The organism is Anaerococcus vaginalis ATCC 51170 (assembly GCF_000163295.1).
GTDB classification, from domain to species: Bacteria; Bacillota; Clostridia; order Tissierellales; family Peptoniphilaceae; genus Anaerococcus; species Anaerococcus vaginalis.
Map to the genome: position 1 here is coordinate 261,000 of NZ_GG700527.1, position 115,343 is coordinate 376,342.

The 115,343-nt window shown below is 28.3% G+C and carries 105 protein-coding genes, 1 tRNA gene and 1 pseudogene (2 of these 107 cut by a window edge); 94 read left to right on the forward strand and 13 right to left on the reverse strand.

The annotated features are described in order from the left end of the window. The 8 genes from HMPREF0078_RS01345 to recQ all read left to right on the forward strand — a co-directional run. A protein-coding gene (locus HMPREF0078_RS01345) for a THUMP domain-containing class I SAM-dependent RNA methyltransferase (protein ID WP_004838251.1) crosses the window boundary here: on the forward strand, positions 1-8 show its final stretch. It extends 1,123 nt beyond the left edge of the window; 8 of the gene's 1,131 nt are visible here — the last part of the coding sequence; its start codon lies off the left edge, out of view; the stop codon is at positions 6-8. A gap of 41 nt (positions 9-49) precedes the next feature. Continuing rightward, positions 50-1,468, forward strand: a complete 1,419-nt coding sequence (locus tag HMPREF0078_RS01350; protein WP_004838252.1) for a L,D-transpeptidase family protein — start codon at positions 50-52, stop codon at positions 1,466-1,468. A gap of 72 nt (positions 1,469-1,540) precedes the next feature. Then, positions 1,541-2,374 carry an energy-coupling factor transporter ATPase gene (locus HMPREF0078_RS01355; protein WP_004838254.1) on the forward strand — a complete coding sequence of 278 codons (834 nt, stop codon included), beginning with the start codon at positions 1,541-1,543 and terminating at the stop codon, positions 2,372-2,374. Then, positions 2,371-3,228 (forward strand): energy-coupling factor transporter ATPase, encoded by an 858-nt coding sequence (locus HMPREF0078_RS01360; protein ID WP_004838256.1) that lies wholly within the window; start codon positions 2,371-2,373, stop codon positions 3,226-3,228. Before HMPREF0078_RS01355 ends, HMPREF0078_RS01360 begins: the two co-directional genes overlap by 4 nt. Continuing rightward, positions 3,221-4,015, forward strand: a complete 795-nt coding sequence (locus HMPREF0078_RS01365; protein WP_004838257.1) for an energy-coupling factor transporter transmembrane component T family protein — start codon at positions 3,221-3,223, stop codon at positions 4,013-4,015. Before HMPREF0078_RS01360 ends, HMPREF0078_RS01365 begins: the two co-directional genes overlap by 8 nt. Beyond that, complete coding sequence (gene truA, locus HMPREF0078_RS01370) at positions 4,012-4,770, forward strand: tRNA pseudouridine(38-40) synthase TruA (RefSeq protein WP_004838259.1); 759 nt, start codon at positions 4,012-4,014, stop codon at positions 4,768-4,770. Before HMPREF0078_RS01365 ends, truA begins: the two co-directional genes overlap by 4 nt. 21 nt (positions 4,771-4,791) lie before the next feature. Continuing rightward, positions 4,792-5,781, forward strand: a complete 990-nt coding sequence (locus HMPREF0078_RS01375; RefSeq protein ID WP_004838261.1) for a DUF4097 family beta strand repeat-containing protein — start codon at positions 4,792-4,794, stop codon at positions 5,779-5,781. A 40-nt stretch (positions 5,782-5,821) separates the two neighbouring features. Then, positions 5,822-7,609, forward strand: coding sequence for a DNA helicase RecQ (recQ, locus tag HMPREF0078_RS01380; protein ID WP_004838264.1), 1,788 nt, complete (start codon positions 5,822-5,824; stop codon positions 7,607-7,609). A gap of 65 nt (positions 7,610-7,674) precedes the next feature. On the opposite strand, the gene asnA is transcribed toward recQ, so the two are convergent. Beyond that, on the reverse strand, positions 7,675-8,688 hold the full coding sequence (gene asnA, locus HMPREF0078_RS01385) for an aspartate--ammonia ligase (protein ID WP_004838265.1): 1,014 nt from the start codon (positions 8,686-8,688) through the stop codon (positions 7,675-7,677). Positions 8,689-8,854: 166 nt separating this feature from the next. Here asnA and HMPREF0078_RS01390 point away from each other — a divergent pair, with 166 nt between their 5' ends. From HMPREF0078_RS01390 to HMPREF0078_RS01435, 10 genes are all read left to right on the forward strand, one after another. Next, positions 8,855-9,808 (forward strand): substrate-binding domain-containing protein, encoded by a 954-nt coding sequence (locus HMPREF0078_RS01390; protein WP_039920363.1) that lies wholly within the window; start codon positions 8,855-8,857, stop codon positions 9,806-9,808. 146 nt (positions 9,809-9,954) lie between these two features. After that, positions 9,955-10,815 carry a substrate-binding domain-containing protein gene (locus tag HMPREF0078_RS01395; RefSeq protein WP_004838268.1) on the forward strand — a complete coding sequence of 287 codons (861 nt, stop codon included), beginning with the start codon at positions 9,955-9,957 and terminating at the stop codon, positions 10,813-10,815. Continuing rightward, the gene (gene pstC / locus HMPREF0078_RS01400) at positions 10,816-11,676 is read left to right on the forward strand and encodes a phosphate ABC transporter permease subunit PstC (protein WP_004838269.1); all 861 of its coding nucleotides are present in this window, start codon (positions 10,816-10,818) and stop codon (positions 11,674-11,676) included. 9 nt (positions 11,677-11,685) lie between these two features. Then, positions 11,686-12,486, forward strand: coding sequence for a phosphate ABC transporter permease PstA (pstA, locus tag HMPREF0078_RS01405; RefSeq protein ID WP_004838271.1), 801 nt, complete (start codon positions 11,686-11,688; stop codon positions 12,484-12,486). 10 nt (positions 12,487-12,496) lie between these two features. After that, entirely contained in the window at positions 12,497-13,348 is an 852-nt protein-coding gene (gene pstB, locus HMPREF0078_RS01410) for a phosphate ABC transporter ATP-binding protein PstB (RefSeq protein WP_004838273.1), read from the forward strand. Position 13,349: 1 nt separating this feature from the next. Next, positions 13,350-13,967, forward strand: a complete 618-nt coding sequence (locus HMPREF0078_RS01415; protein WP_004838275.1) for a phosphate signaling complex PhoU family protein — start codon at positions 13,350-13,352, stop codon at positions 13,965-13,967. Beyond that, positions 13,964-14,623 carry a response regulator transcription factor gene (locus tag HMPREF0078_RS01420; protein WP_004838277.1) on the forward strand — a complete coding sequence of 220 codons (660 nt, stop codon included), beginning with the start codon at positions 13,964-13,966 and terminating at the stop codon, positions 14,621-14,623. The genes HMPREF0078_RS01415 and HMPREF0078_RS01420 overlap by 4 nt, the downstream gene beginning before the upstream one ends. After that, on the forward strand, positions 14,620-16,239 hold the full coding sequence (locus HMPREF0078_RS01425) for a sensor histidine kinase (RefSeq protein ID WP_004838278.1): 1,620 nt from the start codon (positions 14,620-14,622) through the stop codon (positions 16,237-16,239). Before HMPREF0078_RS01420 ends, HMPREF0078_RS01425 begins: the two co-directional genes overlap by 4 nt. Positions 16,240-16,304: 65 nt before the next feature. Continuing rightward, positions 16,305-16,595, forward strand: coding sequence for a (2Fe-2S) ferredoxin domain-containing protein (locus tag HMPREF0078_RS01430; protein WP_004838280.1), 291 nt, complete (start codon positions 16,305-16,307; stop codon positions 16,593-16,595). A 23-nt stretch (positions 16,596-16,618) separates the two neighbouring features. Further along, a complete protein-coding gene (locus HMPREF0078_RS01435; protein ID WP_039920364.1) occupies positions 16,619-18,127 on the forward strand; it encodes a 4Fe-4S dicluster domain-containing protein in 1,509 nt (502 codons plus the stop codon). 74 nt (positions 18,128-18,201) lie between these two features. Here the strand turns inward: HMPREF0078_RS01435 and HMPREF0078_RS01440 are convergent, their stop codons facing one another. Beyond that, positions 18,202-19,416 carry an FprA family A-type flavoprotein gene (locus HMPREF0078_RS01440; RefSeq protein WP_004838283.1) on the reverse strand — a complete coding sequence of 405 codons (1,215 nt, stop codon included), beginning with the start codon at positions 19,414-19,416 and terminating at the stop codon, positions 18,202-18,204. Positions 19,417-19,782: 366 nt separating this feature from the next. Between HMPREF0078_RS01440 and HMPREF0078_RS08920 the strand changes: the two genes are divergently transcribed. The 6 genes from HMPREF0078_RS08920 to HMPREF0078_RS01465 all read left to right on the forward strand — a co-directional run bounded on the left by HMPREF0078_RS08920 (position 19,783) and on the right by HMPREF0078_RS01465 (position 26,870). After that, positions 19,783-21,714, forward strand: coding sequence for an acyl-CoA dehydrogenase family protein (locus HMPREF0078_RS08920; RefSeq protein WP_004838285.1), 1,932 nt, complete (start codon positions 19,783-19,785; stop codon positions 21,712-21,714). A 12-nt stretch (positions 21,715-21,726) separates the two neighbouring features. Then, complete coding sequence (locus tag HMPREF0078_RS01450) at positions 21,727-22,965, forward strand: FprA family A-type flavoprotein (RefSeq protein ID WP_004838286.1); 1,239 nt, start codon at positions 21,727-21,729, stop codon at positions 22,963-22,965. A 93-nt stretch (positions 22,966-23,058) separates the two neighbouring features. Further along, positions 23,059-24,873 carry an NAD(+) synthase gene (gene nadE, locus HMPREF0078_RS01455; RefSeq protein ID WP_004838288.1) on the forward strand — a complete coding sequence of 605 codons (1,815 nt, stop codon included), beginning with the start codon at positions 23,059-23,061 and terminating at the stop codon, positions 24,871-24,873. Further along, positions 24,866-25,657 carry a metallophosphoesterase gene (locus tag HMPREF0078_RS08850; protein ID WP_050756658.1) on the forward strand — a complete coding sequence of 264 codons (792 nt, stop codon included), beginning with the start codon at positions 24,866-24,868 and terminating at the stop codon, positions 25,655-25,657. The genes nadE and HMPREF0078_RS08850 overlap by 8 nt, the downstream gene beginning before the upstream one ends. Next, positions 25,648-25,721: transfer RNA gene (locus HMPREF0078_RS01460), tRNA-Arg, on the forward strand. Before HMPREF0078_RS08850 ends, HMPREF0078_RS01460 begins: the two co-directional genes overlap by 10 nt. A 168-nt stretch (positions 25,722-25,889) precedes the next feature. Beyond that, entirely contained in the window at positions 25,890-26,870 is a 981-nt protein-coding gene (locus HMPREF0078_RS01465) for a prolipoprotein diacylglyceryl transferase (RefSeq protein WP_039920365.1), read from the forward strand. A 212-nt stretch (positions 26,871-27,082) separates the two neighbouring features. Here the strand turns inward: HMPREF0078_RS01465 and HMPREF0078_RS01470 are convergent, their stop codons facing one another. Next, positions 27,083-27,592 (reverse strand): nucleoside 2-deoxyribosyltransferase, encoded by a 510-nt coding sequence (locus HMPREF0078_RS01470; RefSeq protein WP_039920367.1) that lies wholly within the window; start codon positions 27,590-27,592, stop codon positions 27,083-27,085. Between the two features lie 51 nt (positions 27,593-27,643). Next, complete coding sequence (locus HMPREF0078_RS01475) at positions 27,644-28,225, reverse strand: DUF4230 domain-containing protein (RefSeq protein WP_019118080.1); 582 nt, start codon at positions 28,223-28,225, stop codon at positions 27,644-27,646. A 308-nt stretch (positions 28,226-28,533) separates the two neighbouring features. On the opposite strand from HMPREF0078_RS01475, the gene HMPREF0078_RS01480 reads away from it, so the two are divergent. From HMPREF0078_RS01480 to HMPREF0078_RS01515, 8 genes are all read left to right on the forward strand, one after another. Then, positions 28,534-29,214 (forward strand): phosphoribosylaminoimidazolesuccinocarboxamide synthase, encoded by a 681-nt coding sequence (locus HMPREF0078_RS01480; protein WP_004838296.1) that lies wholly within the window; start codon positions 28,534-28,536, stop codon positions 29,212-29,214. A 12-nt stretch (positions 29,215-29,226) separates the two neighbouring features. Next, complete coding sequence (purE, locus tag HMPREF0078_RS01485) at positions 29,227-29,709, forward strand: 5-(carboxyamino)imidazole ribonucleotide mutase (protein ID WP_004838298.1); 483 nt, start codon at positions 29,227-29,229, stop codon at positions 29,707-29,709. Next, entirely contained in the window at positions 29,706-30,989 is a 1,284-nt protein-coding gene (locus HMPREF0078_RS01490) for an amidophosphoribosyltransferase (RefSeq protein WP_004838300.1), read from the forward strand. Before purE ends, HMPREF0078_RS01490 begins: the two co-directional genes overlap by 4 nt. Position 30,990: 1 nt before the next feature. After that, a complete protein-coding gene (gene purM, locus HMPREF0078_RS01495; RefSeq protein WP_004838302.1) occupies positions 30,991-32,016 on the forward strand; it encodes a phosphoribosylformylglycinamidine cyclo-ligase in 1,026 nt (341 codons plus the stop codon). Continuing rightward, complete coding sequence (gene purN / locus HMPREF0078_RS01500; RefSeq protein ID WP_004838303.1) at positions 31,988-32,614, forward strand: phosphoribosylglycinamide formyltransferase; 627 nt, start codon at positions 31,988-31,990, stop codon at positions 32,612-32,614. Before purM ends, purN begins: the two co-directional genes overlap by 29 nt. Continuing rightward, positions 32,614-33,858, forward strand: a complete 1,245-nt coding sequence (gene purD, locus HMPREF0078_RS01505; protein ID WP_004838305.1) for a phosphoribosylamine--glycine ligase — start codon at positions 32,614-32,616, stop codon at positions 33,856-33,858. Before purN ends, purD begins: the two co-directional genes overlap by 1 nt. Before the next feature lie 146 nt (positions 33,859-34,004). Then, positions 34,005-34,856, forward strand: coding sequence for an SDR family oxidoreductase (locus HMPREF0078_RS01510; protein WP_004838306.1), 852 nt, complete (start codon positions 34,005-34,007; stop codon positions 34,854-34,856). Then, positions 34,846-36,117, forward strand: coding sequence for a dicarboxylate/amino acid:cation symporter (locus HMPREF0078_RS01515; protein ID WP_004838308.1), 1,272 nt, complete (start codon positions 34,846-34,848; stop codon positions 36,115-36,117). Before HMPREF0078_RS01510 ends, HMPREF0078_RS01515 begins: the two co-directional genes overlap by 11 nt. Before the next feature lie 44 nt (positions 36,118-36,161). On the opposite strand, the gene HMPREF0078_RS01520 is transcribed toward HMPREF0078_RS01515, so the two are convergent. Then, entirely contained in the window at positions 36,162-36,581 is a 420-nt protein-coding gene (locus HMPREF0078_RS01520) for a Fur family transcriptional regulator (RefSeq protein WP_004838309.1), read from the reverse strand. Positions 36,582-36,674: 93 nt separating this feature from the next. Between HMPREF0078_RS01520 and HMPREF0078_RS01525 the strand changes: the two genes are divergently transcribed. The 8 genes from HMPREF0078_RS01525 to addA all read left to right on the forward strand — a co-directional run bounded on the left by HMPREF0078_RS01525 (position 36,675) and on the right by addA (position 50,936). Next, the gene (locus HMPREF0078_RS01525) at positions 36,675-37,793 is read left to right on the forward strand and encodes a metal ABC transporter substrate-binding protein (protein WP_004838310.1); all 1,119 of its coding nucleotides are present in this window, start codon (positions 36,675-36,677) and stop codon (positions 37,791-37,793) included. Then, positions 37,794-38,459, forward strand: coding sequence for a metal ABC transporter ATP-binding protein (locus HMPREF0078_RS01530; protein WP_004838312.1), 666 nt, complete (start codon positions 37,794-37,796; stop codon positions 38,457-38,459). Then, a complete protein-coding gene (locus tag HMPREF0078_RS01535) occupies positions 38,452-39,246 on the forward strand; it encodes a metal ABC transporter permease (protein WP_004838314.1) in 795 nt (264 codons plus the stop codon). Before HMPREF0078_RS01530 ends, HMPREF0078_RS01535 begins: the two co-directional genes overlap by 8 nt. A 73-nt stretch (positions 39,247-39,319) precedes the next feature. Next, complete coding sequence (locus HMPREF0078_RS01540) at positions 39,320-40,042, forward strand: YaaA family protein (RefSeq protein WP_004838317.1); 723 nt, start codon at positions 39,320-39,322, stop codon at positions 40,040-40,042. Continuing rightward, positions 40,039-41,133 (forward strand): exonuclease SbcCD subunit D, encoded by a 1,095-nt coding sequence (locus HMPREF0078_RS01545; RefSeq protein WP_004838318.1) that lies wholly within the window; start codon positions 40,039-40,041, stop codon positions 41,131-41,133. Before HMPREF0078_RS01540 ends, HMPREF0078_RS01545 begins: the two co-directional genes overlap by 4 nt. After that, on the forward strand, positions 41,130-44,192 hold the full coding sequence (locus HMPREF0078_RS01550; protein WP_004838320.1) for an AAA family ATPase: 3,063 nt from the start codon (positions 41,130-41,132) through the stop codon (positions 44,190-44,192). Before HMPREF0078_RS01545 ends, HMPREF0078_RS01550 begins: the two co-directional genes overlap by 4 nt. Beyond that, positions 44,189-47,548, forward strand: a complete 3,360-nt coding sequence (locus tag HMPREF0078_RS01555) for a PD-(D/E)XK nuclease family protein (RefSeq protein WP_004838322.1) — start codon at positions 44,189-44,191, stop codon at positions 47,546-47,548. Before HMPREF0078_RS01550 ends, HMPREF0078_RS01555 begins: the two co-directional genes overlap by 4 nt. After that, entirely contained in the window at positions 47,541-50,936 is a 3,396-nt protein-coding gene (gene addA, locus HMPREF0078_RS01560) for a helicase-exonuclease AddAB subunit AddA (protein ID WP_039920371.1), read from the forward strand. Before HMPREF0078_RS01555 ends, addA begins: the two co-directional genes overlap by 8 nt. On the opposite strand, the gene ymfI is transcribed toward addA, so the two are convergent. Beyond that, the gene (gene ymfI / locus HMPREF0078_RS01565; protein ID WP_004838324.1) at positions 50,917-51,645 is read right to left on the reverse strand and encodes an elongation factor P 5-aminopentanone reductase; all 729 of its coding nucleotides are present in this window, start codon (positions 51,643-51,645) and stop codon (positions 50,917-50,919) included. The genes addA and ymfI overlap by 20 nt on opposite strands. Positions 51,646-51,696: 51 nt before the next feature. Here ymfI and HMPREF0078_RS01570 point away from each other — a divergent pair, with 51 nt between their 5' ends. Then, positions 51,697-52,536: an aldo/keto reductase gene (locus HMPREF0078_RS01570; protein WP_004838327.1), complete on the forward strand. Its 840-nt coding sequence runs from the start codon at positions 51,697-51,699 to the stop codon at positions 52,534-52,536. A 61-nt stretch (positions 52,537-52,597) separates the two neighbouring features. Here HMPREF0078_RS01570 and pdxS read toward each other — a convergent pair whose 3' ends face one another. Next, positions 52,598-53,464, reverse strand: a complete 867-nt coding sequence (gene pdxS / locus HMPREF0078_RS01575; RefSeq protein ID WP_279625039.1) for a pyridoxal 5'-phosphate synthase lyase subunit PdxS — start codon at positions 53,462-53,464, stop codon at positions 52,598-52,600. A 74-nt stretch (positions 53,465-53,538) separates the two neighbouring features. On the opposite strand from pdxS, the gene pdxR reads away from it, so the two are divergent. From pdxR to HMPREF0078_RS01595, 4 genes are all read left to right on the forward strand, one after another. Further along, complete coding sequence (pdxR, locus tag HMPREF0078_RS01580; protein ID WP_004838331.1) at positions 53,539-54,924, forward strand: MocR-like pyridoxine biosynthesis transcription factor PdxR; 1,386 nt, start codon at positions 53,539-53,541, stop codon at positions 54,922-54,924. Positions 54,925-55,081: 157 nt separating this feature from the next. Then, positions 55,082-55,675, forward strand: coding sequence for a TetR/AcrR family transcriptional regulator (locus HMPREF0078_RS01585; protein ID WP_004838333.1), 594 nt, complete (start codon positions 55,082-55,084; stop codon positions 55,673-55,675). Further along, positions 55,672-57,726 carry an efflux RND transporter permease subunit gene (locus HMPREF0078_RS01590; RefSeq protein ID WP_004838334.1) on the forward strand — a complete coding sequence of 685 codons (2,055 nt, stop codon included), beginning with the start codon at positions 55,672-55,674 and terminating at the stop codon, positions 57,724-57,726. The genes HMPREF0078_RS01585 and HMPREF0078_RS01590 overlap by 4 nt, the downstream gene beginning before the upstream one ends. Positions 57,727-57,735: 9 nt before the next feature. Next, positions 57,736-60,042, forward strand: coding sequence for a YhgE/Pip domain-containing protein (locus tag HMPREF0078_RS01595; RefSeq protein ID WP_004838336.1), 2,307 nt, complete (start codon positions 57,736-57,738; stop codon positions 60,040-60,042). Between the two features lie 152 nt (positions 60,043-60,194). Here the strand turns inward: HMPREF0078_RS01595 and gltA are convergent, their stop codons facing one another. Then, the gene (gene gltA / locus HMPREF0078_RS01600; protein WP_004838337.1) at positions 60,195-61,586 is read right to left on the reverse strand and encodes an NADPH-dependent glutamate synthase; all 1,392 of its coding nucleotides are present in this window, start codon (positions 61,584-61,586) and stop codon (positions 60,195-60,197) included. Further along, the gene (locus HMPREF0078_RS01605; protein WP_004838340.1) at positions 61,573-62,415 is read right to left on the reverse strand and encodes a sulfide/dihydroorotate dehydrogenase-like FAD/NAD-binding protein; all 843 of its coding nucleotides are present in this window, start codon (positions 62,413-62,415) and stop codon (positions 61,573-61,575) included. The genes gltA and HMPREF0078_RS01605 overlap by 14 nt, the downstream gene beginning before the upstream one ends. 117 nt (positions 62,416-62,532) lie before the next feature. Between HMPREF0078_RS01605 and HMPREF0078_RS01610 the strand changes: the two genes are divergently transcribed. The 9 genes from HMPREF0078_RS01610 (at position 62,533) to mnmA (ending at position 69,932) form a co-directional block, all read left to right on the forward strand. Continuing rightward, positions 62,533-64,302, forward strand: coding sequence for an ABC transporter ATP-binding protein (locus tag HMPREF0078_RS01610; RefSeq protein ID WP_004838341.1), 1,770 nt, complete (start codon positions 62,533-62,535; stop codon positions 64,300-64,302). Positions 64,303-64,353: 51 nt separating this feature from the next. Then, complete coding sequence (locus HMPREF0078_RS01615) at positions 64,354-65,118, forward strand: J domain-containing protein (RefSeq protein WP_039920375.1); 765 nt, start codon at positions 64,354-64,356, stop codon at positions 65,116-65,118. A gap of 65 nt (positions 65,119-65,183) precedes the next feature. Beyond that, a complete protein-coding gene (locus HMPREF0078_RS01620) occupies positions 65,184-65,951 on the forward strand; it encodes a threonine/serine exporter family protein (RefSeq protein ID WP_004838344.1) in 768 nt (255 codons plus the stop codon). A gap of 9 nt (positions 65,952-65,960) precedes the next feature. Beyond that, entirely contained in the window at positions 65,961-66,434 is a 474-nt protein-coding gene (locus tag HMPREF0078_RS01625) for a threonine/serine exporter family protein (RefSeq protein ID WP_004838346.1), read from the forward strand. Beyond that, positions 66,431-66,916 (forward strand): peptide-methionine (S)-S-oxide reductase MsrA, encoded by a 486-nt coding sequence (gene msrA, locus HMPREF0078_RS01630; protein ID WP_039920376.1) that lies wholly within the window; start codon positions 66,431-66,433, stop codon positions 66,914-66,916. The genes HMPREF0078_RS01625 and msrA overlap by 4 nt, the downstream gene beginning before the upstream one ends. A gap of 132 nt (positions 66,917-67,048) precedes the next feature. Next, on the forward strand, positions 67,049-67,480 hold the full coding sequence (locus HMPREF0078_RS01635; protein WP_004838351.1) for a hypothetical protein: 432 nt from the start codon (positions 67,049-67,051) through the stop codon (positions 67,478-67,480). 8 nt (positions 67,481-67,488) lie between these two features. Continuing rightward, the gene (locus tag HMPREF0078_RS01640; protein ID WP_004838352.1) at positions 67,489-67,710 is read left to right on the forward strand and encodes a YdbC family protein; all 222 of its coding nucleotides are present in this window, start codon (positions 67,489-67,491) and stop codon (positions 67,708-67,710) included. 43 nt (positions 67,711-67,753) lie between these two features. After that, positions 67,754-68,839: a cysteine desulfurase family protein gene (locus HMPREF0078_RS01645; protein ID WP_004838354.1), complete on the forward strand. Its 1,086-nt coding sequence runs from the start codon at positions 67,754-67,756 to the stop codon at positions 68,837-68,839. Beyond that, positions 68,823-69,932 (forward strand): tRNA 2-thiouridine(34) synthase MnmA, encoded by a 1,110-nt coding sequence (gene mnmA / locus HMPREF0078_RS01650; RefSeq protein ID WP_004838356.1) that lies wholly within the window; start codon positions 68,823-68,825, stop codon positions 69,930-69,932. Before HMPREF0078_RS01645 ends, mnmA begins: the two co-directional genes overlap by 17 nt. 60 nt (positions 69,933-69,992) lie before the next feature. Here mnmA and HMPREF0078_RS01655 read toward each other — a convergent pair whose 3' ends face one another. Genes HMPREF0078_RS01655 through HMPREF0078_RS01665 form a run of 3 tightly spaced genes read right to left on the reverse strand, consistent with a single transcriptional unit; the run spans position 69,993 to position 73,607 of the window. Then, positions 69,993-71,177 (reverse strand): GspE/PulE family protein, encoded by a 1,185-nt coding sequence (locus HMPREF0078_RS01655; RefSeq protein WP_004838357.1) that lies wholly within the window; start codon positions 71,175-71,177, stop codon positions 69,993-69,995. Further along, positions 71,177-72,706: a YifB family Mg chelatase-like AAA ATPase gene (locus HMPREF0078_RS01660; RefSeq protein ID WP_004838358.1), complete on the reverse strand. Its 1,530-nt coding sequence runs from the start codon at positions 72,704-72,706 to the stop codon at positions 71,177-71,179. The genes HMPREF0078_RS01655 and HMPREF0078_RS01660 overlap by 1 nt, the downstream gene beginning before the upstream one ends. Position 72,707: 1 nt before the next feature. Then, positions 72,708-73,607, reverse strand: a complete 900-nt coding sequence (locus HMPREF0078_RS01665) for an RluA family pseudouridine synthase (protein ID WP_004838359.1) — start codon at positions 73,605-73,607, stop codon at positions 72,708-72,710. Positions 73,608-73,745: 138 nt separating this feature from the next. On the opposite strand from HMPREF0078_RS01665, the gene HMPREF0078_RS01670 reads away from it, so the two are divergent. The 20 genes from HMPREF0078_RS01670 to recA all read left to right on the forward strand — a co-directional run bounded on the left by HMPREF0078_RS01670 (position 73,746) and on the right by recA (position 97,371). Then, the gene (locus HMPREF0078_RS01670; RefSeq protein WP_004838360.1) at positions 73,746-74,450 is read left to right on the forward strand and encodes an isoprenyl transferase; all 705 of its coding nucleotides are present in this window, start codon (positions 73,746-73,748) and stop codon (positions 74,448-74,450) included. After that, a complete protein-coding gene (locus HMPREF0078_RS01675; RefSeq protein ID WP_004838361.1) occupies positions 74,437-75,213 on the forward strand; it encodes a phosphatidate cytidylyltransferase in 777 nt (258 codons plus the stop codon). Before HMPREF0078_RS01670 ends, HMPREF0078_RS01675 begins: the two co-directional genes overlap by 14 nt. Positions 75,214-75,225: 12 nt before the next feature. Next, entirely contained in the window at positions 75,226-76,239 is a 1,014-nt protein-coding gene (locus HMPREF0078_RS01680) for a M50 family metallopeptidase (RefSeq protein ID WP_004838362.1), read from the forward strand. An 11-nt stretch (positions 76,240-76,250) separates the two neighbouring features. Next, entirely contained in the window at positions 76,251-77,309 is a 1,059-nt protein-coding gene (gene ispG, locus HMPREF0078_RS01685; protein WP_004838363.1) for a flavodoxin-dependent (E)-4-hydroxy-3-methylbut-2-enyl-diphosphate synthase, read from the forward strand. Then, positions 77,290-81,486: a PolC-type DNA polymerase III gene (locus tag HMPREF0078_RS01690; RefSeq protein WP_004838364.1), complete on the forward strand. Its 4,197-nt coding sequence runs from the start codon at positions 77,290-77,292 to the stop codon at positions 81,484-81,486. Before ispG ends, HMPREF0078_RS01690 begins: the two co-directional genes overlap by 20 nt. 215 nt (positions 81,487-81,701) lie before the next feature. Then, positions 81,702-82,604 carry a DMT family transporter gene (locus tag HMPREF0078_RS01695; protein WP_004838366.1) on the forward strand — a complete coding sequence of 301 codons (903 nt, stop codon included), beginning with the start codon at positions 81,702-81,704 and terminating at the stop codon, positions 82,602-82,604. Positions 82,605-82,777: 173 nt separating this feature from the next. Continuing rightward, complete coding sequence (locus HMPREF0078_RS01700; RefSeq protein WP_039920377.1) at positions 82,778-83,218, forward strand: ribosome maturation factor RimP; 441 nt, start codon at positions 82,778-82,780, stop codon at positions 83,216-83,218. Positions 83,219-83,226: 8 nt separating this feature from the next. After that, a complete protein-coding gene (gene nusA, locus HMPREF0078_RS01705; RefSeq protein WP_004838370.1) occupies positions 83,227-84,474 on the forward strand; it encodes a transcription termination factor NusA in 1,248 nt (415 codons plus the stop codon). A gap of 24 nt (positions 84,475-84,498) precedes the next feature. Beyond that, positions 84,499-84,756: an RNase P modulator RnpM gene (rnpM, locus tag HMPREF0078_RS01710; RefSeq protein ID WP_004838372.1), complete on the forward strand. Its 258-nt coding sequence runs from the start codon at positions 84,499-84,501 to the stop codon at positions 84,754-84,756. 13 nt (positions 84,757-84,769) lie between these two features. Beyond that, on the forward strand, positions 84,770-86,890 hold the full coding sequence (infB, locus tag HMPREF0078_RS01715; RefSeq protein ID WP_004838373.1) for a translation initiation factor IF-2: 2,121 nt from the start codon (positions 84,770-84,772) through the stop codon (positions 86,888-86,890). A 1-nt stretch (position 86,891) separates the two neighbouring features. After that, complete coding sequence (gene rbfA, locus HMPREF0078_RS01720; protein ID WP_004838374.1) at positions 86,892-87,275, forward strand: 30S ribosome-binding factor RbfA; 384 nt, start codon at positions 86,892-86,894, stop codon at positions 87,273-87,275. After that, entirely contained in the window at positions 87,253-88,233 is a 981-nt protein-coding gene (locus tag HMPREF0078_RS01725) for a DHH family phosphoesterase (protein ID WP_039920378.1), read from the forward strand. The genes rbfA and HMPREF0078_RS01725 overlap by 23 nt, the downstream gene beginning before the upstream one ends. Continuing rightward, the gene (truB, locus tag HMPREF0078_RS01730; protein WP_004838376.1) at positions 88,226-89,110 is read left to right on the forward strand and encodes a tRNA pseudouridine(55) synthase TruB; all 885 of its coding nucleotides are present in this window, start codon (positions 88,226-88,228) and stop codon (positions 89,108-89,110) included. The genes HMPREF0078_RS01725 and truB overlap by 8 nt, the downstream gene beginning before the upstream one ends. Further along, entirely contained in the window at positions 89,100-90,041 is a 942-nt protein-coding gene (locus HMPREF0078_RS01735; protein ID WP_004838377.1) for a bifunctional riboflavin kinase/FAD synthetase, read from the forward strand. The genes truB and HMPREF0078_RS01735 overlap by 11 nt, the downstream gene beginning before the upstream one ends. A 103-nt stretch (positions 90,042-90,144) precedes the next feature. Then, a complete protein-coding gene (locus tag HMPREF0078_RS01740) occupies positions 90,145-90,660 on the forward strand; it encodes a YbaK/EbsC family protein (protein WP_004838378.1) in 516 nt (171 codons plus the stop codon). A gap of 161 nt (positions 90,661-90,821) precedes the next feature. Then, positions 90,822-91,088 carry a 30S ribosomal protein S15 gene (gene rpsO / locus HMPREF0078_RS01745; protein WP_004838379.1) on the forward strand — a complete coding sequence of 89 codons (267 nt, stop codon included), beginning with the start codon at positions 90,822-90,824 and terminating at the stop codon, positions 91,086-91,088. 48 nt (positions 91,089-91,136) lie between these two features. Next, a complete protein-coding gene (locus HMPREF0078_RS01750; protein ID WP_004838380.1) occupies positions 91,137-93,245 on the forward strand; it encodes a polyribonucleotide nucleotidyltransferase in 2,109 nt (702 codons plus the stop codon). 188 nt (positions 93,246-93,433) lie between these two features. Next, positions 93,434-95,695, forward strand: coding sequence for a DNA translocase FtsK (locus HMPREF0078_RS01755; RefSeq protein ID WP_004838381.1), 2,262 nt, complete (start codon positions 93,434-93,436; stop codon positions 95,693-95,695). Position 95,696: 1 nt separating this feature from the next. Next, positions 95,697-96,227 carry a CDP-diacylglycerol--glycerol-3-phosphate 3-phosphatidyltransferase gene (pgsA, locus tag HMPREF0078_RS01760; protein ID WP_004838382.1) on the forward strand — a complete coding sequence of 177 codons (531 nt, stop codon included), beginning with the start codon at positions 95,697-95,699 and terminating at the stop codon, positions 96,225-96,227. 73 nt (positions 96,228-96,300) lie between these two features. After that, on the forward strand, positions 96,301-97,371 hold the full coding sequence (gene recA, locus HMPREF0078_RS01765) for a recombinase RecA (RefSeq protein ID WP_004838383.1): 1,071 nt from the start codon (positions 96,301-96,303) through the stop codon (positions 97,369-97,371). Positions 97,372-97,437: 66 nt separating this feature from the next. Here recA and HMPREF0078_RS01770 read toward each other — a convergent pair whose 3' ends face one another. Beyond that, the gene (locus tag HMPREF0078_RS01770; RefSeq protein WP_004838384.1) at positions 97,438-98,481 is read right to left on the reverse strand and encodes a DNA polymerase IV; all 1,044 of its coding nucleotides are present in this window, start codon (positions 98,479-98,481) and stop codon (positions 97,438-97,440) included. A 101-nt stretch (positions 98,482-98,582) separates the two neighbouring features. Between HMPREF0078_RS01770 and HMPREF0078_RS01775 the strand changes: the two genes are divergently transcribed. From HMPREF0078_RS01775 to HMPREF0078_RS01870, 20 genes and pseudogenes are all read left to right on the forward strand, one after another. Beyond that, positions 98,583-98,828: an RNA-binding S4 domain-containing protein gene (locus HMPREF0078_RS01775; protein ID WP_004838385.1), complete on the forward strand. Its 246-nt coding sequence runs from the start codon at positions 98,583-98,585 to the stop codon at positions 98,826-98,828. Beyond that, on the forward strand, positions 98,821-99,138 hold the full coding sequence (locus HMPREF0078_RS01780) for an FtsB family cell division protein (protein WP_004838386.1): 318 nt from the start codon (positions 98,821-98,823) through the stop codon (positions 99,136-99,138). The genes HMPREF0078_RS01775 and HMPREF0078_RS01780 overlap by 8 nt, the downstream gene beginning before the upstream one ends. Next, positions 99,110-100,498, forward strand: a complete 1,389-nt coding sequence (tilS, locus tag HMPREF0078_RS01785) for a tRNA lysidine(34) synthetase TilS (protein ID WP_004838387.1) — start codon at positions 99,110-99,112, stop codon at positions 100,496-100,498. The genes HMPREF0078_RS01780 and tilS overlap by 29 nt, the downstream gene beginning before the upstream one ends. Further along, positions 100,495-101,046 (forward strand): hypoxanthine phosphoribosyltransferase, encoded by a 552-nt coding sequence (hpt, locus tag HMPREF0078_RS01790; RefSeq protein WP_004838388.1) that lies wholly within the window; start codon positions 100,495-100,497, stop codon positions 101,044-101,046. The genes tilS and hpt overlap by 4 nt, the downstream gene beginning before the upstream one ends. Before the next feature lie 100 nt (positions 101,047-101,146). After that, entirely contained in the window at positions 101,147-101,638 is a 492-nt protein-coding gene (locus tag HMPREF0078_RS01795; protein ID WP_004838389.1) for a DUF5673 domain-containing protein, read from the forward strand. A 72-nt stretch (positions 101,639-101,710) separates the two neighbouring features. Then, the gene (locus HMPREF0078_RS01800) at positions 101,711-102,502 is read left to right on the forward strand and encodes a type III pantothenate kinase (protein ID WP_004838390.1); all 792 of its coding nucleotides are present in this window, start codon (positions 101,711-101,713) and stop codon (positions 102,500-102,502) included. Then, entirely contained in the window at positions 102,480-103,445 is a 966-nt protein-coding gene (gene dusB / locus HMPREF0078_RS01805) for a tRNA dihydrouridine synthase DusB (RefSeq protein WP_004838391.1), read from the forward strand. Before HMPREF0078_RS01800 ends, dusB begins: the two co-directional genes overlap by 23 nt. Before the next feature lie 4 nt (positions 103,446-103,449). Then, complete coding sequence (greA, locus tag HMPREF0078_RS01810; protein WP_004838392.1) at positions 103,450-103,923, forward strand: transcription elongation factor GreA; 474 nt, start codon at positions 103,450-103,452, stop codon at positions 103,921-103,923. A gap of 8 nt (positions 103,924-103,931) precedes the next feature. Beyond that, positions 103,932-105,845 carry a lysine--tRNA ligase gene (gene lysS, locus HMPREF0078_RS01815; protein ID WP_004838393.1) on the forward strand — a complete coding sequence of 638 codons (1,914 nt, stop codon included), beginning with the start codon at positions 103,932-103,934 and terminating at the stop codon, positions 105,843-105,845. A gap of 63 nt (positions 105,846-105,908) precedes the next feature. Continuing rightward, positions 105,909-106,190 carry a CD1845 family protein gene (locus HMPREF0078_RS01820; protein ID WP_004838394.1) on the forward strand — a complete coding sequence of 94 codons (282 nt, stop codon included), beginning with the start codon at positions 105,909-105,911 and terminating at the stop codon, positions 106,188-106,190. Between the two features lie 83 nt (positions 106,191-106,273). Beyond that, positions 106,274-107,047 (forward strand): replication initiator protein A, encoded by a 774-nt coding sequence (locus tag HMPREF0078_RS01825; protein WP_039920382.1) that lies wholly within the window; start codon positions 106,274-106,276, stop codon positions 107,045-107,047. Then, complete coding sequence (locus HMPREF0078_RS01830; protein ID WP_004838396.1) at positions 107,044-107,871, forward strand: ATP-binding protein; 828 nt, start codon at positions 107,044-107,046, stop codon at positions 107,869-107,871. The genes HMPREF0078_RS01825 and HMPREF0078_RS01830 overlap by 4 nt, the downstream gene beginning before the upstream one ends. Next, positions 107,864-108,349 carry a PcfB family protein gene (locus HMPREF0078_RS01835; RefSeq protein WP_000606600.1) on the forward strand — a complete coding sequence of 162 codons (486 nt, stop codon included), beginning with the start codon at positions 107,864-107,866 and terminating at the stop codon, positions 108,347-108,349. The genes HMPREF0078_RS01830 and HMPREF0078_RS01835 overlap by 8 nt, the downstream gene beginning before the upstream one ends. Next, complete coding sequence (locus HMPREF0078_RS01840; RefSeq protein WP_004838397.1) at positions 108,346-109,080, forward strand: phage antirepressor Ant; 735 nt, start codon at positions 108,346-108,348, stop codon at positions 109,078-109,080. The genes HMPREF0078_RS01835 and HMPREF0078_RS01840 overlap by 4 nt, the downstream gene beginning before the upstream one ends. After that, positions 109,073-110,068 (forward strand): annotated as a pseudogene (locus tag HMPREF0078_RS01845) (type IV secretory system conjugative DNA transfer family protein); the annotation flags it as partial. The gene HMPREF0078_RS01840 and the pseudogene HMPREF0078_RS01845, both read left to right, overlap by 8 nt. A gap of 96 nt (positions 110,069-110,164) precedes the next feature. Further along, positions 110,165-112,003 (forward strand): recombinase family protein, encoded by a 1,839-nt coding sequence (locus HMPREF0078_RS01850; protein WP_001243447.1) that lies wholly within the window; start codon positions 110,165-110,167, stop codon positions 112,001-112,003. Between the two features lie 75 nt (positions 112,004-112,078). Beyond that, positions 112,079-112,651 carry a TetR/AcrR family transcriptional regulator gene (locus HMPREF0078_RS01855; RefSeq protein ID WP_000079884.1) on the forward strand — a complete coding sequence of 191 codons (573 nt, stop codon included), beginning with the start codon at positions 112,079-112,081 and terminating at the stop codon, positions 112,649-112,651. A gap of 50 nt (positions 112,652-112,701) precedes the next feature. After that, the gene (locus HMPREF0078_RS01860) at positions 112,702-113,220 is read left to right on the forward strand and encodes a ClbS/DfsB family four-helix bundle protein (RefSeq protein WP_000708365.1); all 519 of its coding nucleotides are present in this window, start codon (positions 112,702-112,704) and stop codon (positions 113,218-113,220) included. 140 nt (positions 113,221-113,360) lie between these two features. Further along, a complete protein-coding gene (locus tag HMPREF0078_RS01865) occupies positions 113,361-115,100 on the forward strand; it encodes an ABC transporter ATP-binding protein (protein WP_002842637.1) in 1,740 nt (579 codons plus the stop codon). Beyond that, positions 115,093-115,343: the start of an ABC transporter ATP-binding protein gene (locus HMPREF0078_RS01870; protein WP_004838399.1), read on the forward strand. The gene runs 1,459 nt beyond the window's last position; the window shows 251 of its 1,710 coding nt (coding positions 1-251); its start codon is at positions 115,093-115,095; its stop codon lies beyond the right edge, outside the window. The genes HMPREF0078_RS01865 and HMPREF0078_RS01870 overlap by 8 nt, the downstream gene beginning before the upstream one ends.

A 115,343-nucleotide genomic window follows, 5' to 3' on the forward strand; every position in this document is an offset into this window, starting at 1 on the left:
ATAGATAAAATTACTTTTAAGTGGTACTATAATTACAGTTATTTAGGAGGTGTTTATTATCGATAATCAACAAACAAGTAATAATACAAAAAAAGTCTTTTTAACAATAGGTGGTATTGTTGTAGGAATATATATAATCGGTACTATTTTATTTACATTTGTAAGCTTACCAAATACACATGTAAATGGTAGAGATGTTTCATTTGCTCCAAAAGAATCAGTCATTGGAGATAGCGTTGGAGATTTTGATATAAAAATCAAAGGAATTGATGATAAAGAGCTAGTTTTTAATTCAAAAGATATTGACTACAAGGCAAATATCCCAAAAGGAGCAAGTCTTGACCAAAATCCATTAAAATGGCCTATAAGTTTCTTCTCAAAAGAAAGTTTTGAATTTGATTATAAAGTAAACTATGATGAAAATAAACTTGAAGATATTTTAAAAAATTCTCAGTTTATGAATAAAATAGTAGAACCAGAAGATGCAAAATTAGAATTTGATGGAAAAGAATTTAAAATAAAAGAAGAAATAAAGGGAAATAAAGTAAAATACAATAAATTAAAGCAAGCCCTTGTATCAGCAATAAAAACAAGAAATGCTGATATAGAACTTGATGAATCTTTTTATGAACAACCAAAAGTTTATGCAAAAGATGAAAATTTACAAAAAGCATTAAACCAAGCAAACGAAGCATTAAAATTGAGCTTTAAATTTAATATTAATGGATTTGATTATAAAATTGAAGGCGAAAAATTAGCTGATATGGTTGATTTTGAAGATGGAAAATTAACTTTAAATCACGAAAAAGTTACAGAATATGTAAGTAAAATGGCAGAAGAAACAAATACTTACGGCAAAAATAGAAAGTTTAAAGCTACTGATCTTGGAGAAATAACTGTAAATCCTGGAGTTTATGGATATAAACTAAATGAAGAAGAAACAATTAAATCATTTTTAGATGCTTTTGAAAAAGGTAAATCAGCAGAAATAGAGCCTGTTTATTTAAAAGCAGGTCTTAACAGATATGAGGATGGGTCTGATATTAAAGACACATATATAGAAGTAGATTTATCTAGACAACATGTTTGGTATTATAAAAATGGAGAAGTATTATTGTCAACTGACATAGTTACAGGAAGATTATCTGAGGGAGCTTTAACTAATAAAGGTGTAGGGTCTATACTTTCTAAAGAAAAAAATTCTACATTAAAGGGAAAAAATTTTGATGGAAGTGATTACAAAACACCAGTAAAATATTGGATGCCAATAGGCTGGGATGGCGAAGGATTCCATGATGCTAATTGGAGATATTCTTTTGGTGGAAATATTTATTTATATAATGGTTCTCATGGTTGCCTAAATATGCAACCAAGTCAAGCTGAAAAATTATTTAATTTAGTTGAGCATAATACTCCTGTAGTTATATATGAATCATCAACAGATTATTCACCACCAATGTCATATTAATTTTAAAAAAGTGCTATCTATTTTTTAGATAGTCGCTTTTTATGTTTAAAAAAGTATTGAAAGGAAGAAAAATTGATTAAAATTGAAAATTTAAATTTTTCTTATAAAAATAATTCAGACGAAAATGAAAATATAGAATACACTGCGGCTTTAAATGATTTAGATTTGTCAATTAATAAGGGAGAATTTGTAGCTATTTTAGGTCATAATGGATCAGGAAAATCAACTTTGGCAAAGCTTTTGAATGGACAAATATTTCCTACAAGTGGAGATATTTTAATTTGTGGAATGAATACAAAGGATGATAAAAAAATTTGGGAAATTAGGGAAAAATGTTCTATGGTTTTTCAAAATCCTGATAATCAAATGGTGGCAACTACTGTAGAAAATGAAGTTGCATTTGGTCCTGAAAATTTGCAAATTAAAAATCCCGAATTAAGACAAAGAGTAGATGAGGCAATAAAACTTGTAGGTATGCAAGATTATATAAAAAAATCACCTTCAGAGCTTTCAGGCGGTCAAAAACAAAGAGTTTCTATAGCTGGAGTTATAGCTATGCTATCAGATTGTATTATATTTGATGAACCAACAGCTATGCTTGATCCAAAAGGTAGAGCCGATGTTATGAATATAATACACGATTTAAATAAAAAATATAAAAAAACAGTCGTCCATATTACTCATTATATGGAAGAGGCAGCTCTTGCTGATAGGATTATTGTTTTAAACAAAGGGAGAAAAGAGCTTGAAGGAAGTGCTAGGGAAGTTTTTTCAAATGTTAAAGAAATGAAAGATTTAGGACTTACAGTTCCACAAGTTACAGAAATTGCCTATGAGCTTGAAAAAGAAGGCTATGAGTTTGAAAAATTGCCTTTAAATATAGAAGAATTTTTGGAGCTAGTATGAAAATTGAATTGAAAAATGTCGATTATATTTATAATGAAGATAGAGAAGAAAAAAGCTATGCTCTAAAAAATATAAATTTAGAGATTAATAAACATGAAATAATTGGTTTAATCGGACAAACTGGTTCTGGGAAATCCACTCTAGTACAACTTTTAAATGGACTTTTGATTCCTACAAATGGAGATGTTTTTGTAGATGGAGTTAATACAAAAGAAAAAAAGACAAGAAGAGATATAAGATTTAAGGTTGGTCTTGTTTTTCAATATCCAGAAAATCAGTTGTTTGAAGAAACTGTTGCAAAGGATATTGCCTTTGGTCCAAAAAATATGGGGCTTTCTGATGAAGAAATTCAAAAAAGAGTAAAAAATTCTATGCAAGCAGTTGGTCTTGATTATGAAACTATAGCAGAAAAATCTCCCTTTGAATTATCTGGAGGTCAACAAAGAAGAGTTGCTCTTTGCGGAATTATTTCTATGAATCCGAAAGTTTTAGTTTTAGATGAGCTTACAGCAGGACTTGATCCAAGGGGAAGAGATAATATTTTTGGAGAAATTTTAAAATTATATAACAATGACCCAGAACTTACAATTGTTTTGGTTTCGCATTCAATGGAAGATGTGGCAAAATATGTTGATAGGGTTATTGTTATGAACAAGGGAGAAATATTTTCTGATAAATCAACTTATGACACCTTTACAAAAACAGATTTATTGTCGATAGGATTAGATATTCCTCAAGTTACAAAATTTATGAAAGCCTTAAAGGAAAGAGGCGAAAATGTAAGAGATGATATTTATACGGTTGAAGATGCTGTAGTTGAGTTAAAAAAATATTTGGAGGCTAAAAATGAGTAATATAGCGATAGGTCAATATTTGCCATACGATACATTTATTCATAGACTTGATCCAAGAGTAAAATTAATTGCATCTTTGCTTTTTATAATTACAATATTTTTTGTAGAAAGTTTTGTAGGATATATTCCTTTTGTGATTTTATTAATTGCAATGGTAAGTATTGGAAAAATTCCTGTAAAGTCCTTAATAAAAAGTATTAAGCCTTTGATATGGATTTTATTAATAACTGGACTTATAAATTTATTTACAACAAGTGGAAGGACACTTTTTACAATTTTTTCCTTAACAGCAACTTATGAAGGATTGTATAAAACTATTTTTATGTTTGTAAGAATTATAATGATAGTTGTTTCTACTTCAGTTTTGACTTTTACAACTTCTCCAATGGAATTAACAGATGGTTTGGAAAAATTGTTAGGGCCTTTAAAAAAATTTGGTTTTCCGGCAGGAGAGCTTGCTATGATGGTTTCAATTTCTCTAAGATTTATTCCAACTTTATTTGAAGAGGCTCAAAGAATAAAAATGGCACAAATGGCAAGAGGAGCAGATTTTGAATCTGGAAATATTATTAATAGGGCAAAAAATATGATTCCCTTATTAGTTCCTCTTTTTATAAATTCGTTTAAAAGAAGTGATGATCTTGCAACTGCAATGGAGGCAAGACTTTATAGGATTGGTAGAGAAAGAACAAGGCTAAATGAAATAAAAATGACAAAAACTGATAGTTTAGTTTTGATTTTATTTATTTTATTTTGTAGCGTGGTTATTATTAAATTTTTTATATGACAATTCAAAACATTTTATTAAAGATCCAATATGATGGGTCTTTATTTGAAGGATTTCAAATTCAAAAAAATAAAAGAACAGTACAAAAAGAGTTGGAAGATGCTATTAGGAAAGTTACTGGAGAAGAAAATAGGATTATTGCTAGCGGAAGAACAGATAGTGGTGTTCATGCTAATGAAATGTATATAAATTTTTTGACTGCAAAAATTATTAGGGCTGATAAATTTCATTTTCATCTTAAAAAATATTTACCTGATGATATTTTAGCTCTTGAATCAAAAAAAGTAGACAAAAATTTTCATGCAAGATTTTCAGTAAAAACAAAAACTTATAAGTATGTTATTTCGCTTGATAAAATTCTTCATCCAATTTATAGAAATTATATGGAGCAGATAACTTACAAACTTGATTTTGATAAACTTAAACAAGGAATGGAAATTTTAAAGGGCGAACATGATTTTAAAGCCTTTATGCTTAGTGAAAAAAATGATATAATTAATACAATAAGAAAAATTGATGATTGCTACTTTGTTTTGAATGAAAATAGATTGTATTTATATTTTAAGGCTGAAAGTTTTCTTCACAATCAAGTTAGAATTATGGCTGGCTCTTTGATTGAATTAAGTCGTGGGAAAATTAGCCTTGATGATTTTAAATATTACTTTAATAAAAATAATACAAGAAGAGCAAATCCAACTTTAAAAGCTGGAGGGCTTTATCTTGATAGTATAGACTATAGCAATTTAAAAAGTTAGTTATTATTATGGGAGAGTTAAATGAGTAAAAATAAAAAAAATAATAGCTTTAAACTTGATAAAAAGCAAATGGCTATAGGCTTTTTTGCCCTTATTGTTTTGGCTTTAATTTTCTTTTTGTCAAGAAATATAGATTTTGCTAGTAAAGAAGGCAAGTCTTCAAAAGAAATTAATGAAAATTCTTATAATTCATCAAAGATTATGAGAGTTGACCTTGATGAGCTAAAATCAATTGATTTTGATTTGAATACTTGCGATGTAAGAATTCAACAATCTTCTACAAATCCTTATGTAGAATATACGAACCTCTATAAGGATGATTATTCTTATGAAGTCAAAACTAAATATAAAGATGGTAATTTAAAATTATCTTCTGATATAAAAGGAAAAGAACTTTATATGAAAAACAAAATTCAAATTGTTAGAATTTTTTTGCCAAAAAATAAAAATCTAGAAAGTATCAAGGGTAGAGTTGGTGCTGGAGATATAAAAATAAGTGGGCTTTCATGTAAAGATTTGGATCTTGATTTAAAAAGTGGAAATATTTCTTTTGAAAATTCAAAAATTTCTGGTGCAGTTAAAAATAAAACTGGCTCTATTATGCTAAAAAAATCTGAAATCAAAAATACTAATTTGACAACAACAAGTGGAAATATTTTGGTTTCCGATTGCAAGCTTATGGCAAATGAGTCCATGGAAACAGAAAATGGAGATATAAAAATAAAAATTAAAGATCCGATAAATTCTTTTAACATTAATGCAAAGTTAAATGTAGGAAATTTTGTTTTAGGAGATGTTTCTTATAGAAATATTTTGGATGGATACCAAACTGGAAAAAATAAAAAGAAAATCCTAAATCTTAAAACAAACATAGGAGATATTTTGTTTAATCAAAATGAAAAAGAACAAATAAATGAAGAAGATTTTATAGATGGGCCAGATGAACAATCTTCAAATGAATCTTCAAATTCAAATGACGACAATATAAATAATAAAGAAGAAAATAATTAAGTTTTAGGCTTAATTATTTTTTTTAGGTAAAAGGTAGGATATGAATATTTTAAAAAGTTTAAAAAAATATTTTGGTTTTGATTCTTTTAGAAAAGGGCAAGATGAATTAGTTGAAAATATATTAAAAGGAAATGATGTCTTGGGAGTTTTGCCGACAGGCGGTGGCAAATCAATCTGCTATCAACTTCCAGCTCTAATGCTTGATGGAATTTGCCTTGTGATTTCTCCTTTAATTTCTTTAATGAAAGATCAAGTTGATTCTTTAAAAGAAAATGGAATTAAGGCAGAATTTATAAATTCAAGCCAAGATATTAAAACTTATACACAAACTTTAAGAAAAATAAAAAGAAATGAAATAAAAATTTTATATATTTCCCCAGAAAGATTAGAAAATGAATTTTTCATCGATTTTATTGAAGATTTAAATATTTCTTTTATAGCAGTTGATGAGGCACATTGTATTTCTCAGTGGGGACATGATTTTAGACCATCATATAAATTAATTCCCCAAATTTATGATTTGTTTGATAAAAAAATACAAATAGCAGCCTTCACTGCAACAGCTACAAAATCAGTTAGAGAAGATATAATAAATAATTTAAAATTATCTAATCCTTTTGTAAAAGTTACAGGATTTGATAGGGAAAATCTTTTGTTTGAAGTAAGAAAGCCAAAAGATAAATTGGCATTTCTTTCGAATTATTTATCAGATAAAAAAGATTTATCGGGAATTATTTATGCCTCAACTAGAAAAAGAGTGGAAACTTGCTATAAATATTTGAAAAAATTATCCTATAATGTAACTTTGTACCATGCAGGACTAAGCGATAAGGAAAAAAAGAAAAATCAAGAAGATTTTATTTATGATAGAAAAAATATAATTGTTGCAACAAATGCTTTTGGAATGGGAATTGATAAATCTGATGTAAGATATGTAATTCACATGAATATGCCAAAGGATATGGAATCTTATTACCAAGAAGCGGGCAGGGCAGGAAGAGATGGCGAAAAATCTGATGCAATTTTACTTTATTCAACTCAAGATATAGTTATAAATAAATATTTAATTTCCCAATCTCCAAACAGAGCATATCAATTGGTAAAATTACAAAAACTTCAAACAATAATAAATTATGTAAATACAAATAAGTGTTTGAGGGCATTTATTTTGGAATATTTTGGTCAAGATGCAAAAGAAAAATGTAATAATTGTTCGAATTGCCTAGATGATTATGAAAAAATTGACGTAAGCCTTGATAGTCAAAAAATTTTATCTTGTATTTATAGATTAGGACAAAGATATGGGATTTCTACAATCGTCGATTGTTTGAAAGGTTCAAATAACAAAAATTCCAAAGAAAAAAATTTAAAAAATATATCAACTTTTGCTTTGATGAAAGAAAAAAATACAAAATATATAAAAGATCTGATAGGAGTTTTGATTGCAGATGGTTATATAAAAGTTTCTGGTTTTAAATATCCAATCTTAAAATTAAATGAAAAATCAAAAGAAGTTTTATTTTCTAAAAAGAAAGTTTATATTAGGGATTTGAAAGAAGAAAATAAAAAAGAAAAAATTGATAAATTTAATGGAAATTTTGATTATGATATAGATTTATTTAATAATTTGAAAAAATTAAGGCTAGAAATTTCTAAAAAAAGAAATATTCCGCCTTTTATAGTTTTCTCTGACGCATCTTTAATAGATATGGCAAGATTAAAACCAAAAAATGAAAGAGATTTTTTGAAAATAAAAGGAGTAGGCGAAAAAAAATTAAGCCAATATGGGGACTTGTTTATTGGAAAAATTATAGAATTTGACAATTAAATAGAAAATAAAAAAGGATTAGAATACCTATTCAAAACTCTTAGGTATAAAAATCCTTTTTTAATTTATAATAAAATAACTGAATTTTTCTTTAATTCTTCTCTCATTTCATCTGGCCAATAGGATACTTGAACTTCTCCAATATGAGCTTTTTGTAAAAAGAACATACAAAGTCTTGATTGACCAATTCCACCTCCTATTGTTTGTGGAAGTTCATTATTTACAAGTAATTTGTGATACTTATAATTTAATCTTTCTTCGCAATCAGAAATTTTTAATTGTTCTTTTAATGTTTTTGCATCAACTCTTATTCCCATTGATGATAGTTCCAATTGGTCATCTAAAACTGGATTGTAAACTAAAATATCTCCATTTAAATTCCAATCGTCATAATCTGGAGCTCTTAAATCGTGAACTTCTTCATTTGATAAAACTTTTCCAATTTGCATTAAAAATATTGCCTTATATTTTTTGCAAGCAGCTTTTTCTCTTTCCTTACTGTCTTTACATTCTGGAAATTCATCTATTAATTCTTGGCTTGTCATAAATTTTATATTATTTGGCAACAGTTTAACTCTTTTTGGAATTAGATGACAAAGATATTCATCTAGGGCTCTTAGGGTATTAAAAATTGTAAGAACTGTTGCTTTTAAATAATCTACATTTCTATCACTAGGCTCAATTACTTTTTCCCAATCCCATTGGTCAACGTAAAATGAGTGAGTATTATCTGGCACTTCACATCTTCTAATTGCGTTCATGTCTGTGTAAAGTCCTTCATACATTGCAAAATTATATTCTTTTAGAGCGTATCTTTTCCATTTTGCAAGTGAATGAACAATTTCCATTTTTTCATTATTTGCTTTAGGAAGTGTAAATTTAACAGGCTCTTCAACACCGGATAGGTCATCATTTAAACCAGTAGAATTTTCTACAAATAAAGGTGCTGAAACTCTTTTTAAATTCAAATTATTTGATAAATTTATTTGGAAAAAATCTTTTATTTCTTTTATTAACATTTGTGTCTTATATAAATTTTTATCGCTTTGATAATTTTCTGGTATTTTTATTTCTTGCATATTCTCTCCTAATTCTTTTTCTATTTTTACTATTAGATTATATAGTTTTTTATATTAATTACAAGATTTTAAAATAATTAACATAAATTTTACATTTGCCTAATCATTTCAAAACAAAAAGGATTTATTATTCATAATGAAGTTACAAATATTAAAGGAGAAAATAATGAAAATTAAAAATTCAAAAATTATAGTTGCGGCACTTTCCTTATCAATGATTTTATCAGCTTGTGGAAATAAGGATAATTCTAATGATGGATCAAACGGATCAAATCCAACTGAAAATGCAAGTACTGCAAGTGAGAAAAAAGAAGGCGAAAATACTAAAGCTAACGAAGAAGATTTTGATATAAGTGTTGTATCAAGAGAAGATGGTTCGGGAACAAGGGGAGCTTTTATTGAACTTGTTGGTCTTGAAGAAGAAAAAGATGGAGAGAAAAAAGATTTAACAACTGATGAGGCTGTAGTTCAAAATTCAACAAATGGAGTTATGCAAACTGTATCTCAAGATCCATCTGCAATTGGCTATGTTTCTTTGGGAAGTGTAAATGATAATGTAAAAAAAGTAAAAGTCGATGGAGCAGAAGCTACAGAAAAAAATATTGAATCTGGAGCTTATACTTTACAAAGACCATTTAATCTTGCTTTCAAAGAAGATAAACTTGACGATTTGGCAAAAGACTTCTTAGCATTTGTTTTGAGCAAAGACGCTCAAGAAATAGTTGAAAAAGAAGGATATATAAAAGTTGAAGCAAAAGATTACAAGGGCAAAAAAATCAAAGGAGATTTAACAATTGCAGGTTCAACATCTGTTACTCCGCTAATGGAAAAACTTGTAGAAAAATATAAAGATGTAAACCCAGATGCAAATATAGAAATCCAATCAACAGGATCATCTTCAGGAATCGAATCAACAATTTCTGACGTAAGTCAAATTGCTATGGCATCAAGAGAATTAAAAGATGATGAAAAAGATAAACTTCAAGTAGAAGTTTTGGCAAAAGATGGAATTGCAGTAATTGTTAACAAAGAAGATTCTAAAATAAATGATTTAACAAAAGATGAGTTAAAAGAAATTTTTTCTGGAAAACTTAAAAATACCTCTAATATAAATAAATAAAAATTTTAAATAGGCTCTTAGGTAAAATTCCTATGAGCTTATTTTTTTGAATTTTTTTATAAACTTTACATAGATTTTACATAAGATTTATCAAATCAATACAAGGATTTAATATTATTATGTAAAGAAAATGAGAAGGAGATTGTATGGCAAAAAAAATATTATGGCTTATTTCTACTTTGCTTTTAATTACATCTTGCACTGGTAAAAAAACCAATGTAAATAAGAGCAAAAATTTTGACCTTACTGTTACAAGTAGGGAAGATGGATCGGGAACGAGAAAAAGTTTTATCGAACAAGTTGGTTTGATAAAGGAAGATAAAAATGGAAATTATAAAGATTTGACAACAGATAATTCTATGGTTATAAATTCAACAAATGGAGTTTTGAAAGCCGTTGGAGTTGATAAAACTGCAATAGCTTATGTATCTTTAACAGCTTTGGATGATTCAGTTAAAGCTATTAAAATTGATGGAGTAAGTCCAAATAAAAATACAATTGAAAGTGGCGAATATAAGTTGCAAAGACCATTTGGACTTGCTTACAAAAAAGATTCAGCCAAAGACTTATCCAAAGATTTTTTGGAATATGTTAAAAGCAAAAGTGCAAAAAAATTAATTGAAGAAGACGGACTACTTGCTCTTTCAAATGAAAAGGAATATAAGGCAAAAAATCTTGAGGGAAAATTAACCATAACAGGTTCTTCCTCTCTAAGTTCAATTGTAGAAAAACTTGCTGAAAACTATGAAAAATTAAATAAAAATGTTGAAGTTGAAGTTTTATCTAATGAATCTTTGACAGGTTTAAAAAATGTAAAGGACAATGTTGTAGATATAGCCATGATTTCAAATAAATTACAAGATGATAGTCTTTCATCAGAAATTTTTGCAATTGATGGAATAGCAATAATTGTAAATAAAGATAATACTCAAATTAATGATTTGACAATGGAACAATTGAGAGATATTTATAGGGGAGAGATAAAAAATACAGGAGAGTTAAAATAAATGAAATCATTTAAGGAAAAATTTGGAGAAATTGTATTTTTAATTTCTGCAATTATGTCCATTTTATTAATAATTCTTATTACTTTTTTTATTTTTAGATCAGGGATAGATTTTATTAATAAATATGGACTTATAAAATTTATTACAGGAAATAAATGGGCGCCAACCGCAAAACCAGCATTTTTTGGAATAGGGCCAATGATTGTCGGTTCAATTATTGTAACAGTTTTATCAGCAATAATTGCAATTCCATTTGGACTTGCTGTATCAATTTTTATGGCTTATTATTCAAAAAAATCTTACAATTTTTTGAACGGACTTATTAATTTGATGGCAGCAATTCCTTCAATTATTTATGGATTTTTTGCTATGATGGTTTTGGTTCCATTTATTTCAAAAACTTTTAAAACTGGTGGAATGAATATGCTAACCGCATCAATTTTATTAGCAATTATGATACTTCCAACCATGGTAAATATTTCAAAAAATTCCTTAGAGCAAGTTCCAGAAGTTTTTTATACAGGCTCTCTTGCTCTGGGCGCTACAAAGGAAGAAACAATTAGAAAAGTTATGGTGCCTTATGCAAAAAGCGGAATTTATTCTTCAATAATTCTAGCTATTGGCAGGTCAATTGGAGAAACAATGGCAGTGTATTTGGTAATTGGAAACCAACCAAGAATGCCTGGTAGTCTTTTTGATGGAGTGAGAACTCTTACAACAAATATAGTTTTGGAAATGGGCTATGCATCTGGTCTTCACAGAGAGTCCCTCATTGCCACAGGCATGGTTTTATTTGTATTTATTCTTTTGATAAATATAATATTTAATTTTATAAGAAATAAAGATCAATCAAGAATGTAGAGGTAGAAGATGAAAAAATCTTTTAAAATAATAATTTATGTCTTATCACTTTTGGGATTTGCTGCAGGTGGAATTGTTATTGCATATATTTTATTAAATGGAATTCCAAATATTTCACCATCACTTTTTGAATTTAAATATTCATCCCAAAATGTTTCTATAATTCCAGCTCTTGTTACAACATTTTTATCAATTTTGATAAGTCTACTTGTAACTTTGCCAATAGGAATTTTTACTGCAATTTATTTGTCCCAATATGCAAAAAATAAATTTATAATTAAATCTGTAAGATTTGCTACAGAAATTCTTTCATCAATTCCATCAATCGTTTATGGTTTGTTTGGATATTTATTTTTTGTTGATGCTCTTCATTTGGGATATTCCTTAATCGCTGGTTGCTTGACAGTTTCAATTATGATTCTTCCAACTATAATTAGAACAACAGAAGAGGCGATTTTAAATGTAAACCCTCTCCAAGCTCATGCATCACTTGCTCTTGGTGCTACAAAAATTCAAACAATTTTTAAAATAATAATTCCAGAAGCAATAAATGGAATTTTGGGAGGAATATTTTTATCAACAGGAAGAATAGTAGGAGAATCAGCTGCCCTAATTTATACAATGGGAACTGTAGCAAAAACACCTTCATCAATTTTTGATTCTGCAAGAACTATGGCAGTTCACATGTATGTTTTGTCGACTGAAGGTTTTCATGTAAAAGAGGCTTATGCAACAGCAGTATTACTTTTGGTTTTTGTAATACTATTAAATTTTGTATCAGCAAAAATTTCTAAGGCTATAGTAAAATAAGGAGAGAATAATGGAAAAAACAAAAGATAAAAATAAATATTTATCTAATGATAAAAAAAGAATAGAAACATTTTTTGGAAATAAAGAATCAGAAAATTTAGCTAATAAAAAAACTATAATAAATGTAGAAGATTTAGACTTATATTATGGAGATTTTCAGGCTTTAAAAAAAATAAATATGGAAATTAAAGAAAATGAAATTACTGCTTTTATAGGACCAAGTGGTTGTGGTAAATCTACAACTTTAAAATGTTTCAATAGGATGAACGATTTGATTGATGATTGTAAAATAAAAGGGCTAATAGAAATTGATGGAAAGGATATTAATAAAAAAAATGTTGATGTTGTTAGTTTAAGAAGAAATGTAGGCATGGTTTTTCAAACACCCAATCCTTTTTCAAAATCTGTTTATGATAATATAACCTACGGTCCAAAAATTGATGGAATTAAAGATAAAGATGAGCTTGATGCGATTGTAGAAAAATCTTTGAAAGCTGCAAGCGTATGGGATGAAGTAAAAGATAAATTAGACAGAAATGCTCTATCATTTTCTGGTGGACAACAACAAAGAATTTGCATAGCAAGAGCTCTTTCTGTAAATCCAGAAATAATTTTGATGGACGAGCCAACAAGCGCCCTTGATCCAATTTCTACTGCATCAATTGAAGAATTATTAGAAGATTTAAGGGGTAAATATACTATAGTAATAGTTACTCATAATATGCAACAAGCAGCAAGAATTTCTGATAGAACGGCATTTTTCTTGACTGGAGAAGTTATTGAAATGGATCAAACAAAAAAAATATTTAATGATCCAAAAGATAAAAGAACTGAAGATTATATAACAGGAAGGTTCGGTTGATATGAGAACAAGATATATTGAAGATTTAAATAATATTAGGGAAATGGAAAAAAATGTTTCGGAGCTAATCGAGGTGTCATACGATAGATTTATTTTATATGTTGAAAATAATCAAAAAAATAATCTTGAAGAAATAATTGACCTTGATCATGATATTAGACAATATGGCGCAGATATAGAAAGATTTTGCTATGATCTTTTGGCTTTGCAACAACCAGTTGCAAGAGATTTGAGATTTTTACAAATGTCTATTAAACTTGCATCAACCTATAAAAGAATTTCAAATCATTTGGCACAAGCTGCTGCAATTATTTTGGAATTTCCATTAAGAGATGAGGAAAGAGAATTTGTAAAAGAATTTATAAAAAATCAAAAAGATATGAATATTAATAGCATTCAAAGTTTCGAAGACAATGATAATGAGCTTGCCCTAAGAACAATAGAAGATGACCAAATTAATAATAAATTATTTGAAGATTGCATTCATTACCTTGTAAAACTTACAAAAACAGACCAAATAACACCTATGGAATTGTCTGAAAAAGTACTTTTCTATAAATATTTTGAAAGAGTAGGAGATAGGCTAGCAAAAATAGCTGATTATTCAACGAGATTATGATTTATGTTGTAGAAGATGACAAGGCAATAAGAAATTTAGTTTTATATGCTTTAAAAGAAAAAAATTATCAAGTTAGAGGCTTTGAAGACGGTCTGAATGTTGTAGAATCTTTGAAAAATGAAAATGTAGATTTGTTAATTTTGGATATAATGTTGCCAGAAAAAGACGGAATAGAAATTTTGAAAGAAGTTAGAGAATTTTCAGATATTCCTATAATAATGCTTACAGCAAAAAATGATGAATATGATAAAGTTTTGGGCCTTGAAAGCGGAGCGGATGATTATATTACCAAACCATTTTCTATTTTAGAATTAATTTCAAGAATTAAGGCTGTTTTAAGAAGAAGCGAAAAGAAAGATGGCGAGCATTTATCTTATAAAAACATAAGAGTAAATATCAAAAAAAGAACAGCAAAAATTGATGGAGAAAAAATCGACTTAACCTACAAGGAATTTGAAATGCTCTTGTTATTTTTGTCAAATATTGGTAATGTTATAACAAGAGAAGATTTTCTACTAAAAATTTGGGGCTATGATTATGAGGGCGAAACAAGAACAGTTGACGTTCACATAGCAAGTCTTAGAAATAAATTAAAATCTGCAGGCATTCACATAAAAACTGTAAGAAATTTAGGATATAAACTTGGAGAAATATGAAAAAAATAATTGAGAAAAATATTAATATTATAACAAGTTCACTAATTATTGTTATTTTTATAATTTTATCTTTATTTTCATACCAAAGACAAACAAAAGCTCAAGATGAATTTGTAGAAAATTCCTTGAGCTTTTTTACTTTTGGAGAAATTGACGAAAATAAAGTTGAAAATTTTAAAAAATCCTACAAATACGATTTGTTGGTAAAAGATGAAAAAGAAAAAGTCATCTATAATACTGGGATAGATAAAAATATAATAAAAAATTATGAGTTTGAAGATATTGATATAGTAAAAAAATCCAAAAAAAATTACCTAGGCTATGAAAGAAAAATTTTTGCAAAAAAATCTCATGGCAAAATATTTGCCATAGAATTTTATAATACTTCTTTTCTTTTGTATCTTTTTAAAAGAATTTATATGTTAATATTTGCAATAATTTTTGCTTTAATAATAAATAAATTTTTCACAAATTCCCTATACGAAAAACTTATAAATCAATTCAAAGAAGAAATAAATGATAAAAAAGATTTTGAAGATTTAAAAGACAATCCAAAAAAATATTTGGACAAATTAATAAATGAAAAAGGAAAAATTGAAGATGAAAATTTAAAATTAAAAACAAGAATAGCCAATATTGAAAAAATAACATCAAATATGGAAGAAGGCTTTATATATTTCGATAAAGATGGAAATATTGTAATAATTAACGATGCTGCAAAAAATTTATTAAATATCAACAGAGATAATAAACTAGATAATTTAATTGACAATGAAGACTTTAAACTTGCCCTAAGACAAACAAGACTTCTAAAAAAAGGAAAAAATTTAGATTTGGATCTTGAAGAAATTTCAGTAAAAATATTTTTAGATCCTGTAATAGATGAAGAGATTGTTTCTTATATTGTAATTGTAATTGACAATTCAAAAAACAAAAAAGCAGAGGCAATGCGAAGAGAATTTAGTTCAAATGTAAGCCATGAATTAAAATCTCCTCTTACAAGTATAAATGGTTATGCAGAGCTAATAGCCACAGGCCTTGCAAAAGATGACGATATAAAAAAATTTGGACAAATTATAAATGAAGAAGGAAATAGACTTTTAAATATTATTGACGATATATTAAAACTTTCAAAACTTGATGAAGAAAATTTACAAGAAGTAAAAACCATAGTAAATATAAAAAATGTCGTCGATCAAAGTATAAATAGATTTAAAAGAATTTCTGAAATGAAAAACATCAAAGTCGAAAACAAAGTTTGTGATATAAATATAAAAACTCACGAATCACTTTTTACAGACTTGGTTACAAATATTTATGAAAATGCAATAAAGTACAACAAAACAAACGGACAAATTATAATAAAATGTGAAAAAAATAAAAAAAATATAAAATTAATAATTGAAGATAGGGGCATTGGCATAAAAAAAGAAGATTTGCCAAGAATTTTTGAAAGATTTTATGTAGCCGACAAACAAAGAACAAGAACATTAAAATCAACAGGACTAGGCTTATCAATCGTAAAACATATTTGTGATTATTTAAATTACGATATAAAAGTAGAAAGCAAATATGGATATGGAAGTAAATTTATAATTTTAATTCCAGCTTTGTAATTTTATTTTTTAATTTTATTTGATATAATTACTGTGAGTAATTATTAAAATTTTAAGGAGTAGATATGAAAATACAAGTTTGTGCAGGCGCAAGATGTACTATGCTAGGATCTGACATAATTTATAATAGATTGTCAGATTTTGTAGAAGAATTTAATGATAGAATATATAAGGGAGATTTAGATGTTCAAGAAATCGAACTTGAAATAGAAATGGTAACTTGCAATGATGTTTGCAAAAAAAATAAAAAAAATTCCCCAGTTGTTATAGTTGATGGAAAAATTTTTACAAATGCAAAAACACAAGTTATCATGGAGTACATATTAGATAAGGCTTTTGAAGAAAATTTTAAATAAAATATTTAAGGAAAGAATAAATAATGAAAGAAACATACATAAACATATTAAATATTAGAAGAATGGCCTTTGAACACATTGCAAAAATTGCTTTTGAAAATAGGCCAATATATGACATAGCTACAGAAGTATTTGATATACTTCCAGGAGAAGAAGCATCTTATAGGGAAAATATTTTTAGAGAAAGAGCAGTAATGGGCGAAAGACTAAGAATGGGAGTTGGTCTTCACGCAAGAACTGCCGATAAGACTGGAGCTATTACTGATGGTTTGGATGATGAAGATTTTGATATAAAAAAATATGAGCCACCACTTGTTTCAGTAATAAAAATAGCTTGCGAAGCATGTCCAGAAAATAGGGTTGAAGTTACAAATACTTGTAGAGCATGTATTGCCCACCCATGCGTAAATGTTTGTCCTAAAAATGCTATAACCTACACATCAAAAGGTTCAATAATTGACCAAGATAAATGTATAAAATGTGGTAAATGCGTAGAAGCTTGTCCATACAATGCTATTGCCCATACAAAAAGACCATGTGCAGAATCTTGTGGAGTAAAAGCAATAAAAAGTGATAAATTAGGAAGAGCAGAAATTGACGATGACAAATGTGTAGCTTGTGGAAGATGTATAACAGCTTGTCCATTTGGAGCAATTTCAGATAAAACAGAAATTTACCAATTGGCAAAAGCATTAAATACAGATAAACACGTTTACGCAATTGTTGCACCATCATTTGTAAGACAATTTGGTCAAATGGCATCTCCTGTTCAAATTAAAGAAGCAATTAGAAAATTAGGTTTTAGAGATGTAATCGAAGTAGGACTTGGAGCAGACCTTACAACATTAAATGAAGCTCACGAATACGTAGAAAGCGTGCCAGAAAAAATTCCGTTTATGGGAACATCATGCTGTTATTCTTGGAAATTAATGGTAAAGAAAAAATTCCCAGAAATAAATGACAAAATTTCAGAATCATCAACACCAATGATTTATTCAGGAAAACACATCAAAAAAATGGACGAAAAAGCACAAGTAGCATTCATCGGTCCATGTATTTCCAAAAAACTTGAAGCAAGAAGACCAGAAGTTGCAGAAACAATTGATTATGTAATAACTTATGAAGAGCTAATGGGAATGTTCTTGGCAAAAGATATAGATCCTGCAGAAATAAAAATCGAAGAAGATTGGCAAGATGCATCAGAAACTGGAAGAAATTATGCAGTAAGCGGAGGAGTAGCCGAAGCTGTAAAAAGAAGAATTGCAGAAATAAATCCTGATTTGGAAGTTAATGTTGAAAAAGCAGAAGGACTTGCTGATTGCGTAAAACTTGCCCAAATGGCAAAACTAGGAAGAAAAGACGGACTATTATTAGAAGGAATGGCATGCGTTGGAGGATGTGTTGGAGGACCTGGAACCTTAATTTCAGAATTAAAAACAGGCAAAGCAGTAAAACAATTTGCAAAAGAATCAATCTACAAATCCCCATACGATAATAAAAATATCCCAGAAGAAGATAAACCAAAAGACTGAAAAATTAGAGCACAGGAATGTGCTCTTTTTGAGTACAAAAAAAGATGCGAAAATTCGCATCTTCATAATGTTATTTATTTTTCTAAATCTTCCTTAATAGCCTTAGCTAAATTTTCAAGAGTTTTTTCTTGGTCATCTTTCATTGAAGAATTAATTATGAAATCTTCTCCAACGTATTCGTGTTTTCCTTTTTCAAGAATTTCTTTTGCTTGTTCAAGAGATTTTCCACCCCATGAATAATTGTGAATGAATGAGATGTGTCTGTTTTGGTAGCCTGTTCCAACCAATTCTCTTAAAAGAGCATCCATTTTGTGATAAAGACCTGCGTTATAATTCATAGCTACAAAAACTTGGTTTGAATATTTGTGGCTATCAGCAATTATATATGAAAAATCATTGTCAGAAACATCATATAATTTTATTTCTTCAACTCCAAGTTCATCAAGTTTTGAAGCTAAAACATCAGCGCAAAGCTCTGTATTTCCGTACATTGAAGAAAATACTATATTTACACCCTTAACTTCTGGTTTAAAATTTGCCCACTTATCATATTTATCAAGAATAAATTCTATTGATTCTTTGTCATCATAAACAGGTCCATGAAGAGGCAAGATTGCATTGATTTCAAAATCTGAAACTTTTTTAAGAAGATTTGTAACCATTTTTCCTTGTTTTCCAACTATATTTATATAGTATCTTCTATTTTCATCTACCCAAGAATCTTTTTTAATGTAATGTTTTGCGGAAATATGTCCTTCAAGAACATTAAAAGAACCAAAAGCATCAGCTGAGAAGAATAAACCTTCTGTTGTTTCGTAAGTCATAAAAACTTCTGGCCAGTGAACCATTGGAGCAAAAACAAATTTCAAATTTCTTTTTCCAATATTTAATTCATCACCATCTTCAATTTCTACAAATCTATCTTCATCAAACTTATCATTTGGATAAAATTGATGGAAAAATTTTATTGTTTTTTGATTTCCTACAAATTTACAATTTGGATATTTGTCCAAAATAAAATCAATTGATCCACAATGGTCAGGTTCCATATGTTGAACGATAATATAATCTAAATCTTCTCCGTCAAGAGCTTTTTCAACATTATCAAGATAAGTTCTTATTACAGAAGAATCAGAGCCGTCCATCAAAACATTTTTTTCATCTTTTATAATATATGAATTGTAAGTTACGCCATTTGGAAGGGTAAACATATTTTCAAATCTTTTTAAGTCCCTATCATTGGCGCCCACCCAATATATATTGTCATAAACTTTTTTTATAAATTGCATATAACCTCCAAAGTTTTATTTTTCTTAAAACCTATTATACCTTAATAAGTATAAAATTAAATAAAAAATAAAGCTATCATTATTTAAATTTTAATATTTTCACTAGAAAACTTTTTCATAAGCAAAGTTTTTAAATATATATTTTTATTACAAAAAAATATTTGGAAAAATTCTAAAAAATTTGATTAAATAAAGAATTTTAGGATATATAATAAGTGTAGATGTTTTACATATTCATATATTGCAATTTAATTTTATCATTATTTTTAATCTTTATAAAAATAAATTGTGTTGACAAAAAAACATTTTCAGTATAGAATTATATTGTAAAACAAAAATGGATATTATATTTTTTAGGAGGAATATATGCTTTTTAAAACAACAGATGAGCATGAAGCTTTACGTAAAAAAGTCAGAGAATTTGCTGAAGAAAAAGTAAAACCAATTGCTTTTGAGCTTGATCAAAACAACGAATTTCCTGACGAAATTGTAAAGGAAATGGGAGAATTAGGATTTTTAGGAATTCCTTATCCTAAGAAATACGGTGGTCAAGGTTTAGACGTAATGAGCTATGCGATCACAGTTGAAGAATTATCAAGAGTTGATGGTGGTGTTGGAGTTATTTGTTCTGCACATACATCTTTGGGTTCATGGCCTATTTATGCTTTTGGTACAGAAGAACAAAAGAAAAAATATTTAACACCATTAGCTAAAGGTGAAAAAATTGGTGCATTTGGTCTTACAGAAGAAAATGCTGGATCTGATGCAGGTGGAACAGAAACAACAGCTGAATTAGATTTGGATGGAAAAAGATATATTTTAAATGGTAAAAAAATCTTTATTACTAACGCACCAAAAGCAGATACATACGTAGTATTTGCGGTAACAACTCCAGGAATTGGAACTCATGGTATTTCAGCATTCATAGTTGAAAAAGGAATGGAAGGATTCACATGTTCTGATCACTATGACAAATTAGGTATTAGATCTTCATGTACTGCTGAATTACATTTTGATAATGTAAAAGTTCCTAAAGAAAATCTTTTAGGAAAAGAAGGTCAAGGATTTAAGATTGCTATGGCAACTCTTGACGGTGGTAGAATTGGTATTGCATCTCAAGCTTTAGGTATTGGACAAGGTGCTTATGAATCAGCTCTTGCTTATGCTAAAGAAAGAGAACAATTTGGTATGCCAATTGCTCATCTTCAAGCAAATACATTTAAACTTGCTGATATGGCAACAAATTTAAAAGCTGCAAGACTTATGATTTATTCTGCAGCAGAATTAAAAGAAAATCACGAAAGATATTCAGCAGATGCAGCTATGGCAAAACAATTTGCATCTGATCTTGCATCAAAAATAACTAATGAAGCTTTACAATTGTACGGTGGATCTGGATTTATTAAAGGTATCGATGTTGAAAGATTCTACAGAGATTCTAAGATTACACAAATCTATGAAGGTACAAATGAAATTATGAGAGTTGTTGTTGGAGCAAATACAGTAGGTAGAGCTCCAAAGGTTAAAGCTGTTGGATCAAATAAAAAATCTGGCCCTATTGCAGGAGTTAGAAAGGGAGAAATCTATGAAGGAGATCCTAAAGAAGCAGTTAAAAATCTTGTAGCAGCACTTAAAAAAGACGGATATGACTTTACTGTAGGAATTGATCCTTACACACCAATAGCAGATTCTCAAAGAATTGTTGTAGCAGGTCGTGGTATTGGCGAAAAGAAAAATATGAAATTGATTGAAGATTTAGCTTATCAAGCTGGAGCATCTATTTCATCATCAAGACCAGTTGCAGAAACACTTAAATATGTAGACATCAATAGATATGTTGGTATGAGTGGTCAAACATTCAAAGGAAACTTATATATAGGTGTAGGTGTATCTGGAGCAGGACAACACTTAAAGGGAATCAAAAATGCATCAACAATAGTTGCAATTAACAATTCTAAAAATGCACCAATTTTCAACAACTGTGATTATGGTATAGTTGGAGATGCTATGGTAATTCTTCCACTTCTAATCAAAGAATTAGACAATGGAGAAGCTAAGAAACCAGCACCACCAATGAAGAAAATAAAGAGATCTAAACCAAGAAAAATGGCTCCTACAAATCCAATTTATGTAGATTTAGGTTCTGGATATGAATATAATCCTGAACTTGGAGATCCAGAAAATGGAATTGAACCAGGAACACCATTCGATAAATTACCAGATTCTTGGGTATCACCAGTATCAGGCGAAGCAAAAGATCAATTCATTAAAATGGATGTACCAGAAGACAGAAAGTAGTAGGAGGAATATATGTATACAGTTAGAAAAGTTACAGACGACTTATTTTATGTAGGTGGAGATGACAGAAGACTTGCTCTATTTGAAAATATTTTTCCTATAGACGGAGTTTCATACAACTCATACCTTTTAATGGATGAAAAAACAGTTTTAATAGATTCAGTTGACTGGTCTATTACTAGAGAATATATATTAAACGTATCTAGAGTTCTTGGAGATCGTGATCTTGATTATATGTTAATCCAACACATGGAACCAGACCACTGTTCTGCAATCGAATTAATGCTACATTACTATCCAAATGTAAAAATTATAGCAAGTGAAAAAGCTATATTATTTATGAGACAATTTGGTTATCACGTAGATGATAGATACATTGAAGTAAAAGAAGGAGATTCAATCTCATTTGGTAAACACGAATTTACATTCGTAGAAGCTCCAATGGTTCACTGGCCAGAAGTTTTAATGACTTATGATTTAACAGATAAAGTTTTATTCTCAGCAGATGCTTTTGGTTCATTTAAATCTAATGACGGAAGACTTTTTGCCGATGAAGTAAATTGGGATAGAGATTGGCTAGATGAAGGAAGAAGATATTTCACAAATATAGTTGGTAAATATGGTACATTCGTACAAGCAGTTCTTAAAAAAGCAGCAGGACTTGATATTAAATATATCTGCCCACTTCACGGACTTGTTTGGAGAAAAGACTTTGGCTATATTTTAGATAAATATAACAAATGGTCAAGCTATGAACCAGAAGAAGAAGGTGTTTTGATTGCTTATGCATCAATGTATGGAAATACAGAATATGCAGCTCAAGCTCTAGCATCAAAACTTGCTGAAAGAGGAATGACAAATATTTCCCTAAGAGATGTTTCAAGCACAGATGTATCTTACCTAATTGCAGATGCATTTAAATATTCAAATATCGTTCTTGCATCAGTAACATACAATCTTGGAATTTATCCAAAAATGAAAGACTTCATCCATGATATGGCAGCACTTAACGTACAAAATAGAGCAGTATCATTAATGGACAATGGTACTTGGGCTCCAACAGCTGCAGATAAAATGGAAGAATTTTTAGATAATGAAATGAAATTAATAGACGTTCTACCAGAACAAGTAAATATAGTTTCATCATTAAAATCTGCAAAAGAACCAGATATGGATGCTTTAGTTGACGGAATTTTTGAATCAATGAAGAAAAGAAGAGAAGAAGTTCAAAAAGCTAAAGATCAAAAATAAAAAAATAAATTCAAAACTGTCACAGGAAACTGTGGCAGTTTTTTTGTAAATCTTATATAATAATTTTATAGTTTAAAAAGATTTGAGGTTTATATGAAAAAAAATTTAAAATTAAGAGCGGAAAATTTTAAAATTAAAATTGGAAATATATCTTATAACAAGAAAAAAATAAAAGAAACGATAAAAAGAGCAAATGATGATTTGGTAAATGTTTTGCTTTTGCCAGAACTTTGTCTTACTGGAGCAAGTTTGTATGATGGATTTGCGAATGATGATATTTTAGAAGAATGCCTTGATGCTTTATTTGATTTGAAAAATTTTTCAAAAAATATTGATACTTTATTTTCTGTTGGACTTCCTGTAAAAGAGGGAAGAAAAATAATTGATATGGTATTTTTATTAAAAGAAGGCGATATTATTGGAGGATTTTTTAAAGATGAATTTAAAGACCACGAAAAATATGTTTTCGACACTCCAGAAGAAGATGAATTTATTAAGATAAATGATGAATATATTCATCTATATAATAAATCATATATAGAAATTAACGATATAAAAATAGCTGTAAGCGTAGGAGAAAATGAGGAGAAAAATATTCCCGATTCATTAATTTCTAAGTCAAAAAATAATATAGATATAATTTTAAATCCATCAGCAAAAACTAGATATATAGGATCAAAAAAAGATATAGAAGATAAAATTAAATTTTTATCAAAAGATACAATTTATCTCTATTCAAGTACAGGACTTGGAGAAAGTTCAACCGATTTTGTATATGAAGGCTTAAATATTATTGGAGAAAATGGAAAAATTAAAGAAAGTAAGAGAGATGAATTTGCTGATTTGTGTTCATATTTTGATATAAGTCAAAATACTACAGAAGAATTTTTTGAATTTAAAAATAAGCCAAGTCTTTCATATTGGGATAAATTTCCTTATTTGCTTGATGATAAAAAAATCTATGTGGAAGATGCTTTTGATATAGTAACAAGAGCTTTAATTCAAAGAATGGAGGCGATTTCTTGTAAAAAAGTAGTCTTGGGACTAAGCGGCGGACTTGATTCAACTATGGCACTTTTATTTATAGTAAAAGCATTCGAAAAAATGAGTCTTCCAAAAGAAAATATTCTTTTATACACAATGCCAGCATTTGGAACAAGCAAGAGAACCAAATCAAATGCCTTTAAGCTTGTAGAAGCTTTTGAAATAAAATTAAATGAAATTGTAATAAAAGATGCAGTAAATATTCATCTAAAGGATATTGGCCATGATGGAAAAACTCAAGATATAGCCTACGAAAATGCTCAAGCAAGGGAAAGAACTCAAATTTTATTTGATATAGGAAATATGGAAAATGCTCTAGTAATAGGAACTGGAGATAAGTCAGAAATTTCCCAAGGCTTTGCAACCTACAACGGCGATCACATGTCATCCTATGCAGTTAATGCCTCTTTGACAAAGACCGAATTAAGATATATTGTTTCCTATCTTGTAGAAAATACAAAAAATCAAAAATTAAAAGAAGTTTTGGATGATATATTAAAAACTCCAATCTCTCCAGAGCTAAAAAATGAAAATGAAGAAAAAATCAGCCAAAAAACTGAAGATATAATAGGCCCTTATGAATTAATAGATTTTTTCACATTTGAATTTTTGGAAAATTCATCAGTAGAAGAAATATATGAAAAAGCAAAAGTTGCCTTCAAAGACGACTATGACAAAAAAACCATAAAAAAATGGCTCAAATCATTTTATAAAAGATTAATTACAAGCCAATTTAAAAGATCAGTTTCAGTAGACGGCCCAGCCTTATCACAAAAATCATTCTCCCCAAAAAGAGGATACTTGTTAGCCTCAGACATGTCTGCAGAAGTTTTTCTAGAAAGAATAGAAAATTTAGATGAATAAAATAATAATTTTTATAATATTTTGCCTAATTTTACTTCTTTTCTCATACATTTACTATCAATGCAAGTGGGCAAAAGAAGTAAAGCAAGATATATACAGCAAAAAAATAAAAAATAAAATAAAAATAACACAAATTAGTGATTTTCATTCGAATAAATTAAAAAATATGGAATATTTTAAGGAAAAAATCCTAGAATTTAATCCAGATTTTATAATTTTGACAGGGGATATAAACGATTACGGAGAAGAAAAGAAATTTAATAGGGCAATAGACTTTCTAGAAAAGCTTTCAAAATTAGAAATAAAAACCTATTATATAACAGGAAATCACGAAGAAGCAGGTCCTATGCTTGATGAATTTATAGAACAAATCAAAAGGCTTGATATAAAATATTTAAAAAATGAGGGAGAATATTTAAAAATTAGGGACGAAAATATTTATATTTATGGAGTAAGCTATAATAATTTTTCATTAAAAAATTACCAAACAAAAGATGAAAATTTAAATATAATATTAAGTCATTTTTCTAAAAACATAAGAGATAATTTAGACGATACAATGGATATAATTTTTTCAGGTCATACCCACGGAGGACAAGTTAGATTTCCATTTTTGGGAGCTTTGCTAGCACCTGGAGAAGGATATTTTCCAAAATTTGATAAGGGATTAAAAAAATATAAAAATTCACAAATTTATATAGATTCAGGACTAGGAAATACCTTTATGGATTTGAGATTTTTAAATAGGATACAGTTTTCCAATATCACTATCATGCGCCAATAGTTTAAAGGTAAAACAAAAGTGTCCGAAGCTTAAGATAGGGGTTCAATTCCTCTTTGGCGTGCCAAAAAATAGGCTGAAGTAAAAATTTACTTCAGCCTATTTTTATTAAAAATTATTTGAAAATTTTCAAATTTTATTTTATGGATAAATATTTAAAATATTTGACAATATATATATATATATAATGTTTAGTGAAAGAATATTTAAAAAAATAAATAAAAGGAGAAAATTTATGAACAAAAATAAGAAAATTATAAGCGCTAGTCTAGCCTTGGCACTAGGAGTAAGCTTATTAATTCCTAACGCAAAAGCAAATGAAGACAAAACAGTAGAAAAAGCCCTAAAAGAGCCAGTACAAACAAGTGAAACATCAAAGCCAGAAGAAAAATCAGATGTTGTAAATGCAAAAATCACTATAAAGAAAGCTCCAGTAAATGAAAACGGAGAAGAAAAGCCAGATGACGAAACAGAAAAATCAGAAGGCGAAACAGAAAAACCAGACGGCGAAACAGAAAAACCAGACGGCGAAACAGAAAAACCAGACGGCGAAACAGAAAAATCAGAAGGCGATACAGAAAAACAAGAAGGCGAAACAGAAAAATCAGAAGGCGATACAGAAAAACAAGAAGGCGACAAAGAAGAACCAAAAGACGAAACTGAAAAACCAGAAGACAAAACAGAAAACCCAAAAACTAATGAAGAAAAACCAAAAGATGAAAAGAAAGTAAAACCTAAAGAATTCAAAATGAGTGAAGTTTATAAAAATAAAGACTCTTTTGAAGTAATAAAAACTTGGATTATGGACTCTTATAGACAATCACTTCGATTTGAACAAACACCCGAAGATGAAAAAAATTTAAAAGCAGGATTGGATAGAATTGGAAAAGCAAAAAATTTAGAAGAACTTATGAAAGCAACTAAACGAGATAAGGCTTTTTTAGCAAAAGTATACTTATGTGCAAAAAATAAAGTAACTATTGATGAATTAAATAGTGATTTAGTAAAAGTTATAGACGATATGGCAAATCAAAAACCTCAAAATCCAAATCAAAAAAATCCTAACAGAAAAAATAAAAAAACAGGCACAACAAATACAGCCAATAAAGTAAGTAATGCTGGAGAAAATGTCCAAACAGGAGTTGGTAGCTTTTCAGCAATTTTGGGATTATTAGGAGCATCAAGCCTAGGCTTATTTAAAAGCAAAAGAAAATAATAAAATTTAATATTTTAAAAATGTAAAAATGAGTATGAACCTTTTCTTTATGACTTGGGTTTATACTCATTTTTTTATCGAAATTATTGAATTTTAAATAAGAGCTTACTTTAAAGGAAAAAATAATTGGTAATATTTTTTAGATCCTCAAATTTAAAGTATAAACTTTTAGCTCAAAAGTTTTGTGAAAAATTAATAGTCAATTTGTAGTCTTATTTATTTTCTTTTATATACAAAATCAAATCTTCAATCAATTCTTCTTTTTTCTTATAAATTCTTGGTTTTTTGAATTTATTTCCATTTTTATCTACGTAAGAAAGTCCTGTTACAAGTTTGTTTATATATAAAAAATCATTTTGAAATATGTCTTTTTTCATTGGTGGAAATTTATCTTCTTTGTCATTTCCTCCAAGTCTTATATCTGTGTAGAGTTGAAAAATTTGAAGACCTTTTTCAAATGCAATTCCCATCTCTGCTGCAAGACCTAAATCTTGTGTGTCCATCAATCCTACTAATATATCTGCATTTTTAAGTCTTTCGTAGTCTGCTAATAGTATATCGTAATTTGATGTAAAGCCAGCATCTTTATCATTTATTTCCAAATTTTGAGCGGGATTATAAATTTCTATATCAGAAAATTCATTTTCAAGATCCTTTTGAATTTCTAGTGCTTGCCATCTTTGTCCTTCTGTAAATAAATCACAACCTAAATATATTTTCATATTACCACCTTTCATAGGTATATTATAGCATAAAAAAATAAGGGAGAACCCTTATTTAAATTGTATATTTATTGTATAATCTTCAAGGCTATTGTCTATGTTGATTATATCTTTTATTGCTTTTTCACATTTTTTGTTGGCTTCTATCAAGATTCCTTTGTCTATTGCTCTTTTTTCTACTGATTTTTTTTGATTTTTTGCAAAGTCATTGTAGTCTTCAACTTTAATTGGATTAAAAATTGATGTTTTTTGGTCGAAAATTTTTAGGGAATCTTCGTAAATTTCGTGGGATAAAATTTTTGATTTTGGTAATTTTATATTGATAGTTTTTCCTGAAACTTTTACATCCATTTTTTCAAGATCTACTCCACAAGAAATCATTCCATCATAAGAAACTATAAATTTCTTTTGGGTAAATGGTATATCGTAGCCATAAAATTTATTTGAATTTTCAAATTGTCCCATATTTGTGTAGGAATATTTTAAACTTGTTAGCTCTTTTGCGTTTTCGATTCTATTTTCTATTAATTTGTTGTCTATTTTATTTTCATTTTTTGAAGAAAAATAATTGAATGAAAATAATAAACAAACGGCTAAAAGAATTGCTATAATAATATTTTTTATTTTTGACATTTTTGCTCCTTTATTCATAATTAATATTATCTTATTATAAATATAATGAATTACAAGTCGTAAATGAAAAATATTAAAATTTATCAAAAAACTTTCTTGACAATTAAAATTTACCTTGGTATTATGAATTTGAACGAAGAATAGGCTCATTGAAATGGGCGAAAGTGTACCTAGGGATCTGTTTTTTCAAGACCGAGCGGTACGGATATTTTTTAGTATTACACCAGAGGGACAAAAGCCCAGGAGGATAGGTTTCGTAGCCTGTCCTTCTGGGCTTATTTTTTGTAAAAATTTTTAAGGAGAAAAAAATGAATACAATCTACGAAGGTAAGACAAAAAATTTGGTTGAAGAAGATGGAAAATACTTTTGTTTATTTAAGGACACTATGACAGGAACTGATGGAGTATTCGATACTGGTGGAAATCAAGTTGCTGGCGAAAAAGAAGGCGCTGGTCAAGAGTGTCTTAAAGTTTCAAAATTTTTCTTTGAAAAAATAAATGAGGCTGGTGTAAAAACTCATTATCTTGGAGCGGACCTTGATAAAAATCTTATGGAAATTGAAAAATGTACAGTTTTTGGAAAAGGTTTAGAAGTTATTACTAGATTTAAAGCTGTTGGATCTTTTATGAGAAGATATGGTCTTTATGCAAATGAAGGACAAGATCTTGATGCTTATTCTGAAATTACTTTAAAAGATGATGATCGCGAAGACCCACTTATAACTGAAGATGGATTGGTTGAATTAAATATTTTATCTCATGATGAATACAAAAAAATAATTGAAGAAAATAAAAAAGTTGCAAGACTTGTAAAAGATATTTTGGCTGAATATGGACTTGATTTGTATGATATAAAATTTGAATGGGGAAGACTTGCTTCAAGCGGAGAAGTTGTTTTGATTGATGAAGTTTCTGGTGGAAATATGAGAGCTTACAAAGATGGAACTTATATTGAACCTATGGAATTGTCAAAATATTTGGGACTTTAATAAGGAGTTTATATGAAAGTTTCTATAATTATGGGCTCTTTGTCTGATAGTCCAATTGCTGATAAGGTTGTTTCAAAATTAATGGAATTTGGAATTGATTACGAAGTTAAAGTGATTTCTGCTCACAGAGCTTTAAAAAGTTTAGAAAAATATGTAAAAGAAAGCGAAGATGAAAGTGAAGTTTATATTGGAATTGCTGGAAAGGCTGCTCATTTATCTGGAGTAATTGCAGCTTTGACAACAAGACCTGTAATTGGAATTCCTGCAAAATCATCTCATCTTGGTGGACTTGAAGCTTTACTTTCTACAGTAGAAATGCCAAGTGGCGTTCCTGTTGCAACTGTTGCAATCGGTGGGGGAGAAAATGCTGCAATTTTGGCTACAGAAATTCTTGCAATAAAATATGATTCTTTAAGAGAAAAATTAAAGGATATGAGAATAAAAATGAAAGAAACTATAGATAATTCTGAATATGAATATAAGGCAAATAAATGAGTGGAATTGTAGGAATATTTTCAAAAAAGAAATATAAAAATGTTTTTCCCGAATTATACTCTGGCCTTTATGCAATCCAACATAGAGGCCAAGAGTCAATGGGAATATCACTTCTTGCTCATGAAAAATTATCAGAAATTAGAGGTAAGGGAGAAATTGCCAACAATATTAGCCTAGATAATATTTCAACTCTTGCAGGAAATGTTGGTCTTGGTTATGTAAAATATAGATTTGCTGAAGATGATAAATCTCTTATGCCTATGCCATGGTTATTTTATCCGAAAAATTCAAATTTCAAAAATTTGATTGCAATTGATGGAAAATTTCTTGATGAAACAAGTCCTGAAGATGTTGTAAATAAATTAAATTCGAATAATATAGATGAAATTATAGAATTTATAAACAATTTAAAGGGAGCATATTCTATTATTCTCGTAAATGGAAATAGGATGATTGCAATTAGAGATCCTTATGGAATTAAAAATCTTTGTGTTGGGAAAAAAGAAGATTCTTATATAGTTGCAAGCGAATCTTGTGTGATTGAATCAATTGATGGACAACTTTGTCACGAATTAAAACCAGGAGAAATTTATATAGTTGACGATAATGGAGAAGAATCCTATTTTGCCAAAGAGCTTTCTAATTCTCCTTGCATTTTTGATTTCGTTTATACTGCAAGACCAGATTCTTCAATAAATGGTGTTAGCGTCTATGATGCAAGAATTAAAATGGGAGAAATTCTTTACAAAGAACATCCTGTTGATGCTGATATTGTAGTTGGAAGTCCTGATAGTGGATTGATTTCAGCTGTTGGATTTTCGCGTGCATCAAATATAAAATACGAAAGAGCAATAGTAAGAAATAGATATATAAATAGAACATTTATTCTTCCAACAAATTCAATGAGAAAAAAAGGAATAAGAATTAAATTAAATCCAATAAAACATCTTATTGAAGGAAAAAGAGTTGTTCTTGTGGATGATTCTATTGTAAGAGGCAATACTATAAAAAGAGTAATAGAAATTTTGAGAGAATCAGGAGCAAAGGAAGTCCACATTAGGATTGCATCTCCTCAAGTGATAAAAGAAGAAACTTTTACTTTTGATGTGCCAGACAAAGATCATTTAATTAGCAACAACAGAAGTGTAGAAGAAGTTAGAAAAATTATAGGAGCAGATTCTTTGGGATTTATTTCCCTAGAAGGATTAAGACAAGCTTGTGGAAATAAAACATATTACGAAAATTGTTTTAATGGATATAACCCTTTAGAAAGGATATAAAATGCCAATAAATTATAAAGACGCTGGAGTTGATGTAGCTAACGGTCAAAAAGAAGTCGAACTTATAAAAAAATTAGTAGAAAAAACTCAATCAGAAAATGTTTTGAGCAAACTTGGAGGATTTTCTGGTCTATTTAGTTTGGAAAATTTAAATATAAAAAATCCAGTTTTGGTTTCAGGGACAGATGGAGTTGGAACTAAGGTTATGCTTGCACAAATGATGGACAAGCACGATACAATTGGAATTGATTGCGTGGCAATGTGCGTAAATGATATTCTTTGCCAAGGAGCAAAGCCATTATTTTTTCTAGATTATATAGCATGTGGCAAACTTGTTCCAGAAAAAATGGAAAAAATTGTAAAAGGAGTAGCTGACGGCTGTCTTCAAGCTAATTCTTCTTTGATTGGCGGAGAAACTGCAGAAATGCCAGGTCTTTATAAGGAAAATGACTATGACCTTGCAGGATTTTGTGTTGGCATAGTTGATAAAGAAAAAATAATTACTGGAGAAAAAATTAAAAAAGGCGATCATATTTTTGGTTTAAAATCTTCAGGAATTCATTCAAATGGATATTCTCTTGTAAGAAAAATTGTTTTAGAAAAAGAAAAATTATCTTTGGATGAAAAAATTGAAGGACTTGATACAAGTCTTGGAGAAGAATTATTAAAACCAACCAAAATTTATGTGAAAGAAATTTTAGCCCTTCTTGAAAAAATTGAAATAAATGGCCTAAGTCATATTACTGGTGGTGGATTTTATGAAAATATTCCAAGAATGATTCCAGATGGACTTTGTGCAAAAATTGATGTGAGAAATATTCCTATTCCAAAAATATTTTCACTTTTGGAAAAATGGGGAGAGCTTGATAAAAAAGATATGTACGAGACTTTCAACATGGGAGTAGGTCTTGTTTTTGCAGTTGATAAAAATGATATAGATAAAGTTAAAGAAATAATTGATGAAAATGAATTATTAGATCTTGGAGAGGTTATAGAAAATGATGAAAAAATCGACCTCAAATTCTAAAAAAATTGCAGTTTTGATCTCAGGCTCAGGAACAAATCTTCAAGCTATAATTGATTCTTGTCAAAATAAAATTATTAATGGAAAAATATCTGTAGTAATTTCAAATAAAGAAAATGCCTATGGACTTACAAGAGCAAAAAATGCCTCAATTAAAACATTGGTTTGCAAAGATAATGATATTTTGCTTGATACCTTGATAAAAGAAAAAATCGATCTAGTTGTTCTTGCAGGCTATCTTAAAATTTTACCTCAAAAAATAATTGACGAATTTGAAGCAAAGATTATTAATATCCACCCATCCCTTATACCATCATTTTGTGGGATGGGATTTTATGGAAGAAAGGTTCATGAAAAAGTCTATGAAAAAGGAGTAAAATTTACTGGAGCAACAACTCATTTTGTTACAAAAGACGCAGATGATGGCCCAATAATTTATCAAGAAATTGTAAAAATTGACCAAGAAGATACAATTGATGATATAGCAAAAAATGTTTTGGAAAAAGAACACGAAATTTTGATAAAATCAGTAAAAGATTTTTGTGATGATTTATTTTACATAAAAAATAATAAGGTTTTTGTAAAAAATAGGAGTTTTTGATGAAAGTTTTAATAATTGGAAATGGTGGAAGAGAACACGCACTTGCTTGGAAAATTTCACAATCAAAAAAAGTAGACCAAATATTTATGGCAAAAGGAAATGCTGGCACTAATTCTTTTTGCAAAAATATAAATATTGAACCAACAGATATAAAATCCTTGGTGGATTTTTCTAAAAAAGAAAAAATCGACCTTACAATTGTAGGGCCAGAAGATCCTTTGTGTATGGGAATTGTAGATGAATTTGAAAAAAATAATCTTAAAATTTTTGGACCAAACAAAGAATGTGCAAAATTTGAAAAATCAAAAAAATTTACCAAAAATTTCCTAGAAAAATATAAGATACCAACAGCAAAATATAAATCTTTTGAAAATTTTGACAATGCCAAAAATTCATTAAAGGAATTTTCATATCCCTTAGTAATAAAAGCTGATGGGCTTTGTCTTGGAAAAGGCGTTATAATTTGCGAAGACGAAAAAAAAGCTATAGAAACTCTTGACGATATTTTTAATAAAAAAATATTTGGAGATGAGGGAAAAACTGTTGTAATCGAAGAATTTTTAAAAGGCGAAGAGGCATCACTTTTGTGTTTGGTTTCAAACAATAAATTATTTCCGCTAGAAACTTGCAAAGACCACAAGCAAATTTATGATGGAAACAAGGGTCCAAATACTGGAGGAGTTGGAACATATTCTCCAAGTAAATTTTCACAAAAAACAGGGGAAAATATAGAAATAATTTTAAAGCAAATTGAAAAAGGACTGGATGATTCAAAACTTTCTTACAATGGAATTTTGTTTATTGGATTTATGATTGATAAAGATGTGCCAAAAATATTAGAATTTAACGTAAGATTTGGAGATCCGGAAACAGAAACCCTAATGCCAAGACTTGAGTCAGACCTTGTAGAAATTATAGAAAAAACTCTTGATAAAAGTCTAAAAAAAGAAGATATAAAATGGTCAGATGATTATTCCCTATCATTAATTCTTGTTTCAGATGGTTATCCATTAAAATATGAAAAAAATAAAGAAATAAGTGGACTTGAAGATGTAAAAAATTCAACTATTTTTCACAATGGAACAAAATTAGAAAATGGAAAAATTTTAACAAATGGCGGAAGAGTTCTTACAATAAACGCAAAAGCAAAAACTTTAGAACTTGCAAGAAAAATCGCCTATAATGATTGCGAAAAAATAAAATACGAAAATAAATATTATAGAAAAGATATTGGATTAAATTAGCTAGTTTAACTAGCTTTTTTTATTTGATTAATTTATTTATTAATTTTTATGTAAGATAAAGAATAAGCAAAAATGAAAAATAATTTGCAATATGTTATAATAAAACATATAATTGTTTTTTTAAAAAAATATAGAAAGGAAAATTTATGAGAATTAATACAATTTGGATTACAGGAGCTCATGGAAGACTTGGCTCGACTCTTGTAAGATATTTAGATCCTTTGGAAGCTGAAATAATTGCAACTGACAAAGATGAAGTTGATATTACAAAACAAGAAGAAGTAAATTTGTTTGTAGATAGAAATAGACCAAAAATAATTATCAATTGTTCGGGTATTACCAATAGATTAAAATGCGAAAATGATCCTGATAAAGCATATTTGTTAAATGCTTTGGGCGCAAAAAATATTGCTATTGCGTCAAATAGGGTTAGAGCAAAACTTGTACAATTATCTACAGCAGATGTTTTTGATGGACAAACAATTCATCCATACAAAGAAATTGATAAGGCAAATCCAAATACAGTTTATGGAAAAAGTAAATTTTTGGGAGAAGAATTTGTAAAAAATTTTGCTGATAGATATTTTATAGTTAGGGTATCAAGACTTTATTCAAAAGAAAATAATTTGGTTGAATCAATTATTGAACAAGCAAAAAATGGTATTGTTAAAGTGCCAAAATCAAGATATGGTTCGCCAACATCAGCCTATGAGCTTTCAAAATTTTTGATTTCAATAATGGGAACTAATGCCTATGGAATTTATCATGCTTCATGTGAGGGAACTTGTTCTTTTAGAGCTTTTGCTCAAAAAATTATTGATATAACAAAAATTGATGCAAAGGTAGAAGAAGTTAGAGATTCTGATAGAATCGATTTTGAACCAGCCTTTAGGGGAATAGATAATTATTTTTTAAATCTTTTGGACAAAAATACTTTTTCAACTTGGGAAGATGCCTTAAAAGATTACCTGAGAAGGGAGTATGGTTATGAAAGCTAAATCTAATAAAAAATTAGGCTTAACTTCTAAAATTTTTATTGCCCTAATTTGTGGAATGATTCTTGGAATTGTAATGCATTATTTTGTTCCAAAAGGTCATATTAAAGATGACATTATAATTGATGGAATTTTTTATTTATTAGGTCAAATGTTTATAAGAGCTATGCAAATGCTAGTTGTGCCATTGGTATTTTTTTCAATCGCTGATGGCTGCAGAAATATGGGAGATACAAAAACTCTTGGAAAAGTTGGAATAAGAATTGTATTATTTTATCTTTTGACAACAGCCCTTGCAATAATTATTGCTCTTTCTTTAGCGTCAATTATAAATCCTGGAAAAGGAATGAATATGAAATTGGGTTCAAATGAATTTAATATGGATGCTGGAGAAAAAACTTCAATGAAAGATACGCTTTTAAATATGATTCCAACAAATCCTATTGAAGCTTTGGCAAAAGGCGATATGCTTCAAATAATTATTTTTGCAGTTATAGTTGGACTTTTGATTGCAGGAATGGAAGATAGGATGGAAACTTTAGGAAATATAATTACAGAAATGAATGAATTAATGATGAGTATGACAATGGCTGTAATGAAACTTGCACCAATTGGAGTATTTTTCTTAATAGCAAGAACATTTTCAAATCTTGGTTACGATGTAATTTTGTCTATGCTTTCATATATGATTTCTGTAATTTTGGGACTTGCTTTCCAACTTCTGATAGTTTATATGCTGCTTTTAACGATTTTTGTAAGAGTAAATCCATTTGCTTTTCTAAAAAAATATTTTCCAGTTATGACTTTTGCATTTTCAACCGCATCATCAAATGCGACAGTTCCATTAAATATTCAAACTCTAGAAGATATTGGAGTTGATAAAAAAATTTCTTCATTTACAATTCCTTTGGGAGCGACAATAAATATGGATGGAACTGCAATAATGCAAGGAGTAGCTGTAGTATTTATTGCAAATGCTTATGGAATTGATTTAACGTTGAATGATTATTTAACTGTAATATTAACAGCGACGATTGCATCAGTCGGTACAGCAGGAATTCCATCAGTAGGACTTGTTACTTTGTCAATGGTCTTGTCATCAGTTGGACTTCCAGTAGAAGGAATTGCTATGATAATGGGAATAGATAGAATTTTGGATATGGCAAGAACAGCAATAAACACAACAGGAGATGCATCGGGAACAATTATAGTTGCAAATTCTGTAAATGCATTTAATAAAGAAAAATTTAATAAAAGAGTTTAAAATAAAAAAAGTTGGTAAAGAATTTTCTTTATCAACTTTTTTATTTATTTAATTTTTTTTTGACACTGTGGGCAAATTCCTGTAAATTCAAAACTGTGTCCTTTAATTACAAAGCCAGTATCTTTTTCTATCTCTTCTTCAATTTCATGGATTGGGCAATTTTCTATTATAAATTTTTTATTACAAGAAATACACCTTATAAAATGTTTGTGATTGTTAGAATTTAATTGAAAATAAGAAATGCCATCTGTATTTGTATTTTTTAAAAGGAGATTTATCTCTTCCAAGGTATTTAAATTTCTATAAATTGTTGAAAGATCCATATTGATATTTTCTTCTTTTAATTTGTCTAAAATTTCTTCTGCAGAAATTGGATCATCATTTTCAATTATCTTTTCTAAAATTATTTTTCTTTTTTCAGTAACACGAATCTTATTTTGCTTTAGTAAATCTTCTGCTTTCACAATCTCACCTCTATAAATATATTACCATATTGACAAAAAATGAAACAGCTATATAATATTCTTTGCAAATGATTTGCAATAAAAGGAGGAAAAATGAAAAAGAAAATTTTAGCAATGATTTTGGTTTTCGGAATTTTTGTTACAGGATGTGCAAAAAATAATGAAAAATCAAATATAAATTCAAATAATTCAAATCAAACAAGTCAAAGTGAAAATAAAGATAAAGAAACAATTTATGCTTCTTTTTATCCAATTTATAATTTAACAAAACAAATTGCAGGAGATAAATTTAATGTAAAATCTTTTACAAATTTAAATACAGAAGTTCATGATTTTGAACCATCTGCAAAAGATATGGCAGATTTGTCAAAGGCAAAAGTTTTATTTTTAAATGGAGCAGGGCTTGAATCTTGGCAAGAAAAAATATCAGAATCTTCAAAAGTTGAAATTGTTGATACTTCTAAAGGAATTAATTTAATAGAAAATACGCATGAAGATGAAAAAGAACATGATAAAAAACGTGAAGATAGACCTAAATCTTGTTGTGACGCTCCTCATTATCACGAATCTTTAGATGAAGATGAAAAAGAGGATAATGATAATCATGAAGATAACGAAAAAGATGAAGATAGCGAAAAAGAAGAACACGAACACGAACATGAAGATGGAGAAGAACACCACCATCATGGAGCATATGATCCTCACGTTTGGTTATCTCCAAAAAATGGAATAATTCAAGCAAAAAATATTGCAGAAAAACTTTCAGAAATTGATCCTGAAAATAAAGATTATTATATGGGAAATTTTGAAAAAATAAAAAAAGAGCTTGAAGAAATTGATAAAGAATATGAAAAAAAATTAGAAAATAAAGAAAATAAAAAATTCTTAGTAGACCACGAGGCATTTTCTTATCTTGCTCGTGATTATGGTTTAATTCAAGTTCCGCTTACATCAATAACTTCAACAAGTGAAACTGATGCAAAAACTATGAAAAATGCGATTGATTATGTAAAAAAAGAAAAAATTACTGCAATTTTTTATGAAAAAGGCGGATCTGATAAAAATGTAAAGACTTTGGCAGATGAATTATCTCTTGACGCAAAAGCTATAAATACTATAGAATATGCAAGTGATGATGATTTAAAAAATGAAAAAACTTATCAAGAATTGATAAGAGAAAATTTTGAAATAATGGAAAGTAGTTTAAAATAAATGAAAGATATAGAAGTTAAAGATGTAGTCTTTTCTTATGGCAAGGATGAAGTATTAAATAAGGTTAGTTTTGATTTAAATAAGGGCGATTTTTTAACTATTCAAGGAGAAAATGGCTCTGGCAAATCAACTCTAATAAAATTAATTTTAAAGGATTTGAAAAAAAATTCGGGAGAGATTAAATTATTTGGGACAAATATAGAAAATTTTAATGCATATTCAAAAATTGGCTATGTACCTCAAGTAAATGATTCAAATAAACTTGCCTTTCCAGTAACAGGAGAAGAATTTGTAATTTTAAATTTGTATAAGAAATTTAATATTTTTAACAGACCAAGCAAAAAATGCTATCAAAAGGTTCGTGATATTTTTGAAATTTTAAATATTGAAAATCTTTTGCATATTCCTTTCAATCAACTTTCAGGAGGGCAGGCTCAAAAAGTTATGATAGCAAGGGCAATGGTAAATAATCCAGAGGTTTTGCTTTTGGATGAGCCAACTGTTGGCGTTGATGAAAAATCAAAAAGAGACTTTCTTAAACTTCTAGCTCACTTAAATGATAAACACAAAATTTCAATTTTGATGATAAGTCATGAAATGGATGTTGTTAGGGAATTTTCTAAAAGAGAAATAAGGATAAAAAATGGAAGGATCGTTGATGCTTAGTTATGAATTTATGCAAAGGGCAATTTTAGTTGGGCTTATGCTTGCAATAATAATTCCTATGATTGGAATTGTTATGGTAAACAGGAGAACTTCAATGATTGGAGATGCCTTATCTCACACAGCTCTTTCTGGAGTTGCTCTAGGTTTAATTATTGGAATAAATCCTGTTTTTACTTCAATAATAATTTGTATTGTTGCAAGTTTTGCAATTGAAATAATTAGGAAAAAATTTAAAAGTTTTGGCGATATGGCAACGGCTATCATTATGAGTCTTGGAATTGGGCTTGCAGGAATTTTGTCAGATTTCACACCGGGTGGCACAAGTTTTGAATCATTTTTATTTGGTTCAATCACAAGTGTTACAAGAGAGGATGTAATTATTGTAAGTGTAATTTTCATTCTTGTTCTATTTTTTAGCCTTTATTTATATTATCCGCTTTTATATAATTCAATTAGCCCTTTGATGGCAAATCTTTCTGGAATTAATTCAAAATTAATTTCTAGCATTTTTACATTTTTGACAGCCATTACAGTGGCAATTTCTACAAAAACTGTAGGAGCTTTAATGATTTCGTCACTTATGGTTTTGCCAGTTGCAAGTGGGCTTTTGATTTCAAAATCTTATAAGGAAACTTTTATAAAATCAATTATAATTGCAATTATTTATATGATGGCAGGAATTAGTGCTAGTTTTTATCTTGGAATAAAACCAGGTGGTGCCATAGTAGTTATTGCAGTTTTTGGAATGATAATTTCTATAATAATTCAAAAAATTTTAAAAAGATAGGTTCGCCTGTCTTTTTTTTGTGGAAATTTTCTATGATATAATTAATTTAGAATGAAAAATAGAAAGGTTTGATATGAAAATTATAATTTCGCCTGCAAAAAGGTTTAAACATTTTGAAAATGAAAAAACAGAAGGGCTTTTGTTTGAAGACGAAACAAAAGAATTAGTTGAAAATTTAAAAAAATATTCAATAAATGATTTAGCAAATATGTTTTTTTGCAATGATGATCTTGCTATAAAAGCTTATTATGATTACAAGGATTTCGATTTCGAAAATTTAAAAAATCCAGCGATTTTTTCTTATGATGGACTCGTTTTTAAGCAATTTAAAAAAGAAGATTTTAATGACTTAGCTTATTTGAATGATCATGTTTATATTATTTCCGCTCTTTACGGTTTATGCAAGCCTTTTACAGGAATTTCTGATTATAGACTTTATATGGATTCAAAAGGTGTCGATATGTATGGATTTTGGGCTGACAAAATTTACAAAAAAGCTTTTGAAAATGAAAATTTTATTATAAATTTGGCAAGTGCTGAATACGCTAAGCTCATAAAAAAATATTTGAAAAAAAATCAAAAATTTCTGACCTTGACTTTCAAAGAAAATAGAAATGGAAAAATCCGTTCAATTGTTTCATATACAAAACAAATGCGTGGGAGAATGTTAAAATATTTAATCAATAATAAAATTTCAGATATTGAAGAAATTAAAAAAATAAATCTTTGTGATTATATTTATGATCCAATTAATTCAACAAAAGATGAGTATGTTTTTGTGAGGGAAAATAAATGAAATTATTACATTTATCAGATCTTCATATAGGAAAATCAATTGGCTCATACTCTTTACTGGAAGATCAAAAATTTTGTCTTGAACAAATTTTAAAAATTATTGAAGATGAAAAAGTAGATATTGTTTTGATTGCAGGAGATATTTTTGATACAGCTATACCAAATAATGAAGCCATGAAAGTCTATTCTGATTTTGTGGATGAAATTATTTTTAATTTGAAGAAAAAAATTATGGCAATTTCTGGAAATCACGATTCGGGAAAAAGGCTTGAAATTTCTAAAAGTTTTTTTGAAAAAAATTCTTATTATATCTATGGAAATTCTTTTGATGAAAAAATTTCTTTTGATGATGAGTATGGAAAGGTTAATTTTTATCCGATTCCTTATATTTCCCTTGCAAGGGCAAAAAATGAAATTGATTCAAATATAGAAAATTTTACTGACCTTTATAAAGTTTTATTAAAAAATATAGATTATAAGGATAGAAATGTTTTGATAAGTCATTGTTATGCAAATGAAAAGCCGTATGAAGATGAAAAAATAGAAGGAGAAAAACCTCTTACAATTGGTGGAAATGACGCTATGGATGCCCACTTATTTAAAAAATTTGATTATGTAGCTTTAGGTCATCTTCACAGAAAACACTTTGTTCTTGATGAAAAAATTAGGTATTGTGGGACTTTTATGAAATATTCATTTTCTGAAATAAATCAAAAAAAATCACTTACACTTATAGATTTGAAAGAAAAAATTTCAATAAAAGAAATTGAAATTAAACCTTTAAATGATTTTGAAAAAATTTGTGATTATTTTGAAAATATTTTAAAAATGAAAAATTCAAATGCTTATATAGAATTTACTTTAAAAGATGATAAGCCAATAGATTCTCCAATGGCAAAATTAAAAATGAAATTTCCTCATGCAGTTTCAATAAAGTACGAAAAATCAATAAATATTGAAAAGGATGAGGATATTGATATTGATTTTGAAGAATTATCAAGCTTGGAAATATTTGAAGAATTTTATAAGTTTAAGATGAATGAAAAAATGACAGATTTAGAAAAAGAAATACTTAAAAAGGTGATACAATGAAGCCAGTAAAACTTGAAATGTATGGATTTATGACCTACAAAAATAAAACTTTTATAGATTTTACAAAAATATATGATTCTAAAATTTTCATAATTTCAGGAGATACTGGAAGTGGAAAAACTACAATTTTTGATGCTATAAGCTTTGCACTTTTTGGAGAAATTCAAAGAGAAGGATTTAATTCGAAAGATATTAGAAGTGATTTTCTAGGTTCAGATGATCCTATAACTTATGTAGATTTTTATTTTGAAATTGATGGAAAAAATTATAGGATAAAAAGAATTCCAAATCAAAAAGCAAAAAAAACAAGGGTCAATGTCAATGTTTCTCACAGCGTAGAATTTTATAAAATCGAAAATAAAAATGAAATTCTAATATCTGATGGACCACAAAAAACAGACAAAAAAATAATTGAAGTAATTGGACTTGATTATAATCAATTAAATAGGGTTATGATTCTTGCGCAAGGAGAATTTTCAAAATTTTTAAAATCAAATTCAGATGAAAAAGCTGAGCTTTTGTCAAAAATTTTTTCGTCTTATCTTTACAAGGAAATAGAAGAAAAACTGAAAGAAGCAAGCAAAAATTCAAAGAGAAATTTGGATATGATTTCTAATAGCTTGGAAAATGAAATTGTAAAAAATGAACTCTTAGGCGATAAAGTTGATGATGAGTTAATAAAGCTTAAAGATTTTCAAAAAATAATAGATATTATAGAAGATTTGCTTTTAGAAAGTGAAAAAAATATTCAAATAAAAAATGATGAGAAATTATCTTTAAATAAAAATCTAGAAAATGAAAATTCCAAGCTAAATTTCTATGAAAAAGAAAATGAACAAATAGAAAATTACAAAAATTTATTTAAAGAAAAAGAAAAACTTTTAGAAGATGAATCTTTTTATAAAAATTTAAAGAAAGATTTGGTTTACGCAGAAAAATCTATAGCAATAAAACCATATTACGAATCTTTTCTTGATTTAAATAAAAGCCAAAAAGATTTAAAAACAAAATTAGATTTTGAAAATGAAAATTCGAATTTTATTGAAAAAGAACTGGAAGAAAATAAAACTTATCTTGGAAATAAGGATGAGCTTTTAAAAATTATCGACAAAAAGAAAGAAAATATAGTAAAAAATCTCGAAATTTTAAATAAATTTGAAAATTTACAAAAGATTAAAGATGAATTAGATAAAAATAAAAAAGCATTTGAAGATGGGAAAAATTATAAAAAATCCATAGAAAATAATTTAAAAGAAAAAGAAAAAATAAATGAAAAAATAAGAAAAAAATCAGATGAATTGCTAGATTTTTCTAGAAATCTTGAAAAAATTACAAAGAAAAGCCACAATGCATATCAAAAAGTTTTTGAAATTCAAAATTTTTATGAAAAAGCGATAATTAATGATGAAAAAATTAAAAATTTAAATGATGAAAAAATTCAATTTGATAAGGCAAATAAAGCTTATGAAAAGGCAAAAATCTTATTAGATAGGGCAAAAGAGAACAAAAAATCTATACAAATAAATGAATTTAGGAAAGATTTAAAAGAAAAAGGAATTTGTCCGATTTGTGGAAGGATTTATAAGGGAGAAATTGAGTTTTTAGAATCTTTTGACCTTGATATAGAAAAAATTAAGAAAGATTATTTTGATTTGGAATTAAAAATTAATCTTTCTAAAGATAAAATTTCAGATTTGGAAAAATCAATAGATTTTAATATGGAAAAGGCGGAAGATGTTGAAAAAAATCTTCAAAATTATAAAAATGAACATGAAAACTTGAAAAAATCTTATGAAAAAGTTAGGGAAGAATACGAAGAAGAAATAAAAAACAAAAAAGCTTTGGAAAATGAAGCTTTTGAGCTTGAAAAAATAATTGGAGATTTAGAGAATAAGTTAGAAAATTTAGGTAATTTGAATAATATAGAAGAGCTTGAAAATAAATTTAAAATAAAAAAAGAAGAGCTTGATGATTTTGATGAAAAAAAAGTTATTGAAAATGTAAATTTTGACAAAAAATTTGTCGAAAATGAAGAAGGAAGAATTAAAAAAATTGATGAGAAAATAAAAAAATTAGAAAAGGAAAAATCTTCATCAAATTCAAAGGTTGAATCACTTAGCTCTTATATAAAAATAAATCAGGAAAAAATTTTAAAGGCTGAAAATATTTTTGAAAATAAGATTAGGGAAAATTTTAAGTGTATAGATGAATTTTTGAAATACTTAGAAAAATCCAAGGACTTAATTGATAGAAAAGAAGAAATTCAAAAATATTTTGAAAACTTAAACAATATTTCTATAAGATTATCAAGTCTTAAAGATTACGCAAACAAAGAAAAATTTGAAACGGATAAAATAAAAGAAAAAATTGAAAATTTAAAAAATATTTTGGAAGAAACAAATGATGCTGTTTTTTCTCTAAAATTAAATGAAACAAGATTAAAAGATAGCGAAAATGAAATTTATTCGATAGAAAAAAACTTCAATAAATTAAAAAATGAGGATGGGATTTTATATAAACTTTCAAAAATTGCTGATGGTTCTTTGTCAAATGTTTCTGGAAGGGAAAAATTAAATTTTGAAACTTTTGTTCTTTCTCATTATTTTAGAAAAATATTATCTCTTGCAAATATAAGGCTTAAAGAAATGACCGATGGTCAATTTACAATGATTAGAAAAAAACAAACTAATGATAAGAGAAAAAATTATGGACTTGATATAGAAATTTTGGATGCAAATACGGGAAAGATAAGGAGCGAGGCTTCTCTTTCTGGTGGAGAAAGTTTTATTGCATCACTTGCTTTGGCTCTTGGACTTTCTGATGAAATAAGTATGGAAAATGGTGGAATAAAAATCGACACGCTTTTTATTGATGAAGGTTTTGGAACTTTATCAGATGATTATTTGGAAAAAGCAATAAGAACAATTGAAAAATTATCCTATGATAATAAATTTATTGGTTTAATTTCTCATGTAAAGGAATTAAAAGATGCTATTGATGCAAAAATTGAAGTTTCATATTCAAAAACAGAAGGGTCAAGTTTGAAGGTGGTTGTATGATAAAAATAATTATGAGCAAATTTCCTAAAGAAAATTCATTTTATATTTACAAAGACATTGAAAAAAATTTGGATAAAAAAGAAAAAGCATTTCTTATAGTTCCAGAACAATATACACTTGAAAGTGATATGGATTTTATTGATTCAATAAAATATAAGTCGGTTATGGATGCAAAAGTTTTATCATTTTCATCTTTAATTTCATATATTTCTCAAAGGCTAAGTCTTAAAAAAAATGAAAATTTAAATCAAGTTTCTAAGGCAATTTTACTTACAAGCGTACTTGATGAAATAGATAATAAATTAAAACTTTTTTCAAACAAATCATTTGATATAGATTTTGTAAATAATCTTTCTGATTTTTTCTCAAATATTAAGGAATATTATTTTGATGATGAATTTTTTGGAAAAATTAATAAAAATGAAAATTTAGATCCAATGACAAAATTAAAATTTGAAGAAATCAAATTGATTTATGATTCTTATATAAAAAAGCTTGAAAATTCTTATATTGACAAAGAAGATGAGCTTGAAATTATAAAAGATAATATTAAATATTGCGATTTTTTTAAAAATGTTAATTTTTATTTTGATAAATTTGATTTTTTGTCTGATCTTAAAATAGATTTTATAAAAGAGTTAATAAAAATCGGAGCAAAAGTTACGATTTCAATTTGCCTTGATTGGAAATATTATGAAAATAATATAGCAGGCGATATGGATATATTTGATCAAGCAATTCGCTTTGTCGAAAGCTTAAAAAATATAGACAAAATCAAAATTATAAATTTAGAAAAAGAAAATGAGCTTTTGGATATTAAGCACCTCTATGAAAATTTTGAAAAATATAATCCCCAAATTTATCAAGAAAAAACTGAAAATATAAATCTTGTTGAATCAATTTCTTCAACAAATGAAATTGAAAATAGTAGCCTAATTATAGAAAAATTGATTAGAGAAGGTCATAGATATTCTGAAATTTCTTTGGTTTTAGCAAATAGCGATGAGTATGAAAATCTTGTAAAAAGAATTTTTGCAAGGAGCGAGATTCCTATTTTTGTAGATAAAACAAAAAAATTATCCGACAATCATATATTAAAAACATGGCTTTCTATGATTAGACTTGTTGTTTTTAATTTTAGAAAAACAGATCTTGAGGCTTTTATAAGATCAAATGTAATTGATTTTGGAGAAAATGCATACGAAAGGATTTTAGATTTTCAAAATTATATTGAAAATAGAAAAATCAAAGGGGCGATGATTTTTGATGATAAGTATTTTGTTTTAGATGAAAAATTTTATGAAAATGATGAGAAATTAAAAAAAGAAAAAGAAGATGAGCTTAAAAATGTAAATTCAATAAGGAAAATTTTATTCGACTTATTGTATGACCTATATAAAATTAGAAATGAAAAGATTAAGGCAAATGATCTTGTAAAAGAAATTTATAAGAGTTTTGATAAAAAAATAATAAAATCAGGTTTTAATCATTATCAAGAAAATATAAGGGAAAATAGGCTTGAAATTTTTGAAGAAAACAAACAAGTTTGGGATAAATTTTTGACGAATTTAGAACAAATAGCAACAATTTTGAGTGACAGTCCTACAAAGCTTAAAAAAATTTACAAATTAATAGAAAATTCTTGTAAGGCAACATCAATTGGCATAATTCCTCCTGCAATCGATCAAGTCTTAGTTGGAGATTTTTCAAGAGATAGGATAAATGATAGAAAAATAAAAATTTTTGTTGGAATGACAGATATTTATTTTCCAGGAAATAACAATAGTGAGATGTTAATATCTGAAAATGAAAAGACTGCTTTGGAAAATGAGGGGATTGACCTTAAAATTTACAAAGAAAAAAAGGATGATAAAATTATTTTAAATTTACTTAGGATGTTTACATCATCGCAAAAAATTATTTTTTCATATTCTTTAATAAATAAAGAAAACGACCCAATGAATAGGGCAACAAGTATTTCAGATATTATAAATATTTTTCCAAATATTTCTTACAAAAAAATCGCCCAAAGTAAATTTGATTTTATAAAATATTCCACAGATCTTTTGGACTTAAAGGCATTTCAAATTTTATGGAATATTAAAAACAAAGAAGATACAAAAAAATCAGAAAAGGAATTTGTAAAATCATATCTTAAATTTAAAAAAGATAATATAGAAAATTACAATTATTCAAAAAATTCTTCTTATGATTTGTTTTTGAAAGGCTTTACTTATTCAAATGATAAAAATTTATTGACTCCTGAAATTTCAAAAAAACTTTATGATAAAAACAAATTTTCAGTTTCAGAAATTGAAACTTATGCAAAATGTCCTTACAAATATTTCATAAATTATGGGCTTAGGGCAAAAGAAAATAAAAATTTGGATGTTGATAATTTAGAAATTGGAAATATTGTTCACTATAATATGGAAAATATTTCAAAGAAATTGATTGATATGGATCTTAAAGAAGTTGATGATGAAAAATTAGAAAATCTTGTAAAAGAAAGTTTCCAAAAAGCAATAGAAAACTCTCTTGATTTGGGAAGGGCAAATGATAATAAAAATAAATTTATTTTATCAAATATTTATGAGTCAACTCAAAAATCATCTAAAAAAATAATCAACCAAATCAAAGAAGGAAATTTTAAAATTGATAGTGTAGAAGAAAAATATGGAAAGGGCGGGAAATATCCAGAAGTTTATGTGGATGATAAAAACTATCTTGAAGGACGAATTGATAGGATTGATAAGTGCGATAATTTACTAAGAATTATTGATTACAAAACGGGCTCAAAAGAAATCAAAATTTATAATCTATTAAATGGCTTAGACCTTCAATTATTTGTATATATGTTGGCTGCAAAAGAAAAAAAATCTGAAAATTTATTTCCAGTTGCAAGTTTTTATTTTCCTTTAAAAGATGAGGTTAAAAAACTTGAAAAAAATTATGATAAGGATGAGATTAAAAAAATTTATGATGACAAAACAAAAATGAATGGACTTATTATAAAAATTGATGAGGAAATTTTAAATCTTTTGGATAAGAATTTTGACGGCAAAAAATCTGATATTTTTAAAATCACAAGAAGTAAGGATAATATTTTTTCTCTTGAAGAAGAAAAAATAGTTGAAAAATTTATTAAAAAATTAATTTCTTCTTATATAAGTGAAATTAAGAATGGAAATATTAAATTAAATCCACTTAGAATAAATCAAAATTCTTATGAATGCATAAATTGTCCTTATAAATCAATTTGCAAATTTGATTACACAAGAGATCAGGATAAATTTCATGATATAAATAAAAATATTTCCATAAATGATATTAAAAAGGAGCAATCAGATGAGTAAATTTAAGCCAACTGATGATCAAAAAAAGGCAATAGAAACAAGAGGAAAAAATATTATTGTTTCTGCTGCGGCAGGAAGTGGAAAAACTAGAGTTTTGGTTGATAGGCTTGTTTCAATTATGCTTGAAGAAAAAATTCCCATAAAAAATATGATTATCGTAACTTTCACAAACAAGGCATCTGTTGAAATGAAAGATAGGATAAGACAAAAATTAAATGAGCTTATGAAAGAGGGAAACTCTGACAAAATTTTCATAAAAAATCAAATCAAATCTATAAATGATGCTTTTATAAAAACCCTCCATTCATTTTGTGCAGATATGCTAAGGGAAAATTTTTATTTGTCTGATAATCTTTCTCCTTCTTTTAAAATTGCTGCTGATTCTAAACAAGCACTTTTGAGAAAAGATGCTATTGATGAGCTTTTTGAAGATGAATACGAAAAAAATGATTCGAATTTTATAAATTTTTTGCATAATTTTGCTTCATCAAAAGACGATAAGGATGCAAAAAATATAATTTTGGACTTATATGATTTTTCAAAAAGTCAAATAAATCCACACCAATGGCTTTGTGATAATACAAATAATAATTTTGATTTTGAAAAATTTAAATTTTATATAAAAGAAAGAATCGAAACAATTATTTTAAATGCAAGAGATTTGGAAGATTATATAAAAGAAAAATCTATGAGGGATAAGTATTTTATAATGATTGAAAAAGATTTATCCTATTTAGAAAAAATAAAAAATTCCATAGAAGAAAAAACTTGGGATGAGGTCATAGAAATTTTTGAAAATGGATTAGCTAATATGGTTACAATTTCAAAAAAATTAGATGATCCAAACGAAAATGCCTATGTAAAAGCAAAGAAAAATGCCTACAAAGACGAATTTAATATTGTAAAAGATTTTGTAAAAAATACAGATTCTATTACTAGGGGATTTTTTAATCCTTTAGAAGATAAAATTTTAAATGAATTAAAAAATCTTGTGTTTTCTTTTGAAAAAATTTATACAAATAAAAAAAGAGAAGAAAATTATTTGGATTTTTCTGATATGGAACATGAATTTATTAAATTATTGGACAATGAGAAATTACAAAGCAAATTAAAAAAGCAATTTAAATATATTTTCTTTGATGAATATCAAGACTCAAACGACATTCAAAATTATATAGTAGAAAAATTAAAAAATGAAAATAATTTATTTTTTGTAGGAGATGTAAAACAATCAATTTATGGTTTTAGAAATGCAAGGCCAGAATTATTTTTAAAAAAGCTTGAAGGTTATGACACAGATTCAAATTGCCTAAGAATTAATTTGTCCAAAAATTTTAGAACCGATAAGGACTTGATTGATTTTAATAATTATATTTTTGATAGGCTTATGACAAGAAAAAATTCTGACATAGCTTACAAAGACGACAATCACAGATTAAATTATCATTTTGAATTTGATGAAAAATATCCAAAAGTTTCAATTAAGGCTCTTGCAAAAAATGTAAGTGAAGAGGCTTATTTGACAAAAGAAATAAATAATTTAATAAATTCGGGTTTGGAATATAAGGATATTGCAATTTTACTTAGATCATCATCAAAAGCATATTTATTTGAAAATGAATTAAAAAGAGCTGGAATTCCATTTTCATCTGATATTTCAAAAATTTCATTTGAAACAGTTGAAGTAGAATTTTTCATAAATATTTTAAAATATATAGCTAATCCAAACGATGACATTAGCCTTCTTTCAGTTCTTAGGAGTGAAATATTTAATTTTTCTGAAGATGATTTGGCAGAAATTAGTTTATCATCTGAAAAATCTCATTTTTACAAAAAATTTAAGGAATATGAGAAAGAAAATGAAAATAATCTTTCTCAAAAAATTTCTGATTTTAATACGATTTTTACAGATTTTTCTTATATTTTAAATTTTTCTACCATGTATGATTTTGCAAATATTATTTTTGAAAAATCTGGTTTTTATGATTTTTTGAAAGCAAGAGACAGGGGAGAAGAAAGAGTAAAAAACATTGAGGCTTTTATTGAATTGATGGATGATTATGACAAAAATAATGAAAATTCTTTATTTGGATTTTTAGCTTACATTGATAATTTGAAAAATCAAAAAAAAGATAATTTAAAAGCTTCAAGAAATTTATCCGACGATGAAAATTTAGTGAGAATTATGACAATTCACAAGTCAAAAGGTCTTGAATTTAAGGCTGTAATTTTACCAGATTTTTCTAAAAGGTTTAATACTCGCGACAATTCAAAAGATATGGTTTTAGATAAGGATTTGGGAATTGGAATTAATATTGCCGATTGGGAAAATAAAATAAAAATTTCGTCTATAAAAAGAGATTTGATTTTAGAAAAATCTAACCTTAATGATAAAAAAGAAGAAATGAGAGTTTTATATGTTGCGCTAACTCGTGCTGAAAGAAAAATTTCTATAATTGGAAAAAAAGATTTAAATCAAAAAGGACTTGAAAAAATTTTAAATGCAAACTCAGTTTTGGATTTATCATCTTATATGGATTGGATTTTAAAAATTTTGTGCGATGATAAAATAATGAGTGATTTTATCGATATAGATTATAAGACAGATGCTTTTAATAAAGGATTTTTGGAAATAAAATATATTGAAGATTTCATAGAAGATTATAAAAAAGATTATACAGATGTTGAAAAACTTATTGGGGCAGATGAGTATAATCAAAAAATTTATAAAGATATAGAAGAAGTTTTTAATTTTTCTTACAAAAATAAGGAAAATATAAATAAATCTTTGAAAAAATCTGTAACAGAAATTGCAAAAAATTATGATTTATCAAAAGATGGCTACGAAAAATCTCCTTTTGAAGAAAATGAAGCTTTTTATGAATTTAGAAAACCAAATTTTGAAGAAATAAAATTATCAGCAACTGATAAGGGAACTTTAATCCACAAAATTTTCCAAGAATTAGAAGTGAAATCCTATGATTTAAATTCATTAGAAAAAGAAATAAATAAATTAGTCGATTTAGGAAAAATAAAAAAAGAATATCTCCCATATATAAATTTTGAAAATATTTTAGGATTTTTTAATTCAAAAATCATCCAAGATTTAATGAAAAAATCACCAAAAATTCGAAAGGAAGAATCATTTCTTAGAAAAATTGATGATTTTTATGTAAATGGTCAGATTGATATAATGTTTGAATCCCAAAATGAAGTTGTACTTATGGATTTTAAAACAGATTCAATAAAAAGGGAAGGATTTTATGATAAGCAACTTGAAATTTACAAGGACTCCATAGAAGAAGCTCTTGGAAAAAAAGTTATATCATCTTATATTTATTGGTACAATTTTAAAGAATTTGAACAAGTTAATAAAAACCACCATTAATATCAAAAATGGATCCTGTAATATAAGAGCCTTTGTCAGATATTAAAAATTCAACGAGATTTGCAATTTCTTCGGATTTTGCAAATCTTTTTTCTATTAAATCTTCTTTCAAAGATTTTTTATCATCTTTAGACAAATCAAATTTTGTCATATCGGTATCTACAATTCCTGGTGCAATCGCATTTACCCTAATATTTGATGGCAAAAGTTCTTTTGAAAGAGCCTTTGTAAAAGAATTTACTCCGCCCTTACTTGCAGAATAAGCAACTTCAAAACTTGCTCCCAAACTTCCCCAAATTGATGAAATATTTATAATAACTCCAGATTTTTGACTAACCATATTTGGAATTGCTCTTTTTGAAGTTAGAAAAATTGAGGATAAATTTGTCCTTAAAATTTCATTCCAATCGGACAAAGTCATATCTTGAATTAAACCAAAATAAGAAATGCCTGCATTATTTATTAAAATATCAACATGAGAAAAATTTTTCTCAGAAAGATCAAATAAACTATTTATTTCATCTTCATTTTTAACATCACATTTTACAGCAATTACATTTGGATTTTCTTTTCTCAAATCTTCTAATAAATTTAAAGCTTTTTCCTTATTTTCCTTATAAGTTAAGATTAAATTGTAGGATTTATTTAATTTTTTTGCAATGGCAGCACCAATTCCCCTTGATGCGCCCGTTATTAATACAGTTTTCATATCATGATTATATCATATATTTAAGGGTAAAACTTAAAACAGGAGGATGATATGAAATATTACAAACTAAATGACGGAAATGAAATACCAGCTTTGGGTTTTGGAACTTATAAAATTACTGACAGAAATGACATGGCAAATGCAATCGAGGCATTTTTTGAAAATTCTTATGAATATTTAGATACAGCAAAAATTTATAATAATGAAAAAATGATAGGAGAAGAACTTAAAAATTCTTGCAAAAAAAGAAATGAATACAAAATAGCAACCAAGGTCTGGCCAAGTGATTTTGGCTGTGATAAAACCAAAAAATCTCTTGACGAATCTTTGGAAAAATTACAAACAGATTATTTGGATGTGGTTTTACTTCATTGGTTTGGAAATGATTTTGAAAAATCTTGGAAAGTTTTTGAAGATTATAAAAGACAGGGAATTGTAAAAACAATAGGAGTTTCAAATTTTGAAATTTCTCAATTAAAAAAACTTTTAGAAATTGGAGAAAAACCAGCAATTGACCAATTAGAATCAAGTCCACATTTTCAAAATGACGAAACGGTTAGATTTTTAAAAGAAAATAATATTATTCATCAAGCCTGGTCACCAATTGCAAGAGGAAGAAGTGAATTATTAGAAGAATTTGTAATAAAAAAACTTGCAAATAAATACAACAAAACTCCAGCCCAAATAGTTTTGCGTTGGCACATTGAAAGAGGCTCAATGCCAATTCCAAAATCAACAAATCCAAAAAGAATAAAAGAAAATATAGAAATATTTGATTTTTCACTTGACGAAAAAGATTTGAAAGCAATAAAATCAATTGACCTTAAAAAAAGATACTCATCAGATCCTGAAGATGAAAATTGGTTAAAAGAATTATTAAAAAGAATATAAAGAAAAAATTCTGCAGTTTAATGCAGAATTTTTTTATGGGGCATATTGTTTGATTTTTATTTTATCTATTTTCAAAAATTTCTTTTATTTCGTCTTCATTTATTCCAACCATAGCTTCGCCGAGATCTTTTGAAACTTCTAAAATAATTTCTGGTTTATCATAATTTTCTACGGCTTTTACAATTGCATTTGCTCTTTTTTCTGGATTTCCAGATTTAAAAATTCCACTTCCTACAAAAACTCCATAAGCTCCAAGTTGCATCATCAAAGCTGCATCTGCAGGAGTTGCAACTCCGCCTGCAGAAAGATTTGCTACAGGAAGTTTTTTATTATCTCTTACATATTTTAAAAGATTTACATCAACAGCTAATTCTTTTGCGTATGAAAAAATTTCATCATCAGTTAAAACAGAAATTCTTTGGATTTCTCTGTTAATTTCTCTCATGTGTCTTACAGCTTGAACAATATTTCCTGTTCCAGCTTCGCCTTTTGTTCTAATCATTGAAGCTCCTTCAGAAATTCTTCTCAAAGCTTCAGAAATATTTCTTGCTCCACAAACAAAAGGAGTTTTAAATTTCTTTTTGTCGATGTGATTGTAATCGTCAGCCACAGTCAAAACTTCAGATTCATCTATGTAATCAACTCCCAAGGCTTCAAGAATTTGTGCCTCAACAAAATGTCCAATCCTTACCTTTGCCATTACAGGAATTTTTACAGCATTCATTATCTCTTCAATCATTTTTGGATCGCTCATTCTTGAAACGCCACCAGCAGCCCTTATATCTGCAGGAACTCTTTCAAGAGCCATAACAGCACTTGCGCCAGCTGCCTCTGCAATTTTTGCTTGTTCAACGTTCATTACATCCATAATAACTTTTTTTTCAAATTGAGCATTTATATTTTTTTCAATCATTTTTTTCTCCTTAATATTTATCTTGATTCTATTATATGATAAACTGTAACTAATAAAAGTAACAAAAAATAAAAAAATGAGGGTTACAGATGTATTTAAATTTACCAAATGACAAAAAATATTTATATGAACAAATATATGAAATTATAAAAAATAAAATAATTAATGGAGAAATAAAAGAAGACGAAAAGCTCCCATCAATTAGAAATTTATCAAAAGATATTAATGTTTCAAAAAATACAATAAAAAAAGTTTACTATAAACTTGAAGAAGAAGGCTATATTTATGCAAAAGATAAAAGTGGATTTTATTGTCGAAAAATTGATGATTTAATTATTTTGAACAAGAAGGAATTGAAAAATAATAAAATAGATGATGAAAAAATAAAATATGATTTTTCAATTAGTGGCGTAGATTATGATAATTTTCCATATAAAGTTATGCAAAAATATATGAGAGAGGCAATAGATAAGGATGATATAAAAATTTTGGACAAAGGCTCTTATAAGGGATACGAGCCTTTGAGAAAGGCTATAAAGACTTATTTAAAAAATTCTAGAAATATAAATACAAATTCTAGAAATATAATTATTTCATCATCAACTGAACATTTATTTTCTATGATAAAAAAACTTCTCACAGATCAGACTCTTTTTGCTTTTGAAAATCCTGGTTATGCTTTTGGAAATAAATTTTATACTTATGATTTAAAAAATCCAATTCCTTTGGATTTGGATGATGAGGGGGTAAAAATTGATAAGCTAACAGACCTAAATGCTTTGTGTTTATTTGTAACCCCTTTTCATCAATTTCCGATGGGTACAGTTATGTCGATACAAAGAAGAATTGAATTATTAAATTGGGCATCCCTTTCAAAAGATAGGTATATAATTGAAGACGATTATGATAGCGAATTTAAATTTAAGGGTTATCCAATAGAAAGTTTAAAAGCAATGGATAAAAATTCTGATGTAATTTATTTCGGTTCTTTTTCAAAATTGATTGCTCCATCAATGAAAATTTCTTACATGGTTTTACCAGATGATTTATTAAAAAAATATGAAAATAATTTTAAGGATTTATCAAATACAGTTTCAAATTTTTTGCAAAAAGCATTGGCATCTTTTATAAGAAGCGGGGAATTTGAAAAGCACATAAACAGAATGAAAAATATTTATTATAAGAAATTTAATTTTATAGTAAAAAAATTAGAAGAAATTGAAGAAATTTCTTTTCCAACAAAGGCAGATTCTTTAAATTTGCTTATAAAAATTGATGAGTCTGTAGATATAAGAAAATTTAATGAAGTTTTAAATGAGAAATCTTTAAGACTAATTAATTTGAATAGATTTTCTTTTAGAAAGGCTGGAAAAGAGAATTATTTTATTTTAGGGTTTGCGAATTTAAATAAAAAAGAAATTGATGAAGGAATAGAAATTATTAAATTTGCCATAAAAAAATCAAAAATGTATTAAACAAAAGCTTGATTTCATAATGTTTTATGTAATAATAAAAAAATTTTAAAATTTTTTACAAAAAAAGTTGAACATTGTTCAGAAAGTTGTATCATATAAATGTAGTAACGAATGAACGGTGTTCATTTTATATTATTATATAGGAGTAGATTAATTTATGAGTGATGTAGAAAATAAAAAAGAAAAAATTATGGATGCAGCCCTGAAAATTTTTCAAGAAAAAGGTGCTGAAAAAACTTCTGTTAGAGATATTATGACAGAAGCTGGATATGGTTTGGGTACTTTTTATTTGTATTACACAGATAAAAATGATTTGGAAGAAAAAATGGTTTTAAATATTGGGACAGAAATTATTTTAAATGCTGAAAAAATGTGCAAGGAAACTGATCCAATTGAAAGATATATTTCTTTTGTAAACTATATAATTGATTATTTGATTGCTCATCCTTTTGAGCTAGATCTTTTGAGCAAAAATATTACTTGGACTCTTTATACAAAAATTGAAAATGATTATGGTCTTAGTGAAGCGGATTCGACTTTAAAATATATTTTAAATAAATACGATAATTTATTTTTAACAAATCATACGGAGTCGCAAAAACTTTATATCCTTTCTCTAACTCTTGAAATTATGATGTCTACTTGTAAAAGTGCTGTATTGGAAGAGTCGATTTTAGCAATTGATGAAATGAAACCAGTTTTATTTGCTATTATTAGAAAAATTTTCGATAGAATAGGAGAGAATAAATGAAAAAAATAACGAAATTTATTTCGCATCATCCTAGACTTGTTTTATTAATAATGACTTTATTATTAATACCTTCTTGGTTTGGATACAAGAATACTGGTGTAAATTATGATATTTTGTCATATTTGCCAGCTGACTTAGAATCAACTCAAGGGCAAGAAATTCTTGATAAAGATTTTAAAAATGCTGCCACGGGTATGCTTCTTTTGAAAGGCGATGATTATGATGCTGATAAACTTAAAAATGAAATTTTAAAGGTTGATGGTGTTGAAGATGTAATTTCAAAGTCATCAATTGTTGGAGATAGTATTCCAAATGAGTTTTTACCTGATGAGATAAAAGATATTTTTTATTCTAAGGATTGTACTTTGCTCATGGTTAAATTTAAAGAAAGCTCATCATCTTTTAGGACTATGAAAGCTATTGAAAATATTAAAAAAATAGAATCCAAGGAAAAATTTTTAAGTGGTATGAGTTCACTTGTAAAAGATACAAAAGATTTAATAGATCACGAAACGCCAATTTATGTTGCCTTGGCAGTAGCTTTGGCTTTGATTATTTTATCTCTTACAAATGAATCAACTATCATACCATTTTTATTTATTTTGAATATTGGATATGCAATTTTATATAATTTTGGTACAAATTTATTTTTGGGAGAAATTTCTTATATAACAAAAGCTATTGCAGCTGTTTTACAACTTGCTGTAACCACAGACTATTCTATATTTTTATATCATAGATATGTTGAAGAAAAAAAGAGCAATGAAGATAAAAATGACGCAATGGATATAGCTATTCAAAAAACTATATCATCAATTTTTGCATCATCGCTTACAACTTTTGCAGGATTTATTGTATTAATTATAATGCGTTTAGGACTTGGAAAAGATATAGGCCTTGTTATGAGTAAGGGTGTTTTATTGGGACTAATTTCAACTGTTGTGGTTTTACCACCAATGATTTTGATTGTAGAAAAAATAGTTGCAAGATTTAATCATAGAATATTTTTACCATCATTCGACAAGACATCAAATTTTGTACTAGGTCATAAAAATGGATTATTTATTGCATTTTTAATTTTGTTTATTCCTGCTATATATGGAGCAAGAAACGCAGATCTTTATTACAATCTTGATAGGTCTTTGCCACAAGATTTGGATTCAATTGTTGCTTTAAATAAAATGAAAAAAGATTTTAATATGGCTTCTACACATTTTGTAGTTGTTGATGATAAATTAAGCAAAAAAAATGTAAATGGACTTGTCGATGAATTAAAAGATGTTGATGGAGTAAATAGTGTTTTAAGTTTAAATTCATTTACAGGACTTACTTTACCAGATAGCGTATTGCCAGATAAAATAAAAGATAATTTCAATAAAAATGGCTACCAAATGATTATGATAAATTCAAAATATCAAACAGCATCTGACAAGGTAAATAATCAAGTAGATAAAATAAATAAAATTGTAAAAGAACATGATAAAAATGGATATTTAACAGGAGAAGCTGTTTTAACAAAAGACCTTACGATTTTATCAGATAGGGATTTTAAAATGGTAAATATTGCATCAATTATTATAGTTTTTCTAATAATTGCCATAGTATTTAAGTCATTTGCTATTCCTGTGATTTTAATTGCAGTAATTGAGCTTGCTATTCAAATAAATATGGGAATTCCATTTTATTTAGGTCAAACTATTCCTTTCGTAACATCAATAATTATCGGAGTAGTTCAATTAGGTTCAACCATAGATTATTCAATTCTTATGATGGATAGGTTTATTGGAGAATATAAAGAAACTAAAGATGTGGATATGTCTTTAAAATTGACAGTAAAAGAAACATCAAAATCAATTGTAACATCTGCTTTGTCATTTATGGCAGCAACTGTTGGAGTTGGTTTATATTCAAAAATGGAAATTGTATCAACAATCTGTATGTTTTTGGCAAGAGGAGCAATAATAAGTATGCTTGCAATAATATTATTCCTTCCAGCCATAATAAAAATAGCATTTCCATTTATTAAAAAGACAACAAAAGGATTAAATTAGGAGGAAAATATGAAAAATAAATTAATGAAAGGATTCTCATTAGTTCTAGCAAGTTCATTATTGATGACAAATGTGGCTTATGCCAAAGATTTAAACGTTAGAAAAAATGAGACTATATATGTTACAAAAGAAGCTGATAAAATAAAAGACAAAACTGGTTCAATTTGGATAAATTCAGATAATAATATAAAAGTAAAAGATAAAACCAATCTAAAAGAAATCAAAAATTTAAAAACAGACAAAAAAGTAAATTTAGAAAATGGATATATTAATTGGAATGAAGACAGCAAAGATATTTACTATCAAGGAAAAACAAATGAAGATTTGCCAGTTGATATAAATGTAAAATATTTTTTAGATGGAAAGGAAATGACTTTTGATAAATTAAAAGGAAAATCTGGACATTTAAAAATCCAAATTGAAGCTGTAAACAAGAAAAAAACAAAGGCAAAAATTAATGGCAAAAATAAAGAGATTTATTCTCCATATCTTGCCCTTGCAGAAATGAATTTCAATTCAGATAAGGTAAAAAATCTTACAACAAATGATGGAAAACTTGTAAAAGATGGAAAAAATGAAATAGTAGCAGCGATTTTAACACCAGGGCTTAAAGAAAATTTCCAAGGAATTATTGAGGCAGATAAACTTGATAATTTTAAAGATAAAATAGAAATGGAAATGGATGTTAAAGATTACGAACCAACAGAAGTATATGCGCTTATAACTAATGAATTTTTCCAAGAAGATGCAAAACTTGATTCCTTAGATGAATTAAAAAATGGAATAAACGAATTAGAAGAAAATGCAGCAAAACTTGTTGATGGTTCAAACAAATTAGATGAAGGAAGTAAAAAATTAAATGATGGAATTGGAAAATTAAATGAGGGAGCAGAAAAATTATCTCAAGGCTCAAACAAAATAGTAAGCTCATTTGACCAATTATCAAGTGCTTTTTCAAGTTTGCCAGGAAAAATTCAAACAGTAAATTCAGCAGTAAACCAACTAAATAACGGAAGTTCAAAACTTTATACAGGAGTTAACCAATATACCATGGCAGTTGGACAAATAAATAATAATATGGCAAAATTACAAGATGGATCAGTAAGTTTAAATAATGGTGCAAGCGAATTAGACTCATCATTATTAAAATTAAATAAAGGAACAACAAGCCTAAGAAATAGTTTGTTACAAGCAACAAACGGAGAAGATATAGGAAAATTGACAGATTCAATGAATCAATTGTCAAATGGACTTGAAGAATTGTCAAAAGGAATTAGTCCGCTTGCAGATAATATTGGACAATTGAGTGGGGGACTTTCAAAAATTGAAGAATCTTCAAAAACATTAAATCAAGGAATAAATAATTTAAATAACAGCGCTCAAAATGCACCAAGTATTGATTCATCTATTCAAAATATAAATGCTCAAGCAAGCTCAATTGACCAAGTTATAGCAAATTTACAAGCAAAAAATGAAGATGGCTCACTATCAGGAGAAATTGAAAATTTAAAAGCAGTAAAACAAGGATTAAATAATGATGCAGCCTCATTAAGTGCAAATAATCAAGCAAATGCTGCTATAAAAGCTGGACTTGGACAAGTAGCAAAAGGCTCATCAGATCTTACAACATCAATTGGACAAGTAAATAGTGGATTATCCCAAGTAAACACTAAATTAAATGATTCAAAAACAAAAATACAAACATCATCAGAAAAACTTGCACAAGGAAGTAAAAAAATAGGCGAAGCATTGTCAAAGAGCAATATTAAAAAATTACAAGATTCAGTAGTAATGCTTGATGAGTCAACAAAACAAATTAAAGCTGGATCAGAAAAATTAAAAAATGGCACACAACAAAACCAAGATGGAGTTAATAAACTTTCTAATGCAATTAGCCAATTAGACTCAAATTCAGAAGAATTGAGAAATGGATCAGCATCTCTTTCTAGTGGATTAAAACAATTCCAAGAAAGATCAAAAGCTCTTTCACAACTTGCAAATATAAATGAAACAGCAATAAATCCAATGGCAAATGGGATCAAACAATTAGATAATGGAATTAATAAATTGAGTAATTCTACAGGTCAACTAAAAAGCGGAAGTGACGAATATGTTTCATCATTTGGAAAATTCAAAGAAGGACTTAGCGATTACAAGACAAAAGGAATAGATAAATTAGCTGATAAATCAGAAGATGTAACAGAAATCAGCGAAATTCTAGACCAAATGTCAAAAATAGCAAAAGAAAATAAATCAATAACAGGAACAAGTGATAATTTCGAAACAAAATCAAGAATAATCGAAAAAATCAAATAAAATATAAAAGAAAATCCGATTGCACAAAAAATAGCGAATCGGATTTTTTTAAAAATATCATTAAAAATTTCAAATAAAAAAGACCTAGAGATGATGTAAAATTAAAAATTTAATTTGGATTTTAAGATTTCATCATAAGCTAGGTCTTAAATTTATTTTGCTTTATTTTTTATATATTTATCAATATTTTCAGCAGCTTTTTTACCAGCTCCCATTGCAAGAATTACAGTTGCAGCACCGCTTACGGCATCTCCTCCTGCAAAAACTCCATCCTTACTTGTCATTGTAGAATCGTCAATTATAATTCCACCCCAAGATTCAGTATTTATATCATCATTTGTTTGTTTAATAAGTGGATTTGGAGATTGTCCTATTGAAACAATTACAGAATCAAAATCAACTTCTTCATATTTTCCAGTCGGAACAGGACGTCTTCTTCCAGATTTATCTTCTTCTCCCAATTCCATCACTTCTAATTTAACTTTTTTAACCCAACCATTTTCTCCTTCAATTTCTACAGGATTATGGAGGTTCATAAAGTTAATTCCTTCTTCTTTTGCGTGATGACTTTCTTCAGCTCTTGCTGGCATTTCTTCAAAACTTCTTCTATAAACAACAGTTACGTCAGCGCCCATTCTTTTTGCACTTCTTGCCGCATCCATTGCTACGTTTCCACCACCAACTACACAAACTTTTTTTCCTATATGAACTGGTGTATCATATTCTGGAAATTTATAAGCTTTCATCAAATTCATTCTTGTTAAAAATTCATTTGCTGAATAAACTCCATTTAAATTTTCTCCTTCAATTTCCAAGAATTTTGGAAGACCTGCTCCGGTTGAAACATAAACAGCTTCAAATCCTTCTTCAAATAATTCATTAATTGTTTTTGTTCTTCCAATAATTGTATTTCTTTGAAGTTTTACACCAAGACCAATTACATTTTTCAATTCTTTTTGAACCAAAGTTTTTGGCAACCTAAATTCTGGAATTCCATACATCAAAACTCCGCCTGCTGTGTGGAAAGCTTCAAACATTACAACTTTATAACCTAATTTTGCAAGATCAGCTGCACAAGAAAGTCCTGAAGGACCAGATCCAACAATGGCAACTTTTTTATTTTGTCCTGTAACTTCTGTTGGTTTATTATATTCTTTATTCATGTGATAGTCTGCTACAAATCTTTCAAGACGACCAATTCCAACTGGCTCGCCATTTTTTCCTCTTGTACAAACTCCTTCACATTGATTTTCTTGTGGGCAAACTCTACCACAAATTGCTGGAAGGTTATTTGTTGATGAAATAATTTCGTAAGCTTTATCCAAATCTCCTTCAACTACTTGATGAATAAATTCTGGAATTCTTACAGAAACAGGACAGCCTCCCATACAAGGTTTATTTTTACATTGAACACATCTAAGCGCTTCCTCTTGAGCCATTTTTAAATCATAACCAAGAGCTACTTCATCAAAATTTTTGTTTCTAACATTTGGATCTTGTTCAGGCATAGCTACCTTTTGTTTATTCATATTAAATTTTGCCATTTCTCATATCTCCTGTTAGTCTACAAATGTGTTCTCTTTCTTCTTGTTGGTAATTTCTTCCTCTGTTCATGGCTTCATCAAAATCAACTTCAAAAGCATCAAAATCTGGACCATCAACACAAGCAAATTTCATTTCTCCACCAACAGTAACTCTACAACATCCGCACATACCTGTTCCATCAACCATAATTGAGTTTAAAGAAACAATAGTTGGTATGTCATATTCTTTTGTAACAAGGGCAGTATTTTTCATCATAATCATTGGACCAATTGCCAAAACAAGATCATATTTTTTACCATTTTCAATATTTTCTTTTAAAACTTCAGTAACAAATCCTTGTTTGCCATAAGAACCATCGTCAGTTGTTATGTATAAATTGTCAGAAGCTTCTTTTAATTCATCTTCTAAAATTATTATGTCTTTATTTTTAAAGCCCATTATTACATCAGTGTGAGCTCCAATTTTATGTAAATATTTTGCTTGAGGATAAGCAATAGCTGTTCCTAGACCTCCACCAATTACACAAACATTTTTTCCTTTATATTGGTCAAGTTCAGTTGGTTTTCCCAAAGGACCAACAAAATCCAAAAATCCATCGCCTGATTTTAATTCGTTCATTCTAATTGTTGTTCCTCCAACAATTTGAACAATTATTGTTACATTTTCATCATCAGTTTCAGAAATTGTAAAAGGAACTCTTTCGCCTTTTTCATCTATCCTTAAAATTATAAATTGACCAGGTTTTGCTCTTTTTGCAATATCTGGAGAATTTACAACAAATTTAATGGTTGAGTCATTAAGATTTGTTTTTTCAATTATTCTTGCCATTATTCCTCCTTATGTGTCTTTATTAATATTCTAACAATTAATCTAAAAAAATCAAGTGAATAAGTTTAAATTAATAGTAGAATACTATAGTATAAAAATATTAAATAAGGAGGAGAAATGGAAAAAAGAACTTATTCTGATAAAGAATTGATTAAAAAATTTATTCCTTATTACAAGGATTACAAAAATATTTTGGCTATTGATTTATTTTCTGCATTTTTAACAACTGTCTGTGAATTGATTTTACCAATTATTTTATCATCACTTACAGACCACGCATCAAATTCTAGCCTGACATATTCAATTATTTTAAAATTAACTTTAATATATACTCTTACAAAACTTGTAGAAGTTTGCGGAAGATATTTTATGCAATCTTACGGCCACATAATGGGAGCTCACATTGAAAAAGATATGCGACGTGATATTTTCAAACATTTTTTGACAATGTCAACAGCTTTTTTCAATGAAACAAAAATTGGGCAACTTATGAGTAGGATGACGACAGATTTATTTGATATTACAGAATTTTCTCATCATTGCCCTGAAGAATTTTTTATCGGTTTTATAAAACTTACGATTTCTTTTGTAGTTTTGATGACTATAAATATTCCTTTGACTTTAGTTTTGTATATAATAATTCCACTTATGGTTTATGCTGCAAGAATTAAAAGAAGAGCTTTTTCAAAATCTGTTAAAAGTGAGAAAAAACAAATTGGAGAAATTAATGCAAGCATTGAAGATTCTCTTTTGGGAATAGACGTTGTAAAATCTTTTGCAAATGAAAGTTTAGAAAAAGAAAAATTTAAAAAGGGAAACGACAAGTTTGTAGATATTAAAAAAGTAAAATATTACAATATGGCATCTTATAATATGATCAACCAATTATTTGCGGGAAGTATGTATGCGGTTTTAATTATTATTGGAGGAAATTTTGTAATAAAAAATTTGATGAGTCCAGGAGATCTTGTTGCTTTCGTTTTATATTTAAATACAATAATTGCAACTGTAAACAGGCTTGTAGAATTTACAGACCAATATCAAAAAGGAATTACAGGAATTGAAAGATTTTATGAAGTGATTAATTTGAAATCTGATATTTTTGATAAAGAAAATGCGAAAGAACTTACAGATGTTAAGGGAGAAATTTCCTTTGACCACGCTTATTTTAAATATCCAGACCAAGATGAAAAAGATTCTTGGATTTTGGAAGATATTAATTTTAACATAAATGTTGGAGAAAATGTAGCTCTTGTTGGACCATCTGGATCAGGCAAGACCACTATTACAAAACTTATTCCAAGATTTTATGAAATTAATAAGGGAAAAATATTAATCGATGGCAAAAATATAAATGATTTAACTCTAGATTCCTTGAGAGATAATATTGGAATTGTCCAACAAGATGTGTATTTGTTTGGAGCTACAATCAAAGAAAATATTTCTTATGGTAAAAAAGATGCCAGTGATGAAGAAATAATAAGAGCAAGTAAGCTTGCAGGAGCTTATGATTTTATTATGGAACTTTCCGATGGCTTTGACACTTATGTTGGAGAAAGAGGAGTAAAACTTTCTGGAGGGCAAAAACAAAGAATTTCTATTGCAAGAGTATTTTTGAAAAATCCACCAATTTTAATTTTGGATGAGGCGACTTCATCTTTGGATAATACAAGTGAGGCTATAGTTCAAGATTCTTTGGAAAAATTATCAAAGGGAAGAACAACTTTAACAATTGCCCACAGGCTTTCTACAATTATTAATGCAGATTCAATTTTAGTTTTAACAGAAGATGGGATTGTTGAAAGAGGAAATCACAAAGACTTGCTTGATAAAAAAGGAATTTATTATAAGCTTTATAATTCTAATAATGAGGAGCTTTTTGGCTAGTAGACAGATAAAAATAACTTGGGTATAATCAAGATAGATTGGAGAAAAAACGTGAAAAAAATATTTGGAAAATTTATCCATGGACTAGCAAGCGTATTAAATTCAATATTTAATTTTTTAATAAATATTTTAAATGCAATAGTTACAGTCTTTGAAGGTTTAAGCCAAGTTATAATGCTAATTGGATGTTCAGTAATATTTGTACTTCCTTTATTTTTTATAGCTATACCGCCTGAACTTTTTACTATTTTTTTGATAATAGCAGTAGTTCCATTTCTAGGAAAATCTTTCATTTCTCTTTTGAGATATGGAAATTATACTTTGATAGAATGGATGTACGATAAGGCTGATACTTTAATTTCTGGAAAGAAAAAAGGCTTTGATAATTTATCAGATTATGCAAAAAAATATAAGCTAGACCAAGAAAGAGAAAGAAGAAGACAAGCTGAAGAAGAAAGACAAAGAAGACAAGAAGAAATGAATCAAAGATTTGAAGAATTTTTTCAAGGCTTTAATTTTTCAGGATTTGATTTTGACGAAAGAAATTTTAATGGAGGATACGATACAGGTTCTTATCAAAATGGTGGCTTTGTAAATGACCTTGGTTTTAAAGAAAAATACCAAAAAGCTTGTGATACTTTGGGAGTATCATATACAAGCGACCAATATGAAATAAAACTTGCCTACAGAAAACTTGCAAAAAAATATCATCCAGACATAAGTCAAGATCCAAATGCAACAGAAAAATTTCAAAAAATAAATGATGCTTACGATTTTCTTTCATCAGATAATATAAATAAATACAAAAATATGTAAAATTTTTTTAAGTAACTTTCCTTCAATTTTGGAAAGTTACTTTTGCATTAAAAAAGGATAATAAAATGTATAAAGAAGATGATATAAATAAATTACTTGAAATAACATCAAGGGCAGGAGCTATGATGTTAAAAAATGGAGCAGAAATTTATAGGGTTGAAGACACAGTCGAAAGAATAATAAGATCGATTTATGATGCAAGCGACATAGATGTTTTTGCAACCTTTAACGCTTTAATGTATTCCTTTAATGTTGATGGCAAAACTTATGCAAATGTTAAAAGAGTAAAAAATAGAGGAAATAATTTAATAGTTGTAGATAGGGTTAATTCATTTTCTAGAAAATTTTGTAATCACGAATTAACATTGGATGAAGCTTTAATTGAACTTGACAATATTAGAAATACTACAATTATTGATCCGAAAATTGCAATTATCGGTGCAGTTCTTGCATCTACTGCTTTTCCAATTTTGGTAAATCCAAAAGATCCAATTTTTTTAGATCTTCCAGTTACATTTCTTGTATCATTGTTAACTTTTCTTGTATATAGAAATATTGAAAAGAAAATGTATGGATATTTTATTGATAATTTTGTCGCTGGAATAATGGTATCATTTTTAACCTTGATGATTGGAAAATTTTTTGGTGGATTTAATACGGCAAATGTAATAATTTCATCGATGATGCCATATGTACCTGGATTCATTTTGACAAATTCTATAAGAGATTTGATGAGTGGAGATGCAACAAGTGGTCTTGTAGGACTTACAATGTCTTTATTTATTTCATTAGCTCTTGCAATTGGCGTTGCAGTACCCATAACTATTTTATAAGGAGGAAATATGCATTTATTATTAGGATTTATATTTTCATATATTTCAGCTGTTGGTTTTGCTATGCTATTTTCTTGTCCAAAAAGTTCAATAAAATTATCATCACTTGCTGGTGCAATAGGATTTGTAATCTATCAAGTAGTTGGAGATCTAATTGGAGATGGAGTTTTTTTAAAAGCCTTAGCAGGTGCGTATTTTACAGGTATAATGGGAGAAATTTTTGCAAGAAAATGTCACATGCCAGCTATATTATTTATAGTTCCTGGAATAATTAATTTAGTACCTGGAAAAGGAATATATAACACCTTATACTATTTTGTTGACGGAGAAAAATCTTTGGCTTTAATAAATTTATTTGATACCCTAGCAGCCGCGTCAGCAATTTCTTTTGGTATATTATTGGCATCAGCCTTGTCAAAATCATTAAGAGGATTTAAATTTAGAAAACCAAGTAGAAGATATGATTGGAGAAAGAAAAAATGAAAAAAATATATTTAGCAGGAGGATGTTTTTGGGGAGTTGAAGCATATTTTAAAGACATAAAAGGTGTAGAAAAAACTCTTGTAGGATATGCAAATGGAAATAGTGAAAAAACAACTTACGAAAATTTATACCAAACAGACCATGCTGAAACTGTAGAAATAAGCTACGATGGGAAAGAAGAATCATTAGAAAGAATTTTGGAATATTTTTATTATATAATTGACCCATTTTCAATAAATAAACAAGGAAATGATATAGGCCGTCAATATAGGAGTGGAATCTTTTCAAAAGATGAAAAAGATTTAGAATTTTCAAAAAAATTTTTAGAAGAAAAACAAAAAAATGAAGAAAGAAAAATTCAAATACAAGTCGAAAAATTAGAAAATTTTGTAAAAGCAGAAGATTATCATCAAAATTATTTAGAAAAAAATCCAAATGGATATTGTCACATTGATTTATTAGATAAACCAAACCTAGATTAAACTAGGTTTTTTCTTTTGATAAATTTTATAAAAAGATATAATAAAAATTATGAATTGATTTTTAAAAACTTTATAATACAATCCTTGTAGAAGAAAATATTCTATGATATTATACTCAAAGGAGAGGATAATATGGATCTTATTGATGAAAATAATTTAACTAAAAATCAAAAAAATTTGTTGGATTTAAAAATTCGTCTTATCAAGGCTGAGTATGAATTAAATTTTTATTTGACTGGGTATGAAAATCTTAGTCAATTCTATGATGATAAGGAAAAACTTGATAGGATTTTTGTTGATTCTTATGTTTCATTGAGAGATCATAACCTTTATGATTTTGTTGAAAAAATCGATAGAATTAAAGAAAGTGATTTTTTATATAAAACTGACGATAGGAAAATTCAAAATTTTCTTAAAAGTTTAGAAGATATTAAAAATTTAGATGATGATGAGATTATAAAACAAAAGGGTAGAATAAAAAACAGAATTCGTAAAATGGAGATGGCGACAAGTGAGATTGAATATGTTTTGCTTGGATCTTTGCCTAGAAATTATTATAGTTAGGAGTTTATATGGCGATAAAATATGATATAGTAGAAAATTTGGGAGTTCTTTCAACAAATGCAAAAGGATGGACAAAGGAATTAAATCTTGTTTCTTGGAATGATAGGGATCCTAAATATGATTTGAGAGATTGGAATGAAGATCATACAAGAATGAGCAAGGGAATTACTTTTACAAAAGAAGAAGCTGAAGTTTTAAAAGAAATTTTAAAAGAAGAATTTGACGACTAAGACCTAAATTTTTAGGTCTTTTATAAATTATAAGGAAATTTTAATGATATATTTTGATTATGCAGCTACATCAATAAAAAGAAAAGAAATCTTGAAAGATATTTTTGAAAATATGGAAAATTTTGATGGAAATCCTGATTCTTTGCACGCCTTGGGAAGGGCTGGCAAAAAAGTTTTGGAAGATTCTAGGGTGGAAATTGCAAAATCTATTAATGCAAATCCAAATCATATAATTTTTACTGCATCTGCAAGTGAAGCTAATAATACAATTTTGTCAAATTTTAAGGATGATTTTGTTATTACTTCAAAAATTGAACATGATTCTATTTTAAATACTGTAAATAAGGAAAAAACAATTTTTCTTGATGTTGATGAGGATGGATATTTTTCCCTTGATGAATTGAAAGAAAAACTTACAGATGAGGTAAAATTAGTTTCTTTGATGTTTGTAAATAATGAAATAGGGGCAATTGAACCAGTTTATAAAATTGGAGAATTTTTAAAAGACAAAGATGTATTTTTTCATGTAGATTGCGTTCAGGCTTATTCTCATGTTGATATTGATGTAGAAAAACTTCATTGCAATTCTCTTTCTCTTTCAGGGCACAAAATTGGTGGAATAAATTCATTTGGTGTTCTTTATTGCAATAAAAAAATAAATCCACTTATTAAAGGTGGGGAGCAAGAAAAAGATAGGCGTGCTGGAACTTCTTTTACAATGGGCGCTTATTCTATGGCAAAATCTTTCCCAAAAGCTATTAGTGAAAGAGAAAAAATCAAAGAATTAAAATCTTATTTTGTAAAAAAATTAGAAGAATCAAATTTTTCTTACGAAATTAATGGAAGTTTGGAAAATTCAGCTGATCATATATTGAATTTATATTTTCCAAAGGTAAAAAATGAACTTCTTCTTACATATTTGGACATGAATGGGATTTGTATTTCTGTTGGTTCTGCTTGTAGGGCTGGAAGTGTTGAAGCAAGCAATGTTATAAAAAATATGTACGATGAAGAAAGGGCAAGACATTCTGTACGATTTTCTTTTGGATTTACAAACACAAAGGAAGATATTGACTATACATTTGAAGTTTTGAAAAAATTAAGGGGGATAGATGGAAAAGAAAGATAAAAAAGATATAAAAGTTATCGTTGGTGTAAGTGGTGGAGTCGACTCATCTGTTGCTGCCCTCTTATTAAAAAAAGAAGGCTATGATGTAAGCGGAATTTTTATGAAAAATTGGGACGAGGAAGATGAAAATGGAGTTTGTACGGCAGAAGTTGATTATGAAGATGCGGTCAAAGTTTGCAATCAAATTGGAATTCCATATTATTCAATAAATTTTGAAAAAGAATATTATGACAGAGTTTTTTCATATTTTCTTGATGAATATAAAAAAGGAAGAACTCCAAATCCTGATATAATGTGTAATAAGGAAATAAAATTTAAGGCTTTTTTGGATTATGCAAAAGATTTGGGAGCTGACTATCTTGCAACAGGTCATTATGCAAGAGTTGATAGGTCAGAAGGCGAAACCAAAATGCTTAGAGGTCTTGATTCAAACAAAGATCAAACATATTTTCTTTCCCAATTATCTCAAGATCAAATAAAAGATGTTTTGTTTCCGGTAGGAGATTTGGATAAAAAAGAAGTTAGAAAAATTGCCAAAGAAAATAATTTGGCAACAGCCGATAAAAAAGATTCAACAGGAATTTGTTTTATTGGAGAAAGAAATTTCAACGAATTTTTATCTAATTATCTTCCTGCAAAAGAAGGAAACATAGTTGATACTGATGGAAATATAATGGGAAAACACTATGGACTTATGTATCATACCATTGGCCAAAGAAGAGGACTTGGAATTGGTGGAGAAGGAGAAGCTTGGTTTGTTTGTGGAAAAGATTTGGAAAAAAACGAACTAATAGTTTGCCAAGGAAAAAATAACGAAAAATTATTTTCAAATAGACTAATAGGATCAAATTTATCATCAATTTCAAAAAAGGGTCTAAAAAAAGAATTTGACTGCACATGTAAATTCAGGTACAGGCAAAAAGATATAAATTCTCACGTAAAAATTTTAGATGATGGAAGAGTAGAAATTACTTACGACAAAACAAAAGCCGTAACTCCAGGTCAAGCTGCAGTTTTTTATGATGGAGAAGTATGCTTGGGATCTTGCATTATAGATGAAGTTTATAATGGAGAAAAAAGATTAAAAGTATAAAAAAATCGGAGAAAAAATCTCCGATTTTTTGCTTTGTGTTCTAAAATAATTTTAAAAATTTTAATTAAAATAATAAATTGAATCTAAAATTTCTTCAAAGCTTGTAACTCCATCTAGAACTTTTTTAATTCCATTGTAGGTCATAGACTTAAAATTTTTTTCTTTATTTAAAATATCTAAATCATTTTTGTTAAAATTTTTATTTTCAAAAAATAATTTTTTATAAGCCTCATCAAAATCTACAATTTCTTCAACAGCTTCTCTTCCTAGGTAGCCATCGTGGCATTTATCGCAAGATGATGCTTCATAAATATAAGTATTTTCATCTATATCAAAATAATTTTTTACAAAATCATATTCTTTTTTGGAAATTTTTCTTTTTTTCTTGCAAGAGCAAAGTTTTCTAACAAGTCTTTGGCTTGCAAGAGTATTTACAGATTGTTTTATTAGATAATCTTCAACGCCCAAATCACGAAGTCTATTTATTGAGGCAAAACTATTATTTGTGTGAAGAGTTGTTAAAACTAAATGTCCAGTTATGGCAGCCCTTACTGCCATTTTTGCAGTTTCTTTATCCCTAATTTCTCCAAGCATAATAATATCTGGATCTTGCCTTAAAATTGACCTGAGAGCATTTTGAAAAGTCAAACCGATTTTTTCATTGATTGAAATTTGATTAATTCCCAAAATATTTATTTCAACTGGATTTTCAATGCTAATAATATTTCTTTTTTCATCATTTAATTTATTTAACAAAGAATAAAGGGAAGTAGATTTTCCTGAACCAGTTGGTCCAGAAAAAATTATCATGCCTGATTTATTTTTAATCGCATTTTCCAAAATTTTTTTTGAATCATCAGAAAATCCTAATAAATTTTGAGATTTTTTAAAATTTTCAATCGATAAAATTCTTAGAACTAATTTTTCTCCGACTATAGTATTTAAAGTTGAAATTCTAAAATCAATTTCTGGGAATTTTTCTAATTTTAAATAACCGTCTTGAGGTCTTCTTTTTTCTGAAATATCTAATTTGGAAGATAATTTAATTCTAGTTAAAAGTTTAATATAAGAAGGATAGTCCATCTCACTTATTATCCTAAGTTTTCCGTCTATTCTAAATCTTATTCTTGAAAATTTTTCATCCATTGGCTCAATGTGTATATCACTTGCATTTAATTTTAAAGCTTTTTCTACAAGCTCATTTATATACAAATCTATATTTGAATTTATCAAATCATTATCCATCACATGCTCCAATATTTGTCATCCAAAGACCTATATCTTACAGCTTCAAGGAGATGCTTTGCTTCAATTTTTTCGCTACCATCTAGATCTGCAATCGTCCTACTCATTTTTATAATTTTATTGTAAGATCTTACAGAAAAATTATATTTTTCAAAAGCTTTTTGTCCGATTTCCTTTACATTTTTATCAAGTTTTATATATTTTTTCATAAGTCTTGTAGAAAGAGCTCCATTTGTTGAAATTTTTTCATTTTCATATCTTTTTATTTGAATTTCTCTTGCCCTTTGAACTTCATCTTTCATTTGTTTTGAAGATTTTGTTTTGATATTGTCATCCAAATCTTTGTACTTTACAGGTTTTATTTCTATGTGAATATCAATCCTATCAAGAATTGGAGAAGATAATTTTGACAAATATCTTCTTATTTCATTTTGAGTACAAGTACATTCTTTTAAAGGGTTTCCAAAATTTCCACAAGGACATGGATTCATGGCAGCAATCAAAATAAAATCTGCTGGATATTTGATACTTGCCATTGATCTTGAAATATTTATTTCCTTATTTTCCAAAGGCTCTCTCAAAGCTTCTATGGTTTTTTTGGAAAATTCTGGAAATTCATCTAAAAATAAAACTCCCTTGTGGGCGAGAGTTATTTCTCCTGCTTTTGGAATATTTGCTCCTCCTCCAATCAAAGAAACTTCACTTGCTGAATGGTGGGGAGATCTAAATGGTCTATTATTTATCAATTTTCCGCTTTCAAGAAGTCCCATCACTGAATAAATTTTTGTAACTTCAATTTTTTCTTCAAAATCCATATCTGGTAAAATTGATGGTAAATGTTTGGCAGAAAAAGTTTTTCCACTTCCAGGTGGTCCAATCATCAATAAATTATGGCCGCCAGCTGCTGCAATTTGTAGGGCCCTTTTTAATGAATCTTGTCCCTTTATATCAGAAAAATCAAAAGGATATGTAATTTTTTCATTTGTATTTGATAATTTTATTTTATAGGGAGATTTTTTTGTATTTTCGTTAAGGTATGAAACTAATTCTTCTAAATTTAAAAATGGAAAAATATTGCAATCTTTTATTATTGCACATTCGTCCTTATTTTCATTTGAAATTATAAAATTTTTAAAGCCTTTTTCTCTCATAGAAATTACCATGGCAAGAGCGCCTTTTATAGGAACAATTCTCCCATCAAGAGAAAGCTCTCCTATAAAAATAAAATCATCTTTTGAATTTTCGATCACTCCCATACTTTTTAAAAGAGAAATTGCAATTGGCAAATCTAGTTGAGTTCCTTCTTTTTTTATATCTGCTGGAGATAAATTTATGGTAATTCTTCCTTGGGGAAATTTAAAACCAGAATTTATAAGAGCAACCCTAATTCTGTCTTTGGATTCTTTTATAGATGAATCGGGAAGACCGACAATATTAAAAGCTGGCATTCCACTAGTTATATCAGATTCAACTTCAATTGCCTTTCCATCAAGTCCCAAAAGACTTACTGTATTTGTTTTTGAATACATTTTATTCTCCTAAACCCAAAATTTTTTGATATTTTTTAAAATCTTCGTGACAATCAGCACAAAATTCTTTGTAAATTCCATTTTTATCAGTAAATCCTAATTTGTGGCAATGAAGTAATTGATGGTCTAAATTAAATTTGTGTTTAACATTTCCATAAACAGGATCGCCCAAGAGCGGATGATTGATATAGGTCATGTGAACTCTGATTTGATGAGTCCTTCCGGTTAAAATTTTAATTTTTACCAAGGAATATCCATTATTTTCTGAAATAACTTCATATTTGCTAATAGCATCACGACCAGAATTTGTAACTGCCATTTTTCTGCGATTATTTGGATCACGATCCATAAAGGTGTGGATTGTTCCAGATTTTTTTTGAAAAATCCCATTGCAAATTGCCAAATATTCCTTGTCAATTTTTCTTGTTTCAAAAAGATTTTTCAAATATTTGTAAGATGAATTATTTTTTGCAATAACCATAAGACCTGTTGTATCCTTATCAAGTCTGTGAACAATTCCTGGTCTATCATCGCCACCAATGTGAGATAAATTATCGTAGCCAAAATAATCCAAAAGCCCATTAACCAAAGTTCCACTTACAATTGAACCTGCTGGATGGACAATTACATTTTCATCCTTATCAATAATTGCGTAGTCTTCATTTTCATAAAGAATTTTTAAATTCATTTTTTCAGCTTCGATTTTTTCTTTTTCAAATAATTTGTCAGAAATTTCTATTTCATCTTCTAATAATAATTTGTATGAAGGTTTTATTTTTTTATTATTTATTTTTATTTTTTCGTCTTTGATAAAATCTTTTACCTTTTCTCTTGGAATTTCTTCAAAAAGATCAGAAAGATATTTATCAATTCTAATTTCTTTATTTGCTTTAATTTTCATAATTAAATTATAGCATTATGAAAAAATATATACAAAATCCTAATTTATTTACAAAGAAAAAAATCATTTTAGCTTTTTATATTTAAGAATAATTCTTATGGTATAATCATATAGAGATAAAATTAGAAAGAAGGGTGTATGAAAGAGAAAGAACTTAATCATCTTGCCATTATTCTTGATGGAAATGGTAGGTGGGCTAAAAAAAGAAATTTGCCAAGATCTATGGGCCACAAGGAAGGTTCTGAAAATGTTGTGGATATTGCGCTCTATGCTAAAGAAAAAGGAATAAAATATCTAACTCTTTATGCTTTTTCTACAGAAAATTGGAAAAGACCACAAGTAGAAGTCAATTATTTAATGAAATTATTGGCAAAATTTATAAAAGATAAGACAAAATTACTCATGGAAAATGAAGTAAAATTAAATATTATTGGAGATATATCAAAACTTCCAGAAAAAACTATAAAAGCTTGCCTTGATGTTTGTGAGCTTACAAAAAATAATGACAAGCTCGTTTTAAATATGGCTATAAATTATGGGGGTAGAATGGAAATTGTAAAAGCCTTCAAAGATATGGCAAAAGATGGGATAGATTTTGAAAATATAAATGAGGAAGATATTTCAAATTATTTATATACAGCAAATATGCCAGATCCTGATCTTTTGATTAGAACAGGTGGAGATCTTAGGATTTCTAATTTTTTAATTTATCAAATGGCCTACACAGAATATTATTTTACAGATATTTTGTGGCCAGATTTTTCAAAAAATGATTTGGATGTGGCAGTTGATTCATATTTTGGAAGAGATAGAAGGTACGGTGGATTAAATGAACTTAGCTAAAAGATTATTTGGTGGAGGAATAATTCTTTTTATATTAATTGCAATTACTTATCTTGGTGGAATTTATTTTGCAATTGGTTTTGGGATTTTTTCGTGTATTGCTGTAAAAGAATTGGTAAATGCACTAAAAAATTTGTCATACAATGTTCCTTTAAAATTTGCTATGGTAATAAATTTATTTTTTGTTATAAATGCCTTTAGCAATCATCAAAATTTATTTATGTTTGGTTTTACATCTATACTCATAGCAATTTTTGTATATATGATTTTTAATAAAAAATATAGGATGGAAGATTTTTTTGCACTTTTATTTGTAGTAACCTATGTTTCTATTTTTATGTCAAGTGCGATAAGAATTAATAATAAAATATATCTTTATATGCTTTATATAATTGCTTGGGGCTCAGATACTTTTGCTTATCTTACAGGCTCAACTATTGGAAAGCACAAAATCAAATCATTAGAATCTATTTCTCCTCACAAAACAATAGAGGGATTTATTGGTGGAATTTGTGGAGCTGTGATTTTAAATTTGATTTATGTAAATTATGTAAAGCTTGACAAAAATATATTATTAGTAATTATTTTTACAATAATTGCTGCATTTTTGTCAGAAACTGGAGATTTAGTAGCATCGTTTATAAAAAGAAAATGTAAAATAAAAGATTATGGAAATTTAATTCCAGGTCATGGAGGTATTTTGGATAGATTTGATTCAATCTTATTTATAAGCCCTTGCCTTTATTTATTTACATTAATATAAGTTAGGAGAAAAATGAAATCAGTTATTATATCGATTATAATGTTCTTATTTTTGATTTTGATTCATGAATTTGGACATTTTATTATAGCAAAAAAAAGTGGAATTAGGGTTAATGAATTTGCCATAGGCATGGGCCCTAAAATTTTTTCAAAACAAAAAGGAGAAACTCTTTATTCTGTAAATCTTTTTCCAATTGGTGGATATTGCGCTATGGAAGGAGAAGATAGCGAAAGTGATGATGAAAGATCATTTGACAAGGCGCCAGCCTACAAAAGATTTTTTACAATTCTTGCAGGGCCTTTGACAAATTTGATTTTTGCAGGATTAATATTTGCTTTTGTATCTTTTAATACAGGAACTGCGTCAACAAGCATTGGAAATTTTACAAAAAATTCGCCAATAGAAGCTCAAGGCTTTAAAGTCGATGACGAAATTGTAGAAATTGACGGAAATAAAATAAATAATTTTAATGATATTTCAAAAAATTTAGAAAATTATTATCAAAAACATGGGAAAAATGACAAAATATCATTAAAAGTAAAAAGAGATAATAAATATATAGAAAAAAATGTCAAAGTAAAATTTGAAAACAAAAGACCTCTTCTTGGTTTTATTCCAAAAAATAAAGACGTAGGATTTTTTGAATCAATTAAAATTGGTTTTAAAGAAGTAGGGTCTATGATTGTTTTGATGATAAATGTTCTTAAAAGTTTATTTACAGGAAAATTAGGATTTTCTGCTTTGTCAGGGCCTGTTGGTGTTGTAAAAGAAATGGGAAGACAAGCAAATCTTGGAATTATGAATTTATTATTCTTTTTGGGATATATAAGTGTAAATTTGGGATTTTTTAATTTGCTTCCAATACCAGCTCTTGATGGGTCAAAAATATTTACTTCCTTATTTGAAATGATTACAAAAAAGACAGTAAATAAAAAAATTGAAGAAAAATTTACAATTGGAGGATTTGTTCTCTTGTTAGGACTAATTCTTTTGGTTACGATTAAGGATTTAATTAGCTTATTTTAAAGGAGTAAAAATTGAAAAAAACTAGAAAAGTTTATGTAGGAGATGTTGCCATAGGAGGAGGATCTCCTATTTCTATCCAATCAATGACAACAAAAGAAACGAAAAATATTGAAGAAGTCGTAAAACAGATTAATGATTTTGAAAAGGCAGGTTGTGATATTTCAAGATCTGCTATAAATTCTCTTGAAGATGCAAGGGCAATTTCTGAAATAAAAAAAAGAACCAATCTTCCATTTGTGGCAGACATACAATTTGATTATAAACTAGCTCTTGCGGCTGTCGAAAACGGCTGTGATTGTCTAAGAATAAATCCAGGAAATATTGGGGGAAGTGACAAGGTAAAAATTTTAGTTGAAAAATGTAAGGAAAAAAATATTCCTATAAGAATTGGTGTAAATTCTGGATCAGTTCATAAAGATATGATTGAAAAATATAAGGGAGTAAATGTTGATAGTCTTGTTTATTCTGCCCTTGATGAAGTAAAAGTTTTAGAAGAGTTAGATTTTTATGACATAGTTATTTCTATAAAATCATCAGATGTAAATACAATGATTGATGTAAATAGAAAAATTTCCTCTCTTTGCGATTACCCACTTCATTTGGGAGTTACAGAAGCAGGTCCTCTTTATCAAGCTTTGGTTAAATCATCAATTGGAATGGGCTCACTTTTAAAAGATGGAATTGGAGATACAATTAGGGTTTCAATAACTGGAGATCCAATTCAAGAAGTAAAGGCTGGAAAAACAATTTTAAAATCTCTAGGACTTAGACGAGATGGAGTTGATTTGGTTTCTTGCCCAACTTGTTCAAGAACAAGCGTAAATTTAGATGAAATTGTAAACGAGGCAAGTGAAAGACTTGATAAATTAAATTTAAATTTAAAAGTTGCCATAATGGGTTGTCCTGTTAATGGACCAGGAGAGGCAAAAGAAGCAGATTATGGAATAGCTTGTGCAAAAGGCTATGGATTTTTATTTAAAAAAGGAATTACAATAAAAAAAGTAAAACAAGAAGAAATAGTTGACAGTTTGATTAAAGAAATTTTGAAAGATGAAAAAAATGAAAATTAATCTAAAATCTATTATAGAAATTGACAAAGATTATTATATAAACAAGGCGATTTATTCAAAAAAATTAAATAAATTGAAATTAAATATTCTAGGAGAATATGATGAAAATATTGAAAAAAAACTTGAATCATATTTTTCTTATGTTAATTTGTCATTGCAATTTGAAAAGGAAAATAAAAAAGAAACAAATTCCATAGATGATTTTTATGAAAGCCAACCTCTTCCAGATTATTATGAAACAGGTTATGAAAATCCAGAAAATTTGGGCGAAAATATTGAAGAAAAAATTCAAGAAAGTAAAGAGGCTTCATTAAATAATAAAGATATATTTGATTTGCCAAAAATTGAAGAAGACAAGAAAGAATCTTCAAAAAGTCAAGAAGAAGAAAAAACATCAAGCCTTAGAGATTTGAAAAAAATCGAGCTTGAGAACATGATTGAAAATGCTAGAAATAATAAGAAAAATTCTGAAAAAAAAGAAGTAAAGCAAGAAGAAATTTTAAAATACGGCAGAAATATAAATGGAGATTTATTTAAAATTGAAGAAATTTATGACAAAAAAGGCATGAATCTTTCTATAAAGGGAGAAATATTTGGAATTGATATTTTTGAATCAAAAAGAGGAAACTTTATTTATTCTTTTGACCTTGAAGATGAATCTGATGCAATAGCTTGCAAGATGTTTGTCCAACCAAGAAATAAATCAAAACTTGAAAATTTAAAAGAAAAAATGATAGTTCAAGTTCAAGGCGTTTTAAACTATGATAGCTTTTCACATGAAGATGTTTTTACAGTAAATTCTATGGTGGAATGTGAAAAAAAAGAAAGACTTGATACTTATCCTAAAAAAAGAGTTGAGCTTGAAATTCATACGAAAATGACAAACCTTGATGGATTTGTTGATATGGATGAGCTAGCAAAAAAATTAAAAGCTTGGGGCCATAGCTCTTGTGGAATTACAGATACAGAAACCCTACAGGCTCTTCCAGATATGTATGACAAACTTGGAAAAAATGATATAAAAATGCTAGCAGGAGCAGAGCTTTTGTTGGTCGATAAAAATTTAAGGATTTTAACTAACAACTACAATAAAAAAATAAATGATATAAGCGATTTAAAAAATCAAAGATTTATTGTATTTGACTTGGAGACGACTGGACTTTCAAAATATATAGATAAAATCACAGAAATTGGTGCTGTAAAAATTGAAAATGGAGAAATAATTGAAGTTTTTAATGAGCTTGTAAATCCAGAAAAAATGATTCCTCAGAAGGTTGTAGAGCTTACAGGAATTACAAACGAAATGGTAATGGATAAGCCAAAAATTGATGAAGTTTTGCCGAAATTTTTAGAATTTTCAAAAGATTCATATTTTGTAGGACAAAATACAGATTTTGATATTGGTTTTATAAAAGAAGCCTGTGATAACTTATCTTACAAATTTGAGCCAATTTATTTGGATACTTTGCCAATGGCAAGAGCAGTTTTTCCAACTATGGGAAGATTTTCTCTAGATAAACTTGCAAAAAAATTAGGAGTAGGTCCTTTTAACCATCACAGAGCAAGCGATGATGCAATGACAACTGCCAAAATTTTTATTAAATTATTTGAAAAAATTAAGGATAAAAATAAAGACCTTAGTCTTGAAAAAATTAATTCAATAAAAACAAAATGGCCTTTGGCTCGTCACGAAAATTTCTCATCAATTATTTTTGCCAAAAATTATCATGGACTTAAAAATCTTTATAAAATAATTTCAGAATCTAGGATGAAATATTTTAATTTGGAGGCGAAAACGCCTTTTGATTTGGTAAAAGAAAATAAGGAAGGCTTGATAATAGGCTCTGGCGGCAAAGATGGTCTTTTGTTTAAGGCTATAAGAGATGGCTATGCAGAAGAAAAAATAGAAAAAATTTGCGGATTTTTTGATTTTTTCCAAATAGAGGCGATGGGAGTTTTTGCTGATGATTTGGAAAATGGAGCTATAAGAGATAAAAATCAAATTATTGAAATAAATAAAAAAATAATTGAGCTTGGAAAAAAATATAATAAATTGGTTGTTGCAACAGGCTCTGTAAGGTATATGGAAAAGAAAGATTATGTTCTTAGAAATATTCTTCACAAGGGACAATTTTTTCATTACAAGGAAAATAATCCCCTTTATTATTTAAAAACAACCAATGAAATGCTTGATGAATTTTATTATTTAGATGATCAAACAAAAATGGAAGTAGTAATTGATAATACAATTAAAATTGCTGATAGTTTGGAAAGAATTATGCCAATTCCTCACGAAACTTTTCCACCAAAAATTGAAGGCTCTGATAAAAAATTAAAAGATACAACTTATGAAAAAGCAATCTCGATTTATGGAGATCCTCTCCCTGATCTTGTAAAAACAAGACTTGATAAGGAACTTGATTCTATTATTTCAAATGGATATGCAGTTTTATATATAATTGCAAAAGAGCTTGTAGAAAAATCAAATGAGGATGGATATTTGGTTGGATCAAGAGGTTCTGTTGGTTCATCTTTTGCAGCAACCATGGCAAATATTACAGAAGTAAATCCGCTTGCTCCCCATTATGTTTGTCCATCATGCAAGCATTCAGAATTTATAACAGATGGTAGCGTTGGAGCTGGAATAGATTTGCCAGATAAAACTTGTCCAAAATGTGGAGCAGATATGAACAAAGACGGCCACGATATTCCTTTTGAAGTTTTCTTGGGATTTGAAGGAGATAAGGAGCCAGATATTGATTTGAATTTTGCTGGAGAATATCAACCAACTATTCACAAATATACTGAAGAATTATTCGGAGAAGGAAAAGTTTTTAGGGCAGGAACAATTGGTACAATAAAAGATAATACTGCTTTTGGTTATATCAAAAAATATATGGAAGATAATGACCTAAATCTTTCTAATGCACAAATTAGAAAATATCAAAGAGGACTTTTTGATGTAAAAAGAACAACAGGTCAACATCCAGGTGGTCTTATGATTGTACCAAATGATAAAAATATTTACGATTTTTCTCCTGTTCAATATCCAGCAGATGATGGAAAAGATGATATAAAAACAACTCATTTTACTTATAATATGATGCATGGAGTAATTTTAAAACTTGATTTATTGGGCCATGATGTTCCTACAATTATTAGAAGTCTTCAAGATTTAACAAATACAGATCCTTTGAAGCTTCAAATGGATGATGAAAATGTAATGAATATTTTCTCTTCAACAAAACCATTAAATATAAAATATGATTTTTCAAATAATGAAATAGGGACTTTGGGTATTCCAGAATTTGGAACTTCTTTTGTAAGAGGAATGTTAAAAGATACTTTTCCAACAAAATTTTCTGAAATGACAAGAATTTCTGGACTTTCTCACGGAACAGATGTGTGGTTAAATAATGCTCAAGATTTAGTTAAATCAAAAACGGCAGGATTTGACCAAATAATTTCAACTCGTGATGACATAATGAATTCTTTGATTAATCTTGGACTTGATAAGAAAAAATCTTTCCAAATAATGGAAAAAGTAAGAAAGGGAAAAACTTTATCAGAAGAAACTTTGGCTTATATGAAAGAAAATAATGTTCCAGATTGGTACATTGATTCATGTTTAAAAATAAAATATCTTTTCCCAAAAGCTCACGCAGTTGCTTATTGTTTGATGAGTTATAGGATTGCCTATTACAAGGTTTATTATCCAAAAGCTTTTTATGCGACATATTTTTCTACAAAATTAAATGATTTTCAATACTCAGTTATTGTAAATGGATTAAAATCAATCCAATATGCTTTAAATGAAATTAATCAATTAGAAAAACCAACGCAAAGAGAAAAAAATCTAAGATCATTGTTGGAAGTTGCTGAAGAGATGGCAGCAAGAGATATAAAAATTAAAAAAGCAGACTTATATAAGTCAGAAGCTGTTAAATTTATTTTGGATGATGACGGAGAAATTTTGCCTCCGCTTTCAGCAGTCGATGATGTTTCAGAAGCCATGGCAAAAGACATAGTTATTGAAAGAGAAAAAGCAAAATTTATTTCAATTGAAGATTTGAAAAAAAGAACTTCATTAAATAAAAATGCTTTGAATTCTTTAAAAAATTTGGATATAATTGATGGATTGCAAGAAGAAAATCAAATGTCTTTATTTGATTTATAAATTAAAACTCTAATAGAGATTAAATCTTTATTAGAGTTTTTTTATTATATTTTTTTAAATAACAATTTATGCATATATATAACAATAAAAATCAATTAATTATCAAAATTAAGCGACTTGTGTAGGATTTTTATTATTTTTATTAAAAAATCTTACAAAATTTAAAATTTTTGATATAATACAAGCAAGCGGAAAAAAATCTATTAGGAGTAAGTATGAAAAATAAACATAGGGGAGAATTACTTTTACTATTGACTTCCTTTATTTGGGGCTTTGCTTTTATTGCCCAAAAATTAGGAAGTGATTACATAGAACCATTTACCTTTAATTTTTTTAGAAATTTGACAGCTGGAATTTTTTTATTAGCTTATTCATTTTTTAAAAAAAATAAACCGAGAAAAAAAGTAGATAGTATTACAAAAACTGCAACAATCAGAGGTGGAATTGCCACAGGTCTTGTCATGGCAGTTGCAGTTAGCTTTCAACAAACTGGAGTTTATTTTACGACAAGTGGTAAGGCAGGTTTTATTACATCACTTTACGTTGTCATAGTTCCAATTTTTGCAATTTTTATGGGCAAAAAAGTTTCCAAAAAAACTGCAATTTCTATAATACTCGCTTTAGTTGGTTTATACTTATTAACTGTAAGAGTTGATGATGGATTTTCTATAAATAAGGGAGATATTTTAATTTTTGTTGGCTCCTTATTTTTTGCTTTTCATATTTTATTTATTGATAAATTTTCTATAAGAGCTGATAGTGTAAAAATGTCTATGATTCAATTTTTTGTAGCAAGTTTAGTATCTTTGCTTCTTATGATTTTATTTGAAAAACCAAATTTTGATTTATTAATGAAAGGCATGCTTGCTATTTTGTATTTGGGTATATTTTCATCAGGTTTGGGTTATACTCTCCAAATCGTTGCCCAAAAAGATACTGATCCTACAATTGCTAGTTTAATTTTATCCTTGGAATCAGTTTTTGCTGCATTTTTTGGATTTTTATTTTTGAAAGAAAGACCAGTAGATAGGGAAATTATTGGAGGAATAATTATGTTTATCGCAATAATTTTATCTCAAATTCCCGAACAAAAAATAAAAAAATTTTTAAAAAAGTAAAGTACAAATCTCTAGTTATTTAAAATAAAATGCTAGAGATTTTTAATTTTATATTTTTGTTAAATTTTATTTTGTTAAATTTATTTTAAAATTGAAAGTTAAGTCTTTTATAGTATAATAATTTTAAGCGAAGAGTGGACAAATCCACTCTTTTAATGTGTAAAGGGGAAGTTATGGATTTAATAAGCAAATTAAAAGAAAATTTAGAAAGTGATATTAATGGGCTTGGTTACGAGCTTGTGGATATTGAATTTGTAAATGAGGGTAAAAATAAAATATTAAGGTTTTTTATTTACAAAGATGGAGGAATCACAATTGATGATTGTGAAAAGACTTCTAATTTTTTAAGCGAAAGATTAGATGAAATTGACCTTATAAAATCTTTTTATTATTTGGAAGTATCTTCTCCTGATCTTTCAAGACCATTAAAGACTGACAGAGATCTTGAAAGAAACAAAGATGAGCTTTTAGAAATAAAGCTTAAAAATGGCGAGAAGTTTATAGGAAAAATTAAAGAAATAAAAGAAAATTCCTTAATTTTTACACTTGAAAATGAGCAAAAAGAAATTGAAAAGAGTGAAATTAAGACTATTAAAATTGAGATAGTCTTCTAGGGGGACAAATGAATAAAGAATTTATAATTGCCTTAGAGGAGCTTGAAAAAACTAAAAATGTTGACAAGAGAATAATCCTTGAAGCATTGGAAAAAGCTTTGGTAAAATCTTACCAAAAAAACTACGATAATAATGAAAATGTTGATGTAAGCATTGACGATGAAACTGGAGAAATCGAAGTATATTCTCTAAAAAATGTAGTTGAAGAAGTAAATGAACCAATAGCTGAAATTTCTAAGACAAAAGCAAAAGAAATTGATCCTAAACTTGATTTGGGCGATATTTGTAGGGTTAAAATTGCACCGAAAAATTTTGGAAGAGTTGCAGCTCAAACTGCAAGAAATATTGTAATCCAAAAAATTAGAGATGCCCAAAGAGATTCAGTTTATTCTGAATATTTGGATAGGGCAAATGAAATTATAACAGGCGTTGTACAAAGAGAAGATAAGTTTAATATCTACATAAATCTTGATAAAATTGAAGGAATTATTCCATTAAAAGAGCAAGTAGAAAATGAAACTTATACTCCAAACCAAAGAATAAAAGTTTTAATTAAAGAAGTAAAAAATACAACAAAAGAGCCACAAATTATTTTATCAAGAAAAGATAAGGCCTTGGTTGTAAGGTTATTTGAGCTTGAAGTTCCAGAAATTACAAATGGAATAATTGAAATTTATGGAATAGATAGAGAAGCAGGTTCAAGAACAAAAATTGCAGTTTTCTCAAATGATCCAGAAATTGATTCGATTGGAGCTTGTATTGGATTTAAAGGAAGTCGTGTAAACTCAATAGTAGAAGAATTACAAGGCGAAAAAATTGATATTATAAATTACGATAAAGATATAAAAGTATTTATAAAAAATTCCCTATCTCCAGCAGAAATTAACGAAGTTTATATAAACGATAAGAAAAAACAATCATTAGTAGTTGTAAGAGAAGATCAATTATCTCTTGCCATTGGAAAAGAAGGACAAAACGCAAGACTTGCAGCAAGACTTACGGGCTGGAAAATTGATATAAAAAGTCAAGAAGAATTCGACCAATTAAGCCAAGAAGAAATTGATGAAATACTTGGACTTAACGAACAAACAGACAAAGATTTAGAAAATATTGAAGAAAATTCAAAAGAAGATATTTTAGAAGATGAAAATGCACAACAAGGCGAAAATTTAGATATAGATAAAGAAAATATAGAAGATTTATCAAACGACCTTGACCAAATTATTAAAGAAGATATTGAAGAAAGTGATGAATAATAACTTATTAATAATGGTGAAAAAATGAAACAAAGAAAAATACCACAAAGAAAATGTATAGTTTGTGGAGAAAACAAAGACAAACACGAATTGATTAGGATAGTAAAAAACAAAGAAGAAGGAATTATCCTAGATCCTACTGGCAAAAAAAATGGTAGGGGAGCTTATATTTGTAAAAATGAAACTTGCATAAACGAAGCCAAGAAGAAAAGAAAATTAGAAAAAGTTTTTAAAACTGAAATTAGTGATGATCTTTATGAGGAGATAATTGCTATGAAATAAAAGAGGTGATTAGATGGCTAAAAAATTAAGAATTTATGAATTAGCAAAAGAACACAAAAAAAGTACGAAAGAAATGCTCAGTCTACTAAAAGACGAATTTGGACTAAAAATAAAATCCCACATGTCAGTTTTAAGTGGAGATGAACTTGCAATAGTTGAAGAATATTTTGGGGAAGATAAAAAAATAAAAGAAGAGAAAAAAGAAATAAAAGCAGAAAAAAAATCAGAAGAAAAATCTTTGGAAGATAAAAATTCAAAAAATAAAAAAGAAAAGAAGTCATCAAAGAAAAAAGAAAAAAAGAAAAACAAAAATAAAAAGCAAAATAAAAGATCAAAAAAATCAACCAAAAGAGAAGTAAAAGCAGAAAATAATGATGATGGAAATATTTATATTCCAGAATCAATTTCAGTAAAATCTTTTGCGGAAAAAATCGATGAAAATGCCAACCAAGTTATTATGAAACTTATGGGACTTGGAGTAATGGCTGGTTTAAATGATCAAATAGAATTTGAACAAGCAGAGCTTGTTGCTCTTGAATTTAATAAGGAAATTGCAAAAGAAGTTAAGCTTGATGAAATTGAAATTCAAGAAAAAGATTTAGATTTCGAAGATGACGAAAAAGATTTACAAACTCGTCCACCAGTAGTTTCAGTAATGGGACACGTTGATCACGGAAAAACTTCAATTCTAGACGCAATTAGAGATACACAATTTGCATCTGGAGAAGCTGGAGGAATTACTCAACACATTGGTGCTTCAACTGTAAAAATAAATGATAAAGAAATTGTATTTTTGGATACACCAGGCCACGAAGCTTTCACTCAAATGAGAATGAGAGGAGCTCAATCAACTGATATAGCAATTTTGGTTGTAGCTGGAGATGATGGAGTAATGCCACAAACAATTGAGGCGATTAATCACGCAAAAGCTGCAGAAATTCCAATAATTGTTGCGATAAATAAAATGGACAAAGAAGAAAGTGATCCAAATAGAGTAAAACAAGAACTTACAGAATATGGTTTAGTTTCAGAAGACTGGGGCGGAGATACAATCATGGTAGAAGTATCTGCAAGAACTGGCGATGGAATTAAAGATTTGTTGGAGATGGTTTTGCTTGTTGCAGAAATGAGAGAATTAAAAGCAAATCCTAACAGAGCTGCAGTTGGAATTATCATTGAAGCTCAACTTGATAAGGCAAGAGGTTCTGTAGCAACTGTTCTTGTTCAAAAAGGAACTCTTCACGACAAAGATTATGTAGTTACTGGTTCATCATCAGGAAGAATTAGAGCTATGTTTAATTCAAAAGGAGAGCCAATCTCAGAAGCAGGTCCATCAATGCCAGCCCAAATTTTAGGACTAAGCGATGTGGCAGAAGCAGGAGATAAAATTTTTGCTGTAGAAGATGAAAAAACTGCAAGAGCTTATGCAGATCGTGCAAAAGAGCAAAAAAGAGAAGAAAGACTAATTCAAAAATCTAATACAAACCTTGAAGATATGTACGAAGGCATCGAAGATGGAGAATTAAAAGAATTAAATATTATAGTAAAAACTGATGTAAAAGGAACAGTAGATGCAGTTTCAAGTTCATTTTCAAAACTTTCAAACGAAGAAGTTTTTGTAAATGTAATTGCAGGAGCTGTTGGAGGAATTTCAGAATCAGATGTTCTTCTTGCTCAAGCATCAAATGCTATAATTATTGGATTTAATGTTCGTCCAACTCAAGGTGCTCTTCAAATGGCAGAAGAAAATAATATAGAAATAAGAACTTATTCTGTAATTTATGAAGCGATAGAAGATGTAGAAAAAGCTCTAAAAGGAATGCTTGATCCAGAATTTGAAGAAAAAGTTTTAGGTCGTGCAAAAGTTCAAGAAACTTTCAAAATTCCAAATGCAGGAATGGTTGCAGGTGTTCTTGTAACAAGTGGTTCAATTCCAAGAAGAGCAAAAATAAGATTATTAAGGGACAATGTTGTTATCTTTGATGGAGAAATTGAATCTATGAAAAGATTTAAAGATGATGCCAAAGAATTAAATAATGGCTACGAAGGTGGAATTGGCCTTGAAAAATTCAACGACATCAAAGAAGGCGACGAGCTTGAAGCCTACGAAATGATAGAAAAAGAAAGAGAATAGAATGGATAAAAGAAGAACCTTAAAAATATCTTCACAAATGCAAAAAGAATTATCAAAAATTTTGGCAGAAGATATTAATGATCCAAGATTATCAGATAATGTAATAGTTTCTATAACTGAAGTAGAAGTTACAAATGACTTATCCTATGCTGATATTTTTGTTTCAGTTTTGGGAGATGAAAACAAAAAAGAATCTGTAATAGAAGCTCTCGATCAAGCAAAAGGATATATGAAAAAATTAATTGGCGAGAGAATGAGATTAAGATCTATGCCAGAATTTAGGTTTAAATATGACAATTCTATCGAACATGGCGTGTATATGGATAAGCTAATTGCTGAAACCATAAAAAGGGATGAAAAAAATGCCAAAAATCGAGAAGATTAGCCAAAAAGAATTAGAAAATTTTAAAAAATTTATTGATGAGGCTGACACAATTGCAATTTCAGCCCACATAAATCCTGATGGAGATGCCCTAGGATCAGCTCTTGGTCTTAGGAAATCTCTTGAGCTTTATGGAAAAAAATCTGATGTTATAAAAATTAGTGAAGTGGATGATTATTTAAATTTTTTACCACAAATTGATTTTTATAAAAATCCAAGTCTTGAAGAATACGATTTATTTATTATTGTAGATTGTTCAGAATTTGATAGGATTGATAAGGCAATAGAAATTTGTAAAAAATCTAAAAAAGTTCTTGTAATTGACCATCATGAAGGTGGCTCTATCAAAACAGATTTAAATATAATTCATTCAGATTCTCCTGCAAGTTGTGAGCTTGTTTATGAAATTATAAAAAGATTAAAGCTTCCAATTGATAAAGAAATAGCTACACTTTTGTATGCTGGCTTGGTTACGGATACTGGTAGATTTTTATATTCAAATATAAGTGAATTAACTTTTTATACTGCAGCAGATTTGTATAAAATCGGAGCAGATTTTGAAATGATTTATAAAAATCTCTACCAAAATAAAGAAATTTCAAAATTACAATTTGAAAATCATCTTTTAAACAAGGTAGAATTTAAAAAGCCTTATGCCCTTGTTGGGGTAAGCAAAAAAACTTGTAAGGATTTTGGAGTACAAATGGGCGATAGTGAATCGGTTGTAAATATGCTTAGAGATTTAAAAGGAATTGAAGTAGCTTGTCTTGTAAAAGAATATGGAGAAAATGAATTTAAAATTTCTTTAAGGAGCAAAGATTATCTTGATGTTTCTAAAATTGCAAGAGATAATGGTGGCGGTGGTCACGTTAGAGCTTCTGGATTTACAATAAATACAGATTCAATGGATAAGGCTTTAAATATAATGAAAAAAATTTTAGAAGAGGCAATAAATGACTAGCGGAATTTTGTTAATTGATAAAAGTACAGGAATGTCATCAGGAAAATGTGTATATCAAGCAAGAAAAAAACTAGGCATAAAAAAAATAGGCCATGCAGGAACTCTTGATCCTCTTGCAACTGGCCTTTTGCCACTTTTAATTAACAAAGCAACAAGAGTTTCAGATTTTTTAATGGATGAGGTTAAAATCTATGAGACTCTTGCATTTTTTGGGCAAAAAACAGATACCCAAGATATTACAGGAAAAATTTTAGAAAAATCTTCAAAAACTTTTGAAAAAAAAGATTTGGAAAAGGCAATAAAAGAAAATTTTTTAGGAGAAATTTTTCAAACTCCTCCCATGTATTCAGCTTTAAAACAAAATGGCAAAAAATTATATGAGCTTGCAAGAGAAGGAAAAATTGTAGAAAGAAAACAAAGAAGAATTAAAGTTTATGATTTTGAAATTTTAGATTTTGATTTTCCTTATGCAAGATTTAAAATAACTTGTTCAAAAGGAACTTATATAAGAAGTCTTGTAAATGATTTGGGAGAAGTTTTAAAATCATTTGCCACAGTAAAAGAGCTTAGAAGGCTTAAAGTTGGAAATTTTGATGTAAAAGATGCCATAAAAATTGAAGATTTTGAAAAAAAAGATCTTGATGAGCTTATAAAAAAGCTTATTCCAATTGATGATGCCCTAAATCAATATGAAAAAATAATTTTGGATAAGTCTTATTACAAACAAGCTACAAATGGAATGACTATGAAAGTTGATCTTGAAAAAAATTTTGATGGACTTATTAGAGTTTATGTTAAAGATTTATTTATTGGGCTTGGAGAATATAAAAATAAAAACAAGACTTTGAAGTTAAAGAAGGTGTTTTATGAAGGATAATATAAAAATATTTGACTTGGATTTTAATGAATTTGACTTATCGCCAAAGGCAGTAAGCCTTGGAAATTTTGATGGGGTCCACAAGGGTCATCAAAAACTTATGAAAGAAAATATAAAAATTTCAAAATCAAAAAATCTTACCCCATCTGTATTATTATTTAAAGAAAACACCAAAAATATCCTAAATGGAGAAAGAGAATATCTTACAAGTCTTGAAGATAAAATAGAAATTTTGAAAAATTTGGGCATAGAATGTTTTTGCCTTTTGGAATTTTCAGACAAATTTAAAGATCTATCTCCTTACGAATTTATTGAAGAAATTTTATATAAAAAATTAAATACCAAATATGTAATAGTTGGAGATAATTATAGGTTTGGAAAAATGGCAAAAGGAGATATAAAAACTTTAAAAAAGTATGAGGAAGATTTTGCCTACAAAACAAAAGTAGTAGATTTTGAGCTTGATGATGGAAAAATTATAAATTCCACAGACATAAGACAAATGGTAAGAGAAGGAAAAATTGAAAAAGCCAACAAAGACTTGGGACATCCTTTTAAAATGCAAGGAAAAGTTATAAAAGGCGCCCAAAGAGGAAGACTTTTAAATTTCCCAACAGCAAATCTAAAGCCCTCATTTAAATATGTTACAGCAAAATCTGGAGTTTATTTTACCAGAGTAAATATAGACAGGGATTTTTATTATGCCCTTACAGATATAGGAACAAATCCAACCTTTGAAAATAAAAAAATGAAAATTGAAACTTATATAATGGATTTTTCCAAAGATATATATGGGAAAAATATAAGCATAGAATTTTTAGAATATCTAAGACCTGATTATAAATTTAATTCTCCTGAAGAATTAATCGGACAAATGGAAAAAGATAAAAAAACAGGAAGAAATTTAATAGAAAAATATAGAAAAGAGTAGGAAACTGCTCTTTTTTTGTGCTCAAATTTATTTTTAATCCTATTGGGTATTTATAATATAGAATTTAAAATTGTAATTTGAAAATTTTAAAAAGGAGATTATTATGAGTAGTTCAAAAAAAGTATTTGATAGACTTAATAAATTAAATATAAAATATGATATGGTAGAACATCCTCCAGCTGAAACTACAGAAGAAGCTGACAAATATATTGAAGGAAAAAAAGGGGCAAGGACAAAAAATCTTTTTTTGGCTAATAGAAAAAATAGAAGGTATTATTTGATAGTTATGGATGATAAAAAAATGATTAGCTTAAAAGATTATAATAAATTATTAAATGAAAAGGGAATGCACTTTCTTGATCCGAAAAAAGTTTATGAAATAATGGAGCAAGAAGTAGGAATTATATCAGTTTTTGGTTTGATGAATACAAATGAAAATATAAAAGTGTTCTTTGATAAAGATATGATAGAAGAAAATGACCTTATGACCTTCCATCCAGACGATAACACTAAAACTCTTTTTATAAAAAACGAAGATATTTTCAAATTAGTAAAAGACTCTGGATATGATTATGAAATTTTTGATTTTAAAGCAGTAATTAATGAATTAGATTTTTAAAAAATTGGGATTAATTTTATTTTTAAATAAATAATATTAATATGCAATTTTTTCTTTGCAAAAATAAAGATATTTGGTATAATATCAAAGATACCTTAACTATGGACTAAGTTTCCTCGGACTATTTCATGGTTATGGCGAATAAATTTTAGGAGGATTTTATGTTAAATAAAGATCAAAAAACAGAAATTATTAAACAATTTCAAAAAGACGAAAAAGATACTGGTTCACCAGAAGTTCAAATTGCTATTCTTACTCAAAGAATCAAAGAACTTACTGAACATTTAAAAGCAAACAAAAAAGACCACTCATCAAGAAGAGGACTTTTCAAAATGATTAGACGTAGAAAAGGACTTTTAAATTACTTAATGGAAAATGATATTGAAAGATATCGTGAAGTTATTGAAAAACTTGGTTTAAGAAAATAGTTAAATATGACGGGACTTATCCCGTCTTTTTTGTAGTTAGGAGAAAAAATGGAAAAAACTTATGAATATAAGTCACAAAATGGTTCAGATCTTTCTATAACAATCGGAAAGGTTGCTGAGCAAACTAATGGCGAATGTTTAATTAGAACAGGCGATACAATTTTATTAGTTACTGCTGTTGCAAGTGACAAGCCAAGAGAGGGAATTGATTTTTTCCCACTTATTTGTGATTATCAAGAAAAACTTTATGCAGTTGGAAAAATTCCTGGCGGATTTATAAAAAGAGAAGGCAAGGCATCAGATAAGGCTATTTTGATTTCTCGTCAAATGGATAGACCTTTAAGACCTTTGTTTCCAGAAAATTTTTACAATGATGTACAAGTAATTGCTACACCATTTTCTGTAGATGAAGATAATGAACCGGATTGTATGACAACAATCGGTGCATCTATTGCTCTTGGAATTTCTGATATTCCTTTTTATGGACCAGTTGCTGCTGTTTCTGTTGGATATGTTGATGGAAAATTTATTGTAAATCCAAATAAAGACGAGAGAGAAATATCATCTCTTGATTTAACAGTTGCAGGTACTGCTGATGCAATTAACATGGTTGAAGCTGGTGCAAATGAATTATCAGAAGATGAAATGCTTGAAGCTATGATGGTAGCTCATGCAGAAATAAAAGAAATTTGTGGATTTATACAAACAATTATTGATGATATTGGCAAGGAAAAAATGGAAGTTGCAGAAGTTGTTGAAACTGAACTTCAAAGAAAAATAAAAGATAAATACACAGAAGATATAAAAAATTCTATAAGAACAACTGATAAGGTTCAAAGAGAAAATGATATTAATACAATTGAAGAAAAATGTAAAGAAGATTTCTTAGAGGAATTTCCAGAAAGTGAAGATGAAATTCACAAAACTGTAGATTCAATTATGAAAAAAGAAGTTAGAAGAATGATTTCAATTGATAAAATAAGACCTGATGGACGTAAGATGGATGAAATTCGTCCTTTATCAGCTGAGGCTGGACTTTTGCCAAGAGCTCACGGTTCTGGATTATTCCAAAGAGGTCAAACTCAAGTTTTATCAGTTCTAACATTAGGCTCTCCTGGGGAAGAACAAGTAATTGATTCAATGAACAGAGAAGAAATTACAAAAAGATATATTCATCAATATAATTTCCCACCATTTTGCGTTGGAGATATTAGACCACTAAGAGGACCTGGAAGACGTGAAGTTGGACATGGACATTTGGCTGAGAGAGCTTTAATTCCAGTTTTGCCTGATACAAATGATTTTCCTTACACAATAAGAGTAGTAAGTGAAGTTTTATCATCAAACGGTTCATCATCACAAGCTTCAATTTGTGGTTCAACTTTATCACTAATGGATGCAGGAGTTCCAATTAAAAAACCTGTTGCAGGAATTGCTATGGGCTTAATCAAAGAAGAAAATTCAATTTCAATTCTTACAGACATTCAAGGACTTGAAGATCATCTTGGAGATATGGACTTTAAAGTTGCTGGAACAAAAGATGGAATTACTGCTCTTCAAATGGATATGAAAATTTCTGGAATAAATAAAGAAGTTTTACAAGAAGCCTTGGCTGATGCTCATAAGGCAAGACTTGAAATTCTTGATGTAATAACATCAGCAATTGACAAGCCAAGAGAAGACTTATCAAAATATGCTCCAAGAATTTTTTCAATAGATATTGATCCAGAAAAAGTTAGGGATGTAATTGGCTCTGGTGGAAAAACAATCAACAAAATAATTGATGCAACTGGTGTAAAAATTGAAACTGAAGACGATGGACACATAACAGTTGCAAGCAATGATGGAGAAAGCGGAAAAAAAGCTATCCAAATGATTAAATCAATTGTAACTGATCCAAAAGCTGGCGATATTTATGAAGGCGAAGTAAAAAGAATAATGAACTTTGGTGCCTTTGTAGAAATTGCAATTGGCAAAGAAGGACTTTTACACATATCTCAAATTGATACAAAAAGAACTGAAAAAGTTGAAGATGTTTTAAAAATAGGAGATAAGGTAAGGGTAAAAGTTACAGAAATTGATAGGCAAGGAAGAATCAATCTTTCAAGAAAAGCCCTATTAATTGAAGAAGAAAAAAAACAATCTAAAGAAGACTAAGTCTTAAAAGATTTTATAAACTAACTACAAAAAATTATGGTTAAAATGAATTAATTATTTTTCTTGTGCGAAAATTTTTAATTCATTTTGCACCATAAATAAAATTTTGTAGAAGTTAAAAGAAGGCTGCCATTTATTAGGCAGTTTATTTATTTTCCCCTTTGTTATATAATCTATGTGAGGTGAATATGGCAAATACAAATTCAAATAGAAAAAGAAAAAAATCTAAATATTCAAAAAAATCTGAAAATAGAAAATTTAATAAGAAATCATTTTCTATATTTTTTATGTTTATCTCTCTAATAGGATTTATATTTTTAATTCTTCCAAACACTGGAAGACTGGGAGATTTTATTACATATACAAATTTTAGAATTTTTGGATTTATGTCTTATTTTGTTTTTATTTTTGTTTTTATAAGTTTTTTATTTGTATTTAGGGATAAATTCAAAAAAAATTTTAGGGTATTTAATATTTTATTTATCCTGATTTTATTAACTATGGCAATTTTATCTATGAAATTTTTGGATAAAACTTTGTCCCTATCAATTAAAAATGCTCAAAGATTGATAAGAGAATCTGGTGGCATTTTGGGAGTAAATATTAGTTTTTATCTAGAAAGGCTTATAGGTAGTGCAGGAATAATAATTTTATATATTATTTTTTGGATTTCTTTAATTAAAAATTTATTAGGCGTATCTTATAAGGACTTAATTACAAAGACCAAAGAAAAAACTGTAATTTTTGGAAATTTTATAGGGAAAAACTATATGAAAATTTCCAACAAAATAAAAACTTATTTTAGAGAAAAAAAGCTTAAAAAAATTAGAAATAATAGAGAAAACAAAAAAAGAGAAGAAATAGATAAAAAAGAAGATTTAAGCAAAAATAAAGTTATAAAGATTGAAGAAGAAGTAGAAAAAGATAATAAGGATGATTTTGACCAAAGATTTGAAAAGGCAAAAATAAATTCCTACAAATCAAAACAAGTCGATTTATCAGATTTTGACCAAACTTTTAAGGAAGAATATACTTTAAATTATAAATTCCCAAAACTAGATCTCCTTGATGATAGAGATGATAATAGCGAGCTTGACCAAAATGATATAAAAGATAAGGCGAGAAGAATTGAGGAGTGCTTGGATTCTTTTGGTATAAAATCAAAAGTTGTTCAAATTAATATCGGACCAAGCGTAACTTGTTTTGAATTAAAACCTCAAAGAGGTGTAAAAGTTTCAAAAATTTTAAATTTATCTGATGATTTATCCCTTGCACTTGCAACAAGCGATATAAGAATTGAAGCGCCAATTCCTGGCAAAAGCCACGTTGGAATAGAAGTTCCAAATTCACAAAAAGAAGTTGTTGGCTTAAAAGAAATGATTGCAAGCGAAGAGTTTATGAAAAGCACTAAGGAACTTCCTTTTGTTTTGGGAAAATCTATATCAGGCTTGCCAAAAGTTTCTGCAATAGAAAAAATGCCCCATCTTCTTGTGTCGGGTGCGACAGGATCTGGAAAAAGTGTTTGTATAAATACGATTATAATGTCAATTTTATATAAGCATTCGCCAGATGAAGTTAAATTGCTTTTGATAGATCCAAAAATCGTAGAGCTTTCAATTTATAATGGAATTCCTCATTTAATTATGCCAGTAATAACTGATCCAAAAAAAGCATCGTCTTCATTATTTTGGGCAATCAGAGAAATGGAAAGACGTTATAAATTATTTGAAGAAAATCACGTAAGAGATATTTCATCATACAGAGATTTATCAGAAATTGATGAAAATATAGAAAAACTTCCTTATGTTGTTATAATAATAGATGAGTTGTCAGATTTAATGATGACAGCTGCAAGTGAAGTTGAAGATTATATTACAAGACTTGCTCAAAAATCTAGAGCTTGTGGAATCCATTTGATAATTGCAACTCAAAGGCCAACAGTTGATGTAATAACTGGAACAATCAAGGCAAATATTCCATCAAGAATTGCTTTTGCAGTTACAAGTCAAATTGATTCAAGAACAATTCTTGATATGAGCGGAGCAGAAACTTTGCTTGGAAAAGGAGATATGTTATTTTCTCCATCAGATGCAATGAAGCCTATGAGAATTCAGGGAGCTTTTGTATCGGATTCTGAAGTTTTGAGAGTTGTAAATTATATAAAACAAACTCGCGAAGAAGAATACGATAAAAAAGCAATGGAGACTGTTGAGGAAAAAACAAAAATTGTTGAAAATGATGATGAGGATGAATTAATTGATGAGGCAATAGAAATTATTATAAATGAAAATACTGCTTCAGTTTCTCTTTTGCAAAGAAAATTAAAAGTAGGATATGCTAGAGCTGGGAGGATAATTGATCAATTGGAAGCTCGTGGCGTAATCGGTGGTTACGAGGGCAGTAAGCCTAGAAAAGTTTTGGTAGATCATAGCTATTTAGAAGGAGAGTAATATGAATATAGCAAATAAAGTTACAACCGTAAGAATGATTTTGGTGCCAGTATTTGTGGTATTATATTTAATTTTTGGTAGAATGTATAATGTTGCCGCAATCTTATATGCAGTTGCATCATTGACAGATGCTCTTGATGGACATCTTGCAAGAAGTAGAAATTTGGTTACAACTTTTGGAAAATTTATGGATCCGTTAGTAGATAAAATTTTGACTATGGCAGGATTTGTTTTATTGACAGCAACAAATATAATCCCAAGTTGGGCAGTTATTTTAATAATTTCAAGAGAGCTAATTATTACAGGACTTAGAACACTTGCAGCAAGCAATAATATAACAATTGCAGCAAGTAAGGGCGGAAAAGCAAAAACAATGAGCCAATGCGTATCTACTGTGATGCTACTATTAAATAATCCTACATTAAATTCAATAGGTCTTGTTTTATTTTATGTAGCAGTTGTATTGACAGTGCTTTCAGGAATTGATTATTTAGTTAAAAATAAAAAAGTTTTAAATTTAGACGATATATAAATTTTAAAGAAAATTTTTTAGATTTTTGAAGACAAGTTTTATTTTTTAATTTATAAAATAGGAAGGAAAATATATGGCTAAAGAAAAAGAAAAAAACACAGATAATGATAAAGAAAAAGCCCTAAGCCAAGCTTTTAAAAATATTGAAAAAAAATATGGTAAGGGTGCTATTATGAAAATGGGCGAAGCTCCAAAGGTTGATGTAACTGTAATTCCAACTGGCGCAATAAATCTAGATATTGCTCTTGGAGTTGGTGGACTTCCTAGAGGAAGAGTTATAGAAATATTTGGACCTGAATCTTCTGGTAAAACAACTCTTACTCTTCACTGCATTGCTGAAGATCAAAAATTGGGAAATACTTGTGCCTTTATTGATGCTGAGCATGCTATGGATGCAGAATATGCAAAAAAATTGGGAGTAAATATTGACGAATTAATTTTATCTCAACCAGATACAGGAGAACAAGCGCTAGACATTGCAGAATCTTTGGTAAGATCTGGTGCGGTTGATTTGATTGTTGTCGATTCAGTTGCAGCTCTTGTACCAAAAGCAGAAATTGAAGGACAAATGGGAGATAGCCACATGGGTCTTCAAGCAAGACTTATGAGCCAAGCTTTGAGAAGATTGACTGGAATTATTTCAAAAACAAATACCACAGTTATTTTTATAAATCAATTGAGAGAAAAAATTGGAGTTATGTTTGGTAATCCTGAAACAACAACTGGAGGTAAGGCTCTTAAATTTTATTCATCAGTAAGACTTGATATTAGAAGAATAAAAGGAATCCAACAAGGCGATGATTATATAGGAAATAGAACTAGGGTAAAAGTTGTAAAAAATAAAGTTGCTCCTCCTTTTAAAGTTGTAGAATTTGATATTATGTATGGACAAGGAATTTCAAAATCTGGAGTAATTTTGGATTCTGCCGTTGATGAAGACATAGTAGAAAAAGCAGGAAGCTGGTATTCTTATAATGGAGAAAAACTTGGTCAAGGTAGGGAAAATGTAAAAACATATCTTGAAGAAAACGAAGACATTCTCCACGAAATTGAAGAAAAATTAAGAGAGAATATAAATTCTGACAAAAAAGATTCAAAAGAATCTGAAAATGTTGAAGAAGATTCTGAAAACGAAGAAGAATAAAAAAAATCGCAAGCTAGTAGAAAATTCTATTATCTTGCGTTTTTTTATTTATGAAATTTTAAAAAATTATTTATCGAATAAGCTTAATTGAGTATGATTCTTTTTTGATAAATTTGATAGGGAAAGTCCTATAAGCCTTAAATTTTCGTTTGAAATAATTTGGTCTAACAAGTCCTTGGCAATTTCTGCAATATCTTCTTTTTTTGATATTGGAGAAAGTAGGGTGTAGGATTTTGTATGAGTTTTGAAATATTCTGTTTTAATTTTTAAATTTATAGTGTAGGCTTTTATGTCTTTCGCTTTCAAATCTTCTTCGATTTTTTGGGAAATTTCGTCTATATAAGCATATAAAATTTTTAAATCTTTGGTATTTTTCCTAAAGGTAAATTCTCTGCCTATTGATTTTCTTTTTGTATTTGTTTGAACTTTCCTATTATCTTCGCCTCTTATAACCTTATAAACATATCTTCCTTGCTTTCCAAATAGTGATTGTAAAAATTCTTGGTCTAGTTTTAATAAATCTGCAATTTTATAAACGCCAATATCTTTTAATTTTTGAACAGACTTATTTCCAAGTCCATGAACTTTTTTTATATCTAAATTTTTTAAAATTTCAGGCACTTCTTCTTTGCTTATTTCTTTTATGCCCATCGGTTTATTCCAGTCGCTTGCAAGTTTTGCCAAAAATTTATTGTAAGAAATTCCAATTGATACTCCAATTCCCGTTTCTTTTAAAACTTGATTTTGAATTTTTTGTGCTAAAATTTTTTTATCTTCATTATTGTCTATAAAAATATATGCCTCATCGATTGAAACTTGTTCTATTGTATGTGAATATGATTCTATAATATCAAAAACTTCTTTTGATTTTTTCTTGTAATATTTTCTGTCGACTTTTACCATAATTAAATCTGGACAAAGTTGTTTGGCAATAAAAACTGGCATGGCAGAATGGATTCCATACTCTCTTGCCTTATAATTTGCTGTTGTAATTATTGATTTATTTGAAAGACCACCGACAGCCATTGGGAAATTTTTTAAATTTGGATTTCTAAGCTCTTCGCATGATGCGTAAAAGGCGTCGCAGTCTATATGAAAAATTTTATTCATAATATCACCATTACAATTATACTCATAATAAAAAATAAATGAAATTGTTTTATTATGGACTAAATGGGTCTTTATTTGTTATAATTAATTAAGGTGATTTAATGAGAATAGATAAATTTTTAAAAAATTCAAGAATAATTAAAAGAAGGCAGGTTGCAAAAGACGCTTGCCTAAATGAAAGAGTAAAAATAAATGGTAATATTGCCAAGGCAGGAAGTGATGTGGAATGTGGAGATATAGTTGAAATTTGCTTTGGAAAAAGCAATTTAAAAGTAAAAGTTCTTGACTTGATTGATGGTGCTAAAAAAAATGATGCAAGTGAAATGTATGAGGTTATAGATGAATAAATGTGAAAAATACCTTAAAAATAGGTCAAAAAAGAATAAAAGATTTTTGATGGGAAGTATCCTTGTTTTTGTATTGGTATTTGTTTTGTCAAAATCATTTAATAGCAAAGTAAATGCACAAATTGTGGATTTAAATGCTAATATTAAAACAACAAACAGCAAAATTTCTAGCATAAGAGGAGAAATTGACTCTATAAAAGAAGACTATGAAAATAGAAATACAGATGAGTACAAGGAAAAAATAGCTAGAGAAAAATTAGGTATGCTTAAGAAAGACGAATATGTGTACAAAGACGAAAATAATAAATAAGTTTAAGTCCACAATAGAAAAAAATAATCTAATAGAAAAAAATGATACCATAATTGTTGGAGCAAGCGGTGGCCCTGATAGCCAATTTTTAATTTATTTGCTAAATGAAGTAAAAGATTACTACAAAATAAATATAGTTCTTGCCCACCTAAATCATCTGCATAGGCTTGATGCAAATGAAGATGAAAAATTAGTTGAAAAAACTGGAGAGAAATTGGAATTTAAAACATTTATAGACCATAAGTCTATGGATGATTACGCAAAAAAAGAAAAAATTTCAGCAGAAAATGCTGGAAGAATTTTAAGGTATGATTTTTTTAGGTCAATAAAAAATAAATACAAAAATGCAAAAATAGCAGTTGCCCACAACAAAGACGATCAGGCAGAAACGGTTCTTATGAGAATAATAAGAGGATCAGGTCTTGATGGACTAAGGGCAATGGATTATAAAAACAAAGATATAATTAGACCAATAATGGATTTTACTAAAAGTGAAATTTTGGAATTTTTAGATGAAAATAAAATTTCCTATCACATCGACTATACAAATTTGGAAACTGATTATACCAGAAATAAAATTAGACTTGAAATAATACCAGAAATCGAAAAAATAAATCCAAATTTCAAAAATTCTTTAGTTTCCTTATCAGATATTGCAAAAAGTGATTATAAAATTATAAGAAAAGTTGAAGATGAAAAACTTGAAAAAATTCTTATAAAAAAAGATACAAACCATATTTCTTTTGATAAAAATGAATTTGAAGAAATTTCAGATGCGTTGAAGGCAAGGCTTATAAGAAGGGCTGTAGAATTTTTATATGGAAATATCAATGATTTTTCAAAAACAAATATAGAGGATTTTATAAAAATAAGGTCATTGGAAAATGGGAAAAAAATTATTAAAGATGATTTAATTTTTGAAAAAAATTATAGGACTTATGATTTTTACATAAAAAGAAAAACTCTTGAAAAAAATTTAAAAGAAATCTATATGAATTTAAATGATAAAAAAATTTTTGGAAATTATAAATTTAAAACAGCTCTTGTTTCTTATGATTTTTATAAAAATTCTAGCAAAAAAAATAGAGTTTTTTATGGTTTGGAAAACTTAGAGGATATTTCAATAAAAATCAGGTATAGAGTATATGGCGATTATTTTACAGCAATGAAAAATGGAAAAAGAAAAAAACTCAAAGATTTCTTTATTGATGAAAAAATTGATAGAAAAGATAGGAACAAAATTCCACTTTTATTTATAAACAACAAGCTAGCATGGATTGTTGGAAAAAGAAGAAGTGAGGATTTTAAAGTAAAATATGACGATACGAATATTTTAATGGTAAGTGTGGAGGAGTTATGAAAATTGATTTAGAAGATGTAATAGACCAAGTACTAATTGATGAAGAAAGTTTAAATAAAAGAATAAAACAGCTTGCAGGTCAAATAAACGAATATTATTTAGACAAAAATGAGCTTGTACTTGTGGGAATTCTAAAAGGTTCAATTATGTTTATGGCTGAACTTGCCAAAAATATTAAATTAGATTGTACTTTAGAATTTATGGATGTTTCATCTTACGAAAATGGCACACAATCTTCAGGAAATGTAAAAATAATAAAAGATTTGGATACAGATATTACTGGAAAAGAAGTTTTATTAGTTGAAGATATAATTGATACAGGTAGAACATTAGATGCCTTGAAAGATTCTTTAATAAAAAGAGGAGCAAATTCTGTAAAAATTATAACCTTACTTGATAAACCAGAAAGAAGAGAAATAGAAATAAAACCAGATTGGTCTGGCTTTAAAATTCCAAATGAGTTTGTAGTTGGCTACGGACTTGATTATATGCAAATGTATAGAAACCTACCCTTTATTGGGGTTTTAAAAAGAGAAGTTTATGAGTAAAATAAAGATAGAAAAATGTTAAAATCTTATTAAATTTGGCTTTATTTCATTTTTTGAAAAAAGCCTTATTTTTTGAGTTTAAATAAAAATAGGAGGTAATATGAAACAATTTGACAAATTTATTATATTAATTTATGTAGGACTTATAGCATGGCTTGGATTTAAATTATTTAAAAGCAAAAAATCAGTTAAAAATTTACAAGGCGATGTAAAAAGTTTTGGAAAAAGATCATCAACTATGGAATATATTTTGTTTGGGCTTTTAATTGTAACAGGAGCTATAAATTTATTTCAAGGAATCAGAATGAAAAATCAAACAGGTCTTATGACAGCATCTGTAATGATAGTTATGGGCTTAGTATTTTTCCTAAATACAAAAACAAAAATTTATATTGGAGAAAATGGAATTTTATTAAACGATTCATTTTATACTTACAAAGAATTAAAAAAATGGGGCTTTGATAAAGAACGTGGAAATTTGGTAGTAATTACTAGAAAAGACCACCAAGATAATCAAGAATCAGTCCAAGTAAAATTTGAAGATATTGAACAAATAAATACCCTAATAAGAAAATATAAATTAGGTAAATAATCTTGAAAAATCAAACAAGATGATGTATCATAATAGAGTTAATGTTGAGATTATAAAAATTTAGGAGAATATATGCTACTTGTAGTAGATGTCGGCAATACAAACACTGTGATTGGCGTTTACAATAAAAAGAAATTAAAAACAAAATTTAGAATTACAACAAATCAAATTGTAACAAGCGATGAAATAGTTCAAATTCTATATAATTTTTTGGCAATTCATAAAATTGATAAAGATAATATAGAAGATACAATAATATCATCAGTAGCACCCGATGTTTTATATTCATGGCAATCTGCAAACAGAAAATTTTTTGGAAGAGAAGCTATGATTGTAGGAATAGGCACAAAAACTGGAATTGATATAAAATATGATAATCCAAGAGAAGTTGGTGCTGATAGGGTAGTAGATGCTGTAGCAGCTTACGAAATGTATGGGGGACCTACAATAGTAGTTGATCTTGGAACTGCATCAACATTCGATGTTGTAAATAAACATGGACAATATTTGGGAGGATCTATTGCACCAGGACTCAAAACAAGTCTTGATGCTTTGATAGATAGAACAGCTCAACTTCCAAGAATTGAATTACATGATCCATCATCAGCCATTGCAAAAAATACATCAGAATCAATAAATGCTGGAATGGTTTTTGGATATATTGGTTTGATTGATGGAATAATAGAACAGTTGATAAAAGAAATTATTAAAAAAGAAAATATAACAAAAGAAGAAATAAATATAGTTTCAACTGGAGGATATTCTGAATTATTGGCATCAGAGTCCAGATACATCGAAATTGTAGAAAATGACCTAACCTTAGAAGGTTTAAGATTGATTTATGAGAGAACAATTAAAAAATAAACAAATAATGTTGGCACCCTTGGCTGGAGTGAGTGATGTTGGTTTTAGGTTGATTGCAGAAAAATACGGAGCAGACAAAACCTTTACAGAAATGGTTTCAGTAAATGCTCTTTATTATGACAACAAAAAAACTGACGATTTGTTATTTATTTCTGAAAACGAAAAAAATTGTAACATACAAATTTTTGGTTCAAAACCTGAGCTAATAGAAAAGGTAGTAAAAGATAAAATAAATCCAATTGAAAAGTCAAAAGAAATTTCTTTTAATATGGGATGTCCCGTAGCAAAAATCACAAAAAACGGCGAAGGAAGCGCCCTTATGGCAAAGCCAAAATTAGTTGAAGAAATTTGTAAGATTTTGAGAAAATCTACTGACAAAAAAATAAATATTAAATTTAGATTAGGAATTGATGATAAAAATTTAAATTATTTAGAAATAGGAAAAATTGCCCAAGATGCTGGAATAGACTATGTGATTTTGCACGCAAGAACAAAAGAACAGATGTATTCAGGAAAGGCTAATTGGAATCATATAAAAATATTAAAAGAAAATCTCTCAATTCCAGTTATAGCAAATGGAGATATATTTTGTGTAGAAGATTTTGTAAAAGTAATTGATAAAACAAAAGCTGATGGGGTAATGCTTGCAAGAGGAGCAATGGGCAATCCTTTTTTATTTAAAGAAATAAAAGATTATATAAATAAGGGATTTTATGAAAAGCCATCTTCAACACAAATAATTGACCAACTTATAGAACAATACAAATTAGAATTAAAATATAAAAAAGAAAAATTAGTAGTAACGCAAATGAGAAAACACCTATCATGGTATATAAAAGGACTTGAAAACTCAAGCAAGATCCGTGATTTGGTTAATAAATTAAATACAATTGAAGAAGTGATGGATGCCTTAGAAAAATATAAATCCACACTGAAAGGATGATAAAATGACAGAACAAAAAGAAGTAATTCTATCAAAAGAATACCTACAAAAATTACAAGACGAACTAGAATATTTAAAAACAAAAAGAAGACCAGAAATAGCAGAAAAAATTAAAGAAGCAAGATCTTTTGGAGATCTTTCAGAAAATGCTGATTACGATGAAGCTAAAAACGAACAAGGCGAAGTCGAATCAAGAATTGCAAAAGTTGAAGATATGATAAGACATGCCAAAACTTTTGAAGATTCTACAAACAAAGATGAAGTAAGTGTAGGAAGTAAAGTTTTAATTCACGATGAAGAATTTGATGAAGATTTGGAATATAAAATAGTAGGAACAGCTGAATCAAATCCACTTGAAGGATTTATTTCAAACGAATCTCCTGTTGGGGAAGCTTTACTTGGAAAGAAAAAAGGCGATAAAGTAGAAGTTGTTACACCAAATGGAAAATGCTACTATACTATTAAAGAAATAAGATAGGAGTAAATATGGCAAATAATAATCAAGACCTTAATGAAATGCTTCAAATTAGGAGGGAAAAGCTTGAAAAATTAAAAGCTGAAGGCAAAAACCCTCACGCTATTGTAAATTATAGAAATAGAAGCTTATCCGAAGATATAAAAGATAATTTTGAAGAATTTGAAGGAAAAATCGTAAGAGTTGCTGGAAGAATTATGGCAAGACGTGGCCATGGAAATATGAGCTTTATGGATGTTCAAGATTCTCTTGGACAAATTCAAGTTGTAAATCGTAAAAATATCATGGGAGATAATTTCAAAGAAACAAAAGGCTATGATATTGGAGATATAATTGGAATAGAAGGAAAAGTTTTTAAAACAAACCAAGGCGAAATTTCTATTGAAACAGAACACGCAGATCTTTTAACAAAATCTTTGCAAATTTTACCAGAAAAATGGCACGGACTAAAAGATCCTGATATAAGATACAGACAAAGATATGTAGATTTAATTGTAAATCCAGAAGTAAAAGATGTTTTTGTACTTAGAAGTAAAATAATTTCTGAAATTAGAAAATTTTTAGAGAATAGAGGATTTTTGGAAGTTGAAACACCAATATTAAATACAATTGCAGGTGGAGCAAGTGCAAGACCATTTATAACCCACCACAATAGTTTGGATATTGGAATGTATTTAAGAATTGCATCAGAGCTTTATTTAAAAAGATTAATTGTTGGTGGATTCGATAAGGTTTATGAAATAGGCAGAATGTTTAGAAACGAAGGCATGGATGCAACTCATAATCCAGAATTTACAACAATGGAATTATATCAAGCCTATGGCGATTTTGAAGATATGATGGAAATTACAGAAACAATGGTAGAAGAAGTAGCAAACAAAGTAAAAGGAACTACCCTTGTAGAGTTTGATGGCAAAGAAATAGAATTAAAAACTCCTTGGAAGAGAATTTCTATGATTGATGCTGTAAAAGAATATTCTGGAGTAGATTTTAACGAAATTACAGAATACGAAGATGCAGTAAAAATTGCTAAAGAAAAAAATATAGAAGTAAAATCAACAAGAGGCGAAATAATTGCAGAATTTTTTGATGAATTTGTTGAAGATAAATTAATTCAACCTACATTTGTAATTGATTATCCAGTAGAAATATCTCCGCTTGCAAAAAGAAAAAATGATGACGAAAGCCTAACATATAGGTTTGAAGCTTTTGTAAACGGAGCAGAAATTGCAAATGCCTTCTCAGAATTAAACGATGCAGTTGATCAAAAACAAAGATTTTTAGACCAAGTTGCAAAAAGAGAAGCAGGCGATGATGAAGCTCACATGATGGATTACGATTTTGTAAATGCTCTTGAAGTAGGAATGCCTCCAACAGGTGGACTTGGAATTGGAATTGACAGATTAATAATGATATTAACAGGTCAACGTTCAATAAGAGACGTATTACTTTTCCCAACAATGAAGCCAATAGGCTTAGAAAAGGCAGAAAATGGGGGTTTGTCAAAAGAAACTTACGAAACTTACGACAAACTTACGACAGAAGAAATTGACCTTTCAAAAGTGAAAGTTGAACCATTATTTGAAGATATGGTAGACTTTGAAACTTTCTCAAAATCTGATTTTAGAGTTGTAAAGGTTAAGAACTGCGAAGAAGTTCCTAAGTCAAAAAAACTTTTGAAATTTACATTAGATGATGGTTCTGAAAAAGAAAGAGTTATTTTATCTGGTATTAAGGAATATTACAGCTCAGAGAGCTTAATTGGAAAGACACTACTTGCAATTTGTAATCTTCCTCCTCGTAAGATGATGGGAATCGACTCAGAAGGTATGATTATATCTGCAATTTGTGAGTATGACGGTGAAGAAAAACTTAACTTAATAATGCTGGATGATAATATTCCAGCAGGATCAAAATTATATTAAAGGACACGCTAATTATGAAACTGGGGTTTGTTATGAATCCCAGTTTAATTTTTAGGAGTATGTATGAGATGGATAATTAGAATAATTTTATTACCGATAAGATTAGTGTTGAGTTTGCTCATAGCTTTTTTAACCTTCATATTAGGTTTGAGTACTGCGTTGTTAAGCGTAGTTTCTACTTTGATTTTTATAATTGGAATAGCTAGCATTTTTCAAGGAGACAAGCAAATTGTAATTGAAGCACTAATATTAGCATTTTTATTTAGTCCATTTGGATTACCTAAATTAGGTATATATGTTATTGGATTATTAGAATTATTAAACTATACAATAAAATCAATTTGAAGAAAAATAAATATAAGACAACCGTAGACGATAGAAAGCAATAATTCTGTCGTCTTTTTTTATTTCAAAGAAAGGAGGTAGGAATGAATTTTGATTATTTTTATAATAGGCAATCTGAAATGTATAACTTCATTAGGTTGCCTATGGTATTAATGGAAGATAAGATTTTTGAGAGCATTTCTATTGAAGCTAAAGTTTTGTATTCATATATGCTCAATCGAATGGGTCTTTCATATAAAAATGGCTGGATAGATGAAGATGGAAAAGTTTTTATTTACTACACAATGGATGCTATTAAAGAGCAATTTAACTGTGCTAATGATAAAGCCTTAAAGATTATAAATGAGCTTGATACAAAATCAGGAATTGGATTGATAGAAAAGAAAAGACAAGGACTTGGAAAACCAAATAGGATATATGTTAAAGATTTTATGAGTGTTTTCTATGATTCAAATAATAGAAATCCAGATTTCCGAAAAGCAGAAGTCCAGACTTCCGATAATCGGAATTCAAGAACTCCGAATAACAGACTTCAAGATTTCCGAAAATCGGAAGGTAACTATAACAATATTAGTAATAATGAGTTAAGAAAGAATGATTTTAGTAAAGGGCAAAAGCCTTATGGAATATATAAAAATATATTTTTGACTGATGAAGAATACAAGGACTTAACAAATGAGTTAGGAAGCAGAATTAATGAGTACATTGATAGGTTGTCGTCATATATGAAAGCAAATAACAGAGTGTATCAAGACCACAAGGCAACGATAATCAATTGGTATCTTAATGATCAGGCAAAAAACATTAATGATAATACGACAAGGAAAATGAATTACGATATAGGAGAGAGTTTATGAAAAGCTTAAAAGATTTTGAACTAAGAGAAAATGATATTGAAAGAAATGGACATATCTATTGCAAGGTATGTGGTAAAAGAGTAGATGGAGAATTAGTTGACCTTGGCTTTACAAAGTTTATACCCATAATTAAATGTGAATGTGAAATAAAGAGAGATAAGGAAAATGAAGAAAGAGAAAGACTGATGAAAATATCGTCATTGAAAAGAGATTGTTTTTCATCGCCGCTCCAACACCAATATACTTTTGAGAAATTCCTAAATGAAAAAGGTCAAGCCTATAAGGTTGCCTATAATTATGCCAAAAATTTTGAGCAAATGAAAAAAGACAATGTTGGACTTTTATTTTATGGAGATGTTGGTAGTGGGAAAACTTACCTTGCTTGTGCAATTGCAAATGAATTAATCGGAAGAAAGCAAGTTAAAGTTAAGATTATGAATTTATCTCAGGTTATAAATCAAATACAAAAATCAGCATTTAAGCTAGATTCAAATGAAATAATCAATAACCTATCAAATATTCCCTTGTTAATATTAGATGACCTTGGAATTGAAAGGGACACATCTTACGCAAGAGAACAGGTATATAACATTATAAACTCAAGATACTTAAAGGGTAGGCCGACAATTTTTACTACAAACTTATCATTGGAAATTATTCAAAATCCTAATATTGAACTTGAGTATCAGAGGATATATTCAAGAATACTTGAAATGACAATACCAGTTAAAGTTACGGGAGAAGATTTTAGAAGAAAAATTCATCAAGAGAAGTTAAGAAAATACAAAGAGTTACTTTTATATGGGGGTGGAATAGATGATTAATGAAGAAGTATCTAGGTCGAGTCTTAATCTTGAAGTCAGGCTTGCAAAAGCAACAAGTAAAGCAATTCTTGATGCCTTAAAGAAAGTACACAAGCAAATAGAAGAACAAGGAGGCTTGAAAAATGTAATAAAAAATAATGGAGAAGAAGTAAAACTAAAGGATATGGTTAAAAAGGGACAGTTAGAAGAAATTAATCTAAAAGATCCTGAGTTAAAAGAACTAAAGAAAATTTTAAACAAACACGGAGTGAAGTTTTCTGTTATGAAAGACAAGGAAACTGGCAACCACTCTGTGTTTTTTCAATCTAAGGATATAAAGGTAATGGAACACGCCTTTAAAAAAGCAGTTAAGGCTTCTGAAAGAAAGGCCGATAGAAAAGATTCAATAACGAAGACAATAAATAAGTTTAAAGATATGGCTAAAGACACCATCAGCAAAGATAAAGTTAAGAATAAACATAAGGAGCAAAGCTTATGATAAGTAATTTAAAAACATTTGAAAATAAGAATTTTGGGAAACTCACTGTTATAGAAAAAGACGGTGAGTTTTTCTTTATAGCAAATGAAGTAGCAACTATGCTAGGATATGTCAATCCAAGAAAAGCTGTTTATGACCATGTAGATGAAGAAGATAAGGGTGTAACGAAATGGAACACCCCTGGAGGAATACAGAATATTTCAATAATTAACGAATCAGGATTGTATTCACTTATCCTTTCATCAAAACTACCACAAGCAAAAATATTCAAAGCTTGGGTAACTAGAGAAGTCTTACCAAGTATTAGAAAAAATGGAGGATATATAGTAGGGCAAGAAAAGAAAACTAATGAAGAGTTACTTGCAGATGCAATTCTTGTAGCCAATAGAATTATTGCTGAAAGAGAAGAAGAAATTGAAGAATTAAGACCAAAGGCAGACTATTATGACGAATTAGTAGATTATAACCTACTTACAAACTTTAGAAATACTGCCAAAGAGTTAGGAATACCACAAAATCAGTTTATAAGTTTTTTAATGGATAAAGGATTAATTTATAGAGATAAGAAAAAGAAACTCTTACCTTATGCAGATAAGAATAAGGGATATTTTGAAGTAAAAGAATGGGTTGATCCAATAGATACACTTGTAGGAATACAAACATTTATAACACCAAAGGGAAGACACTACCTACTAATTTTATTAGATAGTGAAGGTTTCTACGATGAATAAGGTATTAGAAGCCATTCTTTCTGATATTAAAAACTTAATTAAAATAGACGACCCAAAGAAATTTATATTATCAAACATCCCTTATCTATCCTTTTTCTACATTGGAAATATCTTTTCCAAGCACATCAATTCTTATGTAGGAGGAGATATTATTGATAGAATAATGGTGGGAATTTCTGATATAGGAACTTTATCCTATATACCAAGCATTAATTCAAGGGACTTGTTAGTAGGTATATCAGTTGCTGCTACTGTTAAGCTAATTGTTTATAGCAAAGGTAAAAACAAAAAGAAATACAGGCAAGGTAAAGAGTATGGATCTGCAAGATGGGGAGAAAGTAAGGATATTGCTCCATACATTGACCCTAAGTTTGAAAATAATGTTCTAATAACTAATACTGAAAGACTAACAATGAACTCAAGACCTAAAAACCCTAAATATGCTAGAAATAAAAATGTATTAGTAATAGGTGGTTCTGGATCAGGTAAGACAAGATTTTATGTAAAGCCAAATCTAATGCAAATGCACTCTTCCTATGTAGTAACAGACCCTAAGGGGACACTTGTGTTAGAGTGTGGGAAAATGCTTTATGAAAATGGGTATGACATAAAGATTTTAAACACAATAAACTTCAAAAAGTCTATGAAATACAATCCCTTTGCATATTTGAGAAGTGAAAAAGATATTTTAAAGCTTGTCCAAACTATAATTGCAAATACTAAGGGAGATGGAGAAAAGGCAGGAGAAGATTTCTGGGTAAAGGCTGAAAAGTTATATTACACTGCCCTCATCGGTTATATATATTATGAAGCACCAGAAGAAGAAAAGAACTTTAAGACGCTTTTGGATATGATTGACGCAAGTGAAGTTAGAGAAGATGACGAAACCTATATGAACCCAATTGATAGGCTCTTTGAAGCTCTTGAAAAGAAAGATCCAAGTCATTTTGCAGTTAAGCAATATAAGAAATATAAGCTGGCAGCAGGAGTAATAGAATTAAGGAGAACACTTAATCACTATTTTAGTGAAATATGTACTTCTTAATTCTTTTTTTATTGAAAAATTAAGAGAAAGGGGGTAAAAATGAGGAATTTTGAAAAGATAACAGCACTCTATGAGAGATTAAGTCGTGATGATGAACTGCAAGGAGAGAGTAACTCTATCATCAATCAGAAAAAAATATTGGAAGAATACGCAAGCAAAAATAATTTGTCAAACATCATTCACTTTACAGATGATGGAATCAGTGGAACGCAGTTTGACAGACCGGGATTTATGGCAATGATGAACGGAGTCAATCAAGGAAATATTGGTTGTATCATTGTAAAAGATATGAGCAGACTTGGCAGAGATTATCTCAAAGTCGGTCAATGTATGGAGATACTAAGACAAAAGGGCGTAAGACTAATCGCTATCAATGACAATGTAGATAGTTTTTACAGAGAAGATGATTTTACCCCTTTTAGAAATATCATGAACGAATGGTATGCAAGAGATACATCAAGAAAAATCCAATCGACTTTCAGGTCAAAAGGCGAAAGTGGGAAACATACTGCAAGTACACCGCCTTATGGCTATATCAAAGATGAAAAAGATAAAAACAAGTGGATAGTAGATGAAAAAGCAGCAGAGATAGTAAGGCGAATATTTAACCTGACCATGCAAGGAAATGGTCCGTATCGAATAGCAAAGATATTGGAGAGTGAAAAAGTAGATATACCAGCCTATCATCAACAGAAATTAGGCTATGGACTATATCAAAGCAAAAACTTTGAACATCCCTATCGTTGGTGCAGCTCAACCATAGCAAGCATTTTAAAGAAACAGGAATACTTGGGACATACAGTCAATTTCAAAACAAGAAAACACTTCAAGGACAAGAAAAGCAAATATGTATCCGAGGATAACTGGCTTATTTTTGAAAATACACACGAGCCAATTATAGATCAAGAAACCTTTGACAATGTGCAAAGGATAAGAGGAAATGTAAAAAGGTATCCTGACGGTTGGGGAGAATATCACCCACTCACAGGACTGATGTATTGTGCAGATTGTGGAAGTAAAATGTATGTTCATAGAACAAGCAATTACAAAAATATACCCTATTACACTTGCAGTGCCTATACTAAAACACCTTGTGGCATGCTTTGTCCATCAGCACACAGAATAAAAGCGGAAGTAGTCTTAAATTTAATACAAGACACACTAAAAGATATTAAAAAATACCTTGATGAAGATAATGAAGCCTTTATCTGTTCCATTCAAAATGAAATGGAAGAAAAAGAAAAAATAGAGATAGAAAAGAAAAAGGTAAGATTAACGGAAAGCCAAAACAGACTTAGGGAACTCGAACGACTTATGTGCAGAATTTACGAAGATATGATCCTTAACAAAATACCAAATAGCAGATATGAGATACTAAACAATCAATATGAAACAGAGCAGATAACTTTAAGCAAAGAGATCAAAGATTTAGAGCAGCAGGTATCAAGATATGAAAAAGAAACAGACAGAGCAAGAAAATTTATATCTCTTATCAGTCGTTATGAAAACTTTGATGAACTTACAACTACAATGATAAATGAGTTTGTAGAAAAGATTATCGTACATGAAAGAGATAGAAAAGGAAGTCAGACATCAAAGCAAAAGATAGAAATTTACTTTAATTTCATAGGTAATTACGAACTACCACAGGCGGAGTTAAGCGAAGAAAAAAAACAAAAACTTGAGGAAGAAGAAAGAAAAATCGAAGAAAGAAAAGACAAGCTACATCAAAATTACCTAAAGCGTAAAGCGAGTGGAAAACAGAAAGAGTATGAAGATAAATATAAGGCAAGAAGAGAACAGAAGAAACAGGAGAAAATAAAGGTTTTGAAAAGAGTGGGGATACCGGTGAGTGAGTATATAAAAACAAATATTTAAATCTATCTTGACAAATATTGAATTTTAATTTATTATTAAATGTAGATTCAGTATTGGAATAGAAAGAGGTGTGCTATGGCACAAGTATTAAAAGAAGAAGTTAGAAATAGAATACTCGAAGCAGCAGAAAAAGTATTTTATAAAAAGGATTATAGAGGTGCCAAATTAACAGAAATTGCAAAAGAAGCAGATATTCCTGTGGCACTAATTTATACCTATTTCAAAAATAAGGCAGTTTTGTTTGATGCAGTAGTAAGTTCTGTTTATATAAACTTCGAGTCAGCTTTTAATGAGGAAGAATCTTTGGAAAAAGGTTCTGCTTCTGAAAGGTTTGATGAAGTTGGAGAAAATTATATTCATGAACTTTTAAAAGATCGTAAGAAGTTAATTATTTTAATGGATAAAAGCTCAGGTACAAAGCATACAGAAGCAAAACAAAAACTCATATCGCAAATGCAGGTTCATATTGAAGTAAGTTTAAAAAGACAATCGAAACAGGAATATGATCCAATGCTTGCCCATATTTTAGCCAGTAACTTTACAGAGGGACTTCTTGAAATAGCAAGGCATTATCAAAGTGAAAAGTGGGCAAAAGATATGCTAAAACTTATTGCAAAGTGTTATTACAAGGGAGTGGAATCATTGTAAGTTGATTTGATATTTAAATGCGATAAATTTAAATTTTTGGAGGAGATATTTTGAAGATATATAAAGATAAAGAAGAACTGAAATCTGAGATAAATAAAAGTTTTGAAAAGTATATTTCTGAATTTGATATTATTCCTGAATCTCTCAAAGATAAGAGAGTCCCTGAAGTTGACAGAACACCAGCAGAAAATCTTGCTTATCAACTCGGATGGACAACATTAGTTTTGAAATGGGAAAAAGATGAGAAAAACGGTTTTGAAGTAAAGACACCGTCGGATATGTTTAAATGGAATCAACTTGGAGAATTATATCAGTGGTTTACCGATACTTATGCTCATTTATCGATAGAAGAATTAAAGAAACGATTGAAAGAAAATATTATATCTATCTATACAATGATTGATACACTAAGTGAAGAAGAATTATTTCAACCGCATATGAGAAAATGGGCTGATGAAGCTACTAAAACAGCGACATGGGAAGTTTATAAGTTTATTCATGTTAATACGGTTGCCCCTTTTGGAACGTTTAGAACTAAGATTAGAAAATGGAAAAAGATTGTGCTATAATTTTTGATTTGCTGATACAGTAATTTAAAAAAATATAGTGATCGGATAAAATAGACTTTGCGTAATCAGCAAAGTCTTACTTTAAACCTTAATACTGAATTAAAATTCAATATTATTCAATTTTGAAAGGAGAGTTGTTCATGCCGGAAAAAGAATTAAGGAAAAAAGTGATTGGGAAAAATAGTTTATCCAATTCACTTCTTGCTTTAAAAATAGTATTTGATTTGATACCACAAATCTTACTTGTATATTTGATTAGTTCTTTAATCACAAACAATATTAACGAAGGTAATTTAAAGTATATATTCTTGGGAATCTTTATATCGTTTGTATTAAAAGGAGTGTTTTATTATTTTGCAACAAAGGTTGCCCATGAGAAAGCATACGAAAAATTAACAGAACTTAGGTTAGATATTATCGGTCATCTGAAAAAACTAAGTTTGGGATTCTTTAAAGAACATAATACAGGAGAGCTTACCAACATTGTTCAACATGATGTAGAGCAAGTGGAAGTATACCTTGCCCATGGTCTTCCTGAAATAATGGCAGTTACACTTCTGCCTACCATTATTTTTGTAGCTATGATTTTTGTGGATTGGCGTCTTGCTCTTGGGATGATTGCCGGAGTTCCACTCATGTATTTGGTAAAAGTTCTTTCACAGAAAACAATGGATAAAAACTTTGCGATTTACTTCAATCATGAAAACAGAATGAGAGAAGAGCTAATGGAATATGTAAAAAATATTTCTGTGATTAAGGCTTTTGCTAAAGAAGAGGAAATTAGTGAAAGAACATTAAAAACGGCAAGAGAATATATTTACTGGGTTAAAAAGAGCATGGGGATGGTTACAATTCCAATGGGACTCATTGACATATTTATGGAAATTGGAGTGGTTATTGTCATGATTTTGGGAAGCATATTTCTTTATCATGGAAATATTACAACGCCTAATTTTATCCTTGCCATTATTTTATCGTCTGCTTTTACTGCTTCTATAAGTAAGACAGCTACATTGCAACATTTTTCTATTGTGTTTAAGGAAGCGTTAAAGGCGATAGGGAAAGTATTAACAGTTCCACTTCCAAACAAAAAGACAGAACAAGGTTTAGAATTTGGAAACATAGAATTTAAAGATGTGAATTTTGCATACGGAAAAGATAGCTTTGAGCTTAAAAATATCAATTTGAATTTTAAGAAAAATAGTTTGAACGCCTTTGTAGGAGCAAGCGGTTGTGGAAAGAGTACGGTATCTAATTTGCTTATGGGATTTTGGGATGCAGATGAAGGACAAATACTGATAAATGGAAAAGATATAAAAGAATATAGTCAAGAAAATATCTCAATGCTGATTGGTAGTGTGCAACAAGAAGTTATCCTTTTTGACTTAAGTATTTTTGAAAATATAGCAATTGGAAAACTAAATGCAACAAAAGAAGAAGTCATAGAAGCTGCTAAAAAAGCAAGATGCCATGATTTTATTTCAGCATTGCCAAATGGATATGAAACACGAGTAGGTGAAATGGGAGTTAAGTTATCCGGTGGAGAAAAACAAAGAATCTCTATAGCAAGAATGATACTGAAAAATGCACCGATTTTAATATTAGATGAAGCAATGGCGGCTGTTGATAGTGAAAATGAAAGACTTATCGGCGAAGCAATTGACGATTTAAGCAAGGATAAAACCATCATTACAATTGCTCATCATCTAAATACGATTAGAGATTCAGACCAAATTATTGTTATGGATAAGGGTGTTGTTCTTGATGCAGGAAGCCATGAAGAGCTGATGAAAAGATGTGATTTTTATAAGGATATGGTTGAAGCACAGAACAAGGTAGATAGATGGAATTTGAAAGAGGTGGTAACAGAAAATGTTTAGAGAAATGTTAAAACTACTTACAAAAACTGGCAAGAGAGATTTGATTATATCGAGTGTATTCTTTGCCCTTTATGGACTAAGCTCCATAGCTATGATTGTGATCGTATTTTCTATACTGTTCCAAATATTCGATGGAACGAGCTTAGCAAGTCTATATAAATATTTTATTGCGATTGGATTACTTGTAGTGTTCAAAGGTATTTGTAATATGGTTGCAGATATGAAAAAGCATAGTGCAGGTTT

What these genes read in the sequence shown, in the direction of transcription:
- gltA (WP_004838337.1), bottom strand. Translation starts at nt 61,586, where the DNA reads ATGGCAAAATTTAATATGAATAAACAAAAGGTAGCTATGCCTGAACAA.
- HMPREF0078_RS01610 (WP_004838341.1), top strand. Translation starts at nt 62,533, where the DNA reads ATGGAAAAAAGAACTTATTCTGATAAAGAATTGATTAAAAAATTTATT.
- purM (WP_004838302.1), top strand. Translation starts at nt 30,991, where the DNA reads ATGCCAATAAATTATAAAGACGCTGGAGTTGATGTAGCTAACGGTCAA.
- HMPREF0078_RS01620 (WP_004838344.1), top strand. Translation starts at nt 65,184, where the DNA reads ATGTATAAAGAAGATGATATAAATAAATTACTTGAAATAACATCAAGG.
- greA (WP_004838392.1), top strand. Translation starts at nt 103,450, where the DNA reads ATGACAGAACAAAAAGAAGTAATTCTATCAAAAGAATACCTACAAAAA.
- HMPREF0078_RS01680 (WP_004838362.1), top strand. Translation starts at nt 75,226, where the DNA reads ATGAAATCAGTTATTATATCGATTATAATGTTCTTATTTTTGATTTTG.
- HMPREF0078_RS01475 (WP_019118080.1), bottom strand. Translation starts at nt 28,225, where the DNA reads ATGTCAAAAATAAAAAATATTATTATAGCAATTCTTTTAGCCGTTTGT.
- mnmA (WP_004838356.1), top strand. Translation starts at nt 68,823, where the DNA reads ATGGAAAAGAAAGATAAAAAAGATATAAAAGTTATCGTTGGTGTAAGT.
- addA (WP_039920371.1), top strand. Translation starts at nt 47,541, where the DNA reads ATGAGTAAATTTAAGCCAACTGATGATCAAAAAAAGGCAATAGAAACA.
- HMPREF0078_RS01825 (WP_039920382.1), top strand. Translation starts at nt 106,274, where the DNA reads ATGAATTTTGATTATTTTTATAATAGGCAATCTGAAATGTATAACTTC.
- HMPREF0078_RS01635 (WP_004838351.1), top strand. Translation starts at nt 67,049, where the DNA reads ATGGATCTTATTGATGAAAATAATTTAACTAAAAATCAAAAAAATTTG.
- HMPREF0078_RS01690 (WP_004838364.1), top strand. Translation starts at nt 77,290, where the DNA reads ATGAAAAAAATGAAAATTAATCTAAAATCTATTATAGAAATTGACAAA.
- dusB (WP_004838391.1), top strand. Translation starts at nt 102,480, where the DNA reads ATGAGAGAACAATTAAAAAATAAACAAATAATGTTGGCACCCTTGGCT.
- HMPREF0078_RS01365 (WP_004838257.1), top strand. Translation starts at nt 3,221, where the DNA reads ATGAGTAATATAGCGATAGGTCAATATTTGCCATACGATACATTTATT.
- pgsA (WP_004838382.1), top strand. Translation starts at nt 95,697, where the DNA reads ATGAATATAGCAAATAAAGTTACAACCGTAAGAATGATTTTGGTGCCA.
- HMPREF0078_RS01555 (WP_004838322.1), top strand. Translation starts at nt 44,189, where the DNA reads ATGATAAAAATAATTATGAGCAAATTTCCTAAAGAAAATTCATTTTAT.
- HMPREF0078_RS01390 (WP_039920363.1), top strand. Translation starts at nt 8,855, where the DNA reads ATGAAAATTAAAAATTCAAAAATTATAGTTGCGGCACTTTCCTTATCA.
- HMPREF0078_RS01545 (WP_004838318.1), top strand. Translation starts at nt 40,039, where the DNA reads ATGAAATTATTACATTTATCAGATCTTCATATAGGAAAATCAATTGGC.
- HMPREF0078_RS01665 (WP_004838359.1), bottom strand. Translation starts at nt 73,607, where the DNA reads ATGAAAATTAAAGCAAATAAAGAAATTAGAATTGATAAATATCTTTCT.
- purD (WP_004838305.1), top strand. Translation starts at nt 32,614, where the DNA reads ATGAAAGTTTTAATAATTGGAAATGGTGGAAGAGAACACGCACTTGCT.
- rnpM (WP_004838372.1), top strand. Translation starts at nt 84,499, where the DNA reads ATGAAACAAAGAAAAATACCACAAAGAAAATGTATAGTTTGTGGAGAA.
- HMPREF0078_RS01675 (WP_004838361.1), top strand. Translation starts at nt 74,437, where the DNA reads ATGAACTTAGCTAAAAGATTATTTGGTGGAGGAATAATTCTTTTTATA.
- HMPREF0078_RS01640 (WP_004838352.1), top strand. Translation starts at nt 67,489, where the DNA reads ATGGCGATAAAATATGATATAGTAGAAAATTTGGGAGTTCTTTCAACA.
- HMPREF0078_RS01865 (WP_002842637.1), top strand. Translation starts at nt 113,361, where the DNA reads ATGCCGGAAAAAGAATTAAGGAAAAAAGTGATTGGGAAAAATAGTTTA.
- rbfA (WP_004838374.1), top strand. Translation starts at nt 86,892, where the DNA reads ATGGATAAAAGAAGAACCTTAAAAATATCTTCACAAATGCAAAAAGAA.
- HMPREF0078_RS01820 (WP_004838394.1), top strand. Translation starts at nt 105,909, where the DNA reads ATGAGATGGATAATTAGAATAATTTTATTACCGATAAGATTAGTGTTG.
- purN (WP_004838303.1), top strand. Translation starts at nt 31,988, where the DNA reads ATGATGAAAAAATCGACCTCAAATTCTAAAAAAATTGCAGTTTTGATC.
- HMPREF0078_RS01645 (WP_004838354.1), top strand. Translation starts at nt 67,754, where the DNA reads ATGATATATTTTGATTATGCAGCTACATCAATAAAAAGAAAAGAAATC.
- HMPREF0078_RS01585 (WP_004838333.1), top strand. Translation starts at nt 55,082, where the DNA reads ATGAGTGATGTAGAAAATAAAAAAGAAAAAATTATGGATGCAGCCCTG.
- nusA (WP_004838370.1), top strand. Translation starts at nt 83,227, where the DNA reads ATGAATAAAGAATTTATAATTGCCTTAGAGGAGCTTGAAAAAACTAAA.
- recA (WP_004838383.1), top strand. Translation starts at nt 96,301, where the DNA reads ATGGCTAAAGAAAAAGAAAAAAACACAGATAATGATAAAGAAAAAGCC.
- HMPREF0078_RS01470 (WP_039920367.1), bottom strand. Translation starts at nt 27,592, where the DNA reads ATGAAAATATATTTAGGTTGTGATTTATTTACAGAAGGACAAAGATGG.
- HMPREF0078_RS01605 (WP_004838340.1), bottom strand. Translation starts at nt 62,415, where the DNA reads ATGGCAAGAATAATTGAAAAAACAAATCTTAATGACTCAACCATTAAA.
- pdxR (WP_004838331.1), top strand. Translation starts at nt 53,539, where the DNA reads ATGTATTTAAATTTACCAAATGACAAAAAATATTTATATGAACAAATA.
- HMPREF0078_RS01735 (WP_004838377.1), top strand. Translation starts at nt 89,100, where the DNA reads ATGAAGGATAATATAAAAATATTTGACTTGGATTTTAATGAATTTGAC.
- HMPREF0078_RS01850 (WP_001243447.1), top strand. Translation starts at nt 110,165, where the DNA reads ATGAGGAATTTTGAAAAGATAACAGCACTCTATGAGAGATTAAGTCGT.
- ymfI (WP_004838324.1), bottom strand. Translation starts at nt 51,645, where the DNA reads ATGAAAACTGTATTAATAACGGGCGCATCAAGGGGAATTGGTGCTGCC.
- nadE (WP_004838288.1), top strand. Translation starts at nt 23,059, where the DNA reads ATGAAAAAAAATTTAAAATTAAGAGCGGAAAATTTTAAAATTAAAATT.
- truB (WP_004838376.1), top strand. Translation starts at nt 88,226, where the DNA reads ATGACTAGCGGAATTTTGTTAATTGATAAAAGTACAGGAATGTCATCA.
- msrA (WP_039920376.1), top strand. Translation starts at nt 66,431, where the DNA reads ATGAAAAAAATATATTTAGCAGGAGGATGTTTTTGGGGAGTTGAAGCA.
- HMPREF0078_RS01490 (WP_004838300.1), top strand. Translation starts at nt 29,706, where the DNA reads ATGAGTGGAATTGTAGGAATATTTTCAAAAAAGAAATATAAAAATGTT.
- pstA (WP_004838271.1), top strand. Translation starts at nt 11,686, where the DNA reads ATGAAAAAATCTTTTAAAATAATAATTTATGTCTTATCACTTTTGGGA.
- HMPREF0078_RS01465 (WP_039920365.1), top strand. Translation starts at nt 25,890, where the DNA reads ATGAACAAAAATAAGAAAATTATAAGCGCTAGTCTAGCCTTGGCACTA.
- HMPREF0078_RS01770 (WP_004838384.1), bottom strand. Translation starts at nt 98,481, where the DNA reads ATGAATAAAATTTTTCATATAGACTGCGACGCCTTTTACGCATCATGC.
- HMPREF0078_RS01480 (WP_004838296.1), top strand. Translation starts at nt 28,534, where the DNA reads ATGAATACAATCTACGAAGGTAAGACAAAAAATTTGGTTGAAGAAGAT.
- HMPREF0078_RS01570 (WP_004838327.1), top strand. Translation starts at nt 51,697, where the DNA reads ATGAAATATTACAAACTAAATGACGGAAATGAAATACCAGCTTTGGGT.
- HMPREF0078_RS01780 (WP_004838386.1), top strand. Translation starts at nt 98,821, where the DNA reads ATGAATAAATGTGAAAAATACCTTAAAAATAGGTCAAAAAAGAATAAA.
- HMPREF0078_RS01535 (WP_004838314.1), top strand. Translation starts at nt 38,452, where the DNA reads ATGCTTAGTTATGAATTTATGCAAAGGGCAATTTTAGTTGGGCTTATG.
- HMPREF0078_RS01375 (WP_004838261.1), top strand. Translation starts at nt 4,792, where the DNA reads ATGAGTAAAAATAAAAAAAATAATAGCTTTAAACTTGATAAAAAGCAA.
- purE (WP_004838298.1), top strand. Translation starts at nt 29,227, where the DNA reads ATGAAAGTTTCTATAATTATGGGCTCTTTGTCTGATAGTCCAATTGCT.
- HMPREF0078_RS01420 (WP_004838277.1), top strand. Translation starts at nt 13,964, where the DNA reads ATGATTTATGTTGTAGAAGATGACAAGGCAATAAGAAATTTAGTTTTA.
- HMPREF0078_RS01660 (WP_004838358.1), bottom strand. Translation starts at nt 72,706, where the DNA reads ATGTATTCAAAAACAAATACAGTAAGTCTTTTGGGACTTGATGGAAAG.
- truA (WP_004838259.1), top strand. Translation starts at nt 4,012, where the DNA reads ATGACAATTCAAAACATTTTATTAAAGATCCAATATGATGGGTCTTTA.
- HMPREF0078_RS01670 (WP_004838360.1), top strand. Translation starts at nt 73,746, where the DNA reads ATGAAAGAGAAAGAACTTAATCATCTTGCCATTATTCTTGATGGAAAT.
- rpsO (WP_004838379.1), top strand. Translation starts at nt 90,822, where the DNA reads ATGTTAAATAAAGATCAAAAAACAGAAATTATTAAACAATTTCAAAAA.
- HMPREF0078_RS01750 (WP_004838380.1), top strand. Translation starts at nt 91,137, where the DNA reads ATGGAAAAAACTTATGAATATAAGTCACAAAATGGTTCAGATCTTTCT.
- HMPREF0078_RS01510 (WP_004838306.1), top strand. Translation starts at nt 34,005, where the DNA reads ATGAGAATTAATACAATTTGGATTACAGGAGCTCATGGAAGACTTGGC.
- hpt (WP_004838388.1), top strand. Translation starts at nt 100,495, where the DNA reads ATGAAAATTGATTTAGAAGATGTAATAGACCAAGTACTAATTGATGAA.
- asnA (WP_004838265.1), bottom strand. Translation starts at nt 8,688, where the DNA reads ATGCAAGAAATAAAAATACCAGAAAATTATCAAAGCGATAAAAATTTA.
- HMPREF0078_RS01435 (WP_039920364.1), top strand. Translation starts at nt 16,619, where the DNA reads ATGAAAGAAACATACATAAACATATTAAATATTAGAAGAATGGCCTTT.
- HMPREF0078_RS01450 (WP_004838286.1), top strand. Translation starts at nt 21,727, where the DNA reads ATGTATACAGTTAGAAAAGTTACAGACGACTTATTTTATGTAGGTGGA.
- HMPREF0078_RS01415 (WP_004838275.1), top strand. Translation starts at nt 13,350, where the DNA reads ATGAGAACAAGATATATTGAAGATTTAAATAATATTAGGGAAATGGAA.
- HMPREF0078_RS01360 (WP_004838256.1), top strand. Translation starts at nt 2,371, where the DNA reads ATGAAAATTGAATTGAAAAATGTCGATTATATTTATAATGAAGATAGA.
- HMPREF0078_RS01725 (WP_039920378.1), top strand. Translation starts at nt 87,253, where the DNA reads ATGCCAAAAATCGAGAAGATTAGCCAAAAAGAATTAGAAAATTTTAAA.
- HMPREF0078_RS01525 (WP_004838310.1), top strand. Translation starts at nt 36,675, where the DNA reads ATGAAAAAGAAAATTTTAGCAATGATTTTGGTTTTCGGAATTTTTGTT.
- HMPREF0078_RS01395 (WP_004838268.1), top strand. Translation starts at nt 9,955, where the DNA reads ATGGCAAAAAAAATATTATGGCTTATTTCTACTTTGCTTTTAATTACA.
- HMPREF0078_RS01530 (WP_004838312.1), top strand. Translation starts at nt 37,794, where the DNA reads ATGAAAGATATAGAAGTTAAAGATGTAGTCTTTTCTTATGGCAAGGAT.
- HMPREF0078_RS01625 (WP_004838346.1), top strand. Translation starts at nt 65,961, where the DNA reads ATGCATTTATTATTAGGATTTATATTTTCATATATTTCAGCTGTTGGT.
- HMPREF0078_RS01695 (WP_004838366.1), top strand. Translation starts at nt 81,702, where the DNA reads ATGAAAAATAAACATAGGGGAGAATTACTTTTACTATTGACTTCCTTT.
- HMPREF0078_RS01800 (WP_004838390.1), top strand. Translation starts at nt 101,711, where the DNA reads ATGCTACTTGTAGTAGATGTCGGCAATACAAACACTGTGATTGGCGTT.
- HMPREF0078_RS01855 (WP_000079884.1), top strand. Translation starts at nt 112,079, where the DNA reads ATGGCACAAGTATTAAAAGAAGAAGTTAGAAATAGAATACTCGAAGCA.
- HMPREF0078_RS08920 (WP_004838285.1), top strand. Translation starts at nt 19,783, where the DNA reads ATGCTTTTTAAAACAACAGATGAGCATGAAGCTTTACGTAAAAAAGTC.
- pstC (WP_004838269.1), top strand. Translation starts at nt 10,816, where the DNA reads ATGAAATCATTTAAGGAAAAATTTGGAGAAATTGTATTTTTAATTTCT.
- HMPREF0078_RS01430 (WP_004838280.1), top strand. Translation starts at nt 16,305, where the DNA reads ATGAAAATACAAGTTTGTGCAGGCGCAAGATGTACTATGCTAGGATCT.
- HMPREF0078_RS01835 (WP_000606600.1), top strand. Translation starts at nt 107,864, where the DNA reads ATGATTAATGAAGAAGTATCTAGGTCGAGTCTTAATCTTGAAGTCAGG.
- HMPREF0078_RS01425 (WP_004838278.1), top strand. Translation starts at nt 14,620, where the DNA reads ATGAAAAAAATAATTGAGAAAAATATTAATATTATAACAAGTTCACTA.
- HMPREF0078_RS01795 (WP_004838389.1), top strand. Translation starts at nt 101,147, where the DNA reads ATGAAACAATTTGACAAATTTATTATATTAATTTATGTAGGACTTATA.
- lysS (WP_004838393.1), top strand. Translation starts at nt 103,932, where the DNA reads ATGGCAAATAATAATCAAGACCTTAATGAAATGCTTCAAATTAGGAGG.
- HMPREF0078_RS01515 (WP_004838308.1), top strand. Translation starts at nt 34,846, where the DNA reads ATGAAAGCTAAATCTAATAAAAAATTAGGCTTAACTTCTAAAATTTTT.
- HMPREF0078_RS01740 (WP_004838378.1), top strand. Translation starts at nt 90,145, where the DNA reads ATGAGTAGTTCAAAAAAAGTATTTGATAGACTTAATAAATTAAATATA.
- infB (WP_004838373.1), top strand. Translation starts at nt 84,770, where the DNA reads ATGGCTAAAAAATTAAGAATTTATGAATTAGCAAAAGAACACAAAAAA.
- HMPREF0078_RS08850 (WP_050756658.1), top strand. Translation starts at nt 24,866, where the DNA reads ATGAATAAAATAATAATTTTTATAATATTTTGCCTAATTTTACTTCTT.
- HMPREF0078_RS01830 (WP_004838396.1), top strand. Translation starts at nt 107,044, where the DNA reads ATGAAAAGCTTAAAAGATTTTGAACTAAGAGAAAATGATATTGAAAGA.
- HMPREF0078_RS01755 (WP_004838381.1), top strand. Translation starts at nt 93,434, where the DNA reads ATGGCAAATACAAATTCAAATAGAAAAAGAAAAAAATCTAAATATTCA.
- tilS (WP_004838387.1), top strand. Translation starts at nt 99,110, where the DNA reads ATGTGTACAAAGACGAAAATAATAAATAAGTTTAAGTCCACAATAGAA.
- HMPREF0078_RS01775 (WP_004838385.1), top strand. Translation starts at nt 98,583, where the DNA reads ATGAGAATAGATAAATTTTTAAAAAATTCAAGAATAATTAAAAGAAGG.
- pstB (WP_004838273.1), top strand. Translation starts at nt 12,497, where the DNA reads ATGGAAAAAACAAAAGATAAAAATAAATATTTATCTAATGATAAAAAA.
- HMPREF0078_RS01590 (WP_004838334.1), top strand. Translation starts at nt 55,672, where the DNA reads ATGAAAAAAATAACGAAATTTATTTCGCATCATCCTAGACTTGTTTTA.
- HMPREF0078_RS01840 (WP_004838397.1), top strand. Translation starts at nt 108,346, where the DNA reads ATGATAAGTAATTTAAAAACATTTGAAAATAAGAATTTTGGGAAACTC.
- recQ (WP_004838264.1), top strand. Translation starts at nt 5,822, where the DNA reads ATGAATATTTTAAAAAGTTTAAAAAAATATTTTGGTTTTGATTCTTTT.
- HMPREF0078_RS01540 (WP_004838317.1), top strand. Translation starts at nt 39,320, where the DNA reads ATGAAAATTATAATTTCGCCTGCAAAAAGGTTTAAACATTTTGAAAAT.
- HMPREF0078_RS01655 (WP_004838357.1), bottom strand. Translation starts at nt 71,177, where the DNA reads ATGGATAATGATTTGATAAATTCAAATATAGATTTGTATATAAATGAG.
- HMPREF0078_RS01700 (WP_039920377.1), top strand. Translation starts at nt 82,778, where the DNA reads ATGGATTTAATAAGCAAATTAAAAGAAAATTTAGAAAGTGATATTAAT.
- HMPREF0078_RS01550 (WP_004838320.1), top strand. Translation starts at nt 41,130, where the DNA reads ATGAAGCCAGTAAAACTTGAAATGTATGGATTTATGACCTACAAAAAT.
- HMPREF0078_RS01595 (WP_004838336.1), top strand. Translation starts at nt 57,736, where the DNA reads ATGAAAAATAAATTAATGAAAGGATTCTCATTAGTTCTAGCAAGTTCA.
- HMPREF0078_RS01440 (WP_004838283.1), bottom strand. Translation starts at nt 19,416, where the DNA reads ATGCAATTTATAAAAAAAGTTTATGACAATATATATTGGGTGGGCGCC.